Raw genomic sequence first — 110,597 nt, 5'->3', positions numbered from 1 at the left:
GCAGCGGCAGGCTGCTGCCCAGCACCGCCCCCAGGACGCCCGCGAGGCTCATCCGTCCGTGGCCGGTCGTGCCGGCGGTCCGCTGGGAGGTCGTCGTCACCGTCGTCGCACCGCTTTCGCGTAGAGGTCCAGGAAGCGGCCGTCCGGGTCGTAGGCCTTCTTCACCACCCGGTAGTCCTCGCCGCCGTAGAGCGCGTCGAACTCGTCCTGCTCGTAGTAGGCGTCGGAGTAGAGCGACTTGTGCCCGCCGAGGTCGCGGACGCACCGCTCGACCGCGCGGTTGGTCTCCCCCTCCGTCGCCCCGGCGGGCACCGTCGACCAGAAGCCGACGTTGACGAAGGTCCGCCCGGGGGGCAGGGGGTAGAGCGGCCAGTCCTCGCGCAGCCGCACCGGGCAGAGCCACAGCGGCTCCACCGGCACCTCGGCCAGGAACCAGCGCAGGAACTCCGCCGACCGCTCCAGCGGCAGCTCGACGTCCTGCACCACCCGCTCCCGCGGCGGCCGGCCGCGGAGCCGCTCCACCCGGTCCACCAGGCCGAGCCGCTGCTCCAGGGCCAGCAGCCGCCAGTAGGAGCTGCTGCGCAGGTGCCGGCGCGGCCACCAGCGCCGCAGCCGCGGGTGCTGGGCGCCGAACGCGCGGGAGCACCAGAACCAGTCGGTGTCCCAGCGCCACAGGTAGTCCAGGGTCGTCAGCCGGTCGTGCCGCGTCCCGTGCGGGTGCTGGAGCGAGCGGTAGTAGATGTCGGCGCCCGTGTAGTCGCTGACCGGGCCGGGCCGGTCGGTCAGCGTGCCGAGGCAGAGGTAGGACTCCTCGGCGCTGAAGACGACGCCGTCCACGTAGTCGACCGCGACGCCGTCCAGGCTGCCGCTCGCGACGACCTCGCCCAGCGTCGCGAGCAGCGCGTCCAGGTCGTAGTGGCGGACGTGCCGCAGGGCGACGTACGGGGCGACGGGCTCCAGGGCGATCCGCAGCCGGGTGGCGTAGCCGAGCGTGCCGTAGGAGTTGGGGAAGGCCCGGAACAGGTCGGCGTGCTGCTCCGGCGACGCCGTCAGCACCTCCCCGGTCCCGGTCAGCACGTCGAGCTCCAGCACCGACTCGTGCGGCATGCCGTTGCGGAACGACGCCGACTCGATGCCCAGCCCGCTGACCGCGCCCCCCAGGGTGATCGTCCGCAGCTGCGGCACCACCAGCGGGGTGAGCCCGTGCGGCAGCGTGGCCGCGACGAGGTCCTCGTAGGTGCACATGCCGGCGACGTCGGCGGTCCGGGCCACCGGGTCGACGGCGAGGACGCCGGTCAGGCCGGAGGTGTCGAGGCCGGGCACGCCGGTCCGCGCCCGGACCCGGAAGAGGTTCGACGTCGGCTTCGCCAGCCGGACGGTCGCCCCCGCCGGCACCGCGCGGTAGCTGGCCCGCAGCCGCTCCACCCCGGCCGCGTGGGCGGCGGCGGTGACGAGCGGGCGTCCGGCCATGTCGTCACGCTAGACCTGCTCCCGGCGCCCCGACGGGCGGGCGCCGCGGACGGCTCAGCCCTGCACGAACCAGCGGGCCTGGTAGGGCTCCAGGACCAGCGGGCCGTCGGTCAGCGGGGTCTCCTCGGTCAGCGCGTCCCAGGCCCAGCTGCCCACCGGGACCACCCAGCGGGGCAGCGACTGCACCTGCCCGGTGACGTTGTAGACCCCGACCATCGTCTGGGTGGGCGCGCGGCGGACGAGGACGAGCACGCCCGGGTTCACCGGGTCGGCCACCTCGGACTCGACGGAGGCGTCCAGGCTCGGCAGGGCGGACCGGACGGCGATGGCGTGCCGCAGGCCGTGCCAGACGCGGTGCTCGAGCGTGCCCTCCTCGTGCCGGCGGGCGGCGACGTCCCACGGCATGGCCGGCCGGTGCACCCAGCGGTTGTCGTCGGCGTGCTCGGGGTCGTCGAGGTAGCCGTGGTCGTTGCGCAGCGCCAGCTCGTCGCCCATCCACAGCAGGGGCAGGCCGCCGAAGCCGAGGACGACGTGGTGGGCCAGCAGGAGGCGCCGCACAGCCCGGTCGAGGTGCGCCTCGTCGCCGCGCGCCAGGGCCGTCTCCACGCCGAGCAGGGACGCCGCGGTGCCGCTGATCCGGCGGTCGCCGGTCTCCAGGTTCTCCTGGAAGACCAGGCCGCGCGCGTCGCTCATCGGGTACAGGCCGGCGTAGTACTCGGCCAGGAAGTGCCGGTGCCCGGGGCCGCTCAGCCCGACCGACGCGGCGTCGGCGTCGTCGACGGCCCAGCCGATGTCGTCGTGGCAGCGCAGGTAGGTCGCCCACACGGTGGTGGGCGGCTTGGCCGGGAAGCGGTTGAGGGCCGCGCAGAGCAGCCGGGTGTCCTGCGCGGCCAGCGCCGACCAGACCTGCACCATCAGCGAGTTCTGGTAGGCGAGGTCGCTGACCTTGCCCGCGTGCCCGCCGACGCCCAGGTAGGGCAGCAGGTCGGCGGGCCCGACGATGGCCTCGGCCTTGAAGAGCAGGGCGGGGGCGGCGATCCGGGCGACGGTCCGCAGCGCCTGGGTGATGGCGTGCACCTCGGGCTGGTTCTGGCAGCTTGTGCCCATCCGCTTGAAGAGGAAGGCGATGGCGTCCAGCCGGAGGCACTCCACGCCGAGGTTCGCCAGCCAGCAGACGAGGTCGGCGAACTCGTAGAAGACCTCCGGGTTGTGCCAGTTGAGGTCCCACTGCCAGGTGTTGAAGGTCGTCCAGACCCAGGAGGCCGACTCCTCGTCGAAGCTGAAGCTGCCCGGCGCGAAGTCGGGGAACACCTCCGGCAGCGTCGCCTCGTAGGCGTCGGGCAGGGTGCGGTCGGGGAACAGGTGGAAGTAGCCGCGGTGGTGCGGGTCCCCCGCCCGGGCGGCCGCGGCCCACGCGTGCTCGGCGGCGACGTGGTTGAGGACCAGGTCCAGGGTCAGCGAGATGCCCCGCGAGCGCAGCACGGCGGCCAGCGCCCGCAGGTCGTCGACGGTGCCGAGGTCCTCGCGGACGGCCCGGTAGTCCATCACCGCGTAGCCGCCGTCGCTCGCTCCAGGCCGCGGCTTCAGCAGCGGCAGCAGGTGCAGGTAGGTGACGCCCAGCTCGGCGAGGTAGTCGACCTTCTCCGCGACCCCGGCCAGGGTGCCGCCGAACAGGTCGGCGTAGGCGGCGTAGCCGACCATCCGCGGCGAGGAGAACCACTGGGGGTCGGCGTGCCGGCGCAGGTCCAGCAGCCGCAGGTCGGCCGGCCGCTGCCGGAAGCTCTCGGCCGCGATCACGACCAGCCGCTCCGCCATCTCGGGCGCGCGCTCGCCGTAGGCCCCGGCCAGCCCGGCCAGCAGGTCGGGCCAGTAGCGCTGCAGCCGCGCGGCGAAGACGACCCGGTCGTGCTCCGGCTCGTCCTCCAGCAGCGAGGTCACGTCGGGGATGCTCATGCCGGGAGGCTAGGGGGTGCGCCGCTGCCGCGCGGGGCGGACGCGCCCGGCCGGTGGTCAGACGCCGGTGCGCTCCCCGCGCCGGATCTTCAGCCGGGACCGGAACTCGTCGACGAAGGCCTCGCGGACGGCCTCGTCGTCCAGCGCCCGGCCCACCCCGCCCAGCCCGCCGCGGGCCACCCGCTGGCAGACCGCCAGCCAGGCCTGGCCCATCGCGTAGGTGAAGCTGGTGGCGACGCCGGCGCTGACCACGCCGCCGGCGACCGTCCCCGCCCCCGGGACCATCTTGAGCAGGCCGCTGAAGGTGGCCCGGCCCGCCTGGGTGGCCGCCGTCGTCGAGGCGATGGCGAGCAGCGCGGCCCGGTCGACCTTGATCTTGTACAGCTGGGCGATCTTGGCCATCATCCCCAGCTGGATGGGGACCAGCGCTGCGGCGTCGGAGAAGGGGATGGGGATGAACGCCGCCCCGGCCGCCGCGGTGACCGCCGCGCCTATGTAGCCCTGGGCCTCCTTCGCCTTCCGGGCGTCATCGATCGTCTGCGCCGCGACGAGGGCTCCGTGGACGCCGTCGGGCGCAACGCGAAAGGTGGCATCGAGGACGTCCTGCAGGCCGTGCGCGGGCTGGTCGGCGAACGGGTCGGCCTTCGCGAACACGAAGAAGGGGCGGCCGCCCGCGATCGGCAACCGGTGCTCCTCGATCCGCCGGGCCAGCTCGACCGCGTCGGGGTGGTACCGCCCGTCGCGGCGGGGCACCTGGGTGAGCACCAGCACGACGGGCAGGCCCAGGTCGTCGAGCCGCCGGACGAAGTCGGCCTCGGCCTCCTCGAAGCGTCGGTCCATGCCGCGGACGCAGTACCAGGCGACGTGGATCTGGTCCGAGAGCGGGCGCCGGCGCATCTCCTTCATCGCCTTCGCCAGCTCGGAGAGGATCTCCTTGTTGTCCTTGCCGACCTCGAGGCCCTGGGTGTCGACGATGCCGAGGTGGCCGATCCGGTCGAGGTAGAGGTGGCTGCCGCGGGTGACCGGCTCGCCTATGCCCGTGGCGGCGACCTCCTCGCCGAAGACCGCGTTCACCAGCGTCGACTTCCCGACGCCGGTCTTGCCGAAGATCGCGAGGTTGAAGCGGCCGATCGCGGCCGAGTGCTGCTCGTACTCCTGCCGGAAGGACTCCTTGAACCAGTCCGTGCCGCCTGCCACCTGGGTCTCCTCACCGTCGGGACCTCCCCAGCGTACGGGCGCCGCCGCGTCCGGCCAGGACGACGCCCGGCGGGGCGGCAGCGGTCCGCGCGGGCGACGATTCGGGTCCGGGCGCGCGGGTCGGTAGACTCGGACAGGTTGCCCGTCGCCGTTGCGACCGCGCGACCCCCACCTCTGCAACAGGAAGTCCTCACGCATGCCCACTCGCTCTGACCTGCGCAACGTCGCCATCGTGGCCCACGTCGACCACGGCAAGACCACGCTCGTCGACGCCATGCTCTGGCAGTCCGGCGCCTTCCGGGCCAACCAGGACGTCAACAACCGCGTCATGGACTCGATGGACCTGGAGCGTGAGAAGGGCATCACCATCCTGGCCAAGAACACCGCGGTGCTGCACCACGCCCCGGACGGCTCGGACGTCATCATCAACATCATCGACACCCCCGGCCACGCCGACTTCGGCGGTGAGGTCGAGCGCGGCCTCGAGATGGTCGACGGCGTCGTCCTGCTGGTCGACGCGTCGGAGGGCCCGCTGCCCCAGACCCGTTTCGTGCTGCGCAAGGCGCTGGCCAAGAACCTCCCGATCATCGTCGTGGTCAACAAGGTCGACCGGCCCGACGCCCGGATCACCGAGGTCGTCGAGGAGACCTACGAGCTGTTCCTCGACCTGCTCGAGGACGGCGAGACCGACGTGCTCGACTTCCCCGTCGTCTACGCCTCCGCCAAGGCCGGCCGCGCCTCGCTGACGGCCCCGGCCAACGGCGAGATGCCCGACTCCGACGACCTCGGCCCGCTGTTCGCCACCATCCTCGACGGCGTCCCCGCGCCCGAGTACGAGGAGGGCGCGGTCCTCCAGGCCCACGTCACCAACCTCGACGCGTCCCCCTACCTCGGCCGGCTGGCCCTGTGCCGGGTGTTCGCCGGGGAGATGAAGCGCAACCAGGTGGTCGCGTGGTGCAAGCAGGACGGCACCATCCAGAACATCAAGCTCACCGAGATGCTGATCACCGAGGCGCTCGACCGCGTCCCGGCCGACATCGCCCGCCCCGGCGACATCATCGCCATCGCGGGCATCCCGGACATCACCATCGGCGAGACCCTGTCGGACCCGGCGGACCCCAAGCCGCTGCCGCTGATCACCGTCGACCAGCCGTCGATCTCGATGACCATCGGCATCAACACCTCCCCGCTGGCCGGCAAGTCCGGCAAGCTGCTGACGGCCCGCCTGGTGAAGAACCGGCTGGACGCCGAGCTCATCGGCAACGTGTCGATCAAGGTCGCCAACACCGAGCGCCCCGACACCTGGGAGGTGCAGGGCCGCGGTGAGCTCCAGCTCGCCATCCTGGTCGAGATGATGCGCCGCGAGGGCTTCGAGCTCACCGTCGGCAAGCCGCAGGTCGTCACCCGCGAGATCGACGGCAAGGTGCACGAGCCCGTCGAGCGGCTGACCATCGACGCGCCGGAGGACTTCGTCGGCGTCGTCACCCAGCTGATGGGGCTGCGTCGCGGCCGCCTGGAGCAGATGATCAACCACGGCACCGGCTGGGTGCGGATGGAGTACCTCGTCCCGGCCCGCGGCCTGATCGGCTTCCGCACCGAGTTCCTCACCGAGACGCGCGGCACGGGCATGATGCACCACGTCTTCGAGAGCTACGAGCCCTGGCACGGCGAGCTGCGGACCCGGCCGAACGGCTCGCTGGTGGCCGACCGGACCGGCGCGGTCACCGCCTACGCGTCGTTCAGCCTGCAGGAGCGGGGCACCCTGTTCGTCGCCCCGACCACCGAGGTGTACGAGGGGATGATCGTCGGCGAGAACGCCCGCTCCGACGACATGGACGTCAACATCACCCGCGAGAAGAAGCTCACCAACGTGCGCTCGGCCACCGGTGACGAGCTGGAGCGGCTCATCCCGGCCAAGATCATGAGCATGGAGCAGGCCCTGGAGTTCTGCCGCGGCGACGAGTGCATCGAGGTCACCCCGGCCGCGGTCCGCATCCGCAAGGTGGTGCTCTCGGCCAACGAGCGCTCGCGGACGCGCTCGCGCGCCAAGAACGCCTGACCCGCAGCACCTCCCGACGCGCCCGCGTCACCGAGCCCCGCGCCCGGTGCCGCGGGCGTTCGTCGTCGCGGGCGCTCGTCGTCGCGGGTCGTCCGCGCCTGCTGCGGGTCCGGGCCGCGGTGGTCCAGGATGAGGGCACCCGGTCCGGAGAAATCCGTATCAGGGACGCAACCGTCGGCTCTTCCCCGCCGTAGACGGTGCAGAACCATCTCGGCACCGCGGACGCGACCCGTCCGACGACTCAAGGGGAACAGCATGAAGAAGGTCATCCGGCTGCTGCTGGGCGTGGTCATGGCGACCGCCCTCATCGGGGCCGTGTCCGGCACGGAGCCGGTCGCGCCGGCCGCGCAGGCCGCCACCAGCTACGTCTCGACGACGTACACGGCGCCGAAGAAGGGCCAGACCAACGGGGGCGTCAAGGCGCTGCAGCAGCGGCTGGTGAAGGCGAAGGCCCTCGACTCCGGGCTGGTCACCTCCTACTTCGGGACCAAGACCGAGGCGGCGGTGAAGAAGTTCCAGAAGTCCCAGGGGCTCGGGGCCAACGGCAAGGTCAGCAGGACGACCTGGAAGAAGCTGGTCGCCAAGACCGGCAAGATCAAGATCACGAAGGCCTCGCCCAAGCTGGACAAGCGGTGCAAGGTGGACGGCCGGGCGCTGTGCATCGACAAGACGAAGGACAAGCTCTACTACCTGGAGGACTCGAAGGTGGTCCGCACCTTCGACGCCCGCTTCGGCTGCGCCGGCATGCGCACCCGCGAGGGGAAGTTCTCCGTGCTGTGGAAGAGCCGCGACCACGTCTCGTCGATCTACCACACGCCGATGCCCTACGCGATGTTCTTCAGCGGCGGCCAGGCCGTGCACTACTCGGCCGACTTCGCGGCCCGCGGCTACAACGGCTGCAGCCACGGCTGCGTCAACATCCGCGACAAGGCCGGCATCCGCTGGGTGTTCGACCAGGTGCGCAACGGCGACCGGGTGGTCGTCTACCGCAGCTGAGCACCACCACGACGCGCCGGAGGCGGGCACCCCCACGGGGTGCCCGCCTCCTGTCGTCCCCGGGTCAGCGCTCCGGGTGGGTGTCCTCGTCGGCGGTGCGGTCCGGGGCGGTGCTGTCGGGCGCGGGGACGACCGGCTCGGGGGTCACGTCCTCCACCACGACCGGCTCCACCACGACGGCGTCGTCGACGTCGGCGACGACGGGCTCCGCGACCACCGGACCGGGCACCGGGCTCTCGGCGACCGGTGCGGCCGGGGTCGGGGCGGCCGGCTCGGCGACCGGCGCCGGGACCGGCGGCACGGGGGTCTGCACCGCGGCCCCGCGGATGGCCCGACGGGCGGCCTCGAGGCGCTCGGCGAGCCGGTCGAAGGCCGGGTCGATGCGGTTGACGACGTCGGCCCGGACGCCGGAGAGGGCGCGCTGGCCGCGGTCGGCGAGCTCGCTGTAGGTCCCCGTCGCCTGCTGCTGCAGGTCGGCCGCGCGGGTGCGCGCCACCTCGGGCACGGCCTTGACGTCCTCGGGCAGGCCCTCGGCGCGCTGGCGCATCTCCTCGGCCTGCTTGGCCAGCTCGGCCCGGCGGAACCGCAGCTCCGCCAGCCGGGCGCTGGCCCAGCGGGAGGTCTCGGTGACCGTCTCGCGGACGGCGCCGACGATCACCTGGGTCGCGCCGGCGGCGGCGTAGATGGCCTTGAGGTCGGACTCCCGCATGGCGGCCGCGGTCTCGGCGGCGCGCTGCCGCACGTCCTCGCGGGCCGGCGCGTCGTCCTGCAGCGGGACGCCCTGCGGGCCGGGGACCGGCTCCTCGACCAGCGGCGTCTCCACCGCCGTCGGGTCCACCCAGCCGGTGGCGAGGTCGGGGTCGACGGGGGTGGGGTTCACGGGCGTGGGGTCGAGGGGGGTGGGGTCGACCGGGGTGGGGTCGGGGGTGCTGGTCACGGTGTGCCTCCAGGGCGGGTTCGGTGGACGGTGGTGCGGGCGGTCAGGGAGCGGGGTCCGGCGCCGGGTCGGACCCGGCCCCGGTCGGTGCGGGGGTGTTCGGTGCGGGGGCGGCCTCGGCCCGGTCGGCCGCGGCGCGCTCGTTCTCCTTCACGAAGGAGGTGTGGATCTCCAGCAGCACGTGCTTCTGCCGCTCGGTGAGCCCCGGGTCGGCCAGCACGGCCATCTCGACCGTCGTGCTGCGGTGGTCGTCGGGGTCGAGGATCCCGGCGCGCACGTAGAGGCTCTCGGCCGAGACCCGGAGGGCCTGGGCGAGCTGCTGCAGGACCTCGGCCGACGGCTTGCGCAGACCGCGCTCGATCTGGCTGAGGTAGGGGTTGGAGATGCCCGTCTGCTCGGCGAGCTGGCGCAGCGAGAGCTCGGCCGACCGCCGCTGGGCGGCGATGAAGTCGCCCACGGTGCCCAGCTGGTCACCGAGGCGCGTCGGTCGGATGCGGCTCACCCGTCCATGGTGCTTGCAATTGCAAGCAGACGCAAGCGGCAGCAAGCACCACCCTCCGGGCGGGTGGTGGTCCCGTGAGAGAACGAGGACGCCGACCGTCCGGGATCGCTCCTAGAGTGCCGGCATGGGAGAGACCGACGTCGACGTCGCCGGCTACCGCGTCGAGCCCCTGGGTCCGTCGACCTGGGACCTGTTCGCGGCGCTCGCCGAGAAGCACAACGGCGTGTGGGGCGGGTGCTGGTGCACCTGGTTCCACCGCACCCCGGAGCTGGCCGGGGTGGAGAGCCGCGAGCTCAAGCAGACGCTCGTGGCGGAGGGCCGCGCGCACGCCGCCCTGGTGGTGCGCGACGGCGCCGCCATCGCCTGGGCCGAGTACGGCCCCGTGGAGGAGCTGCCGAACATCCACCACCGCAAGCAGTGGGAGGCGGGCCTGGTGCAGACGCCCGACTACCGGATCACCTGCCTGTTCGTGGACCGCGACCACCGGCGCCGCGGGGTGGCCGCCGTCGCCGTCCGGGGAGCCCTGGCCCTGATCGCCGACGCGGGCGGCGGCCGGGTCGAGTCCTACCCCCACGACCTCGCCCCGGGCGCCAAGCCGTCGTCCTCGTTCCTGTACAACGCCACCCGGACGATGTACGAACGTCTGGGCTTCACCTACGAGCGGCCGAAGGGGAAGGGCAACTGCGTGATGACGACGGTCGTCGCCCCCGCCGCCGCCCCGTAGCCCGCCCCGGAGGTCGGCGACGGCGGGGCTGTCGATCCGGCCGCCGCCGTTCGACGAGAGGGTGTGGGCACATCGCCCACCCCGACAGGAGGAGAGACCGATGGCCCAGTACGCCGTCCTCATCTACGCCGACGACTCCGCGCACGCCCCCGAGGCCACCGCGGCCGACACCGAGGTCCACGACCGGCACGCCGAGGAGCTGACGGCCTCGGGCTCGATGCTCGTCGCCTACGCCCTGACCCCGCGCGAGCTGGCCACCTCCGTCCGCACCGACGGGGTCACCGACGGCCCGTTCGTCGACGCCAAGGAGGTGGTGGCCGGCTTCTACGTCCTCGAGGCGCCCGACCTCGACGCGGCGCTGGCGATCGCCCGCACCAACCCCGTGGTGCGCGCGGGCGGCGGCGTCGAGGTCCGGCCGGTGCACAGCGGCGGGGTGCTGCAGCGCCCGACTCCGTGAGCCCGGCACCGTGAGCGCAGGGTCCGCGGTGGCGTCGGCGCTCGCCGACGCCCACCGCGAGTCCTGGGGCCTGGTGCTGGCCGCCACCGTGCGCACGGTGCGCGACCTGGACCTCGCCGAGGAGTGCGTGCAGGAGGCCTACGCGGCCGCCCTGCGGAGCTGGCCCGTCGACGGCGTCCCCGCCAACCCGGCCGCCTGGCTGACGACGACGGCCCGGCGGCGCGGGGTCGACGCGGTCCGCCGCGCGAGCACCCTGCGCGCCAAGCTGCCGCTGCTGGTCGAGCCCGAGGAGGCGCGCGTGGACGAGGTCAGCGTGGAGGGGGCCGGCGGGGAGGAGCGGCCGGTCGTCGAGGACCCCGACGGCGCGGTGCGCGACGAGCGGCTGCGGCTGGTGCTGCTCTGCTGCCACCCCGCGCTGGCCGCGGAGGCCCAGGTGGCCCTGACCCTGCGGCTGGTCTGCGGCGTGGCCACGGCGGACATCGCCCGGGCCTTCCTGGTCCCCGAGGCCACGATGGCCGCCCGGCTCACCCGGGCCAAGCGCAAGATCGCCGGCTCCCGCATCCCCTTCCGGCTCCCCGGCGCCGACGAGCTGCCCGGACGGCTGGCGGGGGTCCTCGACGTGGTCCACCTGCTGTTCACCACCGGGCACACGGCACCCTCGGGCGAGGACCTGGTCCGTCCCGACCTCGTCGAGGCGGCGCTCCGGCTGGCACGGGTGCTGCGCGCCCTGGTGCCCGGCGAGCCGGAGGTCGACGGCCTGCTGGCCCTGCTGCTGGCCACCGACGCCCGCCGCGCCACCCGCCTCTCCTCCACCGGCCGGCTGCTGCGGCTGGCCGAGCAGGACCGCTCCCGCTGGGACCGGGCAGCGCTGGCCGAGGCCCGGGCCCTGGTGATGGCGGCCCTGCCCAGCCCGCGGGCGGGTCGCTACACCCTGCAGGCGGCGATCGCCTGCGTGCACGCCGAGGCCCCCAGCCACGCCGCGACCGACTGGCCCCAGCTGCTCGGGCTCTACGACGCGCTGCTGGCGCTGTGGCCCTCGCCGGTGGTCGCCCTCAACCGCGCGGTCCCCCTGGCCGAGGTGCACGGGCCCGCGGCGGCGCTCGCCGAGGTCCGGGGGGTCGCCGCCGGCGGCCGGCTGGCGGACTACCCCTACCTGCCGGCCGTCGAGGCCGACCTGCTGGCGCGACTGGGCCGGAGCGCCGAGGCGGCGGACGCCTACCGCCGGGCGCGGGCCCTGACCGGCGCCGCCGCCGAGCGGGCGTTCCTCGACGAGCGGCTGGCGGCGCTGGGGCACGAGCCGGGCTGAGCCCGGTCCGGAGGTGCCCGCCGGGGCGGCCCCACCCCTAGACTGCGGCGCAACCGCACGGCCTCCCCATCCCCGGCCCGCCTGGAGGACCCACCATGGTCGCCAACGCCCCGTCCACCGCAGCCGGCACCGCGCTCCCGGAGCAGCCCGAGCTCAAGCGGGTCATGGGCCCGAAGCTGCTGCTGCTCTTCATCGTCGGCGACATCCTCGGCACCGGCATCTACGCCGTGACGGGCACGGTCGCGAAGGAGGTCGGGGGCGTCGTCTGGCTGCCCTTCCTGCTGGCCTTCGTCGTCGCGACGATCACCGCCTTCTCCTACCTGGAGCTGGTCACCAAGTACCCACAGGCCGCCGGCGCGGCGCTCTACGCGCACAAGGCCTTCGGGGTCCACTTCGTCACCTTCCTGATGGCCTTCGCCGTCACCTGCTCGGGCATCACCTCGGCCTCGACGGCGTCGCGGGCCTTCGCGGCGAACCTGGAGGCCATGGTCAACGTCGTCCGCGCCGACTGGCTGGGCCTGGCCGAGGTGTCGGTCAGCGACGGCCTGACGACGGTGCTGGCGGTGCTGTTCCTCGCCCTCGTCGGGCTGATCAACCTGCGCGGCGTGGCCGAGAGCGTCTACGCCAACATCGTGCTGACCTGCGTCGAGCTGAGCGGCCTGCTGATCGTGATCTTCATCGGCTTCTTCGCGATCACCGGCGGCAAGGCCGACCTCGGCCGGGTGGTGGTCTTCGACACCCCCGACGACAAGTCGATCTTCATCGCCGTCACCGCGGCCACCTCGCTGGCCTTCTTCGCCATGGTGGGCTTCGAGGACTCGGTCAACATGGCCGAGGAGGTGCACGAGCCGGAGAAGGTGTTCCCGAAGATCATGCTCACCGGGCTGGGCATCACCGGCGTGATCTACGTCCTGGTCTCGATCTCCGCGATCGCGATCGTGCCGGCCGGGGAGCTGGGCGAGGGGGACGCGCCGCTGCTCAAGGTGGTGACGGCGGGCGCGCCGGACCTGCCGATCGACCAGATCTTCCCGCTGATCTCCATGTTCGCGGTGGCCAACTCGGCCTTGATCAACATGCTCATGGCCAGCCGGCTGCTGTACGGGATGGCCCGCCAGCGGGTGCTCCCGCCGGCGCTCGGACGGGTGCTGCCGGGCCGCCGGACGCCCTGGGTCGCCATCGTCTTCACCACCCTGCTGGCCTTCGGCCTCGTCACCCTCGTCGGCCGGGTCAGCGCCCTCGGCGGCACCACGGCCCTGCTGCTGCTGGGCGTCTTCACCGTCGTCAACGTCTGCTGCCTCGTGCTGCGCAAGGACCCCCAGGAGCACCGGCACTTCCGCGCGCCCACCGTGCTGCCGGTCCTGGGCGCCCTGCTGTGCGCCTACCTCGTCGGCCCCTGGACCGGCCGGGCCTCCGAGCAGTACACGATCGCCGGCATCCTGCTGGCCATCGGCGTCGGGCTCTGGGCGCTCACCTGGTTCCTCAACCGGGCCCTCTGGGGCCGCAAGACCTACGTCAAGGACCCCGAGGCCCTGACCGGCGACGACGACCGCTGAGTCCCCGGCCTGTCGAGGGGCTCTCCGGCCCCTTCGACAGGCTCAGGGAGCGGTGGTCCGGGGGCTCGGGGAGCGGTGGTCGAGGGGCCCTTCGACAGGCTCAGGGAGCGGTGGTTCGGGCCGGTCAGCCGACGTGCAGCCGGCGGACGGCGGCCTGCGGCACGGAGGCGGTGATGAGGCTGCCGTCGGGCCGGCGCTCGCCGGTCTGCAGGACGATCGCCCCCTGGACCGAGGGGCCCTGGCCCTCCAGCGGGACCGTCAGCGGCGGGCCGGCCTTGACCGTGTAGCGGCGGCCGCGCACCTTGAGCTCGGCCCGGTCGCCCTCCAGCACGGTGAACCGGATGGCGTCGGCGGTGAGGTGGACCTCCAGCCGGGTGCCGTGCAGGGCGAGCCGGAAGGTCAGGCCCTCCCAGTCCGCCGGCAGCCGCGGGTCGAAGGTGACGTCGCCGTCGTAGTCGCGCATCCCGCCGAAGCCGTAGACGAGGGCGTTCCAGACCCCGCCGGTGGAGGCGACGTGCACGCCGTCGCTGGCGTTGCCGTGCAGGTCGGCGAGGTCGACGAACAGCGAGCTGTGGAAGTAGCGCAGCGCGAGGTCGCGGTAGCCCACCTCGGCGGCGATGATCGACTGGACCACCCCCGACAGCGTCGAGTCACCGGTGGTGATCGGGTCGTAGTACTCGAAGTCGAGCCGCTTCTGCTCGCTCGAGAAGTGGTCGCCCTGCAGGAACAGGGCCAGCACGACGTCGGCCTGCTTGAGCACCTGGAACCGGTAGATGACCAGCGGGTGGTAGTGCAGCATGAGCGGCCGCTTGTCCTCCGGCGTCTGCCGCAGGTCCCACACCTCCCGGTCGAGGAACTGCGCGTCCTGGGGGTTGATGCCGGTGACCGGGTCGTAGGGGATGGCCATCGCGCGGGCGGCGGCGGTCCACTCCTCCACCTCGTCGGGGTGCAGCTCCAGGCGCTCGACGGCGTTGCGGTGGGCCTCGGGCAGGTCCTCGCACATGTGCCGGACCAGCTCGGCGGCCTGGGCCAGGTTGTAGCGGGCCATGACGTTGGTGAACAGGTTGTCGTTCACCACGGTCGTGTACTCGTCCGGGCCGGTGACGCCGTGGATGTGGAAGCTGCGCGAGCCGTCGCCGTCCTCGCGCCAGAAGCCCAGGTCGGCCCACATCCGCGCCGTCTCCACGAGGATGTCGATGCCCTCGCGCCACATGAAGTCCTCGTCGCCGCTGGCGGCGACGTACTTGCACAGGGCGTAGGAGATGTCGGCGTCGATGTGGTACTGCGCGGTGCCCGCCGCGTAGTAGGCCGAGGCCTCCTCGCCGTTGACCGTCCGCCACGGGAACAGGGCGCCGCTCTGGGCCAGGTCCTGGGCGCGCCGGCGGGCGGCGTCCAGCATGTTGTAGCGGAACCGGAGCGCGCTGCGCGCCATCGCCGGCGAGGTGTAGGTGAGGAAGGGCAGGACGTAGATCTCGGTGTCCCAGAAGTAGTGGCCGCCGTACCCGGACCCCGTGACGCCCTTCGCCGGGACGCCGGACTGCTCGGCCCGGGCCGTGGCCTGGGCGATCTGGAAGAGGTTCCAGCGGATGGCCTGCTGCAGGGCGGGCTCGCCGTGCACGACGACGTCGGCGCGGTCCCAGTAGGCGTCGAGCCAGCGGCGCTGGGCCGCGTACTGCGCCTCGACCCCCTCCGCCAGCGTGCGGTCCAGGGTGCGCCGGGCGCGGTCGACGAGCTCGCGGACCGGCACCCCGCGGGAGGTGTGGTACGAGACGGTCTTGGTGATCCTGATCGGCTGGCCGGGCTGCGCGGCCACCCGGTAGACCATCTTGCCGGTGTCGTCGTCGGCGCTGATGTGGGCGGTGTAGGCGTTGTCGGTCTCGATGGCGTGGTCGACGCCGACGGCCAGCGTCATGCCCGAGTTGGCGCAGCGGTAGCCCAGCGCGATCCGGTTCTCGGTGCACCAGTGCAGCTGCGGCTCCAGCACCCGGGTCTCGAAGGCCTCGGCCTTGCGCGGGTCGGTGCCGCTGCCCATGGCCGCCGCGCGCACGTGGTACTCGTCGCGGCCGTCCTGGCGGTTGAGGGTCTGGGAGGACACGACGACGGGGGCCTCGTCGTCCAGCATCGTCACCTCGATGGTCAGCACCGCCAGGTGCCGCTGGGTGAACGAGACCATCCGGGTGGAGGTGACCCGGACCCGCTTGCCGCCGGGGGTCCGCCAGATGATGTCGCGGTGCAGCACGCCGTCGCGGAAGTCGAGGCTGCGCTCGTAGCTCTCCAGGTCCGCGACCGAGAGCAGCATCGGCTCGTCGTCGACGTAGAGCTTCATGGTCTTGTTGTCGGGGACGTTGACGATGGTCTGGCCGACGCGGGCGAAGCCGAACGCCTCTTCGGCGTGCCGGATGGGCCAGGTCTCGTGGAACCCGTTGATGAAGGTGCCGTGGGCGAAGGTCTCCCGGCCCTCCTCGACGTTGCCCCGCATCCCGAGGTAGCCGTTGCCGACGGCGAACAGCGTCTCGGTGACGCCGAGGTCGGCCGCGCTGTAGCGCTGCTCGCTGAGCCGCCACTCGTCGACGGGGAAGCGGGTGCGGTCCAGCGGGTCGTGCGCGCGCATCGGGGTGTCCCCGCTCGAGCCGTAGCTCATCGGGCCAGCTCCGCGAGGTCGGCGACGACGACGTGGGCCCCGGCGGCCCGGAGCGCGTCGGGCCCGACACCGCGGTCGACGCCGACGACGAGGCCGAAGCCGCCGTCCCGGCCGGCCTCGACGCCGGAGATGGCGTCCTCGACGACCACCGCCCGCTCGACCGGGACGCCGAGCCGCTGCGCCGCGTGCACGTAGGTGGCCCCGGACGGCTTGCCGGGCAGGCCCTCGCGCTGGGCGACCGAGCCGTCGACGACGACCTCGAACCGCTCGGCGAGGCCGGCGGCCTCCAGCACGGCGGGCGCGTTGCGCGAGGAGGAGACGACCGCGACGGCGGTGCCCCGCTCGGCGAGCAGGTCCAGCAGGGCGACCGAGCCCGGGTAGGGGTCGACGCCGTCGTCGGCCAGCACGGCGGTGAAGAAGGCGTTCTTCCGGTTGCCGAGCCCGCAGACCGTCTCGACGTCCGGCCCGTCGGACGGCTCGCCGTCGGCCAGGTGCAGCCCGCGCGACGCCAGCAGCGAGCGCACGCCGTCGTAGCGGGGCTTGCCGTCGATGTGGTCGAAGTAGTCGCGCTCGGTGTAGGGCTGGTCGACCACCCCGCGGCGGGTGAGGAAGTCGACGAAGAGCTCGCGCCAGGCCCGCATGTGCACCTCCGCCGTCGGCGTCAGCACGCCGTCGAGGTCGAAGAGCACCGCTCCGTAGTCGTCCCAGTTCACGCGATGAGCCTAAGTCCCGCGGGACCCCCGTCCGGCCACGGCGCCACCGCGTCCGGGGAGGGGCCCTGGCGGGCGGCGGCACGGGCGGCGCCGCGTAGATTCCGGGGCATGACGCGACCCGAGGACTCCGACCCGATCCTGGTGGAGGTCGTGCGCAACGGCTTCGTCGAGAGCGTGCACCACGCCCGGGTGGCGGTGACCGGCCCGGACGGCGCGCTGCTGGCCTCGGTGGGCGCGGAGTTCGCGCCGATGTACCCGCGCAGCTCCAGCAAGCCGCTGCAGGCGGTCGGGATGCTGCGGGCCGGGCTGGACCTCGACGGCGAGCTGCTGGCGCTGGCCTCGGCGTCGCACTCGGGCGAGGACTTCCACGTCGACGGGGTCCGGCGGGTCCTGGCGGGCGCCGGGCTGGACGAGTCCGCGCTGCAGACCCCGCCCGACTGGCCGCTGGACGAGGCCGCCCGCGAGGCGGCGATCCGGGCCGGGGTCCCGAAGGCGCCGGTCTTCATGAACTGCTCGGGCAAGCACGCGGGGATGCTGGCGACGACGGTCGCGCTGGGCGCGGACGTCGCCACCTACCGCGACCCCGACCACCCCACCCAGCTGGCGATCCTACAGGCGATCGACGAGCTCGCCGGGGAGCAGGCGACCAACCTCGCCGTCGACGGCTGCGGGGCCCCGCTGTTCGCGCTGACCCTGTACGGGCTGGCCCGCTCCTTCGGCCGGCTGGCCGGGGCCTCCGACGGCCCGGAGCGCCAGGTCGCCGACGCCATCCGCGCGCACCCGCAGTTCACCTCCGGCACCACCCGCGACGAGCTGGCCCTGCACCGGGCGGTCCCGGGGCTGATGGGCAAGGCCGGCGCCGAGGCGGTCTACGCCGTCGGCCTGCCGGACGGTCGCGGCGTCGCACTCAAGATCAGCGACGGCACCCCGCGCGCCCGGACGGTGCTGATGGCCGCGGTCCTGCAGCAGCTGGGCTTCGACCACCCGACCCTCGACGCCCAGGTGAGCGAGCCGGTGCTCGGCCACGGCGAGCGGGTGGGCGAGATCCGGCCCGTCCGCGAGGCCCTGGTGAGCCTCGGCGGCTGACGCCGCCGCGCGTCCTGAGCCTGTCGAAGGGCCTTCGACAGGCTCAGGCAGCGGGGGCGGCTCAGGCCGCAGGGGTCCTCAGGGCTGGCGGACGTCGCCCTCCAGGATGCTGCTGGCGCCGGCGCTGCGGAGCTCGGGGTGGTCGAGGTGCTCGCGCATCTCGGTCACCAGCTCGGCGTCGCCGCGCGGAAGGGCGGCGGAGAGGTGCTCCGCCCCGTCCGAGACGGCGGACTCGTGCACGGCGGCCGCCACCTGCTGGCGGGTGCCGGTGGGCAGGTGCCCGGGCTCGACGTGCACCTGCGCGCGGGCGCGGGCGTCGGTGGTGGTCACGGTGGCCTCGGCGACGACCGTGCCGTCCACCTCGACCTTGATCTGCTTGTCGTCGGTCATGGGGTGTCCTCTGCTCGTCCGTCGGTCGCGTCGAGCATGGCAGCCCCGGAGCACCCGGTCCACCACCCCGTGGGGTGGCTCAGAGGCGCGGGCGGACGTGCAGGCCGACGTCGGGGTCGACGAGGGTCTCGGCGCGCGCGGCGACGCCGTCGACGAGCAGCTCGGCGGCCGGGTCGGTGTTCCGCTTGACCAGGGCGAGGGCGACCGGGCCCAGCTCGTGGTGCCGGGCCGAGCCGCCGACGACGCCGATGGAGCGCCCCGCCAGCTCGACCGACGAGCCGACCGCCGGCAGGGTGTCGACGCTGCCGTCCAGCAGCAGCCGGACCAGCCGGCGCGGGGGCCGGCCGAGGGTGTGCACGCGGGCGACCGTCTCCTGGCCGCGGTAGCAGCCCTTGTCGAGGTGCACGGCGACGCCGAGCAGCCCGATCTCGTTCGGGATGGTCCGGTGGTCGGTGTCCAGGCCGACCCGCGGCACCCCGGCCTCGATCCGGCGGGCCTCCAGCGCCCAGGTCCCGGCCCGCGGCGCGAGGTCCAGCACGTCGGCCAGCTGCGCGCGCGGGACGAAGAGCTCGTGCCCGCCCAGGGAGTCGAGGCCGTCGCGGGCCAGCAGTCCGGCGGGCACGTCCCCGAGGTGCCAGACGACGGCGGTGTCGGCGGTCCGCTCGGCCACCTCGACGCGCATCATGAACCGCATCCGGTCCAGCCAGGCCACCAGGGCGGGCGCGGCACCCGGCTCGGTGTGCGCCCAGAAGGTGGTGCCGTCGTCGACGCCGTAGAGCACGTGCTCGACGTGGCCCTGCGGCGAGAGCACCAGGGTGGTGACCCCGACGCCGGGCTGCAGGTCGGTGAGGTGCTGGGTGGTGAGCGAGTGCAGCCAGGTGAGCCGGTCGGGCCCGGTGAGGGTCAGCACCCCGCGGTGGGACAGGTCGACGACGGCCGATCCGGCCTCGAAGACGCGCTGCTCGCGCATCGGGTCGCCGTAGTGCCAGGGCACCCCGGCGTCCACGCCCGACTCGGCCACGACCGCCACCTGTGAGCTCATGCCGTGCTCAGCGTCGGCGGACCGGGGTTTCTTCCCGTCCGGCCGCGGTCAGGCCCGGACGAGGCGGGCCCAGAGGTTGGACTGCAGCGGCAGGCCGTTGGCGGCCTTGTCGAGCGTCCAGAGCATCTCGCCCTCGACGTTGCCGTACAGCCGCTGCCCGGCCGCGTAGTCCTCGGCGGTCGCGGTGCGCACCACGGCGTCGGTGGAGAGCTCGATCTGGGCGCCGTTGATCTTGCCGTACCAGATCTCGGTGTAGCCCTCGGGATGGCTCATCACGACCTCGAGGGTGCCGTCCGGCTGGGGGCGCCAGAAACCGGTCTCCATCGTGAGCGGGCGGACGGCCTTGCCGTCGGCGTCGGTCTCGAAGGTCTGCGAGAGGTAGTGCAGGTAGTTGCCGCCGTTGTGGGCGAAGTCGACCTGCTGGCCGAAGTCGAAGTCCTCGGTGCCGGGGTAGGTGCCCTTGCCCGAGCCCTCCCAGCGCCCGATCATCCAGGCGATGGGCATGAGGTCGCGGTGCAGGTCGGAGGTGATCTCGAAGGCCACGGCTCAGCGCTCCTGGTCCCGGACGCGCACGGGCACGGGCGCGGGCCGCAGCACGAGGCCGAGCATCACGAGGAGGGCCAGCCCGAGGGCGGCCACCCCGACCAGCAGCAGGACGGCGAAGGTGGCAGACACGGCGCCCACTCTACTGACCCGGCCGCGGGCGGGTCAGGTCGCGCTCCAGGACCGCTGTCGTCGTGACGTAGGTCCGGCCGCCGGCGACCGGCCAGCTCTCGACCCGCGAGCCCACCTCGCGGTAGCCCAGCCGCAGGTACAGCGACCGGGCCCGCGGGTTGTCGTGCTCGACGGTGAGCCGTGCCGTGCCGAGCCCGCGCGCCCGCACCCGCTTCTCCAGCGCCGTGACCAGGCGCGTCCCCAGGCCGAGGGACTGCAGGTGCTCGTGCACGGCCAGCGTCGTCAGCTCCCCCGCCGCCGGGTCGGGCCGGAAGTCGACCGCGCCGGTGGCCACCAGCCGGCCGTTGGCCAGGGCGATGACCAGCACGGCCACCTCGTCGGCGTAGCTGGCCTGCAGGGCCTGCGCCATCACCCGGACGTGCTCCGAGCCGCCCGACCAGTCGAGGTCGCCCAGGTCGGTCGGCTCCAGGTCCCGGACGGTCAGCCTCAGCTTCACCCGCCCCACCCTGCCAGGCCCGGTGCCCGCGCGGCGGTGCGGCCTGCGGCGGGCACCGGCGCCCCGGTTAGCGTGAGACCCATGTCCACGACCCGCTACGTCATCGTCGGCGCCGGTGCGATCGGCGGGGCCATCGGCGGCCGGCTGGCCCACGCCGGCCTCGACGCCGTCCTCGTCGCCCGCGGTGAGCACCTGGCCGCGCTGCGCAGCACCGGCCTGCGGCTGCGCACGCCGGAGGAGGACGTCACCGTCCCCGTGCACGCCGTCGGCGGGCCGGACGAGCTGGAGCTGACCGAGCACGACGTGCTGGTCGTGGCCACCAAGACCCAGCAGGCCCCCGACGCGCTGACGACGTGGGCCGACGCCCCCGTGCACGCCGGCGGCCGGGTGGTGGGCACGGCCGGGGAGCGGCTGCCCGTCCTGACGGCGCTCAACGGGGTGGCCAGCGAGACGATGGCCCTGCGCTACTTCGCCCGCGTCTACGGCGTCTGCGTCTGGATGCCGGCGGTGCACCTCACCCCCGGCGAGGTCATCGTCCGCGGTGCCCCGCGCTCGGGGATGCTGCACGTCGGCCGGGTGCCGGCGCCCGCGGACGAGCGCGACGAGGCCCTGCTCGCGCAGGTGCAGCAGGACTGGACGGCGGCCAACTACGACGTCCCGCTGCCCGAGGACGTCATGCCCTGGAAGTACCGCAAGCTCATCAGCAACCTGGGCAACGTCTTCCAGGCGCTGGTGCACGGCAACGGCGACACCGGCCCGCTGGCCGAGCGCACCGAGGCCGAGGCCCGGACCGTCCTGGACGGCGCCGGCATCGCGGTGACCAGCGACGAGGACGAGGCGGCCGCCCGCTCGGCGGGCTTCACCATGCACCCGGTGCCCGGCGTGCCCGACGACGTCGGCGGCTCCACCTGGCAGTCCCTGACCCGGGGCACGGGCAACGTCGAGACCGACTACCTCAACGGCGAGATCGCCCTGATCGCCCACCGCACCGGGCAGGCCGCCCCGCTCAACGCCCGGCTGGCCACCCTGGCCCGGCAGGCCGCGGCGAGCGGCATGCGGCCCGGGGCGATGAGCGCCGACGAGCTGGCCGAGCGGCTCGGCCTGGCGTAGGGCTGGGCCCCTTCGACGGGCTCAGGGAGCCCTTCGACAGCTCAGGGAGCGGAGGGGTCAGTAGACGAGGGCCTGGACGCCCTCGGTGAGGACGGCCTCGACGAACGAGGCGGCGCCGGCGATGGTGGCGCCGGCGACGAGGTCGGCGGCGGTGAGGTCGCGGCGGGCCGCGCACTGGGTGCAGACGACGAGCCGGCCGCCCGCCCGGACGGCCTCGACGAGGTCGGCGAGCGGCGCGGCGTGCTCGAGCTGCAGCACGGGCACCCGGTCCGCGACGGCGCACCAGACGGCGTCACCGGTGAGCCAGACGGTGACGTCCGCGCCCGCGGCCACCGCGGTCGCGGCCACCGTCCAGGCCTGCGTGACCCGCTCGGGGGCCTCGGCCCCGCAGGTGACCTTGACGACGAGGGGGCGGGGCGCGGCGTCCATGGCCGCAGTCTGCCACCGCCCGGCGCGGCACCGCCCGCCCCGAAAACCGGTGGCCGGAGCCCGTCCGCCCGTGCTCGGATGGCCGGGAGCACGCGCACCCCGAGGAGACCCACCATGCGAGCAGCACGCACGACCCCGCCGGTGACCCTCCTCCTCCGAAACGGACGTGCCCGTGCCTCCCGCACCCCTGACCCCTCGAGCGCGGACCCTCGCGCTCGGCGTCGTCGCCCATGTCGACGCCGGTAAGACCAGCTTGACCGAGCGGCTCCTCGTCGCCGCCGGCGTCCTCGACCACCCCGGCAGCGTCGACGGCGGCGACACCCAGACCGACACGATGGCGCTGGAACGGCGTCGCGGCATCACCATCCGCTCCGCCGTCGCCACCTTCGCCGTCGACGACGTCCTGGTGAACCTCCTCGACACCCCCGGCCACGCCGACTTCATCGCCGAGGTGGAGCGCGCCCTCGCCGTCCTCGACGGGGCGGTGCTCGTCGTGTCGGCCGTCGAGGGCGTGCAGGCCCAGACGGTGGTGCTGCACCGCGCGCTGCGCCGGCTCGGGCTGCCCACCGTCGTCTTCGTCAACAAGTGCGACCGGGCGGGCGCGCGCCCCGAGCACGTCGTCGCGCGGGTCGGCCGCCGGCTCGGCGTCGACGTGCTGGCCCTGCAGGAGGTCGACGGCGCGGGGACGCCCGACGTCGCCGTCCGCCCGCTGCCCGACGACGTCTTCGCCGCCCGGGCCACCGAGGTGCTGGCCGGTCACGACGACGCGGTGCTGGCCGCCTTCGTCGAGGACCGCGCGCTCCCCCGCCGCGAGCTGCGGCGCCGGCTGGCCCGCGCCGCCCGCGCCGGGGCCGTGCTGCCGGTGCTCCACGGCTCGGCGATCACCGGCGCCGGGGTCGGGGAGCTGCTCGCCGCGCTGCCGGGCCTGCTGCCCACCCGGCGCCCGCAGGCCGACGGCCCGCCCGCCGGGACGGTGTTCAAGATCGAGCGCGGGCCGGCCGGGGAGAAGCTCGCGCACCTCGTGCTGCGGCGCGGCACGGTCCGGGTGCGCGACCGGCTGGACCTCGGCCACGGCCGGGCCGAGCGGGTCACCGCGCTGGCCCTGCACGGCCCCGGCGGCGCACGGCCCGCGGACGCGCTGCCCGCCGGCCGGATCGCCCGGGTCCGCGGGCTGGAGACGGCGCGGGTCGGCGACGTGCTGGGCCGCGACGGCCGGCGCCCGAGCGCCCCGGTCTTCTCCCGGCCCTCGCTGGAGACCGTCGTCGAGCCCGTCGACCCCGCGCGGCGCGGCGACCTGCACGCCGCGCTGGCCCAGCTGGCCGAGCAGGACCCGCTGATCGAGGTGCGGCAGGACGACAGCCGCGGCGAGGTCGCGGTGTCGCTGTACGGGGAGGTGCAGAAGGAGGTCCTCGGCGCGCTGCTGGCCGAGGAGTACGGCGTCGAGGTCGCCTTCGGCACCTCCAGCGTGCTGTGCGCCGAGCGCGTCCGCGGCCCCGGCGCCGCCGTGGAGCGGGCGTCGGACCCGGACAACCCGTTCCTGGCCACCGTCGGGCTGCGGGTCGACCCGGCCCCGGTCAGGGCGGGCGTGGTGTTCGCCCTCGAGGTCGAGCGCGGGGCCCTGCCGGCCGCCTTCTTCACCGCCGTCGAGGACGCCGTCCGGACCACCCTGGCCGCCGGACCGCACGGCTGGCCGGTGCCGGACGCCCGGGTGACGATGACGCACTCGGGCTACGCGCCCCGGCAGAGCCACGCGCACCAGACGTTCGACAAGGCCATGTCGAGCACGGGTGCCGACTTCCGGTACCTCACCCCGCTGGTGCTGATGACGGCGCTGCAGCGGGCCGGCACCCAGGTCTGCGAGCCGGTGCACCGCTTCACCCTGGAGGCCCCGCGCGCCGCCCAGGGCGCGGTGCTGGCGCTGCTGGCCGCGCTGGGCGCCGTGCCCCTGGACACCGGCTACGAGGACGGTCTGGTCCTCGTCTCCGGCGACGTGCCGGCGGCCGCCGTGCACGAGCTGCGGCTCCGGCTGCCGGGCACGACGAGCGGGGAGGGCGCGCTGACCACCACCGTGGACCACCTCCGGCCGGTCGTGGGGCCGCCTCCGGAGCGACCGCGGATCGACCACGACCCGACCGACCGCGAGACCTACCTGCGCACGGCCGCGCGGCTGGCGGGGCGGGTGTGAGCGGCTGGCAGGCCGCGCTGGCCGACGACCTCCGCGCCCGGCTCGGCGCCCGTGCCGCGGTGGAGCTGGCCGGCTCGGCGCTGGCGCCGGAGACCCTCGACGGGTGGAGCGACCTCGACCTGCACCTGCGGCTGGCGGAGGACGTCGACCTGGCCGCGCTGGTGGACCCCGAGGCCGTGTGGGCGCACGACGTCGCGACGTCGGCGCAGGAGCAGGTGGTCCGGCTGGTGCTGCGCGACGGCCGCCGGCTGGACCTGCAGGTCCGCGGGCCGGGCCGGCTGGGCGTCCCGGCGCCCGAGGAGCCGGGCCGGTCTCGCTTCCTCGCCGCGCTGGTCGCGGTCAAGACGGGGCGCGACGACCGGCTGATCGCCACCCACCTGCTGCTGGAGCTGCTGCGGACGGCGCTGGTCCTGCGGATGGTCCGGCGCGACCGGGACACGGGCACCACCGTCCACCGGACCGGGACGGCGCACGACGCGCTCGCCGAGGAGGTGGCGGCCGCCGCCGCGCTGCCGCTGCCGGAGGCGCTGACCGCGGCGCGGGTGCTGCTGGACCGCGGCTGGTCGGCGCTGGACCCCGCGCACGTCCCGGACTGGTCAGGCCTGGACGCCCTGCTGGCCCGCGGAGCCGCCGACCCCGCGTGATGCTGCTGCGGAGTGCCGTGAACTCACGGCACTCCGCCGCACGGTCACCCCGGGATCAGGACCGGGCGGTCACCAGGAGCCGGGGGTGCTCCCCGGCGGGACGGGCTCGGGACGGTCGACCGACGTGGTGAGGTCGACCACGACGTGCTCGGCGCTGGAGCGGGTCACCGCGTCCATCACCTCCAGCACGTGCAGGGCCAAGTCGCCCGACGCGCGGTGCGGCCGGTCGGTCTCCAGGGCGTGGGCCAGGTCGGCGAGACCGTAGCCCCGGCCCGCGTCGGCGTAGCCGCCGGCCACCGGGGCCGGCTGCCACTCCTGGGTCTGCGCCGTCCAGAGCTCGACGGTGCCGTCGAAGTGGTTGGGGTCGGGGACGGCGATCGTCCCCTGCTCGCCGTAGACCTCGAACAGCGGCTGCCGGGTGGCCCAGCGGTCGAAGGACATGGTGAGCGTCGAGGTGACGCCGCCGCGGTGCTCGAGGATCGCGCTCGTCGTGGTGTCGGTGTCCACCGGCACCGGGGCGCCGGCCTGCGGGCCCTGGCCCACCGTCCGGGCCCGGCCCGAGCGCCGGCTGGTGCCCATCACCCGCTCGACCGGGCCCAGCAGGGTCACCAGTGCCGTCAGGTAGTACGGGCCCATGTCCAGCAGCGGGCCGCCGCCCGGCTGGTAGTAGAAGAACGGCGCGGGGTGCCAGCGCTCGTGGCCCGGCGAGCTCCAGGCGACGGCCGCGGCGTGCGGGGCGCCGACGGCCCCGTCGTCCAGCAGCCGGCGGGCGGTCTGCAGGCCGGTGCCCAGCACGGTGTCCGGGGCCGAGCCCACCCGCAGCCCCGAGGTCTGCGCCAGCGCGAGCAGGGCCGCGCCCTCGTCGGGCGTCAGGGCCAGCGGCTTCTCGCCGTAGACGTGCTTGCCGGCCTGCAGCGCCGCCGTCCCGACGGCGGCGTGCGCGGCCGGGATGGTCAGGTTGAGCACGACGTCGACGTCGTCGGCGGCCAGCAGACCGGGCACCGAGTACGCGGCCACGCCCTGCTCGCGGGCGACGACGGCGGTCCGGTCGGCGTCGAGGTCGGCCACGGCGACCAGCTGCAGCCCCGGGAGCCGTGGGAAGGCGGCGAAGTACTGGGCGCTGATGTTGCCGACGCCGACGACGCCGACGCGCAGCGGCCCGCTCACCGGGCCGCCCACAGCAGCCCGCGCTCGATCAGCCCGCGGACCTCGGGCTGGTCCAGGACGTCCATGCTGTGGCCGGGGGTCGCGACGAAGATCCGGCCCTTCCCCCACTGCCGGGTCCAGACCGCCGGCGAGGTGACGGGCCGGGTCCACGGGTCCCACGGCCGGACGGCCTGGGTGGTGGTGGCCAGCACGTCGACGTAGTCGTCGGTGAGCACCCAGTACTGCTCGGTGGTCAGCGACAGCGTCCCGAGCCCGGCGGTGACGGGGTGCTCGCGGCCGGCCTCGGTGAGCTCGACGGTGTAGGGGACGTAGTTGTCGCTGGCGTCCCCGACGCGCTCGTCGGGGTGCTTGCCCGGGTGCTCGGCGAACTGACCGCCTACCAGGTGCAGGTAGGCGGCCGAGTTCCGGTAGGAGTCCGCGATCCCGCCGTGCCAGCCCCCGAGGCCGGTGCCGGCCTCGACCGCCGCCATCAGCCCGGCGAGCGCCTCGCGGCTGATCTCGCTCATCGTCACGCACTGCACGACGAGGTCGGTGGCGGCCATCCGCCCGGCGTCGGCGTACACCTCCGGGGAGTCCTCGACGGCGACCTCGAAGCCCTGCTCCCGCAGGAAGGGCAGGAAGCTGTCGCTGGCCTCGACGGGGCTGTGGCCGGTCCACCCGCCGCGCACCACGAGGGCGCGGCGGGAGGCGGAGGGCTGGGTGGTGGGTGCGTCGTCGCTCACGAGCGACCAGCGTAGGCCCCGGCCTCCTCCCGGTGGCGGGCGACCGCCAGCGCCGTGTCCTCGGTGACGAGCTCGCCGTTCAGCGCGGCCCCCGCCTGCAGGCCGGCGGCCGCGGCGGCGATCACCTGGGCCATCGGGGCCGTGACGTTGCCCGCCACCCGGACCCCGGGCACCGACGTCGCCCCCATCGGGTCGGCGGGCACGGAGGTGCCGAGGACGTGCTCGCCCATCCGGAACTCCTCCGCCGCCACCCCGAGGCCCTCGAGCACCGCGGAGCGGGCGGCGAACCGCGGGCTGACGACCACCGCGCGGCGCGGGACCACCGCCCCGGAGACGAGCCGCACCCCACTCAGCCGGTCGTCGACGACCTCGAGCCCGGCCACCGGCTCGGCGACGACGTCGATCCCGCGGGCCGCCAGCTGCTCGGCCTCCTCCGGCGTCAGCGCGGGCGCGGTGTGCTGGAACAGCACGACGTCGGGCGACCACTGCCGGAAGAGCAGCGCCACGTGCGCGGCCATCGGGCCGGTGCCCAGCACGCCGACCGGCTCGTCGCGCACCTCGTAGCCGTGGCAGTAGGGGCAGTGGACGACGTCGCGGCCCCACCGCTGCGCCACCCCGGGCACGTCCGGCAGCAGGTCCGTCAGCCCGGTGGTGACGAGCAGCCGCCGCGCCCTCACCCGCGTGCCGTCGGCGAGGTCGACGGTGAACGCCGTGCGGCCGGGCCCGACGTCCAGGGGCGCCGCCGCGACCGCGGTCCCCCGCCGCACCTCGACGCCGTAGGCCTCCACCTCGGCGCGACCGGCCGCCACCAGCTCGGCCGGCGGGAGCCCCTCGCTGGTCAGGTAGTTGTGCACCCCGGCCGCCGGGGCGTTGCGCGGGTCGCCCGCGTCCACCACCAGCACCCGCCGCCGCGCCCGGCCCAGGGCCAGCGCCCCGCTCAGCCCGGCGCTGCCGCCCCCGACCACCACCACGTCGTACCCGTCCTGCCCCACCACGTGCTCCACGCCTGCCACCTGGTCCACGCCTGCCACCTGCTCCACGTCCGCCTCCTGAGGTCTGCCCTGCTCGTGCTCCCAGCCTGCGCGCGGACCTGCGCGGACGACAACATCCGTTGCCGGAACCGCAAGTCCTGTGGTGGACTGGGGTCGTGGACGACGACGAGGGCCTGGTGCCCCGGGCGGTGCTGGAGGCCGTGGGACCGCGGCTGCGCGACCTCCGCAAGCAGCGCGGCGCGACGCTCGCCTCGCTCGCGGCGACGACGGGCATCTCGGTGAGCACGCTGTCCCGGCTGGAGTCGGGGCAGCGCCGGCCGACGCTGGAGCTGCTGCTGCCGCTGGCCCGGGTGCACCAGGTGCCGCTGGACGACCTGGTCGGGGCGCCGGAGACGGGCGACCCGCGGGTGCACCCCCGTCCGGTGGTCCGGCACGGCGTGACGATGGTGCCGCTCAGCCGGCGCCCCGGCGGGACGCAGGCGTACAAGATGGTCTACCCGCCGCCGCCGGGAGCCCGGGGGCCGCTGGAGCAGCAGACCCACGAGGGCTACGAGTGGATCTACGTGCTGGCCGGCCGGCTGCGGCTGCGGCTGGGGCCGCACGACCTGACGCTGGAGGCCGGCGAGGTCGCGGAGTTCGACTGCCGCACGCCGCACTGGTTCGGCAACCTCGGACCCGGCGCCCTGGAGGTGCTCAGCCTGTTCGGGCCCCAGGGCGAGCGGATGCACGTGCGCGCCCGGCCGAGGCGCGCCACGGCGGACGGCGGGCAGCGCCCGGCCTGAGCGGTGCTCAGGGGCTCTGCCGCCGACTTCTCAGCCGCGACCGCGACCCCGCGCCTACCGTGGGTCCATGCCCTCGCTCCCCGGGAACCGGACGCCGCTGCTGCTCGAGCTGGACCTCACCGACCTGCCCGTCGACCCCGACCCCGGCGACCCCGTCGCCCGGCTGCGGAACCGCGGCCGCCGGCTGCTGCGGCCGACCCTGCGGGCGCTGCACGAGGCGGCGGACGACCCGCGCGTCGTCGGCCTCGTCGCCCGGGTCGGCGGCCCGCTGCCCTGGGCCGCGATGCAGGAGCTGCGCCTCGGCGTGCAGGCCTTCGCCGCGAGCGGCAAGCCGACGGTGGCGTGGGCGGAGAGCTTCGGCGAGGTCGCCGACACCGCCTCCTACGTGCTGGCCACCGCCTTCGGCCGCATCTGGCTGCAGCCCGGCGGCGGCGTCGGCCTGCTCGGCGTCGCCGCCGAGACCACGTTCCTCGGCGGGGCGCTCGCCAAGCTGGGCGTCCAGCCCGAGTTCGAGCAGCGCCACGAGTTCAAGAACGCCGTCGACACCTTCACCCGTACCGGCTTCACCGAGGCCCACCGCGCCTCGCTGGAGCAGCTCACCCGCTCCCTGCTCGACGAGGCCGTCGAGCGGGTGACGGAGACGCGCGGGACGACGCCGGAGCAGGTCCGCGCGCTCGTGGACTCCGGCCCCCGGACCGCCCGCGAGGCCCTCGAGGTCGGTCTGGTCGACCGGCTGGGCTACCGCGACGAGGTGCACGCCGCCCTGCGGGCCGAGGTCGGGGAGGACGCCGAGCTGCTGTTCGCCGACCGCTGGTCGCCGCGCCGCTCGCTGCCCGCCGCCCCGTGGTCGAAGCCGGGCCGGGTCGCCGTGGTCCGGGCCCACGGCGGCATCGGCAGCGGGCGCAGCCGGCGGGGGCCCACGGGCCGCCAGCTGGGCAGCGACACCGTCGCCGCCGAGCTGCGGGCCACGCTCGAGGACGACCAGGTGAAGGCCGTCGTGCTGCACGTCGACTCCCCCGGCGGGTCCGCCGTCGCGTCGGAGGTCATCTGGCGCGAGGTGTGCCGGGTGCGCGACTCGGGCCGGCCGGTCGTCGTCTCGATGGGCGCGCTGGCCGCCTCGGGCGGGTACTACATCGCCGCGCCGGCCGACGTCGTCGTCGCCCTGCCCGGAACGCTGACGGGCTCGATCGGCGTCTTCGGCGGCAAGTTCGTCGTCACCGATCTGCTGGACCGGGCCGGGCTCACCACCGGCGCCGTCCAGCAGGGCGAGCACGCCCGGATGTACTCCTCGCGCAAGCCGTTCGGCGAGCAGGAGCGCGAGCGGCTGGCCGCGACCGTCGACGCCATCTACGACGACTTCGTCGGCAAGGTCGCCGCCGGCCGGGGCCGGCCGGTGGCCGAGATCGAGCCGCTGGCCCGCGGCCGGGTCTGGACCGGCCGCGACGCCCTCGAGCACGGGCTGGTGGACGAGCTCGGCGGGCTGCGCGACGCCGTCCGGATCGCCCGGCAGCGGGCCGGGCTGCCCGACGACGCTCCCGTCGGTCCCGCCGTCCACCTGCCGGCCGCCGCCCGGCTGGGACGGCCGCGGAACAGCGAGGACCCGCGCGCCGCGTCCGCGGTGACGGCGTGGCCGGGGCTCACCGACCTCACCCGCGCCCTGGGCCTGCCCGCCGGCAGCGAGCTGACGATGCCGGGGATCCGGCTGCGCTGAGCCGGCTCGGGCGGCCCACCGCCCGCGGGCTGTCAGCGGTCGGTGCCACACTTCGGACCGTGATCGGACGACTGCACGGCATCGTGCTCGACTGCCCCGACCCGGGCGCCCTGGCCGCGTTCTACCAGGAGCTGCTGGGCATGCAGCGGGTCCAGGACGAGGGCGACTGGGTCGTCATCGGCGACGCCCCCGACCGCCCGGGGGTGGCCTTCGAGCGCGTCGACCACTACCGCCCGCCCACCTGGCCCGAGGGCGACCGGCCCCAGTACCGGCACTTCGACGTCCGGGTCGAGGATCTGGACGCCGCGGAGGCGGCCGCGCTCGCGCTGGGCGCCACCCGGCTGAGCGGCGGCGGGGCGACGTCGCGGGTCTTCGCCGACCCGGTCGGCCACCCGTTCTGCCTGGTCACGCTGCCCCCGGTGGTCTGACGCCGTGCGGCTGGTGGTGCAGCGGGCGACGACCGCGCGGGTGGAGGTGGACGGCGCCGTCGTCGGCGCCCTGCCCGCGCCCGGGCTGCTGGTGCTGGTCGGGGTGACCCACGAGGACACCGCGGCCGACGCCGCCCGGCTGGCCGAGAAGGTGTGGACGCTGCGGATCCTGGCCGGCGAGCGCTCGGCCGCCCAGGAGGGCGCCCCGCTGCTGGTCGTCAGCCAGTTCACGCTCTACGCCGACACCCGCAAGGGCCGGCGGCCGTCCTGGAGCGCTGCCGCGCCGCGCCCCGTCAGCGAGCCGCTGGTCGAGGCCTTCGTGGCCGCGCTGCGCGCGCTCGGGGCGCACGTCGAGACGGGGGTGTTCGGGGCGGACATGCAGGTCAGCCTGACCAACGACGGGCCGGTGACGCTGGTCCTCGACTCCTGAGCGGGAGCCGGCGGCTCAGAGGACCGGCGCGACCCAGGGCAGCAGCACGGCGCAGGCGAGGGCGGCCGCCAGCAGGGCGACGGCCGGCCAGCGGCGGGCGGCGGGCAGGGTGCCGGGCGACCAGTGCACCAGGGGCGCCGGGCCGACGACAGCGAGGCCGGACGTGGTGGTGCGGACGGCGAGCCCGCTGCCGGTGGTCGTGAGGGCCGCGGCGAGCGGAGCCGCGACGGGGGCGACCGGCTCGTCGGGGCGGAAGAGCCAGCCCCAGTCGAGGGTGCCCTCAGGCGGGCGCAGCGCGGGCTCGAAGGCCCGCAGTCCCGAGCGCCCCGTGGCCCCGCGGTACAGCGACTCGACGGCGTCGAGGGCGGGGTCCGTCGTCGTCGGCGCGGGCCGGGGCGCGGCCGACGAGGAGGGGTGGGCGGGGGAGGACATCGGGACGCAGCCTACCGGAGCAGGCCGGCCCGCGGGCCGGGACGACGACGGCGGCCGTCGTCCCGGCCGGCGGGATCAGGCCGCCTCGAGCTCCACGTCGACCTCGGCCACGCTGCCCCGGGCCGCCCGGACGACCCGGTCGGCCTTGGCCCCGGGGGCCAGGGTGCGCAGCGTCCACGCGCCGTCGCCGGCGAAGAACCGGAAGTGGCCGGTGGCCGAGGTCGGGACCTCGGCGGTGAACTCGCCGTCGGCGTCCAGCAGCCGGACGTAGGCGCCGGAGACGGGGTTCCCGGACCGCAGCACGCGCCCCTGGATCACCGCTTCCTTCGTGGTGTCGATGCCGGCGACGCTCAGGCCGCCGGTGGTGGCTCCGCACATGGGTTCTCCTCGGGGTGGGGCGCGGTGGGTGGGGTGGTCGGTCGGGCCGTCAGGCCTGGCCGGGCTCGTCGCCCACGGCGATCGGGACGCCGATCAGCGAGCCGTACTCGGTCCAGGAGCCGTCGTAGTTCTTGACGTTGGGCTGGCCCAGCAGCTCCTGCAGCACGAACCAGGTGTGCGAGCTCCGCTCGCCGATCCGGCAGTAGGCGATGATGTCGCCGTCGAAGTCGACGCCCGCGCCGCCGTAGAGCGCGCGCAGCTCGTCGTCGGACTTGAAGGTGCCGTCGTCGTTGGCCGCCTTGGACCAGGGCACGTTGACCGCGGTCGGGATGTGGCCGCCGCGCTGCGACTGCTCCTGCGGCAGGTGCGCCGGGGCCAGCAGCCGGCCGGCGAACTCGTCGGGGCTGCGGACGTCGACCAGGCTCTTGGTGCCGATCGCGGCCACGACCTCGTCGCGGAAGGCGCGGATGGAGGTGTCGGGCTCGGCCGCGGTGTAGGTGGTCGCGGGCCGGGTCACCGTCTCGGTGCTCAGCGGGCGGGCCTCGAGCTCCCACTTCTTGCGGCCGCCGTCCATCAGGCGGACGTCGCGGTGGCCGTAGAGCTTGAAGTACCAGTACGCGTAGGCGGCGAACCAGTTGTTGTTGCCGCCGTACAGCACAACGGTGTCGTCGTTGCCGATCCCGCGCTCGGACAGCAGGGCGCCGAACTGCTCGCGGTCGACGAAGTCCCGGCGCACCGGGTCCTGCAGGTCGGCCTTCCAGTCCAGCTTGACCGCGCCCTCGATGTGGCCGCCGTCGTAGGCCGTGGTGTCCTCGTCCACCTCGACGAGGACGACGCCGTCGTCCTGCCCGTGCTGGGCGACCCAGTCGATGTCGACGAGTGCTTCTGACCTGCTCATGTGCTGATCACTCCTGTGTGCTGGTGCCCGACGGTGCCGGGCGCGCTGGGGTCCACGCAGATCCGTGCGCGGGCGGGCGGGTGGCGGCGGGGACGCGTGCGGCCCGGGGGCGGCAGGGGTGGAGGCGTCCTAGGGCCGGGGGGACCGACACAACGAGGACCGCATGCGGCCGTGGTCGACGGCGCGGCGGCGGGTGAGCACGAGCGCCCACACCTTCTCGGTGGTCACGTCGCCACCTTACGACGGCACCCCGGCCCGGCGCAGCGGTCGTCCCGGATGCTGGTACCGCTGTCCACCTGCTGGACACGACGGCGGGAGGAGTCTCTCCGTCCAGCATCCGGGCGCCGTCGCGGTGATCTCCTTCACACCGCCGATGGCTCCGCACCGCCCGCGAACGGGGGCAGCACCTCCACCCGGACGGCGCCGGTGAGGGGGGTGTCGAGGTCGTCGGCGTGGGCGGCGGTGCCGTCCACCAGGAGGGAGCAGGCGGCCAGCACGCGGGCGAACCGGGCGTCACGGCCGGCGGCCGCGCGCTCCAGCGCCTGCCGCACGGTGGCCGCCTCGACCTCCTCCGCGGTGGTGCCGGCGGCCGCCCGGGCCCCCGCCCAGTAGTGCAGGTGAACGCTCGGCATTGCAGTAGTGTCGGCCATGCACCGTGGCCCTCGCCACACAGCCGGGGTCTGTCGGAGCACCACGTCCCGCAGACCACCCCCTGCCGAGGAGGCCCTCGATGGCGACCCTGTTGCTCCTCACCAACGACATGCACACGTCGTCGGAGATCCTGCCCGCGCTGGAGCTCCTGCCCCACCACGTCAAGGTCGCCCAGGCCGAGGCCACCGCCCTGCTCGACGCCCCGGCGGCCGACGTCATCCTCCTCGACGCCCGCCGCGACCTCGTCGGCGCACGTTCGCTGTGCCGGCTGATCGAGACCACGGGCAAGGAGTCACCGCTGCTGGTGATCGCCAGCGAGGGCGGCCTGGCCGCCCTGTCCTCGGACTGGGGCTTCGACGACCTCCTGCTGGCCACCGCGGGCCCGGCCGAGGTGGACGTCCGGCTGCGGCTGGCCATGACGCCGTCGGTGGCCGCCGGCGCCGACCCGCTGATCCAGACCGGCAACATCGTCATCGACGAGGCCGGCTACTCCGCCAAGCTCAACGGCACCCAGCTGGACCTCACCTACACCGAGTTCGAGCTCCTCAAGTACCTCGCCCAGCACCCCGGCCGGGTCTTCAGCCGCCAGCAGCTGCTCAGCGACGTCTGGGGCTACGACTACTACGGCGGCACCCGCACCGTCGACGTGCACGTCCGCCGCCTGCGCGCGAAGCTCGGCCCCGAGCACGAGTCGGTCATCGGCACGGTCCGCAACGTGGGCTACCGCTTCGTGGCGCCGGTCGAGGAGTCCGACCGCGTCACCTCGGGCTGACCGCTCAGGCCGCACCGGCCACCCGCTCCCCCAGCTCGTAGACCTCGGAGGCCCGGCCGACGATCCGCGGGTCGGGCACCCCGACCACCTCGGCGTCCTTGCCCTCGTAGTCGGTGCGGTGCAGCACGAACCGCATCGCCTCCAGCCGCGCCCGCTTCTTGTCGTTGCTCTTGACCACGGTCCAGGGCGCGGTGTCGGTGTCGGTCGCGGCGAACATCTCCTCCTTCGCCGCGGTGTAGGCGTCCCACTTGTCCAGCGACGCCAGGTCCATCGGGGACAGCTTCCACTGCCGCACCGGGTCGATCTGGCGGATGAGGAAGCGCGTGCTCTGCTCCCGCTTGGAGACCGAGAACCACAGCTTGACCAGGTCGAAGCCGTCGTCGATCAGCAGGTCCTCGAAGCGCGGTGCCTGCCGCAGGAACTGCGCGTGCTCGGCGTCGGAGCAGAACCCCATCACCCGCTCGACACCGGCCCGGGTGTACCAGGAGCGGTCGAACAGGGTGATCTCCCCGGCCGCCGGCAGGTGGGCGACGTAGCGCTGGAAGTACCACTGCCGCGCCTCGCGGTCGGTGGGCTTCTCCAGCGCCACCACCCGCGCGGTGCGGGGGTTGAGGTGCTCGGTGAACCGCTTGATGGTGCCGCCCTTGCCGGCGGCGTCGCGGCCCTCGAAGGCGACGACGAGCCGGCCGCCGGTGGCCTTGGTCCAGCGCTGCAGCTTGAGCAGCTCGATCTGCAGCAGCCGCTTCTCGCGCTCGTAGACCTCGGTGGAGAGCCGCTCGGGATAGGGGTAGCCCTCGCGCCAGGTGTCGACGACGGGGCCGTCCACGGCGCGCAGCACGGGGTCGTCGTCGTCGAGCTCCTCGACGGTGAAGTCCTCGGCGCCGTAGCGCTCCTTCAGCCACAGCAGCTGCTCGCGCAACCCGGGGCTCGACAGCTCGCTCACCCCTGCTGTCTACACCGGCCGGGCGACGCGCCGGCGACCGGCGGGTGAACGGACGGTCACCCCGACCCCCGCGCCCGGCCGAGCAGCGCCTCGGCGACGGCCCGGTGCGGCGGCGAGACCGTCCGGGAACGCCCGGAGGTGAGGTCCCAGCAGGCATCCTGCAGCACCCGGGCCAGCGTCCACGCCGCCGCCCGCGCGCGGTCCAGGCCCATCCGCTCGCTCATCAGGTCGAACCGGGCCCGGACGGCGGCGGGCACGTCACCGGTCGCCACCACGGCGTCCCAGCGGTTCCACAGCGCGGGCAGCAGCTCGAAGCCCGGGTCGCCGGCCAGCGGCTTGGGGTCGATGGCGCGCCAGCCCGCGCCGTCAGGGGTGGCCAGGACGTTGCTGTGGTGGAGGTCCCAGTGCAGCAGCCGGTCCCCGACGGGCTCGGCCAGCAGCTCGGCGAGCAGCCCGGCGGCCGTGCCCAGCAGGGCCCGCTCCCCGGGGTCGGTCGCGGCGGCGAGGGCGGCCGGCACCGAGGCGAGCGTCTCCCCCGCCACGTCGGCGAGCCGGCGGAGCCCCGGCGGGGCGGGCACCGCGTTCAGCCGGACCAGCAGCCCCGCGACCACCGCCGTCGCCTCCCGGTCGGGCACGTCGGGGCTCAGCAGGGTGCGGGTCGCGTCGAGCCGCTCCAGCAGCAGGGTGCCGCTGGTCTCGTCGGCGGCCAGCAGGGCGACGGCCCCGCGCCCGGCCCACAGAGCCAGGGCGCGGCCCTCGCCGGCCGTCTCGTGGTCGACGGGCTGCAGCTTGAGCGCCGCGGGCGTGCCGTCGGCGCGGCGGACGGGCAGCACCAGGGCGACGGCGCCGTGGGCGGGCGGGCCGTCCGGGGTCAGCGCCCAGCGCTCGAGCCAGGTCGTCGCCAGGCCGGGCAGGTCGGCCACCCAGCGGTCGCCCGCGGCCCCGAAGTAGAGCCGCTGCGTGGCCGCCAGCGCGGGCGGGACGACGAGCGCCGGTCCCGGCGGCTCAGCCGCGCGGGGCATCGCCCGTCGGCGGGGTGTCGCGGTCCACGATGGCCGCGGCGGCCTCCTGCCGGGCGCGCTCGCGCGCCAGCAGCCGGCGCATGTGCGCGGGGACGGTCCCGGGCGGGCCGTCGGGGCGGACGTACTGCACCCCGCCGAGGATCTGGCCGGCGAGCAGCAGCACCAGGGACAGGGCCATCAGGGTGGCGGCGGTGGCGGTCCAGCCGGCGACGGCGCTGCCGGCCATCGCGGCGAACAGGGCCCCGACCGCCACGGCGTAGGACGCCACGTGCGCCCACCACGAGAAGGGGGCGAGGGTGCGGGGACCGGTCTCGCGCTCGCCGCGCCACCAGGCCATGGCCTGGCGCCAGGCGGCCAGCTGCAGCACGCAGATGCCGAGCATCGCCACGGCGCAGACCAGCAGGAACACGCCCCAGCCGATCCCGGAGGCCGTGGCGGTGGTGAAGCGCGGGAAGGTCACCAGCGCCCCGACCGCGGCGAGCACGGACACCGCGGCGGCGACGGCCCCCACCCGCGTCATCCGCAGGTGCGGCGCCATCCGCGCGGCGACGGCCGGCTGGCCGCTCGCCCCGTAGGCAGCGACCTGGTCGGCCTGGTACTCCTCGTCGCGCATCCGCGTCCCCTCCTGCACCGCCGGCGCCCTCGTCGACGCGGTCAGCACCGGCCAGCATAGATCCCCTAGTCTCGGCGCCATGGCGCACGCGGTCCCGACCTCGACCCTCGACCGGCTGTCCCCCGCGGAGGCCGACGCGGTCCGCCGGCTGGTCGCCGACGCGGCCGCCGTCGACGGGACCAGCGCCCTCAACGAGGCGGCGCTGCTGGCCCTGGACCACCCCGGCGACGTCCGGCACGTGCTGGCCCGCGCCGAGGACGCCGGCCCCGGCGCCCTGCTGCGGGGCTACGCCCAGCTGGCCCCCGGGGACGGCTCCACCACCGGTCAGCTCGTCGTCCACCCGGACGTCCGACGCCGCGGCGTCGGCAGCGCCCTGCTCGGCGCGCTGCTCGCGCTGGCGCCGAGCCGCCTCCAGGTCTGGGCGATGGGCGGCACGTCGGCGGCGCAGGCGCTGGCCGACCGGGCCGGGCTGCGGCTGGCCCGCGAGCTGCTGGTGATGACCCGCCCGCTGGGCGCCGACCTGCGCGCCCCGCGGGTGCCCGACGGCGTCGCGGTCCGCACCTTCGAGCCCGGCCGCGACGAGCAGGCCTGGCTGGGCGTCAACGCCCGCGCCTTCGCCTCCCACCCCGAGCAGGGCGCGCTGACCGCCGACGACCTGGCCCAGCGGATGGCCGAGCCCCGGTTCGACCCGCGGGGCTTCTTCCTCGCCGAGCGCGACGGGGTGCTGGTCGGCTTCCACTGGACCAAGCAGCACGCCGGCACCCTCGGCGAGGTGTACGTGCTGGGCGTCGACCCGGGCTCCGGCGGCGCCGGGCTGGGGGGCGCGCTGCTGGACACCGGGCTGGCGCACCTGCGGGCCGCCGGCGACACCGAGGTCGAGCTCTACGTCGAGGGCGACCACGCCGGCGCCGTCGGCCTCTACACCGGCCGTGGCTTCACCACGGCCAGCCGTGATGTGATGTACGCCCAACCGTGAGCCCCCGGACACCTGGACCCCCCGTCGCCGCGAAGCCGCCGCGCGACCCCGGACGTCCGCGGGCCCGCACCTCAGGAGACCGGATGGACCCCGTCGACGTGTCACCCCTCACCAGCATCCGGGGGACGGCCGGCGACCCCCAGGTGGACCCCGACGCCCCGGCGCCGCACCTGCCACCGGACCGCTTCCTCGACCGCGAGCTGTCCTGGCTGGCGTTCAACAACCGGGTGCTGGACCTGGCCAAGGACCGCCCCCGGGTGCCGGTGCTGGAGCGGGCCAAGTTCCTGGCCATCTTCGCCAGCAACCTCGACGAGTTCTACATGGTCCGGGTCGCCGGCCTGAAGCGCCGGATCGCGGCGGGGGTGGCGGTGCCCACCGTCAGCGGGATGATGCCGCGCGACGTGCACACCGCGATCCTCAACCGCACCCGCGAGCTGGTCGTCGACCAGGCCCGGGTGTTCCAGGAGCAGGTGCGCCCCGAGCTGGCCGAGGCCGGCATCGAGATCCTCAAGTGGAACGAGCTCACCGACGACGAGCGCGACCGGATGGACGTCCTCTTCGCCGAGCGGATCTTCCCGGTGCTCACCCCGCTGGCCGTCGACCCCTCGCACCCGTTCCCCTACATCTCCGGGCTCTCGATCAACCTGGCCGTGCTGGTCCGCAACCCCGAGACCGGCGTCCGCCAGTTCGCCCGGGTGAAGGTGCCCAGCGTGCTGTCGCGGTTCCTGCCGCTGACCGAGGGCCGCTACGTCGCGCTCGAGGACGTCATCGCCCAGCACCTGGACCAGCTCTTCAGCGGCATGGAGGTCGTCCAGCACCACACCTTCCGGGTGACCCGCAACGAGGACGTCGAGGTCGAGGAGGACGACGCCGAGAACCTCCTGCTGGCCCTGGAGAAGGAGCTGCTGCGGCGCAAGGTCGGCCGCCCGCCGGTCCGGCTGGAGGTCGAGGACGACATCGACCCCAAGATGCTGGAGCTGCTGATCGGCGAGCTGGACATCGCCGAGAAGGAGGTCTTCCTCGTCCCCGGGCCCCTGGACCTGCGAGGGCTGTTCGCGCTGGCCGACATCGACCGGGCCGAGCTGAAGTACCCGACGTTCCTGCCCTCGACCCACCCGCACCTGTCGGAGGTCGAGACGGCCAAACCGGCCGACATGTTCGCCGCGCTCAAGCAGCGCGACGTGCTGCTGCACCACCCCTACGACTCCTTCGCCACCAGCGTGCAGCGCTTCATCGAGCAGGCGGCCGACGACCCGCAGGTGCTCGCGATCAAGCAGACGCTCTACCGCACCTCGGGCGACTCCCCCATCGTCGACGCCCTCATCGAGGCCGCCGAGGCGGGCAAGCAGGTCCTGTGCCTGGTGGAGATCAAGGCCCGCTTCGACGAGCAGGCCAACATCGCCTGGGCGCGCCGGCTGGAGCGGCACGGCTGCCACGTCGTCTACGGCCTGGTGGGGCTCAAGACGCACTGCAAGCTGTCGATGGTGGTCCGCGACGAGCCCGAGGGCCTGCGCCGCTACGTGCACATCGGCACCGGCAACTACAACCCCAAGACGGCCCGGACCTACGAGGACATGGGCCTGCTGACGGCCAACCCGATCATCACCGAGGACGTCGGTCGGCTGTTCAACCACCTCTCCGGGATGAGCCAGGAGACGTCCTACAAGCGGATGCTCGTCGCCCCGCACGGCATCCGGACCGGCCTGCTGGCCCGGATCGAGAGCGAGATCGACCACCAGCGCGCCGGCCGGCCCGCGGGCATCCGGATGAAGGTCAACTCCCTCGTCGACGAGGCGGTCTCCGACGCGCTCTACCGCGCCTCGCAGGCCGGGGTGCCGGTGGACCTCTGGGTGCGCGGCATCTGCACCATCCGCCCCGGCGTCCCGGGGCTGAGCGAGAACATCCGGGTCCGCAGCATCCTCGGCCGCTTCCTCGAGCACAGCCGGCTGTTCTGGTTCGCCAACGGCGGCTCGCCGTCGGTGGGCATCGGCTCGGCCGACCTCATGCACCGCAACCTCGACCGTCGCGTCGAGGTGCTGGCCTCCATCACCAACCCGGCGCACGTGGCCGAGATCGGCGAGCTGTTCGAGCTGGCCTTCGCCAAGGGCACCGCCTCGTGGAAGCTGCAGCCCGACGGGACCTGGACCCAGTTCACCGCCGGCGAGGACCACGAGCCGCTGCTGGACATGCAGGAGTACCTGATCGGCGTCAAGAGCAGGCGTCGAGCGAAGTGAGCGGGGTCGGGTCGAGCGAAGTGAGCGCGGTCAGGTCGAGCGAAGTGAGCGGTTCGAGGCGAGCGGGGTGAGCGTGGTCGGGGGCTGCGGGGCCCGGGCGGTGGCGCCGTGCCGGTGAAGGTGCTGGAGCGCCCGGTGACCGGCCGCGCCGCGAGCCGGGGGAAGGCGATCCTCGCGGCTGGGGCCGTGGTCACCCGCGAGCACCCGACGCGGGGCACCGAGGTGGTCATCGTGCACCGCAAGCGCTACGACGACTGGTCCCTGCCCAAGGGCAAGCTGGAGGCCGGGGAGTCGCTGCCGGCCTGCGCCGTCCGCGAGGTGGAGGAGGAGACCGGGGTCACCGTCCGGCTCGGCACCCCGCTGGACCAGGTCACCTACGACCGCGGCGGCGGCCTCAAGCGCGTCGACTGGTGGACCGGGTCCGTCGTCACCGCGGCTCCCCGGGCCCCCGACCACGAGGTCGACGTCGTCTCCTGGCTCCCGCTCAAGGCCGCGCTCAGCCGCCTCACGTTCGAGCACGACCGGTTCCTGGTCCGCCAGCAGATGGAGCAGCCGGTCACCACCCCGCTGGTCGTCGTGCGGCACGCGAAGGCGATGGACCGCAAGGACTGGTCCCGCAAGGACTCCGCCCGCCCGATCAACTCCCGGGGCCGCCGGCAGGCCCGGCTGCTGATCCCGATGCTCGCCGCCTACGGCGCCGAGCGGCTGGTCACCTCGACGTCGGCGCGCTGCGTGAGCACGCTGATGCCCTACGCCCACCACCGCGAGCTGCGCGTGGAGACCTTCGGCCAGCTCAGCGAGGAGGAGGGCAGCCACGACGCCAAGGGCGTCGGCCGGCTGGTCACCCGGATCCGCAACCAGACCGTGGCCGACCGCCGCCCCACGGTGATCTGCGTCCACCGCCCCGTGCTGCCGCACATCCTCGAGGCGCTCGAGATCGCCCCGACCTCGCTGGTGACCGGGGAGTTCCTCGTCGCCCACCTGACCGGCGACGGCGAGGTGCACGCCCTGGAGCGGCACCGCCCCCAGGCCTGAGGCCCGTCCCGCGGGCGCTGGAAGCGTCCACCGACAGAGGCGCGGCGCGCCGCCGTCAAGAGCCGCGGGAGCTCCCGCGCCGATCGTTCACCCAGCGTTCACCCCGCGCGGGCCGACCGGACAACTCGGCTGCGTACGTTCCCCGTCGACGGGGGTCACGACGACGCCCCTCGGACCTCATCTCCAGTGCACCACCACGTCCTTCCGAAAGGGGACCCGTGAAGATCTCCCGCCTGAGCGTCGCTGCCTGCGCAGCTGTCGCCACCCTCTCGCTCGGCCTCTCGGCCTGCGCGGCCAACGAGGGCGGCGGCGGCGAGGCCGCGCCCGCCGGCGGCGCGAGCAGCGGCTCCGCCAGCCTCACCGGCACCCTGAGCGGCGTCGGCGCCTCGTCCGCCGCGACCGCCCAGGAGACCTGGGCCGCGGCCTTCCAGACCGTGAACCCCGACGTCACCGTGAACTACTCGCCCGACGGCTCGGGTGCCGGCCGCGACGCCTTTGCCGGCGGTGGCGCCGACTTCGCCGGCTCCGACCGCGCGCTGACCGCCGAGGAGGCCTCGGCCGCCTCGCTCAGCTCCTCGCGCTGCGCCGACGGCTCGGCCGCGATCGACCTGCCGATCTACGTCTCGCCCATCGCCGTGATCTACAAGCTCGAGGGCGTGGACGACCTCAAGCTCGACGCCGAGACCCTCGCCGGCATCTTCAAGGGCGACATCAAGACCTGGGACGACGCGAAGATCAAGGCGCTGAACGAGGGCGCCACCCTGCCCAGCACCAACATCACCGCCGTGCACCGCGCGGACGACTCGGGCACCACCGAGAACTTCACCGACTACCTGCACACGGTCGCCCCGTCGGTGTGGGACGCCGAGGCCGACGGCGAGTGGCCGTTCCCCGGTGGCGAGGCCGCCCCGCAGACCTCCGGTGTCGTCGACGCCGTGAGCAACGGCAACGGGACGATCGGCTACGCCGACGCCTCGAAGGCCGGCGACCTGGGCGTGGCCCAGATCAAGGTGGGCGACAAGTTCCTGGAGCCGACGGCCGACGCCGCCGCCGCCGTCGTCGACGCCTCGCCGCGCGACACCGAGGGCCGCAGCGCCAACGACATCGTCGTGACCCTGGACCGCAAGGCCGAGGGCGACGTCTACCCGGTCGTCCTGCTCTCCTACGCCATCGCCTGCGAGAAGTACGAGGACCCGGCCGTCGCCGCCAAGGTGAAGGGCTACCTCAGCTACGTCGCCTCCGCGAAGGGCCAGCAGGACGCCGTCGCGACCGCCAAGATGGCCCCCCTCTCCGAGGAGCTGTCCACCGAGGTCGAGGCCGCGGCCGCCAAGATCTCCTGACCCAGGAGTCACCGCCACCGGGCCGCCGGCGACCGCTCCCGCGCGGGGAGGGGTCGCCGGTGGTTCGATGTGGTCCATCAGCCACCACTCTCGTGGAGCAGGGACATGACGCAGATCGAACCCCAGCGGATCGCCGACACCCAGGTCGGCAGCGCGCCGACGTTCCGGGCCGGCCCACCGCCCCCCGAGCCGCCGCCGAAGGCCAAGGTCGCCGCGGCGAAGGTCGTCAAGCGGCCCGGTGACCGGATCTTCGAGGGGCTCTCGACCGGCTCCGGCACCCTGATCCTCATCATCCTGGCCCTGGTGGCGGCCTTCCTCGTCGCCCAGGGCATCCCGGCCTTCACGAACCCGGCCGACGACCTGCCGTTCGGGAACACCTACCGCTACGTGCTGCCGCTGGCCTTCGGCACCGTGTGGGCCGCGTTCCTCGCGATGGTCATGGGCGTCCCGGTGGCCATCGCCATCGCCCTGTTCATCTCCCACTTCGCCCCCCGCCGGCTGGCCGCCGGGCTCGGCTACGTCATCGACCTGCTGGCCGCGGTGCCCTCGGTCGTCTACGGCCTGTGGGGCAATCAGCGTGCTGGGTCCGCTGGTCCAGCCGCTCTACCTCTGGCTCACCGAGAACCTCGGCTTCATCCCGCTGTTCGCCGGGCCCGCCTCGGGCACCGGCCGGACGATCTTCACCGCCGCCCTGGTGCTCGCGGTGATGATCCTGCCGATCGTCACGGCGCTCTCCCGGGAGGTCTTCCTGCAGACCCCGCGGCTGCACGAGGAGGCCGCGCTGGCCCTCGGCGCCACCCGCTGGGAGATGATCCGGATGGCCGTCCTGCCTTTCGCCCGGCCCGGCATCATCTCGGCCAGCATGCTGGGCCTCGGCCGCGCGCTGGGCGAGACCATGGCCGTCGCCCTGGTGCTCTCGCCCTCGGCGATCATCTCCTTCGCCCTGCTGCAGTCGACGAACCCGAGCACGATCGCGGCCAACATCGCGCTGTCGTTCCCCGAGGCCTACGGCCTGGGCACCAACCAGCTCATCGCGACGGGCCTCGTGCTGTTCGTCATCACCCTCGCCGTCAACAGCGTGGCGCGCGCGGTCATCAACCGTCGCAAAGAGTTCTCGGGAGCCAACTGATGAGCACCTCCGTCGCCACCCGGCCCGCCGCGCCCGTCACCCTGACGGCCGGCCGGCTGCCCCGCTGGAGCACCGGCCTGCTGCTCGCCGCCTCCCTGCTGATCTCGCTCTCGATCTTCGCCGTCTTCGGCTCGCTGGGCATCATCCGCGTGCTCGTCGTCGCCGTGCTCATCTACATCGTCGTGTCGGTGGTGCTCTCGGTCGCCGTCGAGGGCACCCGCAAGGCCAAGGACCGGCTCGCGACCACGCTGGTGACCAGCGCCTTCGGCCTGGCCCTGCTGCCGCTGATCTCGCTGGTCGTCTCCGTCGTGGGCCGCGGCTCCGACCGGTTCGACGGGACCTTCTTCACCTACTCCATGCGCAGCGTGGTGGGCGAGGGCGGCGGCGCCGTGCACGCGATCACCGGCACCCTGTGGGTGACGGGCATCGCCACCCTCATCTCGGTCCCGATCGGCCTGCTCGCGGCCATCTACCTCGTCGAGTACGGCCGCGGCCGGCTGGCCCGCAGCATCACCTTCTTCGTCGACGTGATGACGGGCATCCCCTCGATCGTCGCCGGTCTCTTCGCCTACGCGCTGTTCGTGATCATCTTCGGGCCGGGCACCAAGTCGGGCCTGGCCGGCGCCGTCGCGCTGAGCGTGCTGATGATCCCCGTGGTCGTCCGCTCGGTGGAGGAGCTGCTCAAGATCGTCCCCAACGAGCTGCGCGAGGCCTCCTACGCCCTCGGGGTGCCGAAGTGGCTGACGGTCACCAAGATCGTGCTGCCGACCGCGCTGGCCGGGATCGTCACCGGCGTCATGCTGGCCATCGCCCGGGTGATCGGGGAGACCGCCCCGCTGCTGGTCGCCGCCGGGTTCACCCAGAGCCTCAACAACAACCCCCTCGAGGGCCCGATGATGACGCTGCCGGTCTTCGTCTACCGCTCCTACGTCGACCAGGGCAACCCCGCGTCGGCCTACGTCGAGCGCGCGTGGGCCGGGGCCCTGACGCTGGTCATCATCGTCATGGTGCTCAACCTCGCCGGTCGCCTCATCGCCGCCCGTTTCGCTCCCAAGACCGGCCGCTGAGCCGGCGGACCCAGGAAGAACTGACATGTCGAAGCGCATCGAGGTCTCAGACCTCAACGTCTACTACGGCTCCTTCAAGGCGGTCGAGGACGTCCAGCTGACCGTGGAGCCCCGCACCGTCACCGCCTTCATCGGCCCGTCGGGCTGCGGGAAGTCCACCTTCCTGCGCACCCTCAACCGCATGCACGAGGTCATCCCCGGCGCCTACGTCGAGGGCTCGGTCAAGCTCGACGGGGACGACCTCTACGGCCCCGGCGTCGACCCGGTCCGGGTCCGCCGCCAGGTCGGCATGGTCTTCCAGCGCCCCAACCCGTTCCCCACGATGTCGATCGCGGACAACGTGCTGGCGGGCGTGCGGCTGAACAACCAGCGGATGTCGGGCGCCAAGTCCAAGGAGCTGCTGGAGACCTCGCTGCAGGGCGCGAACCTGTGGAACGAGGTCAAGGACCGCCTCGACAAGCCGGGCTCCGGGCTCTCCGGCGGCCAGCAGCAGCGGCTCTGCATCGCCCGCGCCATCGCCGTCCAGCCCGAGGTCATCCTCATGGACGAGCCGTGCTCGGCGCTCGACCCCATCTCCACGCTCGCCATCGAGGACCTCATCGGCGAGCTCAAGGAGGACTACACGGTGGTCATCGTCACCCACAACATGCAGCAGGCCGCCCGGGTGAGCGACCAGACGGCGTTCTTCAACCTGGCCGCCCAGGGCAAGCCCGGCCGGCTGGTGGAGATCGGCTCGACGGAGAAGATCTTCTCCAACCCCGACGAGAAGGCGACCGAGGACTACATCACCGGCCGCTTCGGCTGAGCCCCTGAGACCAGCCTGTGGGTTCGGTGACGAGCGCGTGAACGACCCGGGACCGGCCCGGGCCACCACCTAGACTCGCCGGCGTGAGCGCACAGGCAGGCTGGTACCCCGATCCCGGCGGCGGTCAGGACCTCTACCGCTACTGGGACGGCCGGGCGTGGTCCGCGGCGACCTCGCCGAACCCCAGCGCCCCGCCGCCCGCGCAGGGCCTCGTCAGCTCCCCCGCCCCGTCGTCGGCCCAGCCGCTCGGCGCGCAGCCCGGCCAGTCCGCCGGCTACGGCCAGGGCGGCCAGGGCTACGGCCAGGCGGGCCAGGGCTACGGCCAGTCCGCCGGCTCCGGCTACGGCGCGGGTGCGCAGCCCGGCACCGCCTACGCGGCCTACCAGCAGCAGGCCCCCCGCCGTCGTGGCGCGGTCGGCTGGTGGCTGGGCGGGGCGGCCGTCCTCGTCGTGCTCGTCGTCCTGGCCGTGGTCGCCGTCCGCGCGGCCACCGGCACCGGCGGCTTCTCGGGCCTGCCCGGGGGGCAGGGCAGCCAGAACGCCTGCCCCACGCCGGAGGAGAACCCGACGGCGACCCCGGACCCCAACGACGGCCGGGTGCACGGCGGACCCGTCTCCTTCCCGCGGCTCGGCGCGCCCTGGTCGGCGCCCGAGTACGACGACCGGGTGCCCTTCGGCACCGACACCAAGGTCCAGCAGATCACCGTCGAGTCGAACTACAACCCCGGCCAGAGCTGGGTGGCCTCGGTGCTCGTCGCCGAGCTGCAGGCCGGCGACGGCTTCTTCTCCCCCGAGCAGGGCTCCCAGGTCGTCGTCAAGTGCATCCTCGGCGCCTTCTACGGCGACGCCCCGGTGACCAGCGACGTCAAGGTCAACGAGGCGGCCACCATCGACGGGCACGACGCCTGGGTCGTGGAGTCGCAGCTGAGCTTCGACATCCCCGACCTGCAGACCAAGGGCGAGCTGCTGCTCGTCGCCATCGTCTCGGCGGGCGCCACCTCGGGCCTCTACTACGCCTCGATCCCGGACACCCGGCCGGAGCTCGTGCAGCCCGCCCGCGACGCCCTCGCGAAGCTGCAGGTCGACAGCTGAGCCGACGGCCGCGCGGCCGGCGGCGCGTCAGCAGTCCGCGAGCCCCCGCCGGTCCTTGAGGGCCAGCACCCGGGCGGCGCTCTCGTCCACCCGGTCGGCGAAGGCGGGGTCGTCCGCGGCCCGGTCCACCAGCGCCTCGGCCATGGTCGCGGCCTCGGTCGGGTCGCCGACGATCGCCAGGTCCCCGCCCGCCCGCACGAAGCCGACGGCGCGCCGGGCCGGGCTCTCGTCGCGGACCGCCGCGGCGGCGAGGTCGTCGGAGATGACGACACCGGTGAAGCCGAGGTCGCCGCGGATCATCCCGTGGACGACGGTGGGTGAGAAGACGGCCTGCCGGCGGGGGTCGATCCGGGTGTAGACCACCGAGGAGACCATCACCATGTCCGTGCCGGCGTCCACGGCGGCCCGGAAGCCGGCGAGCCCCGGGTCGCGCCGGGTGGTCGTGGTGTCGACCACCCGGGTCGCGGTGTCGGTGTTGCCGCGGACCGCGCCGATGCCGGGGAAGTGCTTGACGGCGGTGGCGATGCCCGCCTGCCGCATCCCGGTGGTGAAGGCGTCCACCTTCTGCGCCACCGCCGACGGCGAAGACCCGTAGCCCCGGCGCAGCTTCGCGATCGGCTCGTTGACGGCGGCCAGCCGGGGCGGGACCACGTCGGCGACGGGCGCCAGGTCGGCGTTGATGCCCGCCCGGTCGAGCTGGTCGCCCCACAGCTCGGCCTTCTGCGCGAGCTCGTCGTCGGAGAGCTTCGCCTGCTGCTCGGCCGAGGGGATGTCGGAGAAGCCGTCGCCGGCGAGCCGCTGGACCAGCCCGCCCTCCTGGTCGGCGGCCAGCAGGACGCCCACCCGCTGCGGCCGCACCGCCGCCTGCCGGACGTCGGCGACCGCGCCCTGGACCGAGCGCAGCCCGGCCGTGGAGTTGCCCAGCAGGATGACGCTGCCGGCGTGGGTGCTCCCGACGGCGGCGGCCTGCTCGGGGGTGACGCCCGTGGAGGTGACGGCGACCATCAGCAGCTGCCCGACCCGCTCCTCCGGCGTCAGCCGCTGCACCAGGGCCGCGCAGCGTCCGGCCGCATCCTCCGACGGGGCCGGCGTCGCCGAGGGGGTGGCTGAGGACGACGCGGAGGCGGAGACGGACGGGGAGGCCGGGCCCGAGGGGCTGGCCGGGGTCGACGGCCGGGCGCTCGCCGGTCCCGAGGCGGAGCCCGACGTCGACGGGGCGGGCCCCGTGCTCGTGGCCGGGGCCGGCGCGGCGCCGAGGACGCCGCACGCGCCGAGGCCGAGCAGCAGCGGACCCAGGGCCAGGGCGGTGAGCCCGGGCCGCAGGCGGCGGCGGGCGGGCACGGTGGACGACATCGCAGACCTCACGGGGCAACTGTTCCACCAACGACGGCCCGTTGGCGGCACGCGACGCAGGAGCCCTAAGGTTGGGCCACACCTGTGCCGGGCGCTGGACGAGCCGCCCGAGCGCGCCGGCCGATGGAAGGACCGACCTAGATGTCGAGCATCACGAGCGTGAGCCCGCGGACCCTCGCGGACGTCATCCCCGGAGGGGTCGCCCGCAGCGTCGCCCTCGTCGCCGGCGGGGCCGCCTTGGTCGGCCTGAGCGCTCAGGTCGTCGTCCCCCTGCCGTTCACTCCCGTGCCGCTCTCGCTGCAGACCTTCTCGGTGCTGCTCGTCGGCGCCGTGCTCGGCTCCCGCCGCGGCGCGGCCTCGATGGGCCTCTACCTGCTGGCCGGCGTCGCGGGCGTCCCGTGGTTCTCCCAGCACCAGAGCGGCTGGGCCTTCGCCTCGTTCGGCTACGTCGTCGGCTTCGTCGTCGCCGCCTACCTGGTCGGCCGGCTGGCCGAGCGCGGCGCCGACCGCACCGTGCTGCGCACCGTGGGCCTCATGGTCCTGGGCAACCTCGCCGTCTACGCGGTGGGCGTGCCCGGCCTGGTGCTCATCACCGGGATGGACCTCGGCAAGGCCCTGCTGGTGGGCGTCGTGCCGTTCCTCATCGGCGACGCCCTGAAGATCGCCCTGGCCGCGGGCCTGCTGCCCGCCACCTGGAAGCTGGTCGGCGACCGCCGCTGAGCACCCTCGGCCCCTCCGACCCGGCCCCGGCCGTGCGCTTCACCGCTGAGGTGGGCGCCGCCGGGCGGGGCGGCCACGCCGTCGTCGTCCCGGCCGGGGTGACCACCGCCCTCGGCTCCAAGAAGGCCGCCGTCCTCGCCGTCGTCGGCGGGGTGGAGCACCGCACCCGGCTGGCCAGCCACGCCGGCCGCACCTACCTCGGGCTGCCGGCCGCCCTGCTCAACCGCCTGGGGGTCCGCGACGGGGACGTCGTCGAGGTCGAGCTGAGCCTCGCGGAGGAGCCCGCCACCGCCCCCGAGCCGGACGTCCCGGAGCCCGCGGAGCTCACCGCCCTGCTGACGGCCGACGCCGCGGCCCGCACCGCCTGGTCGGGACTGAGCCCCGAGCAGCAGCAGGAGTACCACCGCTGGCTGGCCGGCGCCGAGGACCCGGCCGTGCGCGGCACCCGGCTGGACCGGCTGGCGCACCGGCTGCGCACCGTCCGATGAGGCTCAGGCGGGCAGCTTCAGCAGCGCGTTCTCGACGACCTCGGCCATCGCCGGGTGGATCCAGTACTGGCCCCGGGCCACCGCGTGCGGGTGCTGGCCGAAGCTCATCGCCTGGATCAGCGTCTGGACCAGCGACGAGGCCTCGGGCCCGATGAGGTGCGCGCCGACCAGCAGGCCGGTGGAGCGGTCGGCGACCAGCTTCACGAAGTGGTCGGTGTCCTCCATGGCCCAGCCGAAGGCCACGTCGCCGTACTGCTGGGTGACGGCGACGTAGTCGAGGCCCCGGTCGCGGGCCTGCTCCTCGGTCAGCCCCACCGAGGCGACCTGCGGGTCGGAGAAGACGGCGTGCGGGACGAAGCGGTGGTCGCTCTCCACCAGGGCGTCGGGGTGCAGCAGGTTGTGCTGGACCACCCGGGCCTCGTGGTTGGCCACGTGCTTGAGCTGGGCCGGGGAGGAGACGTCGCCCAGCGCCCAGATGTGCGCGGCGGTGGTCCGCTGGTGGGCGTCGACGACGACGTAGCCGTCCTCGTCCAGCTCCACGCCGGCGGCGTCGAGGGCCAGGGTGTCGCCGTTCGGCACCCGGCCGGTGGCCACCAGCAGCACGTCGGCGTCCAGGTCGACGGCGCCGTCGGGCCCGCTCAGGGACACGGTCACGCCCTCGCCGTCGGGGCCCGGCCGCACGCCCTCGACGGCGGTCCCGGTGCGCACGTCCAGCCGGCGGCCCAGCAGCTCGGTGAAGCGGGCGGAGACCTCGGCGTCCTCCCCGCGCAGCATCCGGTCCCCGCGGGCGACCACGGTGACCCGGGTGCCGTAGGAGGCGAAGACGTGGCCGAGCTCGGCGGCGATGTAGCCGCCGCCGATGACGACCATCGAGCGCGGCAGCTCCGGCAGCCGCATGACGGTGTCGGAGGTGTGGTACCGGACGGTGTCCATGCCCGGCAGGTCGGGGATCACGGGCCGGCTGCCCGCGGCCAGCACGAAGCGGTCGGCGGTGATCGTCTCCTCCCCCACCTGCAGGGTGTGCGGGTCGAGGAAGTGCGCCGTCTGCTGGAAGACCGTCACGTTCTCGTTCGACGCGCGCCACGTCAGGCCGCCCTCGGAGATCGGGTCGATCCGGCCGAAGATCCGGTCCCGGATCTCGGCGAAGCGGACCTGCCGCAGCTCGAGGTCGACGCCCACCCGGGCCGCGTGCCCCGGGCTCGCCGCCAGGTCGGCGGGGTGCACGAACATCTTGGTGGGGATGCAGCCGACGTTGAGGCACGTCCCCCCGAAGACGCCCTTGTCGACGAGGGCGATGTCCAGGTCGGCGAACCGCTCGTCGGGGATGGAGTTGCCCGAGCCGGAGCCGATGATGACGAGGTCGAAGTGCTGCACCCGCCCATCGTGCCAGCCCGGGCAACGCCCCGGCCCCGACGACGACGGCGCGAGCGGCCGGCCCGGTTGCCGCGGCGGGGGGCGGGCGGCACCATGGGCGGGTGAGCACGGGCTGGGGCGGCCGATGGGGGCAGGGCCGGCGCGACCGGCTCGCCTACCTGACCATGCTGCGGCGCTCCAGCGCCTACAACTTCCGGGCCGCGGCCGACCGGGCCGTCTGCGTCGCCGCGGTCGGCGTCGGCGTGCTGGAGGTCCAGCCGTCGGTGCTCGCCGTCCTGCTCTGGCTGCCGGCCGCCGTGTGCGTGGTGCTGCAGCTGGTGCAGGCCCACCACGAGCGCGCCGAGTCGCTACCCCGGCGGTGGCCGGCGACGGCCCTGCACGCCGACCTGAGCCACAAGAACGGCCGGCACGCCATCGCGGTCGAGACCTACACCGAGATCGGCGGCGGACTGCTCCTCGTCGTCGTCGCGGCCTGGGTGGCGACCGACCTGCCGCCGACGCTCCGACTCGTCGTGCTCGCCGCCGCCGTCGGGCACTTCGCCAGCACCAGCTGCGCGATCTTCACCGACCACGCCTGGTTCAACCCCGCCGAGCGCGGCCGGCCCGGCTGGCACGAGGTGCTGCGCTGGGTGTCGGGCCCGCTGACGGCCGGGCTGGTCAGCGCGGTGGCCCTGCCCGCCCGCTGGCCGGAGGAGATCTGGCTGGCCGCCGTCGTCGTGTGCCTGGCCCCGGCGCTCATCTCGCTGCGGGTCCGCGACGCCGACCTGGCGCTGGCCCACCTGGCCCCGCTGGTCCGCGAGGAGTCCCACGCCGGCCGCGAGCTGGTGATCAGCGAGACCCACGGCGCTCTCTCCACCCACCTGCGGCTGCTGGAGCAGGAGGCGCGCACCGTCCGCTCCAGCGCGCCCACCCTCTACGAGCTGGCCGTCAGCGCCAACGCCCGTCTGCGCGAGACCATGACGCTGGCCCGGATCGGCGAGACCAGCTCGACCACGCCCGCCAGCCTGGCCGCGCCGGTGCTGACCCTCGCCCGGGCGGTGGGCGCGGAGGTGAGCGTGGACATCGACGCCGAGCACCTCGGCCGCGACGACCGCGACCTCGCCCGGATCGTCCTCAGCGACCTCGTGGGCAACGCGGTGAACGCCGGGGCCGGGGCGATCACGGTCCACCTCGCGCAGCGGCCCGGACTTCTCGTGATAGAAGTCGGGGACGACGCGCCGCCGATGCCGGTCGGGGTCTGGAAGAGTCCCGGGACCAGCTCGGAGCGGCTGGAGGCCCGCCTCACGGGCCTGCAGGGGTCGCTGTCGTGCGAGGACGGAGCCGGGACCAAGACGGTCACGGCCCGCTGGGTGCCCCGGGGCACCGCGACCGAGAGGGGGCGGGGCGACGACCACGACGACGCCGTCGACGGGCCGGGTGCTGCTGGTTGACGACGTGCCCGGGGAACGGGCCAACTTCGAGCGCGCCTTCGGCCGCGGTCTCGCCGTCGCACCCGGGGTCGACCAGCTGAACGAGCTGCTCCGCACCGGGAACGAGTGGGAGGTCGCCTTCGTCGACTTCAACCTCAGCTCGCGGACCAGCACCGGGCTCACTGCCCTGCTCCGGCTGCACCACGAGCGGCCCGGCACCCAGATCGTCACCTACAGCCAGTTCACCGAGAGCGGCCGCACGCTGTACGCCGCCGCGGCCCGGCACTGGTTCGGGGCGGCCGCGCTGCTCGACAAGACGCGCAACGACCCGCACACCCTCATGCACTACCTGACCGCGCTCCGGATCGGGCAGAACCCGACGCCGACGCCGTGGCAGCGCCGGCTGCAGTGGTCGCCGCTGCTCGACTCGCTGCTGGCCGACGCCTCGTGGGTGCGGATCTGGGGCGCCCTGCGGGAGGCGGCCGGCGACATGGCCCGGGTGGCGGAGCTGCTGGGCGTCGAGCCCGGCAGCCTGCGCGGGTTCAAGGACCGCGCCACCGAGGCGGCGATCCAGTTCAACGAGAAGTTCCACGACGTCCCGCACCCCGGCCGGACGCGGAACAAGAAGGGCATCCTCGCCGCCTTCGCGGCCGAGCACCGGCACTTCCTCACCGCGCCCGACCTCTCGACGGTGATGTCGCCGGGGTCCCGCCGGCGCGGCTGACCGCGACCGGTCACCGGGTCCAGCATTCCCCATCGTGAGACAAGGGTTTGTCGGGAATGGGCGCCGCGGCCTAGCCTGAGGACCAGGTCATGAGTGCCAGCTGCACGAGCCCCGGCTCGCTGGCCAGCAACCCTCCGGTACGGCGGGGTGCTCCGGGTGACGACCAGGTCGGCGACCTCTCGGCGTCGGCAAGCGTCCTGACGGAGGTACCCGCGGTGAACCAGCACCTGCACGGCCGGTTGCACGTCGACCTGCGGCGGACGGCCAGCATGGCCTGTCCCGCCGCGCCCGGCCTCGGCTGACCCGCCGCCGCGCCGGAGCGCCCGCGCTCCCCCCGTCCGCACGTCCACCGGCCCGCGCGCCGGATCCCAGGAGACCCCGTATGACCACCACCACCCGTCCTGAGCACGCCCCGACCACCACCCGGGCCCGGCGGCCCGTGCCCGCGCAGATCGCCCGCCGGATCGCCGACACCCCCGCCCTGTGGCGGCCGCTGGTCCGCTTCGACGCCGCCGCCCGCTTCGCCACCCGGCTGCCCGCCGCCTCCGACGACCACGAGGTCTGGCTGCTGACCTGGCTGCCGGGCCAGGGCACCGAGTGGCACGACCACGGCGGCAGCGCCGGGGCCTTCGCCACCGTCCAGGGCGTGCTCACCGAGCAGCACGCCACCCCGGACCAGGGCGGCGGTCCCGCCGTGGTCGTGCCGGGCGCCCGCCGGCTGGTCACCGGCGGCGTCCGGCCGTTCGGCCCCCGGCACGTCCACCACGTCGTCAACGCCGACCCCGTCGGCGCCGTCAGCATCCACGTCTACGCCCCGTCGCTGACCGAGATGACGGAGTACACGCGGCACGGATCGCTGCTACATTCGTCGGGCTCGCAACTGGCCGGGGTGAATTGGTGAGCGTCCTCATCCCGCCAGCCACCACGACCCGCACCGGTCGCAGGACCATCCACGACGTGCTGGAATCGGCCCGGGGGCGCCTCGCAAGGCTCACCCCAGCACAGGCCAGGATCCGTTGGAGCGCCGGTGCGGTCGTGGTGGACATCCGGCCGGCGGCCCAGCGCGCCGCCGAGGGCGAGCTGCCCGGAGCCCTCGTCGTCGAGCGCAACGTCCTGGAGTGGCGGTTCGACCCGATGAGCGACGCCGCCCTGCCGATCGCGTCCTACGACCTCGAGGTCCTCGTGCTCTGCCAGGAGGGCTACACCTCCAGCCTGGCCGCCGCCGCCCTGCAGGACCTGGGCCTCCACCGGGCCACCGACGTCATCGGCGGCTACGCCGCCTGGCGCGAGCTGCTCTGACCGCTCCGTCCTGTTCTCCACGCAAGCCGTGGACGAGCTCGTCGTCTCGTCCGAGCTGGTTCACGGCTTGTCCGTTCGAGGGACAGCACCCCCGCTGCCTGAGCCTGTCGAAGGCCCTTCGACAGGCTCAGGGCGCGGGGTGCAGGAAGGGGGCCTCAGACGCCGGCGTAGGAGTGCAGGCCGGAGACCAGCAGGTTGATGCCGACGAAGTTGAACCAGAAGGACGCTAGACCGAGGATCGCGATGGCGGCGGCCTTGCTGCCCCGCCAGCCGGCCGTCGAGCGGGCGTGCAGGTAGCAGGCGTAGATCACCCAGGTGACGAGCGCCCAGGTCTCCTTGGGGTCCCAGCCCCAGTAGCGGCCCCAGGCGTACTCGGCCCAGACGGCTCCGGCGGCGACGGTGAAGGTCCACAGCGGGAACGCGAAGGCGTGGAAGCGGTAGGTCAGCAGGTCGATCCGGCGGGCGCTGGGCAGCAGGCCCAGGTAGCCCTTGACCGTCCCGCGGTCCTCGGCCCGCTTCTTGACCAGGTAGAGGACCGACATCAGGCCGCCGACGTTGAACGCGGCGCCCGCGATGGCCGCGGCGACGATGTGGATGACGAACCAGACCGAGTGCAGGGCCGGCACCAGCGGGGCGACGGCCACGTAGAAGACGGTGACGGCCAGCCCGTTGGCCACGGCCGCCAGCAGCGTCAGCGGCAGGCCCAGCCAGCGGATGCCCGCCTTCCAGACCATCAGCAGGTAGGCCGCGACGACGAACACCATGGCGGTGGTCGTGAACTCGAACATGTTGCCCCACGGCGCGCGGCCGGCGGCCACCCCGCGGGCCAGCACCCCGGCCAGGCTCAGCAGGAAGCCGATGACGGTCAGCGTGACGCCGATCCGGCCCAGCTGCTCGACCCGGCGCCGGCTGCCCTCGGCCTCGGCGGCCTCCTCGGCGTCGACGGTCGAGGGCCCGTCGGCCGGGGCCTCGACCCCGCCGAAGACGGTCTCGCCGCGGGAGCCGACGCCCACGAGCTGACGGCGCTCGCGGGCGGTGGCGGCCGGGGCCAGGCTGCGCGCGGCCGCCCACTCGCCGGCGTGCGCGAACATCGCCAGCATGTAGACCACGACGGACGTGACCAGCGCGGCGCTGGACAGCTGCTCAGGGTTCATCTCACTGCTTCCTGCGGGGTGTGTCGTCAGAGGGTTCGTCGTCCGGGGGTCCCGGGGATGCGTCCGGAGGGTCCGGCTCCGGCTCGGGCAGGCGGCCGGCCAGGACCTGCGCCAGTTCGTCGACGTCCTCGGTGAGGCCGCCGCGGGCGTCGGCACGGTCCAGGCCGCCGACCTCCAGCAGCCGGCCACCGGCGGACCGCTCCCCCAGCCGCACCCAGACCCGGCGCGGCCGGACGAACAGCGAGAGGCAGAGGCCGAGCACGGCGGCCGCGATGGCGGCGAGCGAGATGCCCACCCCGGGCGAGTCGCCGACCTGCAGCTTCACCCAGCGGTCCCAGCCGTCCATGGTGATGGTGCCGCGGCCGTCGGGCAGCTCGATCGTCTGGCCCTCCTGCAGCGCCATCCGGAACGGCTTGCCCTCGCCGTCGACCATCTCGGTCAGCCCGGCGGTGTCGAGGGAGTAGACGTTCTCGGGCTCGCCGGTCTCCACCTTCGGCGGGCCGTACCAGCCGTTGAGGAACAGGGCCGGGTTCAGCGCGTCGGGGAAGCCCGAGGTGGGGGCCGCGCCGCCGGAGGTGACGGCTGTCGGGAGGAAGAAGCCCTCGAAGGCGAGCCGCTCGGGGCGGGCGTCCGGCGCCTTGATGGCCCCGGCGGAGGTGAACTGGCCGTCCTGGGGCAGGAAGGGCACCGGGCCGGAGAACGCGGTGTTGCCGTCGCCGTCCTTGATCGTCACCCGCGGCGCGTAGCCGTGGCCGATCAGGTGCACCGTGGTGCCGTCGACCTCGAGCGGCTTGTTGACCTCGAGGGTCTCGGCCCGCGGCGCGTCGCCCGGGGCGTCGGTGACCTCGACCTCGGCGCGGAACAGCCGGGCGGCGCCCCGCTGGACCGGTCCGGTCTCGAAGGCCACGTCGAAGCTCTTCACCACGACGCTGAAGGGGTGCAGGTCGTTCTCGTCGAAGCGGGCGCCGGCCTGCAGGTCGTCGTACTGGGTCAGGTTGTTGGCGAACCCCTGCCCGACGATGACGACGCTGCTGCCGCGGAAGCCGTAGAGGCTGGCCAGGGCGACGCCGAGCAGCACGAACAGCAGGCTCACGTGGAAGAGCAGGTTGCCGGCCTCGCGGAGGTAGCCGCGCTCGGCGGCGACCGTCCCGTCGTCGCGGACGTCCACCCGGTAGCGGCGGCGGCGGAGCTCGGCGGCGGCCCGGTCCAGCAGGTCGGCCTCGGCGTCCACGGCGGCGCGCGCGTAGGCGGGCAGCCGGCCGAGGTTGCGCGGGGTCCGCGGCGGCCGTGCCCGCAGGGCCCGGGCGTAGACGCCGACGCGCGGCACGATGCAGCCCACGAGCGAGACGAACAGCAGCAGGTAGATCGCCGAGAACCAGGGCGAGGTGAAGACGTTGAACAGCCCGACCCGGTCGTAGAGCGGGCCCAGCGTCGGGTTGTCCCGGATGAAGTCCGAGACCCGCACCGGCGAGACCGCGCGCTGCGGGATCAGCGAGCCGGGGACGGCCGCCAGGGCCAGCGCGAACAGCAGCACGAGGGCGGTCCGCATGGAGGTCAGCTGGGTCCAGACGAACCGGGCCCCGCCGCGCCAGCCGAGCCGCGGGGCACCCCCGCCGGAACCGCCGTCCGGGGGCAGGTCGGAGCCGCCGGGGGGCGGGGCGTCGGAGCCGGTCGCGGGCTCGCGGAGCTGGGTGTCGGTCATCAGATCACCGGGACGAAGGAGGCGAAGGTCTGGCGGAGGTCGGCCGTCAGGGTGGTCCACAGGCCGGTGACCAGGAGCAGTCCGACGACGACCATGGCCAGGCCGCCGACGCGGAGCAGGGTCGGCTGGTGGCGACGGAGGAAGCCGACGGCGCGCGCCATCCGCGTGTAGACCAGCCCGGCCACGACGAAGGGGACGCCGAGGCCGAGGGCGAAGACGAAGGCCAGCAGGCCGCCGCGCAGCGCCGTCGCCTCGGTGAAGGCCAGGCTGTAGACGACGCCGAGGGTCGGGCCGATGCAGGGCGTCCAGCCCAGGGCGAAGACGACGCCCAGCAGCGGGGCGGCGGCCACGCCGGCGTTCGGCAGCCGGGAGAACCGCAGCTCGCGCCGGCCCAGCCCGATGACGCCGGCGAAGACCAGGCCGAGCGCGATGATGACGACGCCCAGCACCCGGGTGATCACCTCGGCGTGCACCAGCAGGGCCGCCCCCAGGCCGCCGACCAGGGTGCCGGTGGCCACGAAGACGGCGGCGATGCCCAGCACGAACAGCGAGGTGCCGGCCAGCATCCGGCCGCGGCGGGCCGTCCCGCCCAGCACCTCGGCGGCGCCCAGCCCGGTGGCGTAGGAGAGGTAGCCCGGCAGCAGCGGCACCACGCACGGGGAGAAGAAGGACACCAGGCCGGCGAGCAGCGCGACCGGCACGGCGAGGGCCATCGAGCCACCGACGGCCGCCTCGGCCCAGCTCCCCAGGTCCAGCGCGACGAGGTCGAGGGGGGTCACTCCGCGGCCACCTGGTCGATCATCGTGACCAGCGTCAGCTGGGAGATCTCGCCGAGGACGCGCGCGGCCAGCCGGCCCTGCGCGTCGACGATCAGCGTCGACGGGATGGCCGAGGGCGGCAGCGTGCCGGAGAACTGCAGCAGGGCCTTGCCGTCGGGGTCGTAGATGCTCGGGTAGCCGATGTCGAAGGCGCGGACGAAGGCCCGGGCCTGGGCCGGGTCGTTGTCCCGGGTGGTGATGCCGAGGAACTGGGCGCGCCCCTTCGTCGCCTCGCTGGCCCCCTTCAGGGCCGGCGCCTCGGCCCGGCACGGCGCGCACCAGGAGCCCCAGACGTTGATGACGAGGACCTGGCCGCGGAAGTCGGCCGTCGAGAGCGGCTTCCCGTCCAGCGACGTCCCGCTCACCACCGGCAGCTCGACGCGGTCGGCGGGGGCGATCTGGGTGAGGTTGCCCCGCACCCCGACGTAGCCCTCCTGCCCGGCGCTGCGGGTGCCCTCGTCCGACCCGGTGGTCGTGCAGCCGGCGAGGACGACGAGCGCCACCCCCACCACGACGGCGCGCAGCAGGGCGGCCGGGGTGGTGGGGCGCACGGGGCGGGAGGGGTGCGGCACTAGGAGCCCGCGACGAACTTCGTCGGCACCGGGGCGGTGTACAGCGACGCCGCCGGCTCGCGGTAGCTGACGCCGCTGACCCGGCCGTCGACGACGGTCAGGGAGGTGACGCTGGCCAGCCGGCACTCGCGGCGGCGGGGGTCGTGGAAGAGCCGACGGCCCTCCGCGTCGCAGCGGGCCATCCAGATGGGCAGCTGGTGGGAGACGATGACGGCCTCGTGGCCGGCGGCCGCGGCGGCGGCGTCGCGGACGGCGAGCCGCATCCGGGCCACGATCTCGCGGTACGGCTCGCCCCAGGTAGGCCGCAGCGCGTTGCGGAACAGCCACCAGCTCTTCGGGTTGCGGATCAGCGCCGAGCCCGTCACCTTGAGGCCCTGCAGCTGGTTGTCGGCCTCGATGACCCGCTCGTCGGTGGTCACCGGCAGCCCGAGGGCGGTCGCGAGCGGCTCGATCGTCTCCTGCGCCCGCTCCAGCGGGGAGCAGCGCAGGTGGGTGATGTCGCGGGTCCGCAGGTCCTCGGCGACCAGGCCGGCCATCTGCTGGCCCAGGTCGGAGAGGTGGTAGTCGGGGAGCCGCCCGTAGAGCAGCCCGGCGGGGTTGAACACCTCGCCGTGGCGGACCAGGTGGACGACGGTCCGGGTGCCGGCGGGGGACGCGGGGGAGGTCGGGGTCACCGGCTCATCCTCTCCCGCCCGCGGCAGCGGCCGCGGCAGCGGAGGCCCGCGGCAGCGCGCTGACGACCCGGTCCAGGGCCCGGTCGTCGTGCGCGGCGGAGAGGAACCAGCCCTCGTAGGCGCTCGGCGGCAGGTAGACCCCGGAGTCGAGCATCGCGTGGAAGAACGCGGCGTAGGCGGCGGTGTCCTGGGACGACGCGGTGGCGTAGTCGGGGACGGAGGTCACGCCCTCGGGCACGAAGAAGACGCTGAACAAGTTCCCGGCGGCCTGGATGACGTGCGGCACGCCGGCGGCGCCGAGGGCGGTGGCCACCTCGGCCTGCAGCCGGGCGGCGGCCCGGTCGACGTGGGCGTAGACCGCGTCGGTGGCCAGCCGCAGCGTCGTCAGGCCGGCGGTGCTGGCCACGGGGTTCCCCGAGAGCGTGCCGGCCTGGTAGACCCCGCCGACGGGCGCGAGGCTCTGCATGAGCTCGGCCCGGCCGCCGAAGGCCGCGGCCGGGAAGCCGCCGCCCATCACCTTGCCGAAGGTCATCAGGTCGGGCGTGACGCCGTCGAGGCCGAACTGGCCCGAGCGGCTGACCCGGAAGCCGGTCATCACCTCGTCGGAGACGAAGAGGGCCCCGTGCTCGTGGCAGAGGTCGGCGAGGAACCGGTTGAAGCCGACGCCGTCCTCGACGCCCGGGGGGACGACGCCCATGTTCCCGGCGGCCGCCTCGGTGAACAGGCAGGCGATCTGGTCGCCGTAGGCGGCGAAGGCCTCGCGGACCGCGGCCCGGTCGTTGTAGGGCAGCACGAGCGTGTCGGCGGTGGTGGCCTCCGTGACGCCGGGCGAGCCCGGGATCGCGAGGGTGGCGACGCCGGAGCCCGCCGCGGCGAGCAGGGCGTCGACGTGGCCGTGGTAGCAGCCGGCGAACTTGACGACCTTGTCCCGGCCGGTGATCCCGCGGGCCAGCCGCAGCACCGACATGGTGGCCTCGGTGCCGGAGTTGACCAGCCGGACCTGCTCCACCGGGGTGCGGTCGATGATCTCGGCGGCCAGCTCGACCTCGGCCGTCGTCGGCGCGCCGTAGGAGGTGCCGTGCGAGGCCGCCTCGGCCACCGCGCCGATCACCTCGGGGTGGGCGTGCCCCAGCAGCATCGGCCCCCACGAGCAGATGAGGTCGACGAGCTCGTTGCCGTCGACGTCGTAGAGGTAGGGCCCCGAGGCCCGCGCGATGAAGCGGGGCGTGCCGCCGACGGAGAGGAACGCCCGGACGGGCGAGTTCACCCCGCCGGGGGTGACCTGCTGGGCGCGGGCGAACGCGGCGGCCGACCGCGCGTCGACGGAGGTGTCGGGCAGCGGGCTCGACGTGGGCGTGACGGTCATCGGGTGGTCCCTCGGTGGTAGCGCTCGGCCCACTCCTGGGCCCAGTAGGTCAGCACGACGTCGGCGCCGGCACGGCGGATCGACGTCAGGGTCTCGGCGATCGCGGGCTCGCGGGCGATCCAGCCGTTCGCGGCGGCCGCCTCGACCATCGCCATCTCGCCGGAGATGTTGTAGGCCGCCACGGGGACGGGCGAGACCTCGGCGACGGCGCGGATGACGTCGAGGTAGGCCAGCGCGGGCTTCACCATGACGATGTCGGCACCCTCGGCCACGTCGAGGGCGACCTCGCGCAGCGCCTCGCGGACGTTGGCGCCGTCCTGCTGGTAGGTCTTGCGGTCCCCGGTGAGCGAGGAGTCCACCGCCTCCCGGAACGGGCCGTAGAAGGCGGAGGTGAACTTCGCGGCGTAGGCCATGATCGTCGTGTCCTGCGCCCCGTCGGCGTCCAGCGCCGCGCGGATGGCGCCGACCTGGCCATCCATCATACCGCTGGGCCCGACGACGTGGGCGCCGGCCCAGGCGTGCAGGACGGCCATCTGGGCGAAGATCTCGACGGTGGCGTCGTTGTCGACGACGCCCGAGGGGGTCAGCACCCCGCAGTGCCCGTGGTCGGTGAACTCGTCGAGGCAGACGTCGCTCATCACCAGCAGGTCGTCACCGACCTCGCTGCGGACGGCGGTGATGGCCCGGGTGAGGATGCCGTCCGGGTCGAGCGCCCCGCTCCCCCGCGCGTCCTTGTGCTCGGGGACGCCGAAGAGCATCACCCCGGCCAGACCGGCCTGCGCCGCGTCGACCGCGGCCCGGCGCAGCGTGTCCAGGGTGTGCTGGACGACGCCGGGCATCGAGCTGATCGGCCGCGGCTCCGCCAGACCCTCGGCGACGAAGGCGGGCAGCACCAGCCGGCGCGGCTCGAGCGTCGTCTCGGCCACCATCGCCCGCATGACGGGAGACGTCCGCAGCCGCCGGGGGCGGTGCGGCAGGGAGCGGGCCGGGCGCTGGTCGGGGGTCGTCATAGCCCACCAAACCTACCGCCCGACCTCCCGGATCACACCCGCCGACGGGGTGACGTGCGCCTCTGCGACGGCTTGAGGACGGGCTCGCCCTCGGCCAGGAAGGCGTCGCGCCGCTCGGCCGCGAAGGCCGCCAGCGCGTCGGCCAGGTCGACCACCGACGGCTTGCCGGCGACGACGTCGACCCGCAGCCCGTGCTCCTCGCAGGTCTTCGCCGTGGCCGGCCCGATCACCGCGATGATGGTCGAGGCGTGCGGCTTGCCGGCGATGCCGACGAGGTTGCGGACGGTGGAGGACGAGGTGAAGACGACCGCGTCGAACTTGCCGGTCTTGATGGCCTCGCGGACCGGGGCCGGCGGCGGGGTGGCGCGGACGGTCCGGTAGGCCGTCACGTCCTCGACCTCCCAGCCCAGCTCGGTCAGCCCGGCGGTGAGGGTCTCGGTGGCGATGTCGGCGCGGGGCAGGAACACCCGGTTGATGGGGTCCAGCACCTCGTCGAAGGGCGGGAACTCCGCGGCCAGGCCGGCGGCGGACTGCTCGCCCTGGGGGACCAGGTCGGGCTCGATGCCCCAGCCGCGCAGCGCCTCGGCGGTGACCGAGCCGACGGCGGCGACCTTGAGGCCGGAGAAGGCGCGGGCGTCGAGGCCGTACTCCTCGAACTTCTCCCGGACGGCCTTGACGGCGTTGACCGAGGTGAAGGCGACCCACTCGTAGCGGCCCTCGACGAGGCCGCGGACGGCCTTGTCCATCTGCAGCGGGCTGCGGGGCGGCTCGACGGAGATGGTCGGCACCTCCTCGCTGTGCGCGCCGTAGGTGCGCAGCCGCGCGACCATCGGGGCGGCCTGGTCCTTGGTGCGGGGCACCAGCACCTTCCAGCCGAACAGCGGCTTGGTCTCGTACCAGCTGAGCTCGCGGCGCTGCTCGGCGGCCGCGCCGAGGATGACGTGCAGCGGGTCGTTCGGCGGGGCCTTGATCGAGTCGACGGCCAGCACGAGCTCGTCGAGCGTGCTGGGCAGCGTGATCTGCTCGGTGCTGCCGCCGTGCAGGGTGACGACGACGTGGTCGGTGCCCGGGCGGCCGGCGGCCTTGGCCGCGTCGACCAGCGAGCCGACCATCGAGACCAGGGTGCTGCAGACGACGGTGGCCGCCCCTCCCCACTGGGAGGTGTTGGCCTTGCTGAACTTGCCGTCGGTGACGGAGGCGAACTGCACGCCGCCGGAGTGGATGAGGTCGATGCCCGCGTACTCGGGGACGGCGGTCAGGCTGGAGACGCCCGGCACCACCTCGAAGTCGATGCCGCCCTTGACGCAGGCCGCGGCCTCGTCGGCGACGGCGTTGTCCAGGAACGGGTCGCCGGTGACGAGGCGGACCACGCGGGAGCCGGCCGAGGCGTGCTTGAGCACGAACTTGGCCCGCACCGACGGGGACAGCGGCCGGCCGGCCTCGGTGGTGCCCAGGATGGAGACCTCGGCCTCCGCGGCCACCTTGACGGCGGGGTGCGCCAGGATCTCGGACTGCCGGTCGGTGTCGAGGATGACGGCGCTGGCGTCGGCGAGGGCGGCGATGGCGCCCAGGGTCAGCAGGTCGGGGTCGCCCGGGCCGGTGCCGACGAAGATGACGCGGCCGCGGGCCGCGGGGGCGGCGGGAGAGGTGGTGCCGGGGTGCTGCACCGAGGATGTGCTCACTGACGTCTCGCGTTCTGTTGTCCAGGGCCGCCATCGCTGGCGGGCGGTGGGAGTGAGTTAGGTCGAGCGGGGGGCAGGTCGGTCGTCGGACTGCAGAGTGGCCAGTACCCCGCTGGCGTGCCTCATCCCGAAATCCTCGGGGTTTTCTGAGAATCCCTCGGCCTCGAGACGAAGTGGCGCCGGAGCACTTCCGGGAGCGGTCACCACGCTGCTCAGTAACGTTCTCCCAATTACCGCGCTCAGAGTCAAATCGTGACTTGTACCACGGACGGACTTGACAACCGCGCGCGCACCCACCGGGGCCGTGCAGCCGGCCTCGAGCCGGGCGAGGAACGCCCGCTCGGCGCGCGCCTCCGCGTGGCTGACCGCGTGGTCGAGCGCGCGGACGTGCTCCTTGAGCTCCGGGTCGAGCGCGTGCGCCACCTCCAGGGCCAGCGCGCCCTGCCCCGGGGCGGGCAGCATGAGCGACAACGGCAGGATTTCCGCGGGCAGGTCTTTCACCACCGCGTTTGTGACAACGGTGTCGGAATTCTCGGCGACCTCGTCGAATTCCAGATATCCGAGCCGGCGCAGCCCGGCCGCGGCCAGCACGACGGCGTCGACCTGGCCGCTGCGGACCAGTCCCAGCCGGGTGTCGACGTTGCCGCGGACGGCCACCACGACGACGCGGCGACCTTCCCGCGCGGCCCAGTCCTCCAGCTGCACGGCCCGCCGCGGTGCACCGGTGCCCACCCGGGCGCCGTCGTCGAGGTCGGCCAGCCGGCGGCCGACCAGCACGTCGCGGGTGTCCTCGCGCTCGGGCACGGCGACGACCTCGAGGTCGGGGTCGGGCGCAGTGGGCAGGTCCTTGAGGGAGTGCACGGCGACGTCGATCTCGCCGTGCCGCAGCGCGTCGCGGACCGCGCCGGCGAAGACGCCGGTGCCGCCGATCTCGGTCAGCGCCCGCTGGTCGACGTCACCACGGGTGGTCACCCCGACGAAGCTGGAGGGGACGCCGCGGGCGGCGAGCAGGCCGGCCACCAGCTCGACCTGGGCCCGGGCCAGCGGCGACGTGCGGGCCCCGATCCGCAGCACCCGGGTGCCGGTCGCCGAGCTCACGCGGACGGGACCTCGGCCGACATCACGGCCGCCACGGTCTGCGGGTCCAGCGCGAACAGCTCGCGCAGGGCGGCGGCGTAGTCGACGGCGTCGGGGTCGGTGGAGAGCTCCTGGACCCGGACGGTGGGCTGGTGCAGCAGCTTGTCGACGACCCGGCGGACGGTGCGCTGCACCTCGTCGCGCTCGCGGTCGCCGAGCGCGGGCAGCCGGCTGCTGAGCCGGGCCATCTCCCCCGCCACCACCTCCGAGGCCATCGAGCGCAGCGCGACGACGGTGGGGGCCACCTGGGCGGCGCGGCGCAGGCCCAGGAAGTCGCGGACCTCGGCGCGGACCAGCGCGCGGGCCTCGGCGACCTCGCCCGAGCCGGACTCGTCGTCGCGGCCGGCGACCAGCCGGTCGAGGTTGACCAGGCTGATGCCGAGGGTGTGCACGTCCTCGGAGACGTCGGGCGGCAGGGCGAGGTCGACGACGCCGGTGACCGGGGTGCCGGCCAGCTGGTCGGCGCTGATGCTCATCGAGCGGGCGCCCGTGCAGGTGACGAGCACGTCGGTGCCGGCGAGGGCGGCGTCCAGCTGGTCGAGCGGCACGGCATGGCCGCCGACGGCCTCGGCGAGCCGCTCGGCCCTGGCCAGCGTCCGGTTGGCGCAGCTGACGTGGGCGCCGGCCGCGGCGGCGGTCCGGGCGGCCAGGCCGGCCATCTGCCCCGCCCCGACCACGAGCACCCGGCGGCCCTCGAGCCCGCCGCGCTCGGTGGCCAGCAGGTCGTAGGCGGCGGTGACCAGGGAGCGGCCGGCCGAGCCGATGCCCGTCTCGGTCTGCACGCGCTTGCCCACCCGCAGCGCCTGCTGGAACAGCGAGTTGAGCACGGTGCCGACGGTGCCGGCGGCCTGGCAGACGCTGAGCGCCGTCCGGACCTGGCCGAGGATCTGGCTCTCCCCCAGCACGACCGAGTCCAGCCCGGCGGTCACCGAGAAGGTGTGGGCCACCGCGCCCTCGTCGAAGAACACCGCGCACAGGGTCCGCAGCTCGGAGACGCTGAGGCCGGCCACCCCGGCCAGCGCCTCGACGGCGTCGTCGAGGCCGCCGTGGAAGCGCGAGACCGACGCGTAGAGCTCGGTCCGGTTGCAGGTGGACAGCACCACCGCCTCGTCGACGTGGTCGGAGGCCACCAGCTGCTCGGCCAGGGCCGCCGTCGCGGTGGCGTCCATCGCCAGCCTCGACAGCATGCCCACGCTCGTCGAGCGGTGCGAGACGCTCACCACCAGAATGCTCATCAGTCCTCGTCCTCGGTGTGACCTGCGGAGTGCGCCAGGGCGCGGGCGGGAGCGCCCGCCGGCACCGGCACGGGGTTCGGGTCGCCGGCGTCCACCGGCTCGATGGTGCCCGGGCCGGCGGCGGGACCAGCGCGCGTCCCACCGTCCTCGGCCCGGCGGTGCTCGTGGTAGGCGAGGATCTGCAGCTCCTGGCCGAGGTCCACCTTGCGCACGTGCACGCCGTCCGGCACGGCCAGCGGGACCGGCGCGAAGTTGAGGATGCTGGTGACCCCGCGGCGGACCAGCCGGTCGGTGACGTCCTGGGCGGCCTCCGACGGCGTCGCCACCACCCCGATCACCGCCCCGGTCCGGGCCAGCAGGTCCTCGAGGTCGCGGAGGTCGGTGATGGCCAGCCCGTGGATGCGCCGCCCGACCAGCGCCGGGTCGGGGTCGACGAGCCCGACGACGCGGAAGCCCCGGGAGCGGAACCCCGAGTAGTTGGCCAGCGCGGTGCCGAGGTTGCCGAGCCCGACGATGACCACCGGCCACTCCTCGGCCTCCCCGAGCGCCCGCGCGACCTCGAAGCGCAGGTGGGCGACGTCGTAGCCGACGCCCCGGGTGCCGTAGGAGCCCAGCAGGGAGAGGTCCTTGCGCAGCTGCGCGGGCCCGACGCCGGCCGCCTCGGCCAGCTCGCCGCTGCTGACGGTGACGGTGCCCCCGGCGGAGAGCTGGGCCAGGGCCCGGAGGTAGACCGGCAGCCGGGCCACGGTGGCGTCAGGGATCCCCCGGGGCGCCGTCTCGCCGGCGGCCGGGTCGGGTGCGGTCTCCGCGGGGTTCGGGTGTGCGTCGTCACGAGCCTCACGCAAGGTCTCGGCGGAAGACACACCTCTCCTGGTCTGTGGGGCGAACGCGCTGGTCGGCACAACTCTAGGAGCCGCGACCGGGCCGCACAAATACGGTCGGGCTAGGCCTTACCCGCCAGCGCCGCGCGCAACCGGGCCGGGTCCACGGCCCAGAAGTCGTGCTGCGTGCCGTCCACGAAGGTCACCGGCACCTCGTCGGTGTAGCGGCGCAGCAGCTCGGCGTCGGTGGTGATGTCCTGGGTGGACCAGCCCGTCCCCGTCTCGGCGCACACCCGGGAGACGACCTCCACCGCCTGCTCGCAGAGGTGGCAGCCCGGCCGGGTCAGCACCAGCACCCGCTCCTGGGCCGGCGCCCCGCCGGCCGTCATGCCCGGTCCTGCTCGGTGCGCGTCATCTCTCTCAGCAACCCCTTCCGGATCTTCCCCGTGGCCCCCCGCGGGAGCGCGTCCAGGACGTGCACGGCCACCGGCCGCTTGAACCGGGCCAGCCGCTGCCCGCAGTGGGCCTCGACGCGCTCGGCGCTCAGCCCGCGCCCCTCGACGAACGCGACCAGCTGCTCACCGCTGCGCGCGTCGGGCCGGCCGACCACCGCGGCGGCCTCGACCCCGGGCAGCTCCATGATGGCGTGCTCCACCTCGGCGGGGTACACGTGGAAGCCGTCGACGACCACCAGCTCGCGCGCCCGGTCCACCAGGACCAGCTCGCCGTCGGCGAGGTAGCCGATGTCGCCGGTGGCGAACCAGCCGTCGGCGTCGGGGCCGCCCGTGCCGTCGGGCCAGTAGCCGGAGAACAGGTTGGCGCCGCGGACGGCGATCTCGCCCGGCTCGCCGGGCTCGCCGTCGACCCGCACCTCGACCCCGGGCAGCGGCGGGCCGACGTGGCCGGGCCCGCCGCCCGTGCCGCCGAACGTCGCGGTCACCCCGGGCGCGGCCTCGGTGAGCCCGTACCCGCGCTCCACCCGCAGCCCCGTCCGGGCCTCGAAGGCCGCCGCCAGCTCCTCGGCCAGCGGGGCGGCCCCGGCGACGACGGTGGTCAGCCGGCCCAGGCCGGCGTCGAGGTCGGGCTCGGCCAGCAGCCGCGCCAGCGTCGAGGGGGCGAGCGGCAGGTCGGTCACGCCCTCGGCCCGGACCAGGGCGGCGAGGCCCTCCCGCGGGCCGTCGGCGAGGACCAGCCGGGCGCCCGAGCCCAGCCAGCCGCCCAGCACCGCGTTCAGGCCGAAGACGTGGAACAGCGGCAGCGTGGCCAGCAGGACGTCGTCGGGCCCCAGCACGCCGAGCCGGCCGACGTGCTCGACGTGGGCCAGCAGCGCCCGGTGGGTGAGCATCGCGGCGCGGGCCCGGCCGGAGGTGCCCGCGGTGGCGAGCAGCACGGCGAGGCTCTCGACGTCGGCCGGGGAGCTGACCAGGGCCGGGTCGGCGGCCAGCGCGGCCAGGCCGTCCTCGGACAGCGGGAGGCGGGTCACGCCGTCCGGGACCGCGACGCCGTCGGGCGCCAGCAGCACGCGCGCGCCGGTTCCGGCCAGCGCGGCAGCGGTCTGCCCGGGCGGGGCGCCGGGGTCGAGCGGGACGACGACCACCCCGGCCCGCAGCGCGGCCAGGTAGCCCACCACCCAGTCCGCCGAGGCCGGGCCGAGCAGGCCGACGCGCTGGCCGGCGAGCAGGCCGGACGCGCTGAGCCCGGCGGCGACGGCGCTGACGCGGGCGTCCAGCGCGGCCCAGGTGAGGGTGCGGCGGGGGGCGGGGCCGGCGGGGGGTGCGGGCTGCACGAGCGCGGTGGCGTCGGGCCGCTCGGCGGCGCGGGCGGCGACGAGGTCGGCCACGTTGGACCAGGCTCCGGACCGGGCCGGCGGCACGGTGACGAGCGGGACGCCCGGCTGCGCGCTCTGCACGGCAGGAGTCTGGCACAGCGCCGCCCGCGACGGGGTCGGGCACGACCGGGCCGCTCCCGCCGTTCCGCGCGGCCGGGCGCCGCACGGCGGGCGTTAGGGTGAACGGATGAGCGATGCTGAGGGCTCGGCCCCGGCGTCGGGGACCGGTCACGGGACCGAGGTCCACGAGGACGACGTCCGCCCCCTGCCCGGGGTCGGCGCCTCCGCCGTCGAGGTCGCCCCGCTGCACACCGAGCCCGACCCGCGGGCCGCCGCGTTCTTCGACCTGGACAACACCATGATCAAGGGCGCGTCCATGTTCCACCTGGCCAAGGGCCTGTACCGGCACGGGTTCTTCGGCAGCCGGGTGATCGCCAAGGCCGTCTGGCTGCAGGTCTGGTTCCGCGTCGTCGGCCGGGAGAACCCCACCCACATCGAGGACGCGCGGGCCGCGTCGCTCTCCTTCATCGAGGGCCACACCGTCGCCGAGCTCGAGGAGATCGGGCAGGAGACCTACGAGGACGCCATCCACCCGCGGATCTGGCCGGGCACCCGGGCGCTGGCCCAGCAGCACCTCGACGCGGGGCAGCAGGCCTGGCTGGTGACGGCCGCACCGGTCGAGGTCGCCGGCATCATCGCCGCCCGCCTCGGCCTCAACGGCGCGCTGGGCACGACCGCCGAGCACGTCGACGGCGTGTACACCGGCCGGCTGCGCGGTGAGCTGCTGCACGGGGCCGCGAAGGCCGACGCGGTCCGCGCGCTGGCCCTGGCCGAGGGGCTGGACCTGGACCGGTGCTCGGCCTACTCCGACTCCGTGAACGACCTGCCGATGCTCTCCGTCGTCGGCCACCCGGCCGTCATCAACCCGGACAAGCGGCTGCGCCGGCACGCGCAGGAGCAGGGCTGGCCGGTGCGGGACTTCCGGCGCGGGCGCCGGGCCGCGCGGGCCGGGCTGCTGGGCGCCGGGGGTGCCGCGGGGGCCACGGGCGCCTTCGCCGTCGGCGTGGCGCTGCGGCGGATGTTGCGCCGCTGACCCGGGCTCGGCGGGTCGGGGTCAGCCGGCCCGGGTCCAGGGCCGGCGGCGGGCCCGCGGCCGGGTGAGCACGGCGGCCGCGACGACGTGGACGAGGTAGGACAGCAGGCCCAGCACGGCGAGCTTCGCCCCCTGGTCGGGCCGGTCGGTGAGGACCACGGTCCCGGCGACGACCACGGCCAGCAGCGCGAGGACCGCGGCCCCGGCGTCGAGCAGCCCGCGCAGGTCCGGCGGGCCGGAGCGGTCGGACGCCGGCGGATCCGGGGGCCGGCGCGGCGCCCGGTGCACGACCGCGACGGTGAAGCCGGCCGTCGCGGCGAGCAGCAGCACCAGCGCCCAGGTCACGGCCTGCCCCTCAGCCGAACACGCCGCGGCGCTGCACCAGCAGGGCGTAGAGCGTCTGCTGGATCGTCTCGCGGACCTGGTCGGTGATGCTGAAGACGACCATCGGGTCCTCCGCCGCGCCGGCCGGCAGCTCGTCGGTGGTGATCGCCTCGCCGAACTGGACCACCCACTTGCTGGGCAGCGGCACCAGCCCCAGCGGGCCGAGCCAGGGGAACAGCGGCGTGACCGGGACGTAGGGCACCCCCAGCGCGCGGGCCAGCAGCGGGGCGGTGGCCAGCAGCGGGTAGATCTCCTCCGAGCCGACGACCGAGACGGGGATGATCGGGACCTGCCCGCGGACCGCCGCCGAGACGAAGCCGCCGCGGCCGAAGCGCTGCAGCTTGTAGCGGTCGGCGTAGCGCTTGCCCAGGCCCTTGAACCCCTCGGGGAACACCGCGACCAGCTGGTCGGCGGCGAGCAGCCGCTCGGTGTCCTCGCGGCAGGCCAGCGTCGTCCCGGTGCGCCGGGCGAGGTCGTGGGAGAAGGGGGTGGCGAAGATCAGGTCGGCGCCCAGCAGCCGGACGTGCCGGCCGGTCTCGTCGAAGACGACGCTCTGCAGCACCATCCCGTCCAGCGGCATGGTGCCGGCGTGGTTGGAGACCAGCAGCGCCGCCCCGTCGGCCGGCAGGTTCTCCGCGCCCCGCACCTCGACGCGGAACCAGTGCCGCACCAGCGGGCGCAGCAGCGGCAGGAAGACGCGCTCGGTGAGGTCGGCGTCGAAGCCGAAGTCGTCGACCGCGTAGTCCCCGGTCAGCCGGGAGCGGACGAAGCCGACCAGCTCGGCCAGCGGCTGCTCCCACTCCAGCCCGACGGCGTCGGCGGCGGCCGCGGCCACCAGCAGGGGCTCGGCGACGGCGTCCCGCAGCGGCGGCCGGCCGGCGGCGGCCAGCTCGCGGCGCACGTCGCCGACCAGGCCGCGCAGCTCGGCGCGGACGGCGGCCCAGCCGGTCGGGGCGGCGGGCTCAGCCACGGGTGGTGTCCCCGCGGCCCAGGACGCGGTCCAGCCCGCGGCGGAGCCGGTCGGGGTCCAGGGCAGCACCCAGCCGGTCGGGGTCGAGCGGGCCGGGGGCACCGGCGGCCGCGAAGTCGTCGAGCGCCTGGCGGCTGCTGTAGCGGGGGGTGAAGCCGGTGGCGGCGCGGAACCGGGTGACGTCGAGGCCGCGGCCGTAGGTGAGGGCGGCGACCTGATCGGCCGTGATGTCGGCCAGCCGGGCGCGGCGCGAGACCCGCGCCACCAGCGGGGCGGCGGGCTGCGGCACCGGGGCGGCCAGCCGACCGGTCCGGCGGACGGCCTGGCCCAGGGTCACGACGTCCTCGGCGGCGACGTTGAAGGTGCCGGGGACGTCGCGCCGTGTGACCAGCTCGAGGGCGGTCACGGCGTCGTCGGGGTGCAGCAGCTGGAACCGGGCGTCGAAGCCCGCGACGCGCGGGACGACCGGGAGCGACAGGTAGCGGGTGAGCAGGCCGTCCGCGCCGGCGCCGACGAGGCTGCCGAGGCGCAGGGTGGTGACCACGACGTCGGGCCGTCGGCGGGCCAGCCCGCGGACGTAGCCCTCGATCTCGACCGCGTCCTTGCCGTAGCCGTCGCGCGGCGCCACCTTCGCCGCCATGTCCTCGGTGAACCGGGCGGGGTCGCGCGGCGAGGCGCCGTAGACCGACCCGGAGCTCTGCACGACGAGCTTGGCGAAGCCGTCGGCCTGCTGGCACGCCGCCAGCAGCTGCATCGTGCCGATGACGTTGATCTCCTTCATCGACGCGCGACCGCCCGCCGCGGCGGGCGCGGAGACCACGGCCATGTGCACGACGGTGTCCACACCACGCCCGCTGACCACCTTGGCGATCACGGGGCTGCGGATGTCGGCGCGCACGAAGGTCGCCGCACCCAGGTCGTACCGGGGCGGCGTGACGTCGACGCCCACCACGGTGAGGTCACCGGGGGCGGCGAGGGTGCGGGCGACGCGGGCCGCCAGGCCACGGGAGACCCCCGTGACCAGGACGACCCGCGCCATCGCTCCGCTGGGTCTTACTTGCCGGCGCGGCGGCGCTGGATGCGGGTGCGCTTGAGCAGCTTGCGGTGCTTCTTCTTCGCCATCCGCTTGCGGCGCTTCTTGATGACCGAACCCATGAACAACCTCTCGACTACCGAGACGCCGTCGGCCTCGGGCTGTTACGAACACGTCCGGTCTGCCGCCGGACAACCCTGGCATGCTACCCGGCGCGGCGGACCCCGCGCGAACCGGCGGCCGGGACGGGCGCCGGCGGCACCCCGGGCGGTAGCGTCGGCGCCCGTGGCCCACCATGTCGAGGACGTCAGCCCCGGATCCGGTTCGCGCAGCACCCCCCGCGCCTGGCTGCCCAGCGACGCGCCGTCGCTGAGCCTGGACGGGGAGTGGCAGTTCCGGCTGCACCCCAGCCACCGTGGGCTGGCGGAGCCCCCCGCGGCCGACGGCGGCTGGGGCACCGTCACGGTGCCGTCGCACTGGGTGCTCGGTCCCGACGGCGTCCCCGTCGACGCGGGGCGCGGCCGGCCCATCTACACGAACGTCCAGTACCCCTTCCCCGTCGAGCCGCCGTTCGTGCCCGACGAGAACCCCACCGCCGACCACCGCCGCGCCTTCGACCACCCCGGCTGGGACGTGGAGCGGGTGCTGCTGCGCTTCGACGGCGTCGAGTCGGTCCACCAGGTGTGGCTGAACGGCACGGAGGTCGGCGTCTCCACGGGCAGCCGGCTGGTCAGCGAGTTCGACGTCACCGCGGCCCTGCGACCCGGGGAGAACGAGCTGCTCGTCCGCGTCTCGCAGTGGTCGGCGGCGAGCTACCTCGAGGACCAGGACCAGTGGTGGCTGCCCGGCATCTTCCGCAGCGTCACGCTGCTGGGCCGCCCGGTCGGCGCGCTGGACGACGTCTGGCTGCAGCCCGGCCTGGTGGCCGACGCCGAGGGCGCCGGGTTCCGCGGCACGCTGCTCCCCGTGCTGCAGGCCGGTCCGGCCGCCTGGCCGGTGAGGGTCCGGGTGCCCGAGCTGGGCGTCGAGCAGGTCTTCGCCGACGCGGCCGCGCTGGCGGCGTTCGAGGTCGGGGAGGTGCAGGCCTGGACCGCCGAGACGCCCCGCCTCTACACCGTCGAGGTCGCCTCGTCCGGGGAGACGGTGACGGTCCGCGTCGGCTTCCGCGAGGTGCGCGTCGAGGGCGACCGGTTCCTCGTCAACGGGGCGCCCGTCACCTTCCGCGGCGTCAACCGGCACGAGACCCACCCGGTCCGGGGCCGCGTCTTCGACGAGGAGCACGCCCGCGCCGACATGGTCACCATGAAGCGCGCCAACGTGAACGCGATCCGCACCAGCCACTACCCGCCGCACCCGCGGGTGCTGGACCTGGCCGACGAGCTCGGCTTCTGGGTCATCGACGAGTGCGACCTGGAGACGCACGGCTTCGAGTTCCAGGGCTGGCGGGACAACCCGTCCGACGACCCCCGCTGGACGGCGGCCTACCTGGACCGCATCGAGCGGACCGTCGAGCGGGACAAGAACCACCCCTGCGTCGTGATCTGGTCGCTGGGCAACGAGGCCGGCACCGGGCGCAACCTGGCCGCCATGGCCCAGTGGGTGCACCGGCGCGACCCCGGCCGCCCCGTGCACTACGAGGGCGACTACACGGGCCAGTACACCGACGTCTACTCCCGGATGTACCCGGCGCTGGTCGAGCTGGAGGCGATCGGCAGCGGCGTCGGCCCCGTCCGGCACACCGGTCCCGCCGAGGCCGAGCGGGTCCGCTCGAAGCCCTTCCTCATGTGCGAGTACGTGCACGCGATGGGGAACGGACCGGGCGCGATCGCCGAGTACGACGCGCTGGCCGAGCGGTACCCGCGGGTGCACGGCGGCTTCGTCTGGGAGTGGCGCGACCACGGCCTGGCCACCCGCGCCGCCGACGGGACGCCCTTCTACGGCTACGGCGGCGACTTCGGCGAGGTCGTGCACGACGGCAACTTCGTGATGGACGGCATGCTGCTGCCCGACGACACCCCGACCCCCTCGGTGGCGGAGTTCGCGGCCGTGCACACGCCGGTCGTCCTGACGCTGGCCGGCCCGGTGCTGGGCGTCCGCAACCGGTACCACACCGCCGACACCGCCCACCTGCGCGTGGTCGCCGCCGTCGTCTCGGCCGAGGACGGGTCGCTCGGCGAGGAGACCGTCCTCGACGTGCCGGTGCTGGCGCCCGGGGCGTCGGCCTCCGTGGCCCTGCCTGACGCGCTGGTCGACGGCGCCGACGGCGGCTGGTGGGACGTCCGCGTCGAGCTGGCGGACGACCAGCCGTGGGCCCCGGCGGGCCACGTGCTCGGCCGGGTGCAGGCCGCCCGGCCCGTGCGCACCGCCGTCCGGCCCGTCCTCCCCCGGCCGGCGGCCCTGCCGGCCCTGGTGACGTCGGCCGCGCCGCTGACGCTGGGCCCGGCGACCTTCGACCCGCGGACCGGCCGGCTCACCCGGCTGCACGGCCTCGACGTCGACGGCCCCCGCCTGGAGCTGTGGCGGGCGCCGACCGACAACGACCGGGGCGCGAGCTTCGGCTCCTACGAGATGGCCACGCCCGAGGAGACGCCCTACGGCACCGGCGAGGCCGGCCCGTCGTCGGAGCAGCGCTGGCGCGCCCGCGGTCTCGACCGGCTGGTGCACCGGCTGCTGGACCTGCGGGCGGACGAGACGTCGGTCGTCAGCACCGTGCGGGTCGGCACCGCGAACAGCGGGCTGTCGGTGGAGGTCCGGACCCGCTGGCAGCGGGTCGACGGCGGCCTGGGCTGCTTCGTCGACGTCGTCCCCTCGACGGGCTGGGACTGCACGTGGCCCCGGGTCGGCGTCCGCCTCGACCTGCCCGCGACGGTGGAGCGGGCGGCCTGGTTCGGCACCGGTCCGGCCGAGTCCTACCCCGACACCCGGACCGCGGCCCGCGTCGGCCGCTTCGACGCCGGCCTCGACGAGCTGTCGGTGCCCTACTCGCGGCCCCAGGAGACCGGGCACCGCTCGGACCTGCGGCACCTCGAGCTGTCCGGGCCCGACGGCGTGGCCCTGCGGCTGCGCACCGCGACCGACACCGCCGGCCGGCTGCCCGGCTTCACCCTGAGCCGGCACACGCCGCAGCAGGTCGACCGGGCCCCGCACCCGCACGAGCTCCCCGCTAGCGACCGGACCCACCTGTTCGTCGACGCCGCCGTGCACGGCGTCGGGAGCCGGGCCTGCGGCCCGGACGTGCTCCCGCAGCACGCCCTCTGGCCCGGCGCCCACCAGCTGACGCTGGTCTTCGAGGACCTCGGCTGAGTCTGTGGGGACTTCGGGGTCGAAGTCGACCCCGAAGTCTCCACAGGATCCGGCCTGCGGGCGTGCACAAGGCTCGCTCGCCGTGTGCTGGTGGTGGGGCGCGTCCGGAGGGTGCCGTCATGCAACCCCGGACCCGGATCTCCGACGGCCTCCTGCGGCTCGCCGCCCTGCAGGACGGCGTCCTCACCCTCGAGCAGGCCGTCGGCCACGGCGTCACCCCGACGGTGGTCAAGCGGCTCTGCGCCCAGCAGCAGTGGCAGCGCCTCGCTCGCGGGCTGCTGCTCACCAGCGCTGCCGCGCCACCTTGGCGCGCGTGGGCCTGGGCTGGCGTCCTCGCTGCGGGTGACGAGGCGCGGCTCGGACCCGAGGCCTCGGGGCACCTCTGGGAGATCTCACCCCAGCCTCCCGACGTCGTCGACGTCCTCTGCCCGCTCCCGAGCCGTCCCACGGTGCGAGGCCCCTGGGCCTTCCGGCGCGAGCGGCCGGACGTCCGTTCGCCCCGCTCGGTCGGGTCGCCGCCGCGCCTCACCGCGGCCGACACCGTCCTGGACCTGTGCGCGGTGCGAGGCGAGGGCGAGGTGGTGGACGTCGTCACCCGCGCCGCGCGGCTGCGGCTCACCAGCGCCGACGAACTGCTCCGGGCTCTGGCCGACCGCCGGGTCCACCCGCGGCGCCGGCTCCTCACCGAGCTGCTGAACGATGTCACCGAAGGGCTGGAGTCACCGCTGGAGCTGCGCTACCTGCGTGACGTCGAGCGGGCGCACGGGCTGCCCACGGGCCGCCGCAACCGCTACCGGGGCGGGCTCAGGCACCGCAGCGACGTCGGCTATGACGACTACGGAGTGCTCGTCGAGCTGGACGGCAGGCTCGGCCACACGGGCGAGGGCCGGTTCCGCGACTTCCGGCGGGACAACGACTTCGCCGTGCGCTCGCTGCTGACGCTCCGCTACGGCTGGCACGACGTCGCCGAGCTGAGCTGCGAGGTGGCCCAGCAGGTGGGGCACGTCCTCGCGACCCGCGGTTGGGCCGGGGTCCCCGACCGCTGCCGGGGGTGCCGTCGCGTGGTGTGGTGAGTTCGGGGTCGAGTACGACCCCGAACTCGCCACAGCTCCTAGCCGGTCTCGAAGAAGGCGTCCCGCAGGTAGGCGTGGACCGCCTTCTCCGGGACCCGGAAGCTGCGGCCGAAGCGGACGGCCTCGAGGTCGCCGTTGTGGATCAGCCGGTAGACCGACATCTTGGACACGCGCATCAGGGCCGCGACCTCGGCCACGGTGAGGAAGCGCACCCCGGTCAGGTCGCCTCCGATCGGGGTGACTCCCCCGGGCTGGGACTCGTTCGTCATGCCTCACCCATCTCTGTCGGGCCCGCTCCGCGCAGCGCTCGGCGTCGGGTACTGCAGTGAGGCTAGTGGTTGGAGGGACGCCAGCGATAGTGCGAGTTCCGACTCACAGGACGACACGCCGCGGAAGAAGTTGACCCCGACCCGATCCCGACGGACACTTCGCCGCCGCGAGGCCCCGGGTCAGAGGCCCGGGTCGAGACCGAGCTCGGGGTAGACCGCCCGGCGGGTGGCGAGGACGGCCTGGTCGACCCGGCTCTCCGGGTTCACGCCCTCCTCGAACGACGTCCACGCGGCGTCCGCCCCGTCCGACATCGACGTCGGGGCCCAGGGCCCGATCGCGTCGCGCCAGGCCTGCGGGGTGGGGGTGGCCGGCGGCACGGGTTCGCCGCTGACGATGGCCAGCAGGTGGGTCCAGGCCCGGGGCACCACGTGCAGCAGCGCGTATCCGCCGCCACCGGTGGAGACCCAGCGGCCCCCGCAGAGCCGGTCGGCCAGCTCGGCCAGGGCCAGGTAGGAGGCGCGCTGCCCGTCCAGGGACAGGTCGAGGTCGGCCAGCGGGTCGTGCTCGTGGGAGTCGCAGCCGTGCTGGGTGACGAGGACGGTCGGCCGGAACGCCTCGAGGACGTCGGGCACGACGGCGTGGAAGGCCCGCAGCCAGCCGGCGTCCGTGGTCCCGGGCGGCAGCGCGACGTTGACCGCCGTCCCCTCCGCGCCGGGCCCGCCGATCTCGTCGGGGAAGCCGGTCCCCGGGAACAGGCAGGCGGGGGTCTCGTGCAGGCTGACGGTCATCACCCGCGGGTCGTCGTAGAAGATCGCCTGCACGCCGTCGCCGTGGTGCACGTCGACGTCGACGTAGGCCACGCGCTCGCAGCCGGCCTCCAGCAGCCACTGGATCGCCACGGCGATGTCGTTGTAGACGCAGAACCCGCTCGTCGAGCGCGGCATGGCGTGGTGCAGCCCGCCGCTGATGTTGGTGGCGCGCAGCGCCTCGCCGGACCAGACGCTGCGGGCGGCCTCGACCGTCGCCGAGGTCACCAGCGCGGAGATCTCGTGCATGCCCTCGAAGACCGGGTTGTCGGTGGTGCCGAGCCCGAACTCGGGGTCGGGCAGCCCCCGCTGCACGGCGGCGATGTAGGCCGGGTCGTGCACCCGCGCCAACAGCTCCAGGTCGGCGGGCGGCGGCTCGACGACGTCCAGCCGGTCCAGGACGCCCAGCTGGCGGGCGAGCTCGACGGTGTTGCGGACCCGGCCGGGAGCCATGGGGTGGTCGCTGCCGAAGTCGTAGCGGCCCAGCGCCTCGCTGTGCACCATCCGACCCCTCACGGGCGGACCTCCGGCTGGCGGGCGGCCTGAGCGAGGTCGCGGCTGCGGTCGCGGGCGGCCTCGATGGCGCTGAGGAACGCGGCCCGCACCTTGTGGTCCTCCAGCTGGCGGATGGCCGCGGCGGTCGTGCCGCCGGGTGAGGTGACGCGCTCGCGCAGCACCGTCGGGTGCTCACCGGTCTCGCGGAGCAGCTTGGCCGAGCCCAGCATCGTCTGCACGACCAGCTCGGTGGCGGTGTCGCGCGGCAGGCCCAGGTGCACGCCGCCCTCGATCATGGCCTCGACGACGAAGAAGAGGTACGCGGGCCCCGAGCCCGAGATGGCGGTGACGGCGTCCTGGTACCGCTCGGGCAGGGCCACGACGCGGCCGGTCGCGGAGAGGATCTCGGTGACGCGCTGCAGGTGCTCGTCCGTGCTGGCCGAGCCGGGCGAGATCGCCGCCATCCCCTCGTCGACCTGGGCGGGGGTGTTGGGCATGACCCGGACGACGGGGGTGCCGGCCGGCAGCGCGGCCTCGATCGAGGCGGTGTCCACGCCCGCGGCCAACGAGACGACGAGGGTGCCCGGCCGGAGGGCGGGCGCGATCTCGGCCAGCAGGTCGCCCATGTCCTGGGGCTTGACGACGAGGACGACGGTGTCGACGGCCGCGGCCGCCTCGGGGTTCTCCAGCACCGCGATGCCGTAGCGCGCGCTCAGCTCCAGCTGGCGCTGGGGGCGGCGGTCGGTGGCGATGATCCGGTCGGGCGACCAGCCCGCCCGGACCAGCCCGGACAGCACCGTCTCCCCCATCACGCCCGCGCCCAGGACGGCGAGCCGCAGCCCGCCACCGGGCACCTCGACCCCGTCGTCGACGGCGGCCCCGCTGGCCGTCACGTCCTCAGGCCTGGTCCGCGACGAGGCGCCCGGCGAGCAGCTCGGCGATCTGCACGGCGTTGAGCGCCGCCCCCTTGCGGAGGTTGTCGTTGGAGATGAACAGCACGAGGCCCTTGCCGGCCGGCGCGGACTGGTCGGCGCGGATCCGGCCGACGAAGCTCGGGTCGGCCCCGGCGGCGTCCAGCGGGGTCGGCACATCCATCAGCGCGACGCCGGGGGCACCGGCCAGCAGCTCGGTGGCGCGCTCGGGGCTGAGGTCCTCGGCGAACTCGGCGTGGATCGCCAGCGAGTGGCCGGTGAAGACGGGCACCCGGACGCAGGTGCCCGCGACCAGCAGGTCGGGCGCGTGCAGGATCTTGCGCGACTCGTTGCGGAGCTTCTGCTCCTCGTCGGTCTCGCCCGAGCCGTCGTCGACGACGGAGCCGGCCAGCGGCAGCACGTTGTAGGCGATCGTCTTGACGTAGGTCTGCGGGGCCGGGAACGTGACGGCGTCGCCGCGGAAGGCGAGGCCGGCGGCCCGGTCGGCCACGGCGCGGACCTGGCCGTCGAGCTCGGCGACGCCGACGCCGCCGGAGCCCGAGACGGCCTGGTAGGTGGCCACCTGCAGCCGGGTCAGCCGGGCCTCGCGGTGCAGCGGGGCGAGCACGGGCATGGCCGCCATCGTCGTGCAGTTCGGGTTGGCGATGATGCCCTTGGCCGGGCGCAGCGCGTCCTCGCCGTTGACCTCGGCGACGACCAGCGGCACGTCCGGGTCCATCCGCCAGGCCGAGGAGTTGTCGATGACCAGCGCGCCGGCGGCCGCGACCTTGGGCGCCGTGGCCTTGGAGGCGGTCTTGCCGTTGGAGAACAGGGCCAGGTCCAGGCCCGAGAAGTCGGCCGTGTCGGTGTCCTCGACGACGATCTCGCGGTCCTGCCAGGTCAGCGAGCGGCCCGCGGACCGGGCGGAGGCGAAGAACCTCAGCTCGGTGACCGGGAAGCCGCGCTCCGCCAGCAGGGTCCGCATCACTCCGCCGACCTGACCGGTCGCTCCGAACACACCTACGCGCATGCGCCCAGCCTAAGACCTCCCCGTCCGCCCGGCCGCCGACTTCCACACCGCGGATCTTGCTGCTGCAAGCCTCCCCCGAGGCGCTGGACGACACATCCTCCGGTCCGGACCCGCTGGAGTGCCCCGTTGGGCGGGGCAGGATGGTCCCGTGAGCGCGCAGCCCGCGGTGGCGACGGTGGACCGGACGCGGATCGGCCTCGAGGTGGCGCTCGTGCTGGCGCTCTCGCTGGGGCAGTCGGCCGTCTACTCGGTGCTCCGGATCGTCGAGCGGCTGACCCGCGACGTGCCGCTCTCGGCGCAGACGTCCACCCTCAACGCCTCGACGACGCCCGACCGGCCCTGGCTCGACCTCGCCTACCAGCTGGCGAACATCACCTTCGCCTTCGTGCCGGTGCTGCTAGTGCTGTACCTGCTGGACCTCACCGACCGGCCGGCCGGAGCCCTCATCGGCTTCGACCTGCGGCGGCCGCGCTTCGACCTGGCCGCCGGCGTCGCCCTGGCCGCGGCCATCGGCATCCCGGGCCTCGGCCTCTACCTCGGGGCGCGCGCGCTGGGCCTCAACACCGACGTCCAGGCCTCGGCCCTGGCCGGCGCCTGGTGGACGATCCCCGTGCTCGTGCTCTCGGCCTTCCAGAACGCGGCGCTGGAGGAGGTCGTCATGATCGGCTTCCTCTTCACCCGGTTCCGCCAGCTGCACTGGCAGCCGTGGGTGGTGCTGCTGGTCAGCGCCGGCATCCGCGGCTCCTACCACCTCTACCAGGGCTTCGGCGGCTTCGTCGGCAACCTGCTGATGGGTGTGCTGCTGGGGCTGGTCTACCTCCGCTGGCGACGGGTCGGCCCGCTCGTCGTCGCGCACACCCTGCTCGACGTCGTGGCGTTCGTGGGCTACGCGCTCGTCGCCCCGCACGTGAGCTGGCTGTGACGGCGGCCGGACCCGCCGTCCTCCTGCTGACCAGCGCGTCGGCGCCGCCGGCCGGCGTCGACGCCCTGCGGACGGCGCTCGCGGAGCACGGGCCCGTCGCCGTCCCCCGGTGGGGCGTCGACCCCGCCGCCGCCGACCCGCTGGCCGGACCCGCGGCCACCGTCCGCGCCGGGCTCGACGCGTCGGCGCCGGTCGTCGTCTGCGGGGTGGGAGCAGGGGCTCTGCTGGGTCTCCGGCTGGCCGCGGTGGCGCCGGACCGCGTCGCCGGGCTGGTGCTGGCGACGGGTCGGGCACCCTCGGGGCGCCGGCTCGTCCGCTCCGTTCACCGCGGCGTGGCCGACCTGCTGCCGGTGCCGGTCCTGCAGCGCCTGCACGCCGACGAGCGCACGCTGCTGCGGACCCTCGACCTCGTCCGACCCCAGGACGCACGCGCCGACGCCGCCCGGGTGCGCGTCCCGGCTCGGGTGGCCTGGGGCCGGCACGACCCGCTGGACCGGCTGGCGGCGCACCGGCTGGCCGCCGCGCTGCCCGCGGGCGCGCTGGTGGCCGTGGACGCCGGGCCCGGCTGGGTCTGGCGCGAGCCGGAGCGGCTCGCGGCCGTCGTGGCCGACGAGCCTGCCGCCGGCTAGAGGCTCTCGGTCGTCCCGCCGCCGTCGGTGGCGAAGGACGGCTGGGCCGGCGCGGCCAGGTGCAGCCGGGCGAAGGCCAGCGACTCGGCCAGGTCCTCCTCGCGGCTGGCCCGCGTCGGGTTCTTCCGCGAGTTGAGCTCCAGGACGACGTGGCCCGAGAAGTTCTGCTCGGCGAGGTGCTCCAGCACCGCGCCGGCGTGCTGGTCGCCGCGGCCGGGCACCAGGTGCTCGTCCTTGACCGAGCCGCTGCCGTCGGTCAGGTGCACGTGCCGCAACCGGTCGCCCCAGGAGCGGGCGAGGTCCAGCGACTGCTGGCCGGCCGTGGAGGCGTGGGAGAAGTCGAGGGTGAGGTCGGCGTAGTCCAGCTCGGTCGGGTCCCAGCCCGGCACGTAGGCCTTGAGCTCGCCGGCCGGGGTGCGCCAGGGGTACATGTTCTCGACGCAGAAGAGGATGCCGGTGCTCTCGGTGAGCCGGCGGACGCCGTCGACGAAGTTCCGGGCGTACTCGCGCTGCCAGCGGAAGGGCGGGTGCACGACGACGACGTCGGCGTCGAGGCGCCGGGCGGCCTCGGCGGAGCGCTCGAGCTTGGCCCACGGGTCGGTGCCCCACACCCGCTGGGTGATCAGCAGGCAGGGCGCGTGGATGGCCAGCACCGGGATGCCGTGGTAGTCGCGGAGCTTCTCCACGGCGTCGATGTCGGCGGCGACGGGGTCGATGCCCACCATCACCTCGACGCCGTCGTAGCCGAGCCGGCGCGCCAGCTCGAAGCCGCTGGCGGTGGTCTCGGGGTAGACCGAGGAGGTGGAGAGGCCGATCTTCGCCGACGGCACCCTCACCTGCTCCCCGGAGGGGCCCGCGGGGGGCGCGACGTCATTCGGCACGCACCCAGCGTAGTGCGCGCGACCGATCGCCGGGGCGGCACGGCGGGCTCGTCCACCGGCCGGTCGGCGCCGGTCCCCGACCGCCGCCCAGCGCCTACGCTCGTGCCCGTGCCCGAGGTGCTGATCGGTTTTCCCCGCGCCTTCGTCGACCTGCCCGACCCGGCCGACCCCGACCAGGTGTTCCACTGCGACCTGACCTGGCTGACGTCGCGCTGGACCTGCGTCTTCGGCGACGGTTGCCGGGGCATCTACGCCGACCGGCCCGACGACGGCTGCTGCACCCTCGGCGCGCACTTCGCCGACGCCGAGGACGAGGCCCGGGTGGCCGCCGCCGTCGCCCGGCTGACGCCGGAGGTCTGGCAGCTGCAGCCGCGCGCCGGCGCCGAGGGCTGGGTCGAGCTGGAGGGCGAGGAGTCGGTGGCCGAGGGCGACGTCCCGGGCCGCAAGACCCGGGTCGTCGACGGGGCCTGCATCTTCCTCAACCGGCCCGGGTCGGCCGCCGGGGCTGGCTGCGCGCTGCACAAGCTGGCCCTGGACGAGGGGCGACCGATCACCGAGACCAAGCCGGACGTCTGCTGGCAGCTGCCCATCCGGCGCCAGTACCGCACCGTCACCCGGACCGACGACACCACCTACACCGAGGTGTCCATCGGGGAGTACGGGCGCGACGGGTGGGGGCCCGGCGGGCACGACCTGGACTGGTACTGCACCTCCAACACCGAGGCCCACGTCGGCCGCGAACCGGTCTACCGCTCGTGCCGCGACGAGCTCCTCGCGCTGATGGGCGGGCCCGCCTACGACCTGCTGGTGGCCTGCTGCGACGACTTCGACGAGCGCCGCAGCGACCTGCTGCGGCACCCGGCCGGCGCGGGCCGGGTGAACGGGCCGGATGCGTGACTGTCAGCGGATGAGGCCATGATGAGGCCCATGCATCTCGATCACCTGTCGTTCGCCGCCGGGCCCGAAGGCCTCGACGCGACGACGCAGCGGCTCAGCGCCCTGCTGGGGACGCCGTTCCACGAGGGCGGCTTCCACCCGCGGTTCGGCACCCGCAACAAGATCCTGCCCATGACCGACGGCCAGTACCTCGAGGTCGTCGAGGTCCTCGACCACCCCGCCGCCGACAAGGCCCCCTTCGGCCAGGCCGTCCGCGCCCGGTCCGAGGACGGCGGCGGCTGGCTCGGCTGGGTCGTCTCCGTCGACGACATCGCCCCCGTGGAGGAGCGGCTGGGCCGCGCCGCCGTCGAGGGCCACCGCGTGCTCGCCGACGGCACCCGCCTGGAGTGGCAGCAGCTCGGCATCAAGGGCCTGCAGTCCGACCCGCAGCTGCCCTTCTTCGTCCGCTGGCGCAGCGACCCGGCCGTGCACCCCTCGCACGGCGGTCGCGAGGTCGAGCTGCTCCGGCTCGAGATCGCCGGCGACCGCGAGCGGGTGGACGACTGGCTCGGCGGGCGCTCGGACACGATCCTGCACGACGTCGACATCGACTGGATCGCGCCGAACGGCCAGCCCGGCCTGGTGGCAGCCCTGTTCAGCACGCCGCGCGGCGAGGTGCGGATCTAGCGCCTCCCGGCGACGGCGGGGGCGCTCGCTCAGACCGGGCGGTGCGGGTCCAGCCGGCGGAGCCGCAGCAGGGCCAGGACGGCGATGACGGCCAGGGCCACGTGGCAGAGCGCCAGCGCGACGGTGCTGGTGCCGTCGAAGTCGGCGGGCAGGGTCAGCAGCGGGACGCTGACCAGCGCCAGCACCGGGGCGACCACCAGCGCCACCAGGAGCACCTTCGGCCACCGCCGGGACAGCACCGCGGCCAGGGTGAGCCCGATCGCGAGCGGGACCACGGTGAAGCCGGCGACGGTCAGGGCGTCCACCTCGGCGGGCGCGTCGCCCGCGGTGAAACGGTAGCTCCCGCCGGCCAGCCGGCCGACCGCGAAGATGAGCAGGTCGACCGCCAGCGCGACCAGCACCGTCACCACGACGAGGACCGAGCGCGGCCGGCCGCGCTCCACCGCGACCAGGCCCGGGGCGGCGCTCACCAGGAGCCGCCGGTGCGCGGGGTGCGGGCGGTCGGGGCGTCGGGGCGCGGGATCAGGGGCACGGGGCCAGCCTAGGACCGGCGGCCGGTCCCCAGGGGGCGCCGCGCACGGCCGTCCGGCGTCCGGGGACGACGCCGGCCTGCCGGGCTCGCGCTGTCAGGATGGGGTCATGCCGGTCCGCATCCGTCCCGCCGTCGCCGCCCTGCCCGCCTACAAGCCGGGCCGACCGGCCCCCGCGGGCTCGACCGGACCGGCCTACAAGCTGTCGAGCAACGAGAACCCCTACCCGCCGCTGCCGGGCGTGCTGGCGGCCACCGAGGCCGCGGTGGCGGGCATGAACCGCTACCCCGACCTGGCCAACACCGCGATGGCCGCCGCGGTCGGCGCCCGGCTGGGGGTCGCCCCGGAGTCGCTGGCCTTCGGCACCGGCTCGGTCGCCGTCCTCTACCACCTGCTGGCCGCCGTCTGCGAGCCCGGCGACGAGGTCGTCTTCGCCTGGCGCAGCTTCGAGGCCTACCCGATCGCGGTGCAGATCACCGGGGCCACGCCCGTCCGGGTGCCGCTGGGCCCGGGCGCGGAGCACGACCTCGACGCCCTGCACGCGGCCATCACCCCGGCCACCCGCGTCGTCATGCTCTGCACGCCCAACAACCCCACCGGTCCGGCTATCCCGCACGACGCGCTGCTGCGCTTCCTCGACGCGGTCCCCGAGGACGTGCTGGTGATGGTCGACGAGGCCTACGTCGAGTTCGTCGACGACCCGGCCGCCGTCCGCGGGCTGGAGGTGCTGCGCGACCGGCCGGGCGTCGCCGTGCTGCGGACGTTCTCCAAGGCCTACGGGCTGGCGGGCTTCCGGGTGGGCTACTGCGTGGCCGAGCCGGCGCTGGCCGCCGCCGTCCGAGCGGTGTCGCTGCCCTTCGGCATCTCGGTGGCCGCGCAGGCGGCCGTGCTGGCCAGCCTGGAGGCCGAGCCGGCGCTGCAGGCCCGGGTCGAGGCGCTCGTCGGGGCGCGGACCGGCCTGCGCGACGGACTGCGCGGGCTCGGCTTCGACGTGCCCGACGCCCAGGGCAACTTCGTCTGGCTGCCCGCCGGGCCGCTCACCACCGCCTACGGCGAGGCCTTCGCCGCCGGCGGGGTCGTCGTCCGGCCCTACGCGGCGGGCGAGCCCGGCGACGGGGTGCGGGTCACCGTCGGCGAGGACGCCGCCAACGCGCGGGTGCTCGAGGTCGCGGCAGGGCTCCCCCGGCCCTGACCCACCGCCCGCACCCGGGTCACGGCGCGGCCCGGCCAGAACTGTCGGTGGCTCCGCCTACGGTGCAGCCATGGCGAAGACGACGACGCGTCCGGCGTTCACCTGCACCGAGTGCGGCTGGACCTCGGCCAAGTGGGTGGGCCGCTGCAACGAGTGCCTGACCTGGGGCAGCGTCGTCGAGCAGGGCGCTCCCAAGCTGGCCTCGGTGCGCTCCTCGGTGCCGGTGGCCAAGGCCGTGCCGATCAGCCAGGTGAGCGCCGACGCGGCCACCCGCACGCTCACCGGCGTCGGCGAGCTGGACCGGGTGCTGGGCGCCGGCGTCGTGCCCGGCGCCGTCCTGCTGCTGGCGGGCGAGCCGGGCGTCGGCAAGTCCACGCTGCTGCTGGAGGTCGCGGCCCGCTGGGCCAAGGCCGGCCGGCGCACCCTCTACGTCAGCGGCGAGGAGTCCGCGGCCCAGGTGCGGCTGCGGGCCGGCCGGACCGACGCCCTCGCCGACGAGCTCTACCTGGCGGCCGAGACCGACCTGGGCACCGTGCTGGGCCACATCGAGGAGGTCGCGCCGTCGCTGATGGTCCTCGACTCGGTGCAGACGGTCGGCACCGCCGAGGCCGACGGCTCCCCCGGCGGGGTGACGCAGGTCCGCGAGGTGACCGGCGCGCTGGTCCGGGTGGCCAAGCGTCGCGGGATGGCCGTCATCATCGTCGGCCACGTCACCAAGGACGGCGCCATCGCCGGGCCCCGCCTGCTGGAGCACCTGGTCGACGTCGTGCTGGCCTTCGAGGGCGACCGGCACTCCGGCTTCCGGATGGTCCGGGCCACCAAGAACCGCTTCGGCCCGGCCGACGAGGTCGGCTGCTTCGAGATGGGCGAGCAGGGCATCGTCGAGGTCCCCGACCCGTCCGGGCTGTTCACCTCCCGGCACGCCGAGCCCGTGCCCGGCACCTGCGTCGCGGTGACGATGGAGGGCCGCCGGCCGCTGCTGGCCGAGCTGCAGGCCCTCGTCGCGCCGTCCCCGCTGCCCCAGGCCCGGCGCACCATGCACGGGGTCGACACCGGCCGGATCGCCATGGTGCTCGCCGTGCTGGAGCGCCGCTGCCGGGTGAAGCTGTACGACCGCGACGTCTACGTCTCCACCGTCGGCGGCGCGAAGGTCGCGGACCCCTCGGCCGACCTGGCGGCGGCCCTGGCCATCGCCTCGGCCGCGACGGGCACCACCATCCCGCACGGCGTGGTGGCCCTGGGCGAGGTCGGGCTGGCCGGCGAGCTGCGCCGGGTGCCCGGCACCGACCGGCGGCTGGCCGAGGCCGCCCGGCTCGGCTTCACCGAGGCGGTCGTCCCGGCCGAGAGGGGCCAGGCCCGTGACCGGATGCCGTCAGTGCAGCACGGCCTGCGGGTGCACGCCGCCGCGACCCTGCAGCAGGCGCTCGACGCCGTCGGGCTGCTGCCCCGGCGCGGGTCCGGGAGCGCCCCCAGCGCGGACGTCGGGTGAGCCCGCGCCCCTAGGATGGTGCCGCAGGTCGACGGAGGTGGGGGAGATGGCGGGCGCGGACCAGCGGAGCGGTCTCTTCGAGCACCTGGCACGGATGGCTCCCGGCACCCCGCTGCGGGACGGCTTCGAGCGGATCCTGCGCGGCCGCACCGGCGCCCTCGTGGTCCTGGGCCGCAACGCCGTCACCGACGCCGTCTCCACGGGCGGCTTCGCCCTCGACGTCCCCTTCAGCCCCACCGCGCTGCGCGAGCTGGCCAAGATGGACGGCGCCATCGTGCTGGACCTCGAGTCCGACCGGATCGTCAGCGCCGGCGTCCAGCTGATGCCCGACGCCGCCATCAGCACCGTCGAGACCGGCACCCGGCACCGCACCGCCGACCGGGTCGCGCGCCAGTCGGGGCTCCCGGTCGTCTCGGTCTCGGCGTCGATGTCGACCATCTCGCTGTTCATCGACAGCCACCGGCACGTCTTCGAGCAGTCCGACGCCATCCTGTCCCGGGCCAACCAGGCGCTGCAGACCCTGGAGCGCTACCGCGCCCGGGTGTCGGAGGTGACGGCGCGGCTGTCCTCGCTGGAGGTGCAGGACCAGGTGACGGTCTCCGACGTCGCCCTCGTCGCCCAGCGGCTGGAGATGGTGCGCCGGCTCAACGCCGAGCTGGACGGCTACGTCGTCGAGCTGGGCACCGACGGCCGGCTGCTCGCCCTGCAGCTCTACGAGCTCAGCGCCGGGCTGGACGACCTCCGCGAGCTGCTGGAGCGCGACTACCGGCCCGACGGCGACGCCGGCTTCTCCTTCGCCTCGCTCGCCGGACTGGACCTGTCAGAGCTGCTGGACCCGCTGGCCGTGGCCCGGGCGCTCGGCTTCGGAGGGCAGAACCACCTGGACACCCGGGTCTCGGCCCGCGGCTACCGGCAGGTGGCCCAGATCAACCGGCTGCCCGTCGGCCTGGGCGCCCGGCTGATCGAGCACTTCGGCTCGCTGCAGGCCCTCTTCGGGGCCACCTCCACCGAGCTGCAGGCGGTCGAGGGCGTCGGCGAGAGCCGCGCCCGCACCATCCGCGACGGCCTGCTCCGGCTGGCCGACGCCGCCTACGACGACCGCGTCGACTGAGCCGCACCGGGGATCGCGGCCTGAGCCTGTCGAAGGCCCTTCGACGAGCTCAGGGCGCGGTGCCGGGCGATCTGCTGGTTCGGGCCGGGCTGACGCGGGGTCAGCCGCCGAGGATCATCCGCAGCTGGACGGGCTTGGCGCCGTCGAGCTGGGCCGTGGCGAAGTAGGTGCCGGGCCGCGGGACCTCGGGACGGCTCTTGCACCCCGCCCGGGACCGGTCGCCGCCCCAGCCCATCGTCCACTCCAGGGCGTCCTCCGCCTTGACCGTCGCCTTGCGGGGCTTCACGGCGGCGGCGCAGTCGTCGCTGCTCCAGATCCGGTCGGTGCCGGAGTAGATCTTCAGCTCGAAGGTCTTCGGCGTCACCGACACGACGCAGGTGGTGGCGCTGCCGTTGATGAGCGAGAGCGTGAAGGTCGTCTTCTGCCCGGGCTTCAGGCGCTGCTTGCCGGTGAGCGTGGCCCGCAGGTCCTCGGCCGGGCAGGCGACCGGGCCGGTCGGGGTCGGCTTCGGGCTCGGCGTGGCCTTCGGCTTGGCCGACGCGGACGCCGACGGCTTGCTCGACGGAGAGGCCTCGGCCGAGGCCGAGGCCGAGGCGGAAGCACTCGGTGAGGGCGACGCCGACGCCGACGTGCTGGCTGACGGCGAGGGGGACGGGCTGTCGGCGGGCGGTGCGGTCACGGCGGGCGGCACCGGCTCGGCGGAGACGGCGGACCCCGAGCGGGTGGCGTTGACCACCAGCGCGACAACCAGCCCCGCGACGACGACGAGCGCGATGATGACGGCGACACGACGAGCCCAGTAGGTCTCCTCGGGCTCCGGCCCCACGGGGTGCAGCACGGTGCTCATGGCCCGAGGGTAAGCAGCCGGGACCCGGCGACCGGGCAGGCACGCCGGGCCGGGCTCCGCGGGCGCGGGTACGGTGTCCGCCGTGACTGACGACCCCGCCGACCGGCGCACCGCCGTCGTCGAGCGGGTGCTCGCCTGGTACGCCGTGCACGCCCGCGACCTGCCGTGGCGACGCCCCGGCACCAGCCCGTGGGCGGTGGTGGTGAGCGAGTTCATGCTCCAGCAGACGCCCGTCGAGCGGGTCCGCGAGCCCTGGCGGGCGTGGCTGGACCGCTGGCCGACGCCGGCGGCGCTGGCGGCCGCGCCGGCGGGCGAGGCGGTCCGGGCGTGGGGGCGGCTGGGCTACCCGCGCCGCGCGCTCCGGCTGCACCGCGCCGCCGTGGCCATCACCGAGGAGCACGACGGCGAGGTGCCCGCCGACCGCGAGGCGCTGCTGGCGCTGCCCGGCGTCGGCTCCTACACCGCGGCCGCGGTCGCCAGCTTCGCGTTCGGCCGGCGCGAGGTCGTCCTCGACACCAACGTCCGCCGGGTGCTGGCCCGGGTCGACGGCGGCGTCGCGCACCCGGCGGCCGGCCAGACCGTGGCCGAGGTCGCCGCGGCCGCCGCCTTCGTGCCCCCGGAGCCGGCCGTCGCCGCCCGCTGGGCCGTCGCGGTGATGGAGCTGGGCGCCCTCGTCTGCGTGGCCCGCAGCCCGCGCTGCGACGTCTGCCCGGTGCAGGACCTGTGCGCCTGGCGGGCGGCCGGCCACCCGGCCTGGGACGGCCCGCCGCGCCGGGGCCAGGGCTACGACGGCACGGACCGGCAGTGCCGGGGCGCGCTGCTGGCCGTGCTGCGCTCCAGCGACGAGCCCGTGGCCCTCGACGAGCTGGCGCAGGCCTGGCCGGAGGAGACCCAGCGGACCCGCTGCCTGGCCTCGCTGGTGGCCGACGGCCTGGTGGTCGCGCCCGCCCCCGGCACCGTCGCCCTGCCCGGCTGAGTCAGACGGTCGCGGGCCCGCGGGGCTCGCGCGAGGTCCGCGTGGAGCCGACGCTGGCCACCACGACGCAGGCCATCGCCACCCACTGCACGGGCGCCAGGAACTCCGCGAGCAGCAGCATCGCGGCCAGCGCGGCGACGGCCGGCTCCAGGCTCATGAGGATGCCGAACACCCGCGGGGTGATCCGGCGGAGCGCGGTGAGCTCCAGGGAGTACGGGATCACCGAGCTGAGCAGCCCGACGGCGAGGCCCAGCAGCAGCACGCGCGGCTCCAGCAGTCCCGCACCCGCCTCCAGGACGGCCGGCGGCGCCAGGGCGAGGGCGCCGACCAGGCTGGCCACCACCAGCCCGGACACCCCGGGCCAGCGCTTCCCGGTGCGGGCGCTGAGCAGGATGTAGCAGGCCCAGCCGGCGGCGGCCAGCAGCGCGAAGAGCACCCCGGCGAGGTCCAGCCGCGTGCGGGAGAACCCGAGCAGCGCCACCCCGAGCCCGGCCAGCACCACCCAGACGAGGTCGCGCGGCCGCCGGGACCCGGCCACGGCGACGGCCAGCGGGCCGAGGAACTCGATGGTCACGGCGAGGCCCAGCGGGATCCGGGCGAAGGACTGGTAGATCGCCCAGTTCATGGTGGCCAGGCTGACGCCGAACAGCAGGGCGACGACCCAGTCGTCGCGGGTGTGGCCGCGCAGCCGGGGCCGGACCACCAGCAGGAAGACGACGGCCGAGGTGACCAGCCGGAGCCACACCATCGCCGTCGGCGGGACCAGCGGGAACAGCTGCTTGGCGATGGCCGCGCCGAACTGGACCGAGACGATCCCGCCGACCACCAGCCAGACCGCCGGGACGCGCTCGAGGGTCCAGGTGCCGCGCGCTGGGGTGGAGGCGTCCGCGGTCACCGGCCCACCCTTCCACAGCGCGTCGGACCCGCTGTGCGTGGTCCGGGCGGCGGGTCGGCCAGACTGGGCGGCCGAGGAGGTGGACCGTGGCCCGCAGCAGCGCGACCGAGGTGGAGGTGGCGCGCGTCCACCACGACGGCGTCTGGGCGCGCACCAGCACCGTCGGCCACGACGGCACCCGGGCCTTCCTGCTGGTGCCGGGGATCGGCGTCTCGTCGAACTACTTCGAGCGGCTGGCCTTCCACCTCAACGAGTTCGGCCCCGTCGTCGCCCTGGATCTGCCGGGCTTCGGCGGCGTCCCGCACCCCCGGGGCGGGCGGCGGATGACGATCGGGGACTACGCCGAGCTCGTCGACCGGGTGATCGAGGAGCGCGGGCTGGACGACCCGGTGGTGATCGGGCACTCGATGGGCACCCAGGTGGTCGCGGCGCTGGCCGCGCGCCGCCGGCTCAGCGACGTCGTGCTGATCAGCCCCGTCGTCAACCGGCACGAGCGGACGGTCCCCCGCGCCGGCCTGCGCTTCCTGCAGTCGAGCCTGCACGAGCCGCCCCGGGTGGCGGCCATGGCGCTCTACGCCTACCTGCTGTGCGGCGTGCGCTGGTTCTCCCGCGTGCTGCCGTCGATGATGCGCTTCCCCATCGAGGACGTGCTGCCCGGGGTCAGCGCGCGGGCGCTGGTCATCGCCGGCCAGCGCGACGCCCTGTGCCCGCCCGCGTGGGTGGCGGAGGTGGTGGACCTGCTGCCGGACGCCACCAGCCGGCGGATCCCCGACGCGGCGCACTCGGTCATGCACGCGAACGCGGAGGAGGTCGCGCGGCTCTGCGTGGCCCACGCCCGGCGCACCCCGCCGGAGGAGGTGCGGGCGCCCGAGCCCGCGGGTCGCGTCGACCACCCCGAGCCCTCGGCGGGTGACACCGTCCGGGCGGCCGCCGGCGGCCTCACCGAGCTGCGGGGCATCCTCGCCGACGACGACGCGCTGGTCGCGCGGGGCAAGACGATGGCGGCCGAGGCCGGCGAGGACGCCGCCCGCCGCGCGGCCGAGGACTGACCGCTCCCCCACGACCGCTCCCCCGCGTGACCCGGGTGGGCGGGCGGGCGGACCCCGGTCGCGTCCGGACAGCCGAACGGCCAGGCCCCCACCCGCGGGTGGTGACCTGGCCGTCGTGGGACGTCAGCGCTCAGTCGTCGCTGGTCGCCTCGGTGCCGTCGTTGAAGCCCTCGATGATGCCGCCGAACTCCACCGGCGGGACGTCCGGCGCCGAGGCCCGGTCGTTGCCCGTGAAGGTGAAGGGCTCCTCGGAGCCCGGCTCGGCGACGTCGACGACGACGATCTGGCCGGCGTGCAGCTCGGAGAACAGGATCTTCTCCGCGAGGGTGTCCTCGATGTCGCGCTGCAGCGCGCGCCGCAGCGGACGCGCCCCGAGCGTCGGGTCGAAGCCGCGCTGCGCGATCAGCGTCTTGGCCGCCGGCGTGAGCTCGATGCCCATGTCGCGGTCCTTCAGCCGGATCTCGATCTGCGCCACCATCAGGTCGACGATGTGCTCGATGTCCTCCTGCGTGAGCTGGCGGAACACCACGATCTCGTCGACGCGGTTGAGGAACTCCGGGCGGAAGTGCTGCTTCAGCTCGTCCGCGACCTTGGCCTTCATCTTCTCGTACGAGCCGCCGCCGTTGCCCGCCCCGCTGAACCCGAGGGACACGCTCTTGGCGATGTCCCGGGTGCCCAGGTTGGTGGTCATGACGATGACGGTGTTCTTGAAGTCGACGACCCGGCCCTGGGCGTCGGTCAGACGACCCTCGTCCAGGATCTGCAGCAGCGAGTTGAAGATGTCCGGGTGGGCCTTCTCGACCTCGTCGAAGAGGACCACGCTGAACGGCTTGCGCCGCACCTTCTCGGTGAGCTGGCCGCCCTCCTCGTACCCGACGTAGCCGGGAGGCGAGCCGAACAGCCGCGAGGCGGTGTGCTTCTCGGAGTACTCGCTCATGTCGAGCTGGATGAGCGCGTCCTGGTCGCCGAACAGGAACTCGGTGAGCGCCTTGGTGAGCTCGGTCTTCCCCACGCCGGACGGGCCGGCGAAGATGAACGAGCCGCTGGGGCGCCGCGGGTCCTTGAGGCCGGCGCGGGTGCGCCGGATGGAGCGGGACAGGGCGCGGACGGCGTCGTGCTGGCCGATGTAGCGCTTGCCCAGCTCCTCCTCCATGTTGAGCAGGCGGGCCGACTCCTCCTCGGTGAGCTTGAAGACCGGGATGCCGGTGCTGGCGGACAGCACCTCGGCGATGATCTCCTCGTCCACCTCGGCCACCACGTCGAGGTCACCGGACTTCCACTGCGCCTCCCGCTCGGAGCGGGCGGTGAGCAGCTTCTTCTCGTCGTCGCGGAGGCCCGCGGCGCGCTCGAAGTCCTGCGCGTCGATCGCCGCCTCCTTCTCGAGGCGGACGGCCGCGACCTTCTCGTCGAACTCGCGCAGGTCCGGCGGCGCCGTCATCCGGCGGATCCGCAGCCGGGCACCGGCCTCGTCGATCAGGTCGATCGCCTTGTCGGGCAGGAACCGGTCGGAGATGTAGCGGTCCGCCATCTGCGCCGCGGCCACGAGGGCCTGGTCGGTGATGGTGATCCGGTGGTGCGCCTCGTAGCGGTCCCGCAGCCCGCGCAGGATGTCGATGGTGTGCGCGATCGTCGGCTCCGCCACCTGGATGGGCTGGAACCGGCGCTCGAGGGCGGCGTCCTTCTCGACGTACTTGCGGTACTCGTCGAGGGTGGTCGCGCCGATCGTCTGCAGCTCGCCACGGGCCAGCATCGGCTTGAGGATGCTCGCCGCGTCGATGGCGCCCTCGGCGGCCCCCGCACCCACCAGGGTGTGGATCTCGTCGATGAACAGCACGACGTCGCCGCGGGTCTTGATCTCCTTGAGCACCTTCTTGAGGCGCTCCTCGAAGTCACCGCGGTAGCGGCTGCCGGCCACCAGCGCGCCGAGGTCGAGGGTGTAGATCTGCTTGTCGCGCAGCGTCTCGGGGACGTCGCCGCGGACGATGGCCTGCGAAAGGCCCTCGACGACGGCGGTCTTGCCGACGCCGGGCTCGCCGATCAGCACCGGGTTGTTCTTGGTGCGCCGGGAGAGCACGGTCATCACGCGCTCGATCTCTTTCTCGCGCCCGATGACCGGGTCGAGCTTGTTCTCGCGCGCGGCCTGCGTCAGGTTGCGGCCGAACTGGTCCAGGACCATCGAGGACGACGGCGTGCTGCCGGTCTCGGGGGCGCCGGACGTCGCGGCCTCCTTGCCCTGGAAGCCGCTGAGCAGCTGCAGGACCTGGTTGCGCACGCGGTTGAGGTCGGCGCCCAGCTTGACCAGCACCTGCGCGGCGACGCCCTCGCCCTCGCGGATGAGGCCCAGCAGGATGTGCTCGGTGCCGATGTAGGAGTGGTTGATCTGGAGGGCCTCGCGCAGGCTCAGCTCGAGAACCTTCTTGGCGCGCGGCGTGAACGGGATGTGCCCGCTCGGGGACTGCTGGCCGTGGCCGATGATCTCCTCGACCTTTTGGCGGACCGCCTCCAGGGAGATGCCGAGAGATTCCAGGGCCTTGGCGGCGACACCCTCACCCTCGTGGATCAGGCCGAGCAGGATGTGCTCGGTCCCGATGTAGTTGTGGTTGAGCATGCGAGCCTCTTCTTGTGCCAGCACCACGACACGACGGGCTCGGTCGGTAAACCGCTCGAACATGATGATTGCTCCTCGCCTGCGGTGCGACCCTCGCCCTCGTGGGAGAAGCCGGCACCGTCGCTGTTCACTGTAGTAGGCCGTGCGGACTGCGCTCTGGCTCCGAGTCTCGCACCTGACCGTCGCGCGCGGGCGACGAGCAGGGCCTTCGAGGGTTACAACCACGTTCCCGCCTGTGGGATTCCGGTTGGGCCGGACCGCCCACCTCAGCGGCGTTCGCGCAGAGCGCACAAGATGGTGCGCCCCGGATCAGCCGTGGGCGCGCTCGTAGGCCTCGCGGACCTCCGACGACACCCGTCCGCGGCTGCTGACGTCGTGGCCGTTGGCCTGGGCCCAGGCCCGGATCTCGCTGGTGCTGCCGGCCCCGTCGGCGGCCTTCGGTGCGGCGCCGGTGGGTCCGCCGACGCGGCGGCGACGGCCGCCGGTCTTGCGCGCGTGGCCGATCCAGACGGCCAGCTCGTCGCGCAGCTTGTTCGCGTTGTCGCTGCTGAGGTCGATCTCGTACTCGGCCCCGTCGAGGGCGAAGGAGACGGTCTCGTCGGCCTCGCCGCCGTCGTAATCATCTTCCAGGATGATCTGCACTCGCTGCGCCATCTGCGTACCTCCGCTATTCATTCGACCTCGGGCAGAAAACACATTAGCGCAGGAGCACGGAAAAGCACTCAGAGAAACTCCAGGGCGATATCGAGCACCGGAGCAGAATGTGTGATCGCGCCCACGGCCACGAAATCCACGCCGGTCGTGGCGACGGCGGCCGCGCTGGCCAGCGTCAGCCCGCCGCTGGCCTCGAAGACCGCGCGGCCGCGCAGCTCGGCGACGACGGCCGTCATCTCCTCCACGGTCATGTTGTCCAGCAGCACGTCGCGCGCGCCGGCCGCGACGACGTCGCGGGCCTGCTGGGCCGAGGTCACCTCGACCTGCACCCAGACGTCGGGGAAGGCCGCGCGGACGGCCTCGAAGGCGGCGACGACCCCGCCCGCGGCGATGACGTGGTTGTCCTTGACCAGCGCCGCGTCGGCCAGCGACATCCGGTGGTTGACCCCGCCCGCCACCCGGACGGCGTACTTCTGCAGCATCCGCAGGCCCGGCAGGGTCTTGCGGGAGTCCCGCACCCGGGTGCCGCTGCCCGCCAGCGCGTCGACCCAGGTGGCGGTGGCCGTGGCGGTCCCCGACATCAGGGTGAGCAGGTTGAGGGCGACCCGCTCGGCGGTCAGCAGCGCCCGGGCGTTCGCGTGCACGCCCAGCACGACGTCGCCGGTGGCCACCCGGTCGCCGTCGGCCGCGTGCACGGTGACCTCCAGCGGACCGGCCGGCTCGCACACCGCGGCCAGCACGGCCGCGGCGACGTCCAGGCCGGCCAGCGTCCCGGGGCGGCGGACGGTGAACGCCGCCCGAGCGGTGGCGTCGGCCGCGATGGTCGCGACCGAGGTGACGTCGACGCCGTGCCCGGTGCCGGCGGGCAGCACACCGCGGCCGCCGAGGTCCTCGTCCAGGGCCTCGGCGACGACGAGGTCGACGGCGTCGGCGTCCAGCCCGGCCGCCACCAGGCGGTCCCGGACCTCGGCGCGGGTGCGCAGGACGGGGACGTCGGGCGCGGGTGCTGTGGTCACGGCTGCTCCTGCTCGGTGGGGACGTAGTGGTGGACGAGGCCGGCGGCCGGGTCGGCCCGGACCTCGAGGTGGCCCTGCCACCCGGGCCGGCGGCCCTCGTGGTCGTCGCGCCAGTGGGCGCCGCGCGACTCCTCGCGCAGCAGGGCCGAGGCGGCCACGGCGGTGGCCACGGTGACCAGGTTGGTCGCCTCCCAGGAGGAGAGCACGCCAGCGCCGGCCGGCTGGCCGGCCAGCCCGGCGAGCTCGTCCAGGCAGGCGACCAGGCCGGCCGCGTCGCGCAGGCCCCCCGCGTGCCGGCTCATCACCTGCTGGACCGCGGGCACCACCGCGGCGTCGACCAGGCCGGCGGGCCGGTCGTCGACGGCGGGGCGGCGCCGGGGCGGCGGGTCGGCCAGCAGCCGGGCGGCGATCCGGCGGGCGAAGACGAGGCCCTCCAGCAGCGAGTTGGAGGCCAGCCGGTTGGCGCCGTGCACGCCGGACGAGGCGACCTCGCCGCAGGCGTAGAGCCCGCCGAGGCTGGTGGCGCCGTCGAGGTCGGTGCGGACGCCGCCGCAGAAGTAGTGGCAGGCGGGCGCCACCGGGATGAGGTCGACGGCGGGGTCCAGCCCCAGCTGGCGGCAGCTGTTGAGGATCGTCGGGAAGCGCACCCGCCAGGTCTCCTCGCCCAGGGCACGGCCGTCGACGAAGACGTGGTCGGAGCCCTCGCGGGCCATCTCCTTCATGATCGCCTTGGCGACGACGTCGCGCGGGGCCAGCTCGGCGAGGTCGTGCTGGCCGACCATGAACCGCTCGCCGGCGCCGTTGACCAGCAGCCCGCCCTCGCCGCGGACGGCCTCGCTGACGAGCGGCAGCTGGCCGCGGGCCCCGGCGCCCATGAAGAGCACCGTCGGGTGGAACTGGATGAACTCGAGGTCGCGCAGCACCGCGCCCGCCCGCAGGGCGGCCGCCACGCCGTCGCCGGTGGCCACCGGCGGGTTGGTGGTGACGGCGTAGATCTGGCCGATCCCCCCGGTGGCCAGCACGACCGCCCGGGCGTGCACGGCCCCGACGCCGCCGCGGCTGCCCTCGCCCATGACGTGCAGGGTGACGCCGGCGACGGCGGCCGGCTCGTCCGGTCCGGTCTCGGCGGGGATGAGGTCAAGGACCAGGGCGTGCTCGACGATCTCGATGCCCGGGTCGGCCTTGACGGCCGAGACGAGCGCGCGCTCGATCTCGGCGCCCGTCGCGTCACCGCCCGCGTGGGCGATCCGGCGCCGGTGGTGGCCGCCCTCCCGGGTCAGCTCCAGGGCACCGGCGGCGTCGCGGTCGAACTCGGCGCCGCGGGCGATCAGGGTGGCGACCTCGGCCGGGCCCTCGCTCACCAGCACCCGGACGGCGGCCTCGTCGCACAGCCCGGCGCCGGCCACCAGGGTGTCCTCGACGTGCTGCTCGACGGTGTCGCCCTCGCCCTGGACCGACGCGATGCCGCCCTGGGCCCACGGCGTGGAGCCGGCCGCGACGACGTCCTTGGTGACCACCAGCACGGTGCCGAGCCCGCGGCACTCCAGCGCGGCGGTGAGCCCGGCGATGCCGGAGCCGACGACGACGACGTCGACCTCCTGCGTCCAGCCCGGCGGCTCCGAGGCCAGCCGGCCCGGGAGGACGGGCAGCCCGGGGAGCGCGGCCAGCGGAGCAGGGGGGAGCCCGCCCGGCGCGGGGGCGGGCGGGGGCTGCTGGAGAGCAGCGTCGGGCACCATGGCGCCCATGGTCCCCCATGCGCCGTCGTTCCTCGACGCGTGGGTGAGCGCCGCCACGGAGCCCGGCGGGTTCTGGGCCGCCGAGGTCCCCTCAGCGCACTTCCGGACCGCGTCGACGCTGGGTCCCGAGCTCGCCGACGCCGTCGCCGCCCTGCTCCGCGACCGCCCGGAGGTGGGCCGGGTCGTGGAGCTGGGGGCCGGTGAGGGCGCGCTGCTGCGGGGGCTGGGCGCCGTCCGGCCCGACCTCGCGCTGGTCGGCGTCGACGTGCGCGGACGGCCCCCCGGGCTGGCGGGGGCCCTCGGCTGGGTGGGCGACCGCTGGGACGTCCGCGGGGACCGCTGGGCGGACGGAGCGGTGCCCGACCTGCTGGCCGACGGGCCGCCGACCCTCGTGCTCGCCGTGGAGTGGCTGGACGACCTGCCCTGCCCCGTCGTCAGCCGCACGGGCACCGGCTGGCACGAGCTGGACGCCGACCTCGAGCCCCGCGGCGTCCCCGCCGCCGCGGACGAGGCGTGGCTGCGCCGCTGGTGGCCGGACGGCGAGCGGGCCGAGGTGGGTCGCACCCGCGACGCGGCCTGGGCGGCGGTGGTCCGCGCGCTGGCCGGCGGTCCGGGTGGCGCCGCGCTGGCCGTGGACTACGGCCACGAGCGGGGCTCCCGTCCGCCGGCCGGCTCGGTGGCCGCCTTCCGCGCGGGGCGGGCCGTCGCGCCGCGGCCCCGGGCCGACCGCAACCTCACCGCCCACGTCGCGCTCGACGCGGTCGCCGCGGCCGGCACCGCCGCCGGCGCCCGGACCGTGCTCGTAGGACGCCAGGCGGAGGTGCTCCCCCGGCTGCTGCCGCCGGTCCCGCCGTCCGCCGACCCGCTCGCCGCCCTCGCCGCGCGGAGCCGTCGGCAGGCGCTGACCGCCCCCGCCGGGTGGGGCGCGCACCGCTGGCTGCTGCAGGAGGTGGCCGCCGGCGCTGTGGCACCCTGAGCGGGTGCACGCGCCGCTCCGGGTCCTCGTCGGCTCGCTGGCCGCCGGCGTGCTGCCCGACGCGGCCGCCCCGGCGCCCGACGGCACCCTGGTCCTCGACCTCGGCGCCGACCACCCGAGCAGCACCGGCCTGGTCGCGCTGGACCTGTGGACCGACGACGGCCGGGTCACCAGCGCCCGGGTGGTCGTCGGCGCCCTGCACCGCGGCGCGGAGAAGCTGTTCGAGGTCCGCGACTACCGCCAGATCGGCATGCTCGCCGACCGGCACGACTGGCAGGCCCCCTTCTTCGGCGAGCTCGGCGTCGCCCTGGTCTGCGAGCAGCTGCTGGGCCTGGAGGTGCCGGCCCGGGCCTCCTGGCTGCGCGTCCTGCTGGCCGAGCACACCCGGGTGCTCAGCCACCTCGGGCTGCTGTCCGCCGTCGCCGCCCGGCTGCCCGGCGCCCCCGCGCTGCCGCGGCTGCGCGAGGCGCTGCGGGAGCAGACGCGGGCACTCACCGGCAACCGCGTGCACCCGATGGTCGCCCGGATCGGCGGCCTCGCCGTCGACGCCGACCCGGCCTGGCTGGCCGCCGAGGTCGCGCTGACCGGACGCGTCCGCGCGGCGGCCCAGCAGGTGGCGGACCTGCTCGCCGGATCCCCCGCCGTCGGGGCCGGCGTCGCGCCCGTGGACGCCGCGACGGTCACCGCCTTCGGCCTCGGCGGGGTGCTGGCCCGGGCCGCCGGCGTCGACCTCGACCTGCGGCGCACCCCGTCACCGCTCCCCTGGGCCGAGCTGGCCGCGGGGCTGCGACCCGTGCCGTCCACCGCCGGCGACGCCCGGGCCCGCTGGGCCGCGCTGCTGGCCGAGGTGGTCGACGCCTGCGGGCTCGTCGCGGCCTGTGCCGCCCGGCTCGCCGACGTCGGCGGGCCCGTCGAGGTGCGGCTGGGCAAGATCGTCAAGCTGCCCGAGGGCGAGGCCTACCTCGCGCTCGAGGCGCCGCTGGGCGTGGCGGGGTTCTTCGTCGTCTCGCGCGGGGAGAAGACGCCCTGGCGCTTCGCCCTGCGGACGCCGTCGTTCAGCAACGCCGCCGCCCTGGAGCAGGTCCTGGTCGGCGTGCCGGTGGCCGACCTCGAGGTCGCGCTCGCCTCCGTCGGGTACGTCGTGGGCGACATCGACCGCTGAGCGCGGTCCCCGTGGTCTCCTCGGTCACCGCGGTCTGGGCTCGTCAGGGCCCTTCGACAGGCTCAGGGAGCGGAGGCTCAGGGAGCGGGTGCCTCAGGCGAAGCGGCGGTCGGCCTCGTAGTTGGGGAGGACGCCGCGGATGGTCTCGAGGGTGCGCAGGTCGAGGACGAGGGAGTCCTCGCGCTCGGTGAGGGCGTCGAGCTCGTCCTGGGGGCGCTGCGGGATCTGGTGCACCTGGGCGCCGTCCTCGTCCAGCTCGGCCTCGAGCTCGGAGACGCGGGTCTCCAGCCCGACGATCCGGACCTCCTGCTTCTGCACCGTGGTGCGCAGCGAGGTGATGGTCCGGTCACGGTCGGCGACGGCGGTGCGCAGCGAGGTCCGGTCGCCCTCGAGGGAGAAGACCTCGTGCCGCAGCCCGGCGATGGTGACCCGCTGCCCGTCGACGACGGCGACGGTCTCGCGGGCCCGGTCGGTGAGGGTGTCGACGACCTCCGCGTTGTGCCGGCGCTCCTCGCTCAGCTGGGCGCCGTGCTGCTGGGTGGTCTGCAGCAGGGTGCGGGCGTGCCGGCGCTCGGCGTTGAACAGCTCGCGCCAGGCGCACACGCAGGCCACCACGGCGGCCGCCACCGCGACCGCGACGCCGACCCGGGTGGCCCACAGCGGGCCGAAGGCGGCGGCGACGGCGATGACGGTCCCCGCGACGAGCACGACCTCGGACGCGCGCCGGAGGCCGGCGGTCGGGGCGGAGCGGGAGGCGGAGGCGCGCACGGAGGTCACGGCGTCACGATAACGGCGCGGCACCGCCCGGCCCGGCAACGGCGCGCGGCCACTCCGTCAGCGGCGGTCGCGGTCCGGCTCGTCCTCGTCGTCGTCGGAGCCCGGCACCTTGCAGGCCCGCTCCAGCGCCAGCCCACCGACCATCAGGGCCAGCCCGGCCACCACGGCGACGGCGGAGCGCACGACCCGCTCGCGCGGGGTCACGGCGTCCAGGTCGCCCAGGAAGTTGAGGGCGAACCCCAGGTAGCCGCCCGCCACCAGGGCACCGGCCAGCGCCGACGCCTTGCCCAGCACCAGGAAGGCGACGGCCCGCTGCGGTTCCACCCGCTCGCGGCGCACCTGGATCCGCTGGTGGGTGCTGCGGGCCAGCGCGCCGACGAGGGCGGCGAAGACGAGCAGCCCGATCGGCGCGGACCACGGGACCTGGGGCGGGAGGGCGTCGAACGCCCCCGCGGTGACGACGACGATCCACCCCGTCAGCCCGCCGAAGAGGGCGGCGACCACGAGGGCGCGACGGGGCGTGAGGGCGACGGACCCGCCCGGCTGCTCGGCCAAGCGGCGTCAGTCGCTCTCGACGCTCAGGTCGTCGCGCCGGGTGACGCCCGCGGTGTCGACGGCGTCGGCCAGCTCGGCGACGGTCCCCTGGCGCCCGGGCAGCGTGCCCTTGGGGTCGACCTCGGCCCACGGCACGAGGACGAAGCCGCGGTCGCCGGCCAGCGGGTGCGGCAGGGTCAGGTCGGGCTGGTCCACCTCGGTGGTGCCGACGAGGATCAGGTCGACGTCCAGGGTGCGCGGGCTCCAGCGGCCGGTGCTGCGGTCGCGGCCGTAGGCGTCCTCGACGGCCTGGGCGCGCTCCAGCAGGGTGCGCGGCTCCAGCGTCGTCTCGGCGACCAGCACGATGTTGAGGAAGGCCGGGCTGTCCTCGGGACCGCCGACGGCCGCCGTCTCGTAGACCGAGGAGACGTCGACGACGATGACGTCCGGGGTGTCGCGCAGCGCGTCGACGGCGCCTTGGAGGTTGCTGAGCCGGTCGCCCAGGTTCGAGCCGATGGAGTAGACGACCTTGCGCAGCGGCTTCATGCCGCTGAGGGTGTCGGTGTCGATCGCGTACGGGTTGGGGGAGGTCATGCCTTGCTCCTTGTCAGGGTGACGGCGACGTCGGTGGCGGGCACGGGCATCGGGGCGTCCGGCTTGTGCACGGTGACCTCGACGCTCTCCACCGCGGGACGGCGGAGGCAGGTGCGGGCGATCCGGTCGGCGAGGGCCTCGATGAGGTCCAGCGGCTCGCCCTCGATGTCGGCCACCACGTCGGCGGCGAGGACGCCGTAGTCGACGGTCAGCTCCAGGTCGTCGGTCTCGGCGGCGGGGGCCAGGTCGAGCGTGCAGACGACGTCGGCGACGAACCGCTGCCCCTGCTCGCGCTCGAAGTCGAAGACGCCGTGGTGCCCGAAGCCGGCCAGCCCGCGGAGGGCGACCCGGTCACGGGCGGGCCCAGCCGTGCGCGCACGCGTGTCGTCGACCATCCCCACCTCCTTGGAAGGGGCACCTTACCTGCCCGCGGCAACGGGACCGGGACCGGCGGACGTCATCCGGACGAACGACGGCCCAGCCGCTCGACGACGGCGACGGCGTCGCGGCTGGCGCGCACCGCGTGCACCCGGACCCCCCACGCGCCCTGCAGCGCCAGCACGGTGGTGAGGGCCGTCGTGGCGTCGTCGCGGCCGGCCGCCGGGCGGGGCCGGCCCGCGCCGTCGGGCAGCAGCGCCCCGAGGAACGCCTTGCGCGAGACCCCGACCAGCTGCGGCACGCCGAGGCCGGCGAGGGCCTCGGGCCGCTGCAGCAGCGCCCAGTTGTGCTCCCCGGTCTTGGCGAACCCGTACCCGGCGTCCACGACCAGCCGGTCATCGCCGATCCCCGCGGCCCGGGCGGCGTCGAGGCGGGCGGCGAGCTCGGCGACCACGTCGTCCACCACGTCGGCGTAGCCGGCGCGCTCCTGCATCACGCCCGCGTGGCCGCGCCAGTGCATGCAGACGTAGGCGACGTCCAGGCCGGCGACGCAGGGCAGCATCTCCGGGTCGGCCAGCCCGCCCGAGACGTCGTTGACCAGCCGGGCCCCCGCCCCGACGGCGGCCGCGGCCACCTCGGCGCGCATCGTGTCGGTGCTGACGACGACGCCGGCGGCGGTGAGCGCCTCGACGACGGGCACCACCCGGCGCAGCTCCTCGGCCAGGTCGGGCCGCTCGGCGCCGGGACGGGTGGACTCGCCGCCGACGTCGACGAGGTCGGCGCCCTCGGCGGCCAGGGCCAGCCCGTGGGCGACGGCGGCGTCGGTGTCGAACCAGCGGCCGCCGTCCGAGAACGAGTCGGGGGTGACGTTGAGGACGCCCATCACCAGGGTCCGGCCGGGAGCGGGCAGACCGTGCACGGCCGGGGGCGTCGTCACCACCTCACCCTAGGCGGCACCGCCCCGGCCGGGCCGGGTGGTCAGCTCCGGATCAGGCCCATCGCCTCGGCGCGGGTGGCCGGGTTGCGCAGCATGCCGCGGACCGAGCTGGTGACGGTCCTGGAGCCGGGCTTGCGGACGCCGCGCATGGTCATGCACAGGTGCTCGCACTCGAAGACGACGATGACGCCGCGCGGCTGCAGGATCCGCTCGAGGGCGTCGGCCACCTGAGTGGTCAGCCGCTCCTGCACCTGCGGGCGCTTGGCGTAGAGGTCGACGAGGCGCGCCAGCTTGGACAGCCCCGTGATGGTGCCGTCCTTGCTGGGGATGTAGCCGATGTGGGCGACGCCGGTGAAGGGCACCAGGTGGTGCTCGCAGCAGCTCCACACCTCGATGTCCTTGACGAGCACCAGCTCGTCGAAGCCGAGGTCGAAGCGCTTGGCCAGCACCTCGTCGGGATCCTGGTGGAGGCCCGCGAACATCTCCGCGTAGGCCCGGGCCACCCGGGCCGGGGTGTCGCGCAGGCCGTCGCGGTCGGGGTCCTCGCCGATGCCGATGAGGATCTCGCGGACCGCGGCCGAGACCCGGTCGTGGTCGAACGGGGCGATCGGCTGCGGGACCGTGGCCGGGGCGAGGGCGGGGGCGACCTCGCCCGCGGCCCCCACGCCGTCCACGTCGTCGAGCCGGTCGGCGCTCACGCGCGTCCCCCCGCGCTCGTCCCGCCCGTCACCGGAAGTCGGGCCCGCGCGGGGGCTGGCCGTCCCCGCTGACGCCGGGACCCTGCGGCGGGTGGGTGCCGGCGCCCTCGGGCTGGCCCGGCAGCTGCGGGGGGACGCCCTGGTGGCCGGGGGGCAGCGGCGCGCCGCCCGGGGGCAGCTCGGCGCCGGGACCGCCCGGACCGGGCAGCTGGCCGTTCGACCCGTGGCCGTTCACCGAGGGCGGCGGCATGACCGGCGGGACGGAGGAGGGCACCCGGGAGTCGGAGCCCGTCCAGGCGGGGCGCTTCGGCCACAGCCGCAGCGACTGGAAGACCTCGGCGACCTCGGCGCGGTCCAGCGTCTCGCGCTCGAACAGCGCCCGGACCAGGTCGTCCAGGACGTCCCGGTTGGCGGTGAGGATGTCGAAGGCCTCCTGGTGAGCGTTGCCGATCAGCTTCGAGACCTCCTCGTCGACGATCGCAGCGACGTCCTCGGAGTACTCGCGGCCGTGGCCCATGTCGCGGCCCAGGAAGGGCTCGGAGTCGCCCGAGCCGAGCTTCACCGCGCCGAGCCGGTCCGTCATGCCGTACTGCGTGACCATCGCGCGGGCCACGTTGGTGGCCTTCTCGATGTCGTTGCTGGCGCCCGTAGTGGGGTCGTGGAAGACGAGCTCCTCGGCGGCGCGGCCACCCATCATGTAGGCGAGCTGGTCCAGCAGCTCGGCGCGGGTGTTGGAGTACTTGTCGTTCTCCGGCAGCACCATCGTGTAGCCGAGCGCCCGCCCGCGCGGCAGGATCGTCACCTTCTGCACGGGGTCGGTGCCGGGCAGCGCCGCGGCGACCAGGGCGTGGCCGCCCTCGTGGTAGGCCGTGACCAGCTTCTCCTTCTCGTTCATCAGCCGGCTGCGCTTCTGCGGGCCCGCGATGACGCGGTCGATCGCCTCGTCCATGTACTCGTTGGTGATCACCCGGGCGTTCTGGCGGGCGGTCAGCAGCGCGGCCTCGTTGAGCACGTTGGCCAGGTCGGCGCCGGTGAAGCCCGGGGTCCGCCGGGCCACGGCCCCGAGGTCGACCTCCGGGGCGACGGGCTTGCCCTCGGAGTGCACCTTGAGGATCTCCAGGCGGCCCTTCATGTCAGGCGCCTCGACGGCGATCTGGCGGTCGAAGCGGCCCGGGCGCAGCAGCGCCGGGTCGAGCACGTCGGGCCGGTTGGTGGCGGCGATGAGGATGACGCCGCCGCGGACGTCGAAGCCGTCCATCTCGACCAGCAGCTGGTTCAGCGTCTGCTCGCGCTCGTCGTGCCCGCCGCCCATGCCCGCACCGCGGTGCCGGCCGACGGCGTCGATCTCGTCGATGAAGACGATGGCCGGCGCGTTCTCCTTGGCCTGCTCGAACAGGTCGCGGACCCGGCTGGCGCCGACGCCGACGAACATCTCGACGAAGTCGGAGCCGGAGATGGAGAAGAAGGGGACGCCCGCCTCGCCGGCGACCGCGCGCGCGAGCAGCGTCTTGCCGGTGCCGGGCGGACCGTAGAGCAGCACGCCCTTGGGGATCTTGGCCCCGACGGCCTGGAACTTCGCGGGCTCGGCGAGGAACTCCTTGATCTCCTCGAGCTCCTCGATCGCCTCCTCGCAGCCGGCGACGTCGCCGAACGTGGTCTTCGGGGTGTCCTTGTTGGCCACCTTGGCCTTGGACTTGCCGAACTGCATGACCCGGCTGCCGCCCCCCTGCACGGAGTTCAGCAGGAAGAAGAAGAGGACGCCGATGATGATGAACGGGATCAGGGTGCCCAGCAGCGAGGAGAAGAACCCGGGCGTCGGGTTGTCGCCGTCCCAGCTGTTCAGCGTCCGCTCGTTGACCCGCTGGTTCAGCCGGTCGATCAGCTGCTCGCTCTGCTGGCCGACCCAGATCGCCTTGTACTTCTCGGTGCCGTTGACGGTGAGGCGGATCTCCTGCTCCCCGTCGATCAGCTCGACCTTGTCGATCGGGTCGCTGCCGTTGATGATCGAGACGACCTGCGACGTCGGCACGGTCTGGAACCCGCCGTTGAGCCGCCCGCTGAAGTCGATGAGGATCCCGATGGCCAGCACGGCGAGCAGGATCCAGATCAGGGGCCCGCGGAAGATGCGCTTGAAGTTCATGACCTGCCTAGGAGTTCGGGAGCACGCTCGTGCCCTCTACCGGGCAAGGCTAGCGTCCGCCGGAAGGATCGGACCTGACGACCGGAGGCCGTCGACGGGCTCGGGCCGCGGGAGCCACCCCTGCGAGCGTCGGGCAGGTCGCGGCCGGGCGCTGTCTGGACGACAAGGCCGGCGTCGACACGCTCTTCGTCGGTGCCGGGCGAGGAGGAAGACAGCTCTGGAGGCCGCGACCGGGCGCGAGCAGGACTAGCTGTACACGTGCGGGGCGAGGGTGCCGACGGAGGTGAGGTTGCGGTAGTGGCCGTCGTAGTCGAGGCCGTAGCCGACGACGAACTCGTTGGGGATGTCGAAGCCGACGTAGGCGACCTCGACGGCGTTCTGCGCGGCCTCGGGCTTGCGGAAGGCCGTCATCACCTTGAGGCTCGCGGGGTTGCGGGAGCGCAGGTTGCTGATCAGGTAGGACAGCGTCAGGCCGGTGTCGATGATGTCCTCGACGACCAGCACGTGCACGCCGGTGATGTCGGTGCTGAGGTCCTTGAGGATCCGGACGACGCCCGAGGACTGGGTGCCCGAGCCGTAGGAGGAGACCGCCATCCAGTCCATCCGGCAGTGGATGGCGAGCGCGCGGGACAGGTCGGCCATCACCATCACCGCGCCGTTGAGGACGCCCACCAGCAGCAGGTCCTTGTCCGCGTAGTCCTCGTCGATCTGGGCCGCCAGCTCGCGCATCCGCGCCGCGACCTCCTCCTTGCTGTACAGCACGCGGGTGAGGTCGCTCGAGAGCTGGGTGTCATCCACGGCCGACAGCCTGCCACAGCAGCCGCCCCCCGCTGCGCGCCACCGTCCCGCCCGGGAGGTCCACCCCGCGCTGCCCGCGCCAGGCCAGCACCAGGGCCTCGACGGCCCGCACGTGGTCGGCGCCGACGTCGCCGGCGCCCTCCCGGGCCAGCCAGCGGCGGAGCACGCGGCCGCGCAGCGCGGCGGGCAGGGCGGCCAGCGCGTCGCACGTCGGGGCACCGAGTCCGGGATCGGCCTCGGCCGCCAGCGCGTCGAGGAGGTCGGCGTCGTCGCGGGCCAGCCGGGCCGTCCGGGCCAGGGCCTGCGCCACCCCGGGGCCGAGCGCGTCCTCCAGCACCGGCAGCACCCGGTGGCGGACCCGGACGCGGGCGAACCGCGGGTCGACGTTGTGCGGGTCGGACCAGGGCTGCAGGCCGAGCTCGACGCAGACCTGCTCCGTCGTCGCCCGGGGCACCTCCAGCAGCGGGCGCAGCAGGCCGGCGCCGCGCACCGCCATCCCCGCCAGCGAGCGCGTCCCCGACCCGCGGGCCAGGCCCAGCAGCACCGTCTCGGCCTGGTCGTCGCGGGTGTGGCCGAGCAGCACCGTCGCCGGCGGGTCGCCGGCCGCGGCGGCGCGCAGGGCGGCGTAGCGGGCGTCCCGGGCGGCGGCCTCGGGTCCGCCCGCCGCCGGCACGGCCACCCTGAGCACGACGACGTCGGCCAGGCCGAGCCCCGCGAGGACGGCCGCGGTGCGGGCGGCGACGGCGTCGGATCCGGCCTGCAGGCCGTGGTCGACGACGGCGGCGGCACAGGGCAGGCCGCGGCGGGCCGCGACGTGCCGCGCCGCGGCGGCCAGGGCCAGCGAGTCGGCCCCGCCCGAGCAGGCCACGAGCAGCCGGGCGTCGGCCGGGGTGAGGGCGGCGTCGACGGCCTGCACCACGGCGAGCAGGGCCGGGCCCAAGGCGCGTCGGGCCATCGGGGCGTCCGGCTCAGCCGGCGCTGGGCACCCGCGCCAGCCAGCGCGTCGGGTCGGCGATCTCGTCGCGGGTGGGCAGCGTCTCCGGGGAGGTCCAGACCTGGTTGAAACCGGCCATCCCGACGGCGTCGATGACGGTGCGGCAGAAGCGGGCGCCGTCGCGGTACTGGCGCATCTTGGCGTCGAGGCCGAGCAGCCGGCGGACCACCTTGTCGAAGCCCTGCCCCTCGCGGCGGACGGAGAACCGCCGCCGGATCGCGGCGACGCTGGGCACCACCGACGGACCCACGCTGTCCATCACCACGTCGGCGTGGCCCTCCAGCAGCGACATGACGGCGGTGATCCGGTCGACGGTCTCGCGCTGGGCCCGGGTCTGCACGAGGTCGACGACCGAGAGCTCCTCCCCGGTGCGCAGGGCCGAGGCCACCCGCTTCGCGCCGTCGGCGAGCATCTGCAGCACCGCGCCGGCGTCCAGCTCGGTGGAGCCGACGATCTCCCCGATCTGGGCGTTCAGGTGGTCCCGCAGCCAGGGCACCGCGGTGAACTGCACCCGGTGGGTCTCCTCGTGCAGGCAGACCCAGAGCCGGAAGTCCGCGGGGTCGACGCCCAGCTCGCGCTCGACGGCCACGATGTTCGGCGCCACCAGCAGCAGCCGACCGCCCGGCTCGCCGGGGGCACCGGGGAAGAAGGGGTCGAACTGGCCGAGCACCTTGGGGGCGAGGTAGCTGAGCAGGGCGCCCAGCTCGGCACCCGTCACCCGGCTGCCCACCGCCGCGACCCCCGGGCTGGCGCCCAGCTTCTCCGCCGAGCGCTCCTCGAGCGGCGCGAGGACCTGGCGGAACCCGTCGACGTTGGCCTGGATCCAGCCCGGCCGGTCGACCACCAGCACCGGGGCCGTCGCGCTGGGCACGGGCAGGCCGGTCACGTCCACCACGTAGGCCTCGGCGCGGACGGCGCTGCTCCGGAGCTGGGCGACGGCCTGCTCGGCGCCGCCGAGCGAGATCTCCGGTCCCGGCTTGACCAGCCGGCGGGCCGTGCTGAGCGCGACCGTCCAGTCGACCATCGAGGTGTCCATGCCTGGCAGGGTATGCGGCGCGCGGCTGCGGCGGCAGGGCCAGCGGCCGGGCTCAGCAGCCGCAGCGGCTCAGCGCGGCGCTCACCCGGTCCAGCCAGAGCTTGGCGGCGTAGTCGTCGGTCGCGTCGTTGACCAGGAAGGCGTAGGCCAGCTGCGTGCCGTCCTGCGTCCGCAGGTAGCCGGCGAGGGCGTGCACGCCGGTCAGCGTGCCCGTCTTGCCGCGCACCAGGCCGCGGCCGGCCCGGCTCGCCTCGTCGGTGTAGCGGTGCCGCAGGCTGCCCTCGACGCCGGCCACCGGCAGCCCGGTCAGCACGGCCCGCAGCTCGGGGTGGTCGGGGTCGGCGGCCAGCCGCAGCAGGTCGACCAGCGCGTCGGCCGGCACCCGGGTCTCCCGGGCCAGTCCGCTGCCGTCGGCCAGCCGGGCGTCGTCGGGCCACACGCCCAGCCGGTCCAGCGTCCGGCGGACGGCCCGCGTCCCCGCGGCGGTGCTGCCCTCGGCGTCGGCCGCCAGGGCGACCTGGCGCAGCAGGACCTCGGCCGCGTCGTTGTCGCTGGCCAGCAGCAGCCGCTGCACGACCTGCTCCAGCGGGGGCGACGTCACCCGGGCCAGCCGCGGGGCCGAGGCGGGCGCCTCCGCCTCCCGGGTGCGGGTGACCTCGACGCCCCTCTTCTCCAGGGCCTTCGCGAACGCCCGGGCCGCCTCGCCCGCGGGGTCCTCGACGCGCGGGCCCGGGGAGACCCCGGCGGTCCGGCCCTCGTCCACCCAGAGAGCCGAGACGGGGGTGACCTGGTCGGCGTAGCCCGCCGGCCAGCGGGGGTTCCAGGCCGGGCCCGAGAACAGCGAGTCGTCGTAGCCGAGGGTGACCTCGGTGGTGCCGGCCTTCCGCAGGGCCGTGGCCGTGGCGGCCGCCAGCGCCGGCAGCGACGCCGCCGCCGGGGCCCCGTCGGCGGGCGTCCGCCCCGCGAGGTAGGGGTCGCCGCCGCCGACGAGGACGATCCGGCCCGCCCCGGCGCGGACGACGTCGGTGGTGAAGACGTGCTCGGGCCCGAGCAGCGAGAGCGCGGCCGCCGACGTCAGCAGCTTCGTCGTCGAGGCCGGGATGGCCGGGGAGCCGGCGCGGTGGCGGTAGAGGACCTCGCCGGTGCGCAGGTCGGCGACCTCGGCGGAGAACCGGCCACCCATCTCCTGGGCGTCGACGGCGTCGACGCGCGCGGCCACGGCGTCGGCCGAGGGCACCCGGGAGGCGGTGGCGGCCGGCAGCACCGGGCGCGGCAGGCCGGCGCGGGAGGGGCTGGAGGACGGCGTCGGCGTGGCCGGCGGCTGGTCGAACGTGCCCGGGGCGACCGTCGGCGCGCCGCCGTCGACCCACAGCCCGCTGGCGTGCAGACCGCGGCTGGCGGCGGTCGCGAAGGCCCCGCTGACCAGGCCCGTCACCACGCCGGCGAGCGCCAGCACGGCGACCGCCGCCACGACGGTGCGCCTGAGACCCATCGGACCGGCACGCTCCCTTGACGCTAGGCTCACGGTTGGCTGACCGCGCCCCCGGAGTCACGGCACAGCCCATCCTAAGGAGGTTCTGTGACCGCACCCAACGCCGAGCACGAGGCGCACCCGCTCAGTGGCATGGAGTTCGACGTCCTGGTCGAGATCCCCAAGGGCCAGAAGAACAAGTACGAGGTCGACCACGCGACCGGCCGCATCCGGCTGGACCGCACGCTGTTCACCTCGACCGCCTACCCCGCCGACTACGGCTTCATCGAGGGCACCCTCGGCCAGGACGGCGACCCGCTCGACGCGCTGGTGCTGGTCTCCGAGCCGACGTTCCCCGGCTGCCTCATCAAGTGCCGCGCCATCGCGATGTTCCGGATGACCGACGAGGCCGGCGGCGACGACAAGGTCCTCTGCGTCCCCGCGTCGGACCACCGCCGCGACCACCTGCGCGACATCACCGACGTCCGCGAGTACCTGCTGCTCGAGATCGAGCACTTCTTCACCGTCTACAAGGACCTCGAGCCCGGCAAGTCCGTCGAGGGCGCCACCTGGACCGGCCGCGCCGAGGCCGAGGCCGAGGTCGAGGCGAGCTTCGCCAGAGCAAAAGAGCAGAATTATTGAGCTGTCTGTCTCGCTCCGCTCGGACGCGGACGGGGCTCTGATCCGCCGACTTCGTCGTCGCGGGTGGACGAAGAGCGTGTCCACCCGCTCCTCCTCAGCTCGGCGGCGCCCCGTCCGGTGACCCTGAGGCGCCTGCCCTCGGCCCGCGGTGGTCCGGTCCTGGTCTCACCTTCCTACTCGACCTGACGGCTGCGGGTGGCGAACTCGTCGCTCTCGGGCGGCAGGACGCAGAGGAGCAGGCCCGCGGGGTCGGCGAGGACGACGAAGCCGTCGCCGCGGGAGACCTCGGTGGCCCCGAGGCGGACCAGCCGGGCGACCTCGGCCTCCACGTCGTCGCTCTCGAGGTCGAGGTGGAAGCGGGCGGGCGTGGTGCCGACGTCCTGCAGGGCCACGTGCGGCAGGGCCGACGGGTCGTCGAGGGCGGTGAACTCCCCCGCGTCGCCGA

At 74.8% G+C, this 110,597-nt stretch carries 112 protein-coding genes and 1 riboswitch (2 of these 113 running past the window's edge); of the genes, 44 read left to right on the top strand and 68 right to left on the bottom strand.

Going from position 1 to position 110,597, the window contains the following annotated elements:
• The 4 genes in view from JOF54_RS13930 to JOF54_RS13915 are tightly spaced (at most 57 nt apart) and all read right to left on the bottom strand, a layout consistent with a single transcriptional unit that may run on beyond the window.
• Positions 1-100: the 5' end (the start) of a class I SAM-dependent methyltransferase gene (locus JOF54_RS13930; RefSeq protein WP_307804177.1), read on the bottom strand. It extends 1,211 nt beyond the left edge of the window; 100 of the gene's 1,311 nt are visible here — the first part of the coding sequence; its start codon is at positions 98-100; the stop codon falls past the left edge of the window.
• Complete coding sequence (locus JOF54_RS13925; RefSeq protein WP_210056862.1) at positions 97-1,470, bottom strand: FAD-binding oxidoreductase; 1,374 nt, start codon at positions 1,468-1,470, stop codon at positions 97-99. Before JOF54_RS13925 ends, JOF54_RS13930 begins: the two co-directional genes overlap by 4 nt.
• Before the next feature lie 54 nt (positions 1,471-1,524).
• The gene (locus tag JOF54_RS13920; RefSeq protein WP_210056860.1) at positions 1,525-3,423 is read right to left on the bottom strand and encodes an amylosucrase; all 1,899 of its coding nucleotides are present in this window, start codon (positions 3,421-3,423) and stop codon (positions 1,525-1,527) included.
• A 57-nt stretch (positions 3,424-3,480) separates the two neighbouring features.
• The gene (locus tag JOF54_RS13915; RefSeq protein ID WP_307804176.1) at positions 3,481-4,620 is read right to left on the bottom strand and encodes a GTPase family protein; all 1,140 of its coding nucleotides are present in this window, start codon (positions 4,618-4,620) and stop codon (positions 3,481-3,483) included.
• Positions 4,621-4,816: 196 nt separating this feature from the next.
• On the opposite strand from JOF54_RS13915, the gene typA reads away from it, so the two are divergent.
• Positions 4,817-6,679: a translational GTPase TypA gene (gene typA, locus JOF54_RS13910; protein WP_210056849.1), complete on the top strand. Its 1,863-nt coding sequence runs from the start codon at positions 4,817-4,819 to the stop codon at positions 6,677-6,679.
• A 255-nt stretch (positions 6,680-6,934) separates the two neighbouring features.
• Entirely contained in the window at positions 6,935-7,675 is a 741-nt protein-coding gene (locus JOF54_RS13905) for a L,D-transpeptidase family protein (protein WP_245358103.1), read from the top strand.
• A 64-nt stretch (positions 7,676-7,739) separates the two neighbouring features.
• On the opposite strand, the gene JOF54_RS13900 is transcribed toward JOF54_RS13905, so the two are convergent.
• Entirely contained in the window at positions 7,740-8,612 is an 873-nt protein-coding gene (locus JOF54_RS13900; RefSeq protein ID WP_210056845.1) for a hypothetical protein, read from the bottom strand.
• A 43-nt stretch (positions 8,613-8,655) separates the two neighbouring features.
• On the bottom strand, positions 8,656-9,114 hold the full coding sequence (locus JOF54_RS13895; protein WP_210056843.1) for a helix-turn-helix domain-containing protein: 459 nt from the start codon (positions 9,112-9,114) through the stop codon (positions 8,656-8,658).
• 124 nt (positions 9,115-9,238) lie between these two features.
• On the opposite strand from JOF54_RS13895, the gene JOF54_RS13890 reads away from it, so the two are divergent.
• The 4 genes from JOF54_RS13890 (at position 9,239) to JOF54_RS13875 (ending at position 13,154) form a co-directional block, all read left to right on the top strand.
• Positions 9,239-9,838 carry a GNAT family N-acetyltransferase gene (locus JOF54_RS13890; protein WP_210056841.1) on the top strand — a complete coding sequence of 200 codons (600 nt, stop codon included), beginning with the start codon at positions 9,239-9,241 and terminating at the stop codon, positions 9,836-9,838.
• A gap of 100 nt (positions 9,839-9,938) precedes the next feature.
• Positions 9,939-10,295 carry a YciI family protein gene (locus JOF54_RS13885; protein ID WP_210056839.1) on the top strand — a complete coding sequence of 119 codons (357 nt, stop codon included), beginning with the start codon at positions 9,939-9,941 and terminating at the stop codon, positions 10,293-10,295.
• Positions 10,296-10,305: 10 nt separating this feature from the next.
• Positions 10,306-11,601 carry an RNA polymerase sigma factor gene (locus tag JOF54_RS13880; RefSeq protein ID WP_210056837.1) on the top strand — a complete coding sequence of 432 codons (1,296 nt, stop codon included), beginning with the start codon at positions 10,306-10,308 and terminating at the stop codon, positions 11,599-11,601.
• 95 nt (positions 11,602-11,696) lie between these two features.
• Positions 11,697-13,154 (top strand): APC family permease, encoded by a 1,458-nt coding sequence (locus tag JOF54_RS13875; protein WP_210056835.1) that lies wholly within the window; start codon positions 11,697-11,699, stop codon positions 13,152-13,154.
• Between the two features lie 124 nt (positions 13,155-13,278).
• Here JOF54_RS13875 and JOF54_RS13870 read toward each other — a convergent pair whose 3' ends face one another.
• Positions 13,279-15,795 (bottom strand): glycoside hydrolase family 65 protein, encoded by a 2,517-nt coding sequence (locus JOF54_RS13870; protein ID WP_372443493.1) that lies wholly within the window; start codon positions 15,793-15,795, stop codon positions 13,279-13,281.
• Positions 15,792-16,508: an HAD family hydrolase gene (locus JOF54_RS13865; RefSeq protein ID WP_210056833.1), complete on the bottom strand. Its 717-nt coding sequence runs from the start codon at positions 16,506-16,508 to the stop codon at positions 15,792-15,794. The genes JOF54_RS13870 and JOF54_RS13865 overlap by 4 nt, the downstream gene beginning before the upstream one ends.
• Positions 16,509-16,616: 108 nt before the next feature.
• Here JOF54_RS13865 and JOF54_RS13860 point away from each other — a divergent pair, with 108 nt between their 5' ends.
• Positions 16,617-17,594: an asparaginase gene (locus JOF54_RS13860; protein ID WP_210056831.1), complete on the top strand. Its 978-nt coding sequence runs from the start codon at positions 16,617-16,619 to the stop codon at positions 17,592-17,594.
• Positions 17,595-17,672: 78 nt separating this feature from the next.
• On the opposite strand, the gene JOF54_RS13855 is transcribed toward JOF54_RS13860, so the two are convergent.
• From JOF54_RS13855 to JOF54_RS13840, 5 genes are all read right to left on the bottom strand, one after another.
• Positions 17,673-17,984: a hypothetical protein gene (locus JOF54_RS13855; protein ID WP_210056829.1), complete on the bottom strand. Its 312-nt coding sequence runs from the start codon at positions 17,982-17,984 to the stop codon at positions 17,673-17,675.
• Positions 17,985-18,063: 79 nt separating this feature from the next.
• Positions 18,064-19,026: a CAF17-like 4Fe-4S cluster assembly/insertion protein YgfZ gene (gene ygfZ, locus JOF54_RS13850; protein WP_210056827.1), complete on the bottom strand. Its 963-nt coding sequence runs from the start codon at positions 19,024-19,026 to the stop codon at positions 18,064-18,066.
• A gap of 48 nt (positions 19,027-19,074) precedes the next feature.
• Entirely contained in the window at positions 19,075-19,530 is a 456-nt protein-coding gene (locus JOF54_RS13845) for a heme-binding beta-barrel domain-containing protein (RefSeq protein ID WP_245360086.1), read from the bottom strand.
• A 42-nt stretch (positions 19,531-19,572) separates the two neighbouring features.
• The gene (locus JOF54_RS21565) at positions 19,573-19,701 is read right to left on the bottom strand and encodes a hypothetical protein (protein WP_281073397.1); all 129 of its coding nucleotides are present in this window, start codon (positions 19,699-19,701) and stop codon (positions 19,573-19,575) included.
• 10 nt (positions 19,702-19,711) lie between these two features.
• Positions 19,712-20,197: a GNAT family N-acetyltransferase gene (locus JOF54_RS13840; protein ID WP_210056823.1), complete on the bottom strand. Its 486-nt coding sequence runs from the start codon at positions 20,195-20,197 to the stop codon at positions 19,712-19,714.
• A gap of 81 nt (positions 20,198-20,278) precedes the next feature.
• On the opposite strand from JOF54_RS13840, the gene JOF54_RS13835 reads away from it, so the two are divergent.
• On the top strand, positions 20,279-21,307 hold the full coding sequence (locus JOF54_RS13835) for a ketopantoate reductase family protein (protein WP_210056821.1): 1,029 nt from the start codon (positions 20,279-20,281) through the stop codon (positions 21,305-21,307).
• A 57-nt stretch (positions 21,308-21,364) separates the two neighbouring features.
• Here the strand turns inward: JOF54_RS13835 and JOF54_RS13830 are convergent, their stop codons facing one another.
• Positions 21,365-21,736: a DsrE family protein gene (locus tag JOF54_RS13830; protein WP_210056819.1), complete on the bottom strand. Its 372-nt coding sequence runs from the start codon at positions 21,734-21,736 to the stop codon at positions 21,365-21,367.
• 172 nt (positions 21,737-21,908) lie between these two features.
• Between JOF54_RS13830 and JOF54_RS13825 the strand changes: the two genes are divergently transcribed.
• Complete coding sequence (locus JOF54_RS13825; protein WP_307804172.1) at positions 21,909-23,921, top strand: GTP-binding protein; 2,013 nt, start codon at positions 21,909-21,911, stop codon at positions 23,919-23,921.
• The gene (locus tag JOF54_RS13820) at positions 23,918-24,565 is read left to right on the top strand and encodes a hypothetical protein (protein WP_210056817.1); all 648 of its coding nucleotides are present in this window, start codon (positions 23,918-23,920) and stop codon (positions 24,563-24,565) included. The genes JOF54_RS13825 and JOF54_RS13820 overlap by 4 nt, the downstream gene beginning before the upstream one ends.
• Positions 24,566-24,634: 69 nt before the next feature.
• On the opposite strand, the gene JOF54_RS13815 is transcribed toward JOF54_RS13820, so the two are convergent.
• Genes JOF54_RS13815 through JOF54_RS13805 form a run of 3 tightly spaced genes read right to left on the bottom strand, consistent with a single transcriptional unit; the run spans position 24,635 to position 27,476 of the window.
• Positions 24,635-25,732: a Gfo/Idh/MocA family protein gene (locus tag JOF54_RS13815; RefSeq protein ID WP_210056814.1), complete on the bottom strand. Its 1,098-nt coding sequence runs from the start codon at positions 25,730-25,732 to the stop codon at positions 24,635-24,637.
• Complete coding sequence (locus JOF54_RS13810) at positions 25,729-26,454, bottom strand: ThuA domain-containing protein (RefSeq protein WP_307804171.1); 726 nt, start codon at positions 26,452-26,454, stop codon at positions 25,729-25,731. Before JOF54_RS13810 ends, JOF54_RS13815 begins: the two co-directional genes overlap by 4 nt.
• Complete coding sequence (locus tag JOF54_RS13805) at positions 26,451-27,476, bottom strand: NAD(P)/FAD-dependent oxidoreductase (protein WP_307804169.1); 1,026 nt, start codon at positions 27,474-27,476, stop codon at positions 26,451-26,453. The genes JOF54_RS13810 and JOF54_RS13805 overlap by 4 nt, the downstream gene beginning before the upstream one ends.
• A 125-nt stretch (positions 27,477-27,601) precedes the next feature.
• Between JOF54_RS13805 and JOF54_RS13800 the strand changes: the two genes are divergently transcribed.
• The 4 genes from JOF54_RS13800 (at position 27,602) to dtd (ending at position 30,797) form a co-directional block, all read left to right on the top strand.
• Positions 27,602-28,228: a helix-turn-helix domain-containing protein gene (locus JOF54_RS13800; RefSeq protein ID WP_307804168.1), complete on the top strand. Its 627-nt coding sequence runs from the start codon at positions 27,602-27,604 to the stop codon at positions 28,226-28,228.
• Positions 28,229-28,295: 67 nt separating this feature from the next.
• Entirely contained in the window at positions 28,296-29,939 is a 1,644-nt protein-coding gene (gene sppA, locus JOF54_RS13795; protein ID WP_210056812.1) for a signal peptide peptidase SppA, read from the top strand.
• A 59-nt stretch (positions 29,940-29,998) separates the two neighbouring features.
• Positions 29,999-30,367: a VOC family protein gene (locus JOF54_RS13790; protein WP_210056810.1), complete on the top strand. Its 369-nt coding sequence runs from the start codon at positions 29,999-30,001 to the stop codon at positions 30,365-30,367.
• A gap of 4 nt (positions 30,368-30,371) precedes the next feature.
• Positions 30,372-30,797, top strand: a complete 426-nt coding sequence (gene dtd, locus JOF54_RS13785) for a D-aminoacyl-tRNA deacylase (protein WP_210056808.1) — start codon at positions 30,372-30,374, stop codon at positions 30,795-30,797.
• Positions 30,798-30,812: 15 nt separating this feature from the next.
• Here the strand turns inward: dtd and JOF54_RS13780 are convergent, their stop codons facing one another.
• The 4 genes from JOF54_RS13780 to JOF54_RS13765 form a co-directional block, all read right to left on the bottom strand.
• Entirely contained in the window at positions 30,813-31,229 is a 417-nt protein-coding gene (locus tag JOF54_RS13780) for a hypothetical protein (protein WP_210056798.1), read from the bottom strand.
• Positions 31,230-31,304: 75 nt separating this feature from the next.
• On the bottom strand, positions 31,305-31,607 hold the full coding sequence (locus tag JOF54_RS13775; protein WP_210056796.1) for a DUF1416 domain-containing protein: 303 nt from the start codon (positions 31,605-31,607) through the stop codon (positions 31,305-31,307).
• Between the two features lie 49 nt (positions 31,608-31,656).
• Entirely contained in the window at positions 31,657-32,505 is an 849-nt protein-coding gene (locus JOF54_RS13770) for a sulfurtransferase (RefSeq protein ID WP_210056794.1), read from the bottom strand.
• A gap of 362 nt (positions 32,506-32,867) precedes the next feature.
• A complete protein-coding gene (locus tag JOF54_RS13765) occupies positions 32,868-33,137 on the bottom strand; it encodes a MoaD/ThiS family protein (protein WP_210056791.1) in 270 nt (89 codons plus the stop codon).
• 98 nt (positions 33,138-33,235) lie between these two features.
• On the opposite strand from JOF54_RS13765, the gene JOF54_RS13760 reads away from it, so the two are divergent.
• Positions 33,236-33,928 carry a winged helix-turn-helix transcriptional regulator gene (locus JOF54_RS13760; RefSeq protein WP_210056788.1) on the top strand — a complete coding sequence of 231 codons (693 nt, stop codon included), beginning with the start codon at positions 33,236-33,238 and terminating at the stop codon, positions 33,926-33,928.
• A gap of 4 nt (positions 33,929-33,932) precedes the next feature.
• Here JOF54_RS13760 and ppk2 read toward each other — a convergent pair whose 3' ends face one another.
• The 3 genes from ppk2 to JOF54_RS13745 all read right to left on the bottom strand — a co-directional run bounded on the left by ppk2 (position 33,933) and on the right by JOF54_RS13745 (position 36,506).
• Positions 33,933-34,832 (bottom strand): polyphosphate kinase 2, encoded by a 900-nt coding sequence (gene ppk2, locus JOF54_RS13755; protein WP_372443522.1) that lies wholly within the window; start codon positions 34,830-34,832, stop codon positions 33,933-33,935.
• A gap of 95 nt (positions 34,833-34,927) precedes the next feature.
• Positions 34,928-35,893: an aminoglycoside phosphotransferase family protein gene (locus JOF54_RS13750; RefSeq protein WP_210056784.1), complete on the bottom strand. Its 966-nt coding sequence runs from the start codon at positions 35,891-35,893 to the stop codon at positions 34,928-34,930.
• A complete protein-coding gene (locus tag JOF54_RS13745; RefSeq protein ID WP_210056782.1) occupies positions 35,877-36,506 on the bottom strand; it encodes a hypothetical protein in 630 nt (209 codons plus the stop codon). Before JOF54_RS13745 ends, JOF54_RS13750 begins: the two co-directional genes overlap by 17 nt.
• 79 nt (positions 36,507-36,585) lie before the next feature.
• Between JOF54_RS13745 and mshD the strand changes: the two genes are divergently transcribed.
• The 4 genes from mshD (at position 36,586) to pstS (ending at position 42,091) form a co-directional block, all read left to right on the top strand.
• On the top strand, positions 36,586-37,482 hold the full coding sequence (mshD, locus tag JOF54_RS13740) for a mycothiol synthase (RefSeq protein WP_210056780.1): 897 nt from the start codon (positions 36,586-36,588) through the stop codon (positions 37,480-37,482).
• 83 nt (positions 37,483-37,565) lie between these two features.
• Positions 37,566-39,716: an RNA degradosome polyphosphate kinase gene (locus JOF54_RS13735; RefSeq protein ID WP_210056778.1), complete on the top strand. Its 2,151-nt coding sequence runs from the start codon at positions 37,566-37,568 to the stop codon at positions 39,714-39,716.
• A 108-nt stretch (positions 39,717-39,824) separates the two neighbouring features.
• Positions 39,825-40,751 (top strand): NUDIX hydrolase, encoded by a 927-nt coding sequence (locus JOF54_RS13730; protein WP_210056775.1) that lies wholly within the window; start codon positions 39,825-39,827, stop codon positions 40,749-40,751.
• 218 nt (positions 40,752-40,969) lie between these two features.
• Positions 40,970-42,091, top strand: a complete 1,122-nt coding sequence (gene pstS, locus JOF54_RS13725; RefSeq protein WP_210056773.1) for a phosphate ABC transporter substrate-binding protein PstS — start codon at positions 40,970-40,972, stop codon at positions 42,089-42,091.
• Between the two features lie 77 nt (positions 42,092-42,168).
• On the opposite strand, the gene JOF54_RS21095 is transcribed toward pstS, so the two are convergent.
• The gene (locus JOF54_RS21095) at positions 42,169-42,369 is read right to left on the bottom strand and encodes a hypothetical protein (RefSeq protein ID WP_245358101.1); all 201 of its coding nucleotides are present in this window, start codon (positions 42,367-42,369) and stop codon (positions 42,169-42,171) included.
• Between the two features lie 299 nt (positions 42,370-42,668).
• Here JOF54_RS21095 and JOF54_RS21090 point away from each other — a divergent pair, with 299 nt between their 5' ends.
• The 4 genes from JOF54_RS21090 (at position 42,669) to JOF54_RS13705 (ending at position 46,183) form a co-directional block, all read left to right on the top strand.
• Positions 42,669-43,220, top strand: a complete 552-nt coding sequence (locus tag JOF54_RS21090; protein WP_307804165.1) for a PstC family ABC transporter permease — start codon at positions 42,669-42,671, stop codon at positions 43,218-43,220.
• The gene (pstA, locus tag JOF54_RS13715; RefSeq protein ID WP_210056771.1) at positions 43,220-44,287 is read left to right on the top strand and encodes a phosphate ABC transporter permease PstA; all 1,068 of its coding nucleotides are present in this window, start codon (positions 43,220-43,222) and stop codon (positions 44,285-44,287) included. The genes JOF54_RS21090 and pstA overlap by 1 nt, the downstream gene beginning before the upstream one ends.
• Before the next feature lie 25 nt (positions 44,288-44,312).
• A complete protein-coding gene (pstB, locus tag JOF54_RS13710) occupies positions 44,313-45,092 on the top strand; it encodes a phosphate ABC transporter ATP-binding protein PstB (RefSeq protein ID WP_210056769.1) in 780 nt (259 codons plus the stop codon).
• 83 nt (positions 45,093-45,175) lie between these two features.
• On the top strand, positions 45,176-46,183 hold the full coding sequence (locus tag JOF54_RS13705) for a DUF2510 domain-containing protein (RefSeq protein WP_210056768.1): 1,008 nt from the start codon (positions 45,176-45,178) through the stop codon (positions 46,181-46,183).
• 27 nt (positions 46,184-46,210) lie between these two features.
• Here JOF54_RS13705 and JOF54_RS13700 read toward each other — a convergent pair whose 3' ends face one another.
• On the bottom strand, positions 46,211-47,548 hold the full coding sequence (locus tag JOF54_RS13700; RefSeq protein ID WP_210056766.1) for a glycoside hydrolase family 3 N-terminal domain-containing protein: 1,338 nt from the start codon (positions 47,546-47,548) through the stop codon (positions 46,211-46,213).
• A gap of 147 nt (positions 47,549-47,695) precedes the next feature.
• On the opposite strand from JOF54_RS13700, the gene JOF54_RS13695 reads away from it, so the two are divergent.
• Both JOF54_RS13695 and JOF54_RS13690 read left to right on the top strand, forming a co-directional pair.
• Positions 47,696-48,256, top strand: a complete 561-nt coding sequence (locus JOF54_RS13695; protein ID WP_210056764.1) for a biotin transporter BioY — start codon at positions 47,696-47,698, stop codon at positions 48,254-48,256.
• A gap of 32 nt (positions 48,257-48,288) precedes the next feature.
• Entirely contained in the window at positions 48,289-48,744 is a 456-nt protein-coding gene (locus JOF54_RS13690; protein ID WP_210056762.1) for a DUF1905 domain-containing protein, read from the top strand.
• Between the two features lie 3 nt (positions 48,745-48,747).
• Here JOF54_RS13690 and JOF54_RS13685 read toward each other — a convergent pair whose 3' ends face one another.
• Positions 48,748-50,118 carry a mycothione reductase gene (locus tag JOF54_RS13685; protein ID WP_210056760.1) on the bottom strand — a complete coding sequence of 457 codons (1,371 nt, stop codon included), beginning with the start codon at positions 50,116-50,118 and terminating at the stop codon, positions 48,748-48,750.
• 101 nt (positions 50,119-50,219) lie between these two features.
• Here JOF54_RS13685 and JOF54_RS13680 point away from each other — a divergent pair, with 101 nt between their 5' ends.
• From JOF54_RS13680 to JOF54_RS13665, 4 genes are all read left to right on the top strand, one after another.
• Entirely contained in the window at positions 50,220-51,548 is a 1,329-nt protein-coding gene (locus JOF54_RS13680) for a sensor histidine kinase (protein WP_210056758.1), read from the top strand.
• Positions 51,535-52,251: a hypothetical protein gene (locus JOF54_RS13675; RefSeq protein WP_210056756.1), complete on the top strand. Its 717-nt coding sequence runs from the start codon at positions 51,535-51,537 to the stop codon at positions 52,249-52,251. The genes JOF54_RS13680 and JOF54_RS13675 overlap by 14 nt, the downstream gene beginning before the upstream one ends.
• A gap of 85 nt (positions 52,252-52,336) precedes the next feature.
• A riboswitch (SAM riboswitch) is annotated at positions 52,337-52,452 on the top strand.
• Between the two features lie 181 nt (positions 52,453-52,633).
• Positions 52,634-53,152 (top strand): cysteine dioxygenase, encoded by a 519-nt coding sequence (locus tag JOF54_RS13670; protein WP_210056753.1) that lies wholly within the window; start codon positions 52,634-52,636, stop codon positions 53,150-53,152.
• A 134-nt stretch (positions 53,153-53,286) separates the two neighbouring features.
• On the top strand, positions 53,287-53,550 hold the full coding sequence (locus JOF54_RS13665) for a rhodanese-like domain-containing protein (protein ID WP_307804164.1): 264 nt from the start codon (positions 53,287-53,289) through the stop codon (positions 53,548-53,550).
• A 155-nt stretch (positions 53,551-53,705) separates the two neighbouring features.
• Here JOF54_RS13665 and ccsB read toward each other — a convergent pair whose 3' ends face one another.
• The 13 genes from ccsB to JOF54_RS13600 all read right to left on the bottom strand — a co-directional run bounded on the left by ccsB (position 53,706) and on the right by JOF54_RS13600 (position 67,630).
• Entirely contained in the window at positions 53,706-54,704 is a 999-nt protein-coding gene (gene ccsB, locus JOF54_RS13660; RefSeq protein ID WP_210056750.1) for a c-type cytochrome biogenesis protein CcsB, read from the bottom strand.
• Between the two features lies 1 nt (position 54,705).
• On the bottom strand, positions 54,706-56,406 hold the full coding sequence (gene resB / locus JOF54_RS13655) for a cytochrome c biogenesis protein ResB (protein WP_210056748.1): 1,701 nt from the start codon (positions 56,404-56,406) through the stop codon (positions 54,706-54,708).
• Positions 56,406-57,119 carry a cytochrome c biogenesis CcdA family protein gene (locus JOF54_RS13650; protein WP_210059564.1) on the bottom strand — a complete coding sequence of 238 codons (714 nt, stop codon included), beginning with the start codon at positions 57,117-57,119 and terminating at the stop codon, positions 56,406-56,408. Before JOF54_RS13650 ends, resB begins: the two co-directional genes overlap by 1 nt.
• A gap of 62 nt (positions 57,120-57,181) precedes the next feature.
• The gene (locus JOF54_RS13645) at positions 57,182-57,775 is read right to left on the bottom strand and encodes a TlpA family protein disulfide reductase (protein ID WP_307804163.1); all 594 of its coding nucleotides are present in this window, start codon (positions 57,773-57,775) and stop codon (positions 57,182-57,184) included.
• 20 nt (positions 57,776-57,795) lie between these two features.
• Positions 57,796-58,470, bottom strand: a complete 675-nt coding sequence (locus JOF54_RS13640; RefSeq protein ID WP_210056746.1) for a histidine phosphatase family protein — start codon at positions 58,468-58,470, stop codon at positions 57,796-57,798.
• 4 nt (positions 58,471-58,474) lie between these two features.
• A complete protein-coding gene (hemL, locus tag JOF54_RS13635) occupies positions 58,475-59,836 on the bottom strand; it encodes a glutamate-1-semialdehyde 2,1-aminomutase (protein WP_210056744.1) in 1,362 nt (453 codons plus the stop codon).
• On the bottom strand, positions 59,833-60,846 hold the full coding sequence (gene hemB, locus JOF54_RS13630; protein WP_210056742.1) for a porphobilinogen synthase: 1,014 nt from the start codon (positions 60,844-60,846) through the stop codon (positions 59,833-59,835). The genes hemL and hemB overlap by 4 nt, the downstream gene beginning before the upstream one ends.
• 32 nt (positions 60,847-60,878) lie before the next feature.
• Positions 60,879-62,528 (bottom strand): bifunctional uroporphyrinogen-III C-methyltransferase/uroporphyrinogen-III synthase, encoded by a 1,650-nt coding sequence (locus JOF54_RS13625; protein ID WP_210056740.1) that lies wholly within the window; start codon positions 62,526-62,528, stop codon positions 60,879-60,881.
• A gap of 57 nt (positions 62,529-62,585) precedes the next feature.
• A complete protein-coding gene (hemC, locus tag JOF54_RS13620; protein ID WP_210056739.1) occupies positions 62,586-63,626 on the bottom strand; it encodes a hydroxymethylbilane synthase in 1,041 nt (346 codons plus the stop codon).
• The gene (locus JOF54_RS13615; protein WP_210056737.1) at positions 63,623-64,900 is read right to left on the bottom strand and encodes a glutamyl-tRNA reductase; all 1,278 of its coding nucleotides are present in this window, start codon (positions 64,898-64,900) and stop codon (positions 63,623-63,625) included. The genes hemC and JOF54_RS13615 overlap by 4 nt, the downstream gene beginning before the upstream one ends.
• Positions 64,900-65,763, bottom strand: coding sequence for a redox-sensing transcriptional repressor Rex (locus JOF54_RS13610; protein WP_307804162.1), 864 nt, complete (start codon positions 65,761-65,763; stop codon positions 64,900-64,902). Before JOF54_RS13610 ends, JOF54_RS13615 begins: the two co-directional genes overlap by 1 nt.
• Positions 65,764-65,843: 80 nt before the next feature.
• Positions 65,844-66,110 carry a glutaredoxin family protein gene (locus JOF54_RS13605; RefSeq protein WP_210056734.1) on the bottom strand — a complete coding sequence of 89 codons (267 nt, stop codon included), beginning with the start codon at positions 66,108-66,110 and terminating at the stop codon, positions 65,844-65,846.
• A complete protein-coding gene (locus JOF54_RS13600; protein WP_210056732.1) occupies positions 66,107-67,630 on the bottom strand; it encodes a class I adenylate-forming enzyme family protein in 1,524 nt (507 codons plus the stop codon). Before JOF54_RS13600 ends, JOF54_RS13605 begins: the two co-directional genes overlap by 4 nt.
• A 106-nt stretch (positions 67,631-67,736) precedes the next feature.
• On the opposite strand from JOF54_RS13600, the gene JOF54_RS13595 reads away from it, so the two are divergent.
• Positions 67,737-68,642: an HAD family hydrolase gene (locus tag JOF54_RS13595; protein WP_210056730.1), complete on the top strand. Its 906-nt coding sequence runs from the start codon at positions 67,737-67,739 to the stop codon at positions 68,640-68,642.
• Between the two features lie 21 nt (positions 68,643-68,663).
• Here the strand turns inward: JOF54_RS13595 and JOF54_RS13590 are convergent, their stop codons facing one another.
• Genes JOF54_RS13590 through JOF54_RS13575 form a run of 4 tightly spaced genes read right to left on the bottom strand, consistent with a single transcriptional unit; the run spans position 68,664 to position 71,151 of the window.
• On the bottom strand, positions 68,664-68,987 hold the full coding sequence (locus JOF54_RS13590) for a hypothetical protein (RefSeq protein WP_210056728.1): 324 nt from the start codon (positions 68,985-68,987) through the stop codon (positions 68,664-68,666).
• 10 nt (positions 68,988-68,997) lie between these two features.
• Entirely contained in the window at positions 68,998-69,996 is a 999-nt protein-coding gene (locus JOF54_RS13585; protein ID WP_210056726.1) for a lysophospholipid acyltransferase family protein, read from the bottom strand.
• A complete protein-coding gene (locus JOF54_RS13580) occupies positions 69,989-71,035 on the bottom strand; it encodes an NAD-dependent epimerase/dehydratase family protein (RefSeq protein ID WP_210056724.1) in 1,047 nt (348 codons plus the stop codon). The genes JOF54_RS13585 and JOF54_RS13580 overlap by 8 nt, the downstream gene beginning before the upstream one ends.
• Before the next feature lie 14 nt (positions 71,036-71,049).
• The gene (locus tag JOF54_RS13575) at positions 71,050-71,151 is read right to left on the bottom strand and encodes a 30S ribosomal protein bS22 (RefSeq protein WP_042842924.1); all 102 of its coding nucleotides are present in this window, start codon (positions 71,149-71,151) and stop codon (positions 71,050-71,052) included.
• Between the two features lie 163 nt (positions 71,152-71,314).
• On the opposite strand from JOF54_RS13575, the gene JOF54_RS13570 reads away from it, so the two are divergent.
• Together JOF54_RS13570 and JOF54_RS13565 are read left to right on the top strand one after the other, a co-directional pair.
• Positions 71,315-74,332: a glycoside hydrolase family 2 TIM barrel-domain containing protein gene (locus tag JOF54_RS13570; protein WP_210056722.1), complete on the top strand. Its 3,018-nt coding sequence runs from the start codon at positions 71,315-71,317 to the stop codon at positions 74,330-74,332.
• Positions 74,333-74,451: 119 nt separating this feature from the next.
• Positions 74,452-75,405 carry a type IV toxin-antitoxin system AbiEi family antitoxin domain-containing protein gene (locus JOF54_RS13565; protein ID WP_210056720.1) on the top strand — a complete coding sequence of 318 codons (954 nt, stop codon included), beginning with the start codon at positions 74,452-74,454 and terminating at the stop codon, positions 75,403-75,405.
• A gap of 38 nt (positions 75,406-75,443) precedes the next feature.
• On the opposite strand, the gene JOF54_RS13560 is transcribed toward JOF54_RS13565, so the two are convergent.
• The 4 genes from JOF54_RS13560 to JOF54_RS13545 all read right to left on the bottom strand — a co-directional run bounded on the left by JOF54_RS13560 (position 75,444) and on the right by JOF54_RS13545 (position 78,917).
• Positions 75,444-75,674, bottom strand: coding sequence for a helix-turn-helix domain-containing protein (locus JOF54_RS13560; RefSeq protein WP_091409474.1), 231 nt, complete (start codon positions 75,672-75,674; stop codon positions 75,444-75,446).
• A gap of 180 nt (positions 75,675-75,854) precedes the next feature.
• Complete coding sequence (locus JOF54_RS13555) at positions 75,855-76,985, bottom strand: acetoin utilization protein AcuC (RefSeq protein ID WP_210056719.1); 1,131 nt, start codon at positions 76,983-76,985, stop codon at positions 75,855-75,857.
• Between the two features lie 8 nt (positions 76,986-76,993).
• Complete coding sequence (proC, locus tag JOF54_RS13550) at positions 76,994-77,869, bottom strand: pyrroline-5-carboxylate reductase (protein ID WP_307804155.1); 876 nt, start codon at positions 77,867-77,869, stop codon at positions 76,994-76,996.
• Between the two features lie 4 nt (positions 77,870-77,873).
• Entirely contained in the window at positions 77,874-78,917 is a 1,044-nt protein-coding gene (locus tag JOF54_RS13545) for an aspartate-semialdehyde dehydrogenase (protein ID WP_210056717.1), read from the bottom strand.
• Between the two features lie 148 nt (positions 78,918-79,065).
• On the opposite strand from JOF54_RS13545, the gene JOF54_RS13540 reads away from it, so the two are divergent.
• Together JOF54_RS13540 and JOF54_RS13535 are read left to right on the top strand one after the other, a co-directional pair.
• Positions 79,066-79,839 (top strand): CPBP family intramembrane glutamic endopeptidase, encoded by a 774-nt coding sequence (locus tag JOF54_RS13540; RefSeq protein WP_372443492.1) that lies wholly within the window; start codon positions 79,066-79,068, stop codon positions 79,837-79,839.
• Positions 79,836-80,468 carry an alpha/beta fold hydrolase gene (locus JOF54_RS13535; RefSeq protein ID WP_210056708.1) on the top strand — a complete coding sequence of 211 codons (633 nt, stop codon included), beginning with the start codon at positions 79,836-79,838 and terminating at the stop codon, positions 80,466-80,468. Before JOF54_RS13540 ends, JOF54_RS13535 begins: the two co-directional genes overlap by 4 nt.
• On the opposite strand, the gene JOF54_RS13530 is transcribed toward JOF54_RS13535, so the two are convergent.
• Positions 80,465-81,349 carry a sugar phosphate isomerase/epimerase family protein gene (locus JOF54_RS13530; protein WP_307804154.1) on the bottom strand — a complete coding sequence of 295 codons (885 nt, stop codon included), beginning with the start codon at positions 81,347-81,349 and terminating at the stop codon, positions 80,465-80,467. The genes JOF54_RS13535 and JOF54_RS13530 overlap by 4 nt on opposite strands.
• A gap of 108 nt (positions 81,350-81,457) precedes the next feature.
• Between JOF54_RS13530 and JOF54_RS13525 the strand changes: the two genes are divergently transcribed.
• Both JOF54_RS13525 and JOF54_RS13520 read left to right on the top strand, forming a co-directional pair.
• Entirely contained in the window at positions 81,458-82,246 is a 789-nt protein-coding gene (locus JOF54_RS13525; protein ID WP_210056706.1) for a DUF3109 family protein, read from the top strand.
• A gap of 30 nt (positions 82,247-82,276) precedes the next feature.
• Positions 82,277-82,912 carry a VOC family protein gene (locus JOF54_RS13520; RefSeq protein ID WP_210056704.1) on the top strand — a complete coding sequence of 212 codons (636 nt, stop codon included), beginning with the start codon at positions 82,277-82,279 and terminating at the stop codon, positions 82,910-82,912.
• Between the two features lie 29 nt (positions 82,913-82,941).
• Here JOF54_RS13520 and JOF54_RS13515 read toward each other — a convergent pair whose 3' ends face one another.
• On the bottom strand, positions 82,942-83,382 hold the full coding sequence (locus JOF54_RS13515) for a DUF6069 family protein (protein WP_210056701.1): 441 nt from the start codon (positions 83,380-83,382) through the stop codon (positions 82,942-82,944).
• Between the two features lie 169 nt (positions 83,383-83,551).
• Here JOF54_RS13515 and JOF54_RS13510 point away from each other — a divergent pair, with 169 nt between their 5' ends.
• The 3 genes from JOF54_RS13510 (at position 83,552) to disA (ending at position 87,234) form a co-directional block, all read left to right on the top strand.
• Positions 83,552-84,634: a histidinol-phosphate transaminase gene (locus tag JOF54_RS13510; protein ID WP_210056699.1), complete on the top strand. Its 1,083-nt coding sequence runs from the start codon at positions 83,552-83,554 to the stop codon at positions 84,632-84,634.
• 70 nt (positions 84,635-84,704) lie between these two features.
• A complete protein-coding gene (radA, locus tag JOF54_RS13505) occupies positions 84,705-86,123 on the top strand; it encodes a DNA repair protein RadA (protein ID WP_210056697.1) in 1,419 nt (472 codons plus the stop codon).
• Positions 86,124-86,169: 46 nt separating this feature from the next.
• Positions 86,170-87,234 (top strand): DNA integrity scanning diadenylate cyclase DisA, encoded by a 1,065-nt coding sequence (disA, locus tag JOF54_RS13500; protein ID WP_210056687.1) that lies wholly within the window; start codon positions 86,170-86,172, stop codon positions 87,232-87,234.
• A gap of 100 nt (positions 87,235-87,334) precedes the next feature.
• Here disA and JOF54_RS13495 read toward each other — a convergent pair whose 3' ends face one another.
• Positions 87,335-88,081, bottom strand: a complete 747-nt coding sequence (locus tag JOF54_RS13495; protein ID WP_210056679.1) for a hypothetical protein — start codon at positions 88,079-88,081, stop codon at positions 87,335-87,337.
• Between the two features lie 82 nt (positions 88,082-88,163).
• Between JOF54_RS13495 and JOF54_RS13490 the strand changes: the two genes are divergently transcribed.
• Positions 88,164-89,057 carry an iron-sulfur binding domain-containing protein gene (locus JOF54_RS13490; RefSeq protein WP_307804152.1) on the top strand — a complete coding sequence of 298 codons (894 nt, stop codon included), beginning with the start codon at positions 88,164-88,166 and terminating at the stop codon, positions 89,055-89,057.
• Between the two features lies 1 nt (position 89,058).
• On the opposite strand, the gene JOF54_RS13485 is transcribed toward JOF54_RS13490, so the two are convergent.
• The gene (locus JOF54_RS13485) at positions 89,059-89,952 is read right to left on the bottom strand and encodes an EamA family transporter (RefSeq protein WP_307804150.1); all 894 of its coding nucleotides are present in this window, start codon (positions 89,950-89,952) and stop codon (positions 89,059-89,061) included.
• Positions 89,953-90,038: 86 nt separating this feature from the next.
• On the opposite strand from JOF54_RS13485, the gene JOF54_RS13480 reads away from it, so the two are divergent.
• Positions 90,039-91,001, top strand: coding sequence for an alpha/beta fold hydrolase (locus JOF54_RS13480; RefSeq protein WP_210056677.1), 963 nt, complete (start codon positions 90,039-90,041; stop codon positions 90,999-91,001).
• A gap of 130 nt (positions 91,002-91,131) precedes the next feature.
• On the opposite strand, the gene JOF54_RS13475 is transcribed toward JOF54_RS13480, so the two are convergent.
• The 4 genes from JOF54_RS13475 to JOF54_RS13460 all read right to left on the bottom strand — a co-directional run bounded on the left by JOF54_RS13475 (position 91,132) and on the right by JOF54_RS13460 (position 97,015).
• Complete coding sequence (locus JOF54_RS13475) at positions 91,132-93,672, bottom strand: ATP-dependent Clp protease ATP-binding subunit (RefSeq protein ID WP_210056675.1); 2,541 nt, start codon at positions 93,670-93,672, stop codon at positions 91,132-91,134.
• Positions 93,673-93,918: 246 nt separating this feature from the next.
• A complete protein-coding gene (locus JOF54_RS13470; protein ID WP_210056673.1) occupies positions 93,919-94,263 on the bottom strand; it encodes a histone-like nucleoid-structuring protein Lsr2 in 345 nt (114 codons plus the stop codon).
• Positions 94,264-94,331: 68 nt separating this feature from the next.
• The gene (gene nadC / locus JOF54_RS13465; RefSeq protein ID WP_307804148.1) at positions 94,332-95,279 is read right to left on the bottom strand and encodes a carboxylating nicotinate-nucleotide diphosphorylase; all 948 of its coding nucleotides are present in this window, start codon (positions 95,277-95,279) and stop codon (positions 94,332-94,334) included.
• Positions 95,276-97,015, bottom strand: a complete 1,740-nt coding sequence (locus tag JOF54_RS13460) for an L-aspartate oxidase (protein WP_210056671.1) — start codon at positions 97,013-97,015, stop codon at positions 95,276-95,278. Before JOF54_RS13460 ends, nadC begins: the two co-directional genes overlap by 4 nt.
• A 7-nt stretch (positions 97,016-97,022) precedes the next feature.
• Here JOF54_RS13460 and JOF54_RS13455 point away from each other — a divergent pair, with 7 nt between their 5' ends.
• Together JOF54_RS13455 and JOF54_RS21085 are read left to right on the top strand one after the other, a co-directional pair.
• Positions 97,023-97,991, top strand: a complete 969-nt coding sequence (locus JOF54_RS13455) for an SAM-dependent methyltransferase (protein WP_210056668.1) — start codon at positions 97,023-97,025, stop codon at positions 97,989-97,991.
• A 4-nt stretch (positions 97,992-97,995) separates the two neighbouring features.
• Positions 97,996-99,153, top strand: coding sequence for an NADH-quinone oxidoreductase subunit D-related protein (locus JOF54_RS21085; protein ID WP_210056660.1), 1,158 nt, complete (start codon positions 97,996-97,998; stop codon positions 99,151-99,153).
• Between the two features lie 93 nt (positions 99,154-99,246).
• On the opposite strand, the gene JOF54_RS13445 is transcribed toward JOF54_RS21085, so the two are convergent.
• From JOF54_RS13445 to dacB, 11 genes are all read right to left on the bottom strand, one after another.
• Entirely contained in the window at positions 99,247-99,930 is a 684-nt protein-coding gene (locus JOF54_RS13445; protein WP_210056658.1) for a hypothetical protein, read from the bottom strand.
• A gap of 57 nt (positions 99,931-99,987) precedes the next feature.
• Positions 99,988-100,485 (bottom strand): DUF3180 domain-containing protein, encoded by a 498-nt coding sequence (locus JOF54_RS13440; RefSeq protein WP_210056655.1) that lies wholly within the window; start codon positions 100,483-100,485, stop codon positions 99,988-99,990.
• A 6-nt stretch (positions 100,486-100,491) separates the two neighbouring features.
• The gene (gene folK / locus JOF54_RS13435) at positions 100,492-101,058 is read right to left on the bottom strand and encodes a 2-amino-4-hydroxy-6-hydroxymethyldihydropteridine diphosphokinase (RefSeq protein WP_210056654.1); all 567 of its coding nucleotides are present in this window, start codon (positions 101,056-101,058) and stop codon (positions 100,492-100,494) included.
• Positions 101,055-101,453 carry a dihydroneopterin aldolase gene (gene folB, locus JOF54_RS13430; protein ID WP_210056651.1) on the bottom strand — a complete coding sequence of 133 codons (399 nt, stop codon included), beginning with the start codon at positions 101,451-101,453 and terminating at the stop codon, positions 101,055-101,057. Before folB ends, folK begins: the two co-directional genes overlap by 4 nt.
• Positions 101,454-101,515: 62 nt before the next feature.
• Positions 101,516-102,319 carry a dihydropteroate synthase gene (folP, locus tag JOF54_RS13425; RefSeq protein ID WP_210059555.1) on the bottom strand — a complete coding sequence of 268 codons (804 nt, stop codon included), beginning with the start codon at positions 102,317-102,319 and terminating at the stop codon, positions 101,516-101,518.
• A 95-nt stretch (positions 102,320-102,414) separates the two neighbouring features.
• Positions 102,415-102,981 carry a GTP cyclohydrolase I FolE gene (folE, locus tag JOF54_RS13420; RefSeq protein ID WP_210059554.1) on the bottom strand — a complete coding sequence of 189 codons (567 nt, stop codon included), beginning with the start codon at positions 102,979-102,981 and terminating at the stop codon, positions 102,415-102,417.
• A 118-nt stretch (positions 102,982-103,099) separates the two neighbouring features.
• A complete protein-coding gene (gene ftsH, locus JOF54_RS13415) occupies positions 103,100-105,211 on the bottom strand; it encodes an ATP-dependent zinc metalloprotease FtsH (RefSeq protein ID WP_210056649.1) in 2,112 nt (703 codons plus the stop codon).
• Positions 105,212-105,457: 246 nt separating this feature from the next.
• On the bottom strand, positions 105,458-106,009 hold the full coding sequence (gene hpt, locus JOF54_RS13410; protein ID WP_210056639.1) for a hypoxanthine phosphoribosyltransferase: 552 nt from the start codon (positions 106,007-106,009) through the stop codon (positions 105,458-105,460).
• Complete coding sequence (gene tilS / locus JOF54_RS13405; RefSeq protein WP_210056629.1) at positions 106,002-106,964, bottom strand: tRNA lysidine(34) synthetase TilS; 963 nt, start codon at positions 106,962-106,964, stop codon at positions 106,002-106,004. Before tilS ends, hpt begins: the two co-directional genes overlap by 8 nt.
• A gap of 13 nt (positions 106,965-106,977) precedes the next feature.
• Positions 106,978-108,039, bottom strand: coding sequence for an Rv3626c family coenzyme F420 biosynthesis-associated protein (locus JOF54_RS13400; RefSeq protein WP_245358093.1), 1,062 nt, complete (start codon positions 108,037-108,039; stop codon positions 106,978-106,980).
• 52 nt (positions 108,040-108,091) lie between these two features.
• Positions 108,092-109,531 (bottom strand): D-alanyl-D-alanine carboxypeptidase/D-alanyl-D-alanine endopeptidase, encoded by a 1,440-nt coding sequence (dacB, locus tag JOF54_RS13395; RefSeq protein WP_210056618.1) that lies wholly within the window; start codon positions 109,529-109,531, stop codon positions 108,092-108,094.
• A gap of 132 nt (positions 109,532-109,663) precedes the next feature.
• On the opposite strand from dacB, the gene JOF54_RS13390 reads away from it, so the two are divergent.
• Positions 109,664-110,152: an inorganic diphosphatase gene (locus JOF54_RS13390; RefSeq protein WP_210059552.1), complete on the top strand. Its 489-nt coding sequence runs from the start codon at positions 109,664-109,666 to the stop codon at positions 110,150-110,152.
• A gap of 173 nt (positions 110,153-110,325) precedes the next feature.
• Here JOF54_RS13390 and JOF54_RS13385 read toward each other — a convergent pair whose 3' ends face one another.
• Positions 110,326-110,597, bottom strand: partial view of a VOC family protein gene (locus JOF54_RS13385; RefSeq protein ID WP_210056608.1) — the 3' portion only. Its footprint extends 106 nt past the window's final position; only the last 272 of its 378 coding nucleotides appear in the window; the start codon falls outside the window, past its right edge — the gene reads right to left on this strand; it ends in the stop codon at positions 110,326-110,328.

Origin of the sequence: Microlunatus capsulatus, assembly GCF_017876495.1 — a bacterium.
GTDB lineage: Bacteria > Actinomycetota > Actinomycetes > Propionibacteriales > Propionibacteriaceae > Microlunatus > Microlunatus capsulatus.
Note: the sequence above shows the minus strand (reverse complement) of the source record. Positions and strands in the feature narration are given on the sequence as shown.

What these genes read in the sequence shown, in the direction of transcription:
- JOF54_RS13925 (WP_210056862.1), bottom strand. Translation starts at nt 1,470, where the DNA reads ATGGCCGGACGCCCGCTCGTCACCGCCGCCGCCCACGCGGCCGGGGTG.
- JOF54_RS13920 (WP_210056860.1), bottom strand. Translation starts at nt 3,423, where the DNA reads ATGAGCATCCCCGACGTGACCTCGCTGCTGGAGGACGAGCCGGAGCAC.
- typA (WP_210056849.1), top strand. Translation starts at nt 4,817, where the DNA reads ATGCCCACTCGCTCTGACCTGCGCAACGTCGCCATCGTGGCCCACGTC.
- JOF54_RS13905 (WP_245358103.1), top strand. Translation starts at nt 6,935, where the DNA reads ATGAAGAAGGTCATCCGGCTGCTGCTGGGCGTGGTCATGGCGACCGCC.
- JOF54_RS13890 (WP_210056841.1), top strand. Translation starts at nt 9,239, where the DNA reads ATGGGAGAGACCGACGTCGACGTCGCCGGCTACCGCGTCGAGCCCCTG.
- JOF54_RS13885 (WP_210056839.1), top strand. Translation starts at nt 9,939, where the DNA reads ATGGCCCAGTACGCCGTCCTCATCTACGCCGACGACTCCGCGCACGCC.
- JOF54_RS13875 (WP_210056835.1), top strand. Translation starts at nt 11,697, where the DNA reads ATGGTCGCCAACGCCCCGTCCACCGCAGCCGGCACCGCGCTCCCGGAG.
- JOF54_RS13870 (WP_372443493.1), bottom strand. Translation starts at nt 15,795, where the DNA reads ATGAGCTACGGCTCGAGCGGGGACACCCCGATGCGCGCGCACGACCCG.
- JOF54_RS13860 (WP_210056831.1), top strand. Translation starts at nt 16,617, where the DNA reads ATGACGCGACCCGAGGACTCCGACCCGATCCTGGTGGAGGTCGTGCGC.
- JOF54_RS13855 (WP_210056829.1), bottom strand. Translation starts at nt 17,984, where the DNA reads ATGACCGACGACAAGCAGATCAAGGTCGAGGTGGACGGCACGGTCGTC.
- ygfZ (WP_210056827.1), bottom strand. Translation starts at nt 19,026, where the DNA reads ATGAGCTCACAGGTGGCGGTCGTGGCCGAGTCGGGCGTGGACGCCGGG.
- JOF54_RS13845 (WP_245360086.1), bottom strand. Translation starts at nt 19,530, where the DNA reads ATGCCCATCGCCTGGATGATCGGGCGCTGGGAGGGCTCGGGCAAGGGC.
- JOF54_RS13835 (WP_210056821.1), top strand. Translation starts at nt 20,279, where the DNA reads ATGTCCACGACCCGCTACGTCATCGTCGGCGCCGGTGCGATCGGCGGG.
- JOF54_RS13830 (WP_210056819.1), bottom strand. Translation starts at nt 21,736, where the DNA reads ATGGACGCCGCGCCCCGCCCCCTCGTCGTCAAGGTCACCTGCGGGGCC.
- sppA (WP_210056812.1), top strand. Translation starts at nt 28,296, where the DNA reads ATGCCCTCGCTCCCCGGGAACCGGACGCCGCTGCTGCTCGAGCTGGAC.
- JOF54_RS13780 (WP_210056798.1), bottom strand. Translation starts at nt 31,229, where the DNA reads ATGTCCTCCCCCGCCCACCCCTCCTCGTCGGCCGCGCCCCGGCCCGCG.
- JOF54_RS13775 (WP_210056796.1), bottom strand. Translation starts at nt 31,607, where the DNA reads ATGTGCGGAGCCACCACCGGCGGCCTGAGCGTCGCCGGCATCGACACC.
- JOF54_RS13770 (WP_210056794.1), bottom strand. Translation starts at nt 32,505, where the DNA reads ATGAGCAGGTCAGAAGCACTCGTCGACATCGACTGGGTCGCCCAGCAC.
- JOF54_RS13765 (WP_210056791.1), bottom strand. Translation starts at nt 33,137, where the DNA reads ATGCCGAGCGTTCACCTGCACTACTGGGCGGGGGCCCGGGCGGCCGCC.
- JOF54_RS13760 (WP_210056788.1), top strand. Translation starts at nt 33,236, where the DNA reads ATGGCGACCCTGTTGCTCCTCACCAACGACATGCACACGTCGTCGGAG.
- JOF54_RS13750 (WP_210056784.1), bottom strand. Translation starts at nt 35,893, where the DNA reads ATGCCCCGCGCGGCTGAGCCGCCGGGACCGGCGCTCGTCGTCCCGCCC.
- JOF54_RS13745 (WP_210056782.1), bottom strand. Translation starts at nt 36,506, where the DNA reads ATGCGCGACGAGGAGTACCAGGCCGACCAGGTCGCTGCCTACGGGGCG.
- mshD (WP_210056780.1), top strand. Translation starts at nt 36,586, where the DNA reads ATGGCGCACGCGGTCCCGACCTCGACCCTCGACCGGCTGTCCCCCGCG.
- JOF54_RS13735 (WP_210056778.1), top strand. Translation starts at nt 37,566, where the DNA reads ATGGACCCCGTCGACGTGTCACCCCTCACCAGCATCCGGGGGACGGCC.
- pstA (WP_210056771.1), top strand. Translation starts at nt 43,220, where the DNA reads ATGAGCACCTCCGTCGCCACCCGGCCCGCCGCGCCCGTCACCCTGACG.
- pstB (WP_210056769.1), top strand. Translation starts at nt 44,313, where the DNA reads ATGTCGAAGCGCATCGAGGTCTCAGACCTCAACGTCTACTACGGCTCC.
- JOF54_RS13670 (WP_210056753.1), top strand. Translation starts at nt 52,634, where the DNA reads ATGACCACCACCACCCGTCCTGAGCACGCCCCGACCACCACCCGGGCC.
- ccsB (WP_210056750.1), bottom strand. Translation starts at nt 54,704, where the DNA reads ATGAACCCTGAGCAGCTGTCCAGCGCCGCGCTGGTCACGTCCGTCGTG.
- resB (WP_210056748.1), bottom strand. Translation starts at nt 56,406, where the DNA reads ATGACCGACACCCAGCTCCGCGAGCCCGCGACCGGCTCCGACGCCCCG.
- JOF54_RS13650 (WP_210059564.1), bottom strand. Translation starts at nt 57,119, where the DNA reads ATGGCCCTCGCCGTGCCGGTCGCGCTGCTCGCCGGCCTGGTGTCCTTC.
- hemL (WP_210056744.1), bottom strand. Translation starts at nt 59,836, where the DNA reads ATGACCGTCACGCCCACGTCGAGCCCGCTGCCCGACACCTCCGTCGAC.
- hemB (WP_210056742.1), bottom strand. Translation starts at nt 60,846, where the DNA reads ATGACGACCCCCGACCAGCGCCCGGCCCGCTCCCTGCCGCACCGCCCC.
- JOF54_RS13615 (WP_210056737.1), bottom strand. Translation starts at nt 64,900, where the DNA reads ATGAGCATTCTGGTGGTGAGCGTCTCGCACCGCTCGACGAGCGTGGGC.
- JOF54_RS13605 (WP_210056734.1), bottom strand. Translation starts at nt 66,110, where the DNA reads ATGACGGCCGGCGGGGCGCCGGCCCAGGAGCGGGTGCTGGTGCTGACC.
- JOF54_RS13595 (WP_210056730.1), top strand. Translation starts at nt 67,737, where the DNA reads ATGAGCGATGCTGAGGGCTCGGCCCCGGCGTCGGGGACCGGTCACGGG.
- JOF54_RS13580 (WP_210056724.1), bottom strand. Translation starts at nt 71,035, where the DNA reads ATGGCGCGGGTCGTCCTGGTCACGGGGGTCTCCCGTGGCCTGGCGGCC.
- JOF54_RS13575 (WP_042842924.1), bottom strand. Translation starts at nt 71,151, where the DNA reads ATGGGTTCGGTCATCAAGAAGCGCCGCAAGCGGATGGCGAAGAAGAAG.
- JOF54_RS13565 (WP_210056720.1), top strand. Translation starts at nt 74,452, where the DNA reads ATGCAACCCCGGACCCGGATCTCCGACGGCCTCCTGCGGCTCGCCGCC.
- JOF54_RS13560 (WP_091409474.1), bottom strand. Translation starts at nt 75,674, where the DNA reads ATGACGAACGAGTCCCAGCCCGGGGGAGTCACCCCGATCGGAGGCGAC.
- JOF54_RS13555 (WP_210056719.1), bottom strand. Translation starts at nt 76,985, where the DNA reads ATGGTGCACAGCGAGGCGCTGGGCCGCTACGACTTCGGCAGCGACCAC.
- JOF54_RS13545 (WP_210056717.1), bottom strand. Translation starts at nt 78,917, where the DNA reads ATGCGCGTAGGTGTGTTCGGAGCGACCGGTCAGGTCGGCGGAGTGATG.
- JOF54_RS13520 (WP_210056704.1), top strand. Translation starts at nt 82,277, where the DNA reads ATGCATCTCGATCACCTGTCGTTCGCCGCCGGGCCCGAAGGCCTCGAC.
- JOF54_RS13510 (WP_210056699.1), top strand. Translation starts at nt 83,552, where the DNA reads ATGCCGGTCCGCATCCGTCCCGCCGTCGCCGCCCTGCCCGCCTACAAG.
- radA (WP_210056697.1), top strand. Translation starts at nt 84,705, where the DNA reads ATGGCGAAGACGACGACGCGTCCGGCGTTCACCTGCACCGAGTGCGGC.
- disA (WP_210056687.1), top strand. Translation starts at nt 86,170, where the DNA reads ATGGCGGGCGCGGACCAGCGGAGCGGTCTCTTCGAGCACCTGGCACGG.
- JOF54_RS13495 (WP_210056679.1), bottom strand. Translation starts at nt 88,081, where the DNA reads ATGAGCACCGTGCTGCACCCCGTGGGGCCGGAGCCCGAGGAGACCTAC.
- JOF54_RS13475 (WP_210056675.1), bottom strand. Translation starts at nt 93,672, where the DNA reads ATGTTCGAGCGGTTTACCGACCGAGCCCGTCGTGTCGTGGTGCTGGCA.
- JOF54_RS13470 (WP_210056673.1), bottom strand. Translation starts at nt 94,263, where the DNA reads ATGGCGCAGCGAGTGCAGATCATCCTGGAAGATGATTACGACGGCGGC.
- JOF54_RS13460 (WP_210056671.1), bottom strand. Translation starts at nt 97,015, where the DNA reads ATGGTGCCCGACGCTGCTCTCCAGCAGCCCCCGCCCGCCCCCGCGCCG.
- JOF54_RS13455 (WP_210056668.1), top strand. Translation starts at nt 97,023, where the DNA reads ATGGTCCCCCATGCGCCGTCGTTCCTCGACGCGTGGGTGAGCGCCGCC.
- folK (WP_210056654.1), bottom strand. Translation starts at nt 101,058, where the DNA reads ATGACCTCCCCCAACCCGTACGCGATCGACACCGACACCCTCAGCGGC.
- folB (WP_210056651.1), bottom strand. Translation starts at nt 101,453, where the DNA reads ATGGTCGACGACACGCGTGCGCGCACGGCTGGGCCCGCCCGTGACCGG.
- folP (WP_210059555.1), bottom strand. Translation starts at nt 102,319, where the DNA reads ATGGGCGTCCTCAACGTCACCCCCGACTCGTTCTCGGACGGCGGCCGC.
- ftsH (WP_210056649.1), bottom strand. Translation starts at nt 105,211, where the DNA reads ATGAACTTCAAGCGCATCTTCCGCGGGCCCCTGATCTGGATCCTGCTC.
- tilS (WP_210056629.1), bottom strand. Translation starts at nt 106,964, where the DNA reads ATGGCCCGACGCGCCTTGGGCCCGGCCCTGCTCGCCGTGGTGCAGGCC.
- JOF54_RS13400 (WP_245358093.1), bottom strand. Translation starts at nt 108,039, where the DNA reads ATGGACACCTCGATGGTCGACTGGACGGTCGCGCTCAGCACGGCCCGC.
- dacB (WP_210056618.1), bottom strand. Translation starts at nt 109,531, where the DNA reads ATGGGTCTCAGGCGCACCGTCGTGGCGGCGGTCGCCGTGCTGGCGCTC.
- JOF54_RS13390 (WP_210059552.1), top strand. Translation starts at nt 109,664, where the DNA reads ATGGAGTTCGACGTCCTGGTCGAGATCCCCAAGGGCCAGAAGAACAAG.